The sequence below is a fragment of the Thalassospiraceae bacterium LMO-SO8 genome (assembly GCA_031655335.1).
Taxonomy (GTDB): domain Bacteria; phylum Pseudomonadota; class Alphaproteobacteria; order Rhodospirillales; family Casp-alpha2; genus UBA1479.
On record CP134226.1, the window covers coordinates 2,594,434 to 2,708,200 of the forward strand.

113 protein-coding genes and 1 tRNA gene (1 of these 114 cut by a window edge) are annotated in these 113,767 nt (G+C 64.3%); 70 read left to right on the top strand and 44 right to left on the bottom strand.

Annotated elements, in window-relative coordinates; translation table 11 throughout:
- Positions 1-272, bottom strand: the beginning of a protein-coding gene (locus tag RJ527_12385; protein WND74838.1) for a glycosyltransferase family 10. It extends 754 nt beyond the left edge of the window; 272 of the gene's 1,026 nt are visible here — the first part of the coding sequence; it begins with the start codon at positions 270-272; the stop codon falls past the left edge of the window.
- A 121-nt stretch (positions 273-393) separates the two neighbouring features.
- Here RJ527_12385 and RJ527_12390 point away from each other — a divergent pair, with 121 nt between their 5' ends.
- The 3 genes from RJ527_12390 to RJ527_12400 all read left to right on the top strand — a co-directional run bounded on the left by RJ527_12390 (position 394) and on the right by RJ527_12400 (position 3,771).
- Positions 394-1,209, top strand: a complete 816-nt coding sequence (locus RJ527_12390) for a class I SAM-dependent methyltransferase (protein ID WND74839.1) — start codon at positions 394-396, stop codon at positions 1,207-1,209.
- Between the two features lie 20 nt (positions 1,210-1,229).
- Positions 1,230-2,117, top strand: a complete 888-nt coding sequence (locus tag RJ527_12395) for an FkbM family methyltransferase (GenBank protein ID WND74840.1) — start codon at positions 1,230-1,232, stop codon at positions 2,115-2,117.
- 295 nt (positions 2,118-2,412) lie between these two features.
- Complete coding sequence (locus tag RJ527_12400) at positions 2,413-3,771, top strand: MBL fold metallo-hydrolase (protein WND74841.1); 1,359 nt, start codon at positions 2,413-2,415, stop codon at positions 3,769-3,771.
- A gap of 4 nt (positions 3,772-3,775) precedes the next feature.
- On the opposite strand, the gene RJ527_12405 is transcribed toward RJ527_12400, so the two are convergent.
- Positions 3,776-4,525 (bottom strand): DUF4197 domain-containing protein, encoded by a 750-nt coding sequence (locus RJ527_12405; GenBank protein ID WND74842.1) that lies wholly within the window; start codon positions 4,523-4,525, stop codon positions 3,776-3,778.
- 168 nt (positions 4,526-4,693) lie between these two features.
- Between RJ527_12405 and RJ527_12410 the strand changes: the two genes are divergently transcribed.
- The 5 genes from RJ527_12410 to RJ527_12430 all read left to right on the top strand — a co-directional run bounded on the left by RJ527_12410 (position 4,694) and on the right by RJ527_12430 (position 9,559).
- The gene (locus RJ527_12410; protein WND74843.1) at positions 4,694-5,464 is read left to right on the top strand and encodes an IclR family transcriptional regulator; all 771 of its coding nucleotides are present in this window, start codon (positions 4,694-4,696) and stop codon (positions 5,462-5,464) included.
- Between the two features lie 173 nt (positions 5,465-5,637).
- Positions 5,638-6,633: an aliphatic sulfonate ABC transporter substrate-binding protein gene (locus RJ527_12415; protein ID WND74844.1), complete on the top strand. Its 996-nt coding sequence runs from the start codon at positions 5,638-5,640 to the stop codon at positions 6,631-6,633.
- A gap of 89 nt (positions 6,634-6,722) precedes the next feature.
- Positions 6,723-7,487 carry an ABC transporter permease gene (locus tag RJ527_12420; GenBank protein ID WND74845.1) on the top strand — a complete coding sequence of 255 codons (765 nt, stop codon included), beginning with the start codon at positions 6,723-6,725 and terminating at the stop codon, positions 7,485-7,487.
- Between the two features lies 1 nt (position 7,488).
- Positions 7,489-8,316 carry an ABC transporter ATP-binding protein gene (locus RJ527_12425; protein WND74846.1) on the top strand — a complete coding sequence of 276 codons (828 nt, stop codon included), beginning with the start codon at positions 7,489-7,491 and terminating at the stop codon, positions 8,314-8,316.
- Positions 8,309-9,559: an amidase gene (locus tag RJ527_12430; GenBank protein WND74847.1), complete on the top strand. Its 1,251-nt coding sequence runs from the start codon at positions 8,309-8,311 to the stop codon at positions 9,557-9,559. Before RJ527_12425 ends, RJ527_12430 begins: the two co-directional genes overlap by 8 nt.
- 3 nt (positions 9,560-9,562) lie before the next feature.
- Here RJ527_12430 and RJ527_12435 read toward each other — a convergent pair whose 3' ends face one another.
- Both RJ527_12435 and RJ527_12440 read right to left on the bottom strand, forming a co-directional pair.
- Positions 9,563-10,213 (bottom strand): class I SAM-dependent methyltransferase, encoded by a 651-nt coding sequence (locus RJ527_12435; GenBank protein ID WND74848.1) that lies wholly within the window; start codon positions 10,211-10,213, stop codon positions 9,563-9,565.
- A gap of 41 nt (positions 10,214-10,254) precedes the next feature.
- The gene (locus RJ527_12440; GenBank protein ID WND74849.1) at positions 10,255-11,163 is read right to left on the bottom strand and encodes a folate-binding protein; all 909 of its coding nucleotides are present in this window, start codon (positions 11,161-11,163) and stop codon (positions 10,255-10,257) included.
- 205 nt (positions 11,164-11,368) lie between these two features.
- Between RJ527_12440 and RJ527_12445 the strand changes: the two genes are divergently transcribed.
- The 13 genes from RJ527_12445 to RJ527_12505 all read left to right on the top strand — a co-directional run bounded on the left by RJ527_12445 (position 11,369) and on the right by RJ527_12505 (position 23,404).
- Positions 11,369-12,331, top strand: coding sequence for a glycosyltransferase family 9 protein (locus RJ527_12445; protein ID WND74850.1), 963 nt, complete (start codon positions 11,369-11,371; stop codon positions 12,329-12,331).
- Positions 12,328-13,128, top strand: coding sequence for a glycosyltransferase family 2 protein (locus tag RJ527_12450; GenBank protein WND74851.1), 801 nt, complete (start codon positions 12,328-12,330; stop codon positions 13,126-13,128). Before RJ527_12445 ends, RJ527_12450 begins: the two co-directional genes overlap by 4 nt.
- Positions 13,129-14,163, top strand: a complete 1,035-nt coding sequence (locus RJ527_12455; protein WND74852.1) for a glycosyltransferase family 4 protein — start codon at positions 13,129-13,131, stop codon at positions 14,161-14,163. It begins immediately after the preceding gene.
- A gap of 5 nt (positions 14,164-14,168) precedes the next feature.
- Complete coding sequence (locus tag RJ527_12460) at positions 14,169-15,194, top strand: glycosyltransferase (protein WND78053.1); 1,026 nt, start codon at positions 14,169-14,171, stop codon at positions 15,192-15,194.
- A gap of 14 nt (positions 15,195-15,208) precedes the next feature.
- Positions 15,209-16,987 carry an asparagine synthase (glutamine-hydrolyzing) gene (gene asnB, locus RJ527_12465; GenBank protein WND74853.1) on the top strand — a complete coding sequence of 593 codons (1,779 nt, stop codon included), beginning with the start codon at positions 15,209-15,211 and terminating at the stop codon, positions 16,985-16,987.
- Positions 16,988-16,990: 3 nt separating this feature from the next.
- Entirely contained in the window at positions 16,991-18,037 is a 1,047-nt protein-coding gene (gene pyrC, locus RJ527_12470; GenBank protein ID WND74854.1) for a dihydroorotase, read from the top strand.
- A 90-nt stretch (positions 18,038-18,127) separates the two neighbouring features.
- Positions 18,128-19,123 carry an MDR family oxidoreductase gene (locus RJ527_12475; GenBank protein ID WND74855.1) on the top strand — a complete coding sequence of 332 codons (996 nt, stop codon included), beginning with the start codon at positions 18,128-18,130 and terminating at the stop codon, positions 19,121-19,123.
- A 21-nt stretch (positions 19,124-19,144) separates the two neighbouring features.
- A complete protein-coding gene (locus tag RJ527_12480) occupies positions 19,145-19,957 on the top strand; it encodes an isocitrate lyase/phosphoenolpyruvate mutase family protein (protein WND74856.1) in 813 nt (270 codons plus the stop codon).
- A 97-nt stretch (positions 19,958-20,054) separates the two neighbouring features.
- On the top strand, positions 20,055-20,552 hold the full coding sequence (locus RJ527_12485) for a hypothetical protein (protein WND74857.1): 498 nt from the start codon (positions 20,055-20,057) through the stop codon (positions 20,550-20,552).
- A gap of 215 nt (positions 20,553-20,767) precedes the next feature.
- Complete coding sequence (locus RJ527_12490) at positions 20,768-20,962, top strand: hypothetical protein (protein ID WND74858.1); 195 nt, start codon at positions 20,768-20,770, stop codon at positions 20,960-20,962.
- A 197-nt stretch (positions 20,963-21,159) separates the two neighbouring features.
- Positions 21,160-21,236: transfer RNA gene (locus tag RJ527_12495), tRNA-Met, on the top strand.
- A gap of 191 nt (positions 21,237-21,427) precedes the next feature.
- Positions 21,428-21,658 (top strand): hypothetical protein, encoded by a 231-nt coding sequence (locus tag RJ527_12500; GenBank protein ID WND74859.1) that lies wholly within the window; start codon positions 21,428-21,430, stop codon positions 21,656-21,658.
- A gap of 186 nt (positions 21,659-21,844) precedes the next feature.
- Positions 21,845-23,404, top strand: a complete 1,560-nt coding sequence (locus RJ527_12505) for a DHA2 family efflux MFS transporter permease subunit (protein ID WND74860.1) — start codon at positions 21,845-21,847, stop codon at positions 23,402-23,404.
- A 30-nt stretch (positions 23,405-23,434) separates the two neighbouring features.
- On the opposite strand, the gene amt is transcribed toward RJ527_12505, so the two are convergent.
- On the bottom strand, positions 23,435-25,495 hold the full coding sequence (amt, locus tag RJ527_12510; protein WND74861.1) for an ammonium transporter: 2,061 nt from the start codon (positions 25,493-25,495) through the stop codon (positions 23,435-23,437).
- 440 nt (positions 25,496-25,935) lie between these two features.
- Here amt and RJ527_12515 point away from each other — a divergent pair, with 440 nt between their 5' ends.
- The 7 genes from RJ527_12515 to RJ527_12545 all read left to right on the top strand — a co-directional run bounded on the left by RJ527_12515 (position 25,936) and on the right by RJ527_12545 (position 31,678).
- Complete coding sequence (locus RJ527_12515) at positions 25,936-26,781, top strand: IclR family transcriptional regulator (GenBank protein ID WND74862.1); 846 nt, start codon at positions 25,936-25,938, stop codon at positions 26,779-26,781.
- A gap of 28 nt (positions 26,782-26,809) precedes the next feature.
- Positions 26,810-28,018, top strand: coding sequence for an acyl-CoA dehydrogenase family protein (locus RJ527_12520; protein ID WND74863.1), 1,209 nt, complete (start codon positions 26,810-26,812; stop codon positions 28,016-28,018).
- A 16-nt stretch (positions 28,019-28,034) separates the two neighbouring features.
- Entirely contained in the window at positions 28,035-29,168 is a 1,134-nt protein-coding gene (locus tag RJ527_12525; protein WND74864.1) for an acyl-CoA dehydrogenase family protein, read from the top strand.
- Positions 29,165-29,779, top strand: a complete 615-nt coding sequence (locus tag RJ527_12530) for a DUF2238 domain-containing protein (GenBank protein WND74865.1) — start codon at positions 29,165-29,167, stop codon at positions 29,777-29,779. Before RJ527_12525 ends, RJ527_12530 begins: the two co-directional genes overlap by 4 nt.
- A gap of 69 nt (positions 29,780-29,848) precedes the next feature.
- Positions 29,849-30,094, top strand: a complete 246-nt coding sequence (locus RJ527_12535; GenBank protein WND74866.1) for a hypothetical protein — start codon at positions 29,849-29,851, stop codon at positions 30,092-30,094.
- 107 nt (positions 30,095-30,201) lie between these two features.
- Entirely contained in the window at positions 30,202-31,341 is a 1,140-nt protein-coding gene (locus RJ527_12540; GenBank protein WND74867.1) for a mandelate racemase/muconate lactonizing enzyme family protein, read from the top strand.
- 28 nt (positions 31,342-31,369) lie between these two features.
- Positions 31,370-31,678 carry a hypothetical protein gene (locus tag RJ527_12545; protein WND74868.1) on the top strand — a complete coding sequence of 103 codons (309 nt, stop codon included), beginning with the start codon at positions 31,370-31,372 and terminating at the stop codon, positions 31,676-31,678.
- A gap of 58 nt (positions 31,679-31,736) precedes the next feature.
- Here the strand turns inward: RJ527_12545 and RJ527_12550 are convergent, their stop codons facing one another.
- Together RJ527_12550 and RJ527_12555 are read right to left on the bottom strand one after the other, a co-directional pair.
- The gene (locus RJ527_12550; GenBank protein WND74869.1) at positions 31,737-32,438 is read right to left on the bottom strand and encodes an RraA family protein; all 702 of its coding nucleotides are present in this window, start codon (positions 32,436-32,438) and stop codon (positions 31,737-31,739) included.
- A gap of 34 nt (positions 32,439-32,472) precedes the next feature.
- Entirely contained in the window at positions 32,473-33,330 is an 858-nt protein-coding gene (locus RJ527_12555) for a DinB family protein (protein WND74870.1), read from the bottom strand.
- Between the two features lie 226 nt (positions 33,331-33,556).
- On the opposite strand from RJ527_12555, the gene RJ527_12560 reads away from it, so the two are divergent.
- Positions 33,557-34,756, top strand: a complete 1,200-nt coding sequence (locus RJ527_12560; protein ID WND74871.1) for a CaiB/BaiF CoA-transferase family protein — start codon at positions 33,557-33,559, stop codon at positions 34,754-34,756.
- Complete coding sequence (locus tag RJ527_12565; GenBank protein WND74872.1) at positions 34,753-35,808, top strand: phosphotransferase family protein; 1,056 nt, start codon at positions 34,753-34,755, stop codon at positions 35,806-35,808. Before RJ527_12560 ends, RJ527_12565 begins: the two co-directional genes overlap by 4 nt.
- Before the next feature lie 69 nt (positions 35,809-35,877).
- Here the strand turns inward: RJ527_12565 and RJ527_12570 are convergent, their stop codons facing one another.
- Positions 35,878-37,281, bottom strand: coding sequence for a HAMP domain-containing sensor histidine kinase (locus tag RJ527_12570; protein WND74873.1), 1,404 nt, complete (start codon positions 37,279-37,281; stop codon positions 35,878-35,880).
- 124 nt (positions 37,282-37,405) lie between these two features.
- On the opposite strand from RJ527_12570, the gene RJ527_12575 reads away from it, so the two are divergent.
- On the top strand, positions 37,406-37,969 hold the full coding sequence (locus RJ527_12575) for a histidine phosphatase family protein (protein ID WND74874.1): 564 nt from the start codon (positions 37,406-37,408) through the stop codon (positions 37,967-37,969).
- Positions 37,970-38,013: 44 nt separating this feature from the next.
- On the opposite strand, the gene RJ527_12580 is transcribed toward RJ527_12575, so the two are convergent.
- The 5 genes from RJ527_12580 to RJ527_12600 form a co-directional block, all read right to left on the bottom strand.
- Positions 38,014-38,226, bottom strand: coding sequence for a hypothetical protein (locus RJ527_12580; GenBank protein WND74875.1), 213 nt, complete (start codon positions 38,224-38,226; stop codon positions 38,014-38,016).
- 59 nt (positions 38,227-38,285) lie between these two features.
- Positions 38,286-38,597 (bottom strand): hypothetical protein, encoded by a 312-nt coding sequence (locus RJ527_12585; protein ID WND74876.1) that lies wholly within the window; start codon positions 38,595-38,597, stop codon positions 38,286-38,288.
- A gap of 112 nt (positions 38,598-38,709) precedes the next feature.
- Entirely contained in the window at positions 38,710-38,919 is a 210-nt protein-coding gene (locus tag RJ527_12590) for a cold-shock protein (protein ID WND74877.1), read from the bottom strand.
- Between the two features lie 395 nt (positions 38,920-39,314).
- The gene (locus RJ527_12595; protein ID WND74878.1) at positions 39,315-40,343 is read right to left on the bottom strand and encodes a DUF481 domain-containing protein; all 1,029 of its coding nucleotides are present in this window, start codon (positions 40,341-40,343) and stop codon (positions 39,315-39,317) included.
- A gap of 187 nt (positions 40,344-40,530) precedes the next feature.
- Positions 40,531-41,754, bottom strand: a complete 1,224-nt coding sequence (locus RJ527_12600) for an acyl-CoA dehydrogenase family protein (GenBank protein ID WND74879.1) — start codon at positions 41,752-41,754, stop codon at positions 40,531-40,533.
- 216 nt (positions 41,755-41,970) lie between these two features.
- On the opposite strand from RJ527_12600, the gene RJ527_12605 reads away from it, so the two are divergent.
- The 4 genes from RJ527_12605 to RJ527_12620 all read left to right on the top strand — a co-directional run bounded on the left by RJ527_12605 (position 41,971) and on the right by RJ527_12620 (position 48,694).
- Positions 41,971-43,623 carry a long-chain-fatty-acid--CoA ligase gene (locus RJ527_12605; protein ID WND74880.1) on the top strand — a complete coding sequence of 551 codons (1,653 nt, stop codon included), beginning with the start codon at positions 41,971-41,973 and terminating at the stop codon, positions 43,621-43,623.
- Between the two features lie 74 nt (positions 43,624-43,697).
- On the top strand, positions 43,698-45,362 hold the full coding sequence (locus RJ527_12610; GenBank protein ID WND74881.1) for a thiamine pyrophosphate-binding protein: 1,665 nt from the start codon (positions 43,698-43,700) through the stop codon (positions 45,360-45,362).
- A 29-nt stretch (positions 45,363-45,391) separates the two neighbouring features.
- Positions 45,392-47,491 (top strand): 3-hydroxyacyl-CoA dehydrogenase NAD-binding domain-containing protein, encoded by a 2,100-nt coding sequence (locus RJ527_12615; GenBank protein ID WND74882.1) that lies wholly within the window; start codon positions 45,392-45,394, stop codon positions 47,489-47,491.
- Between the two features lie 21 nt (positions 47,492-47,512).
- Positions 47,513-48,694 carry an acetyl-CoA C-acyltransferase gene (locus RJ527_12620; protein WND74883.1) on the top strand — a complete coding sequence of 394 codons (1,182 nt, stop codon included), beginning with the start codon at positions 47,513-47,515 and terminating at the stop codon, positions 48,692-48,694.
- A gap of 14 nt (positions 48,695-48,708) precedes the next feature.
- Here the strand turns inward: RJ527_12620 and RJ527_12625 are convergent, their stop codons facing one another.
- A complete protein-coding gene (locus RJ527_12625; GenBank protein ID WND74884.1) occupies positions 48,709-50,676 on the bottom strand; it encodes an MHYT domain-containing protein in 1,968 nt (655 codons plus the stop codon).
- A 334-nt stretch (positions 50,677-51,010) separates the two neighbouring features.
- Between RJ527_12625 and RJ527_12630 the strand changes: the two genes are divergently transcribed.
- Positions 51,011-51,655, top strand: coding sequence for an aspartate/glutamate racemase family protein (locus tag RJ527_12630; GenBank protein WND74885.1), 645 nt, complete (start codon positions 51,011-51,013; stop codon positions 51,653-51,655).
- A 36-nt stretch (positions 51,656-51,691) separates the two neighbouring features.
- Here the strand turns inward: RJ527_12630 and RJ527_12635 are convergent, their stop codons facing one another.
- Positions 51,692-51,829, bottom strand: a complete 138-nt coding sequence (locus RJ527_12635) for a hypothetical protein (GenBank protein WND74886.1) — start codon at positions 51,827-51,829, stop codon at positions 51,692-51,694.
- A gap of 179 nt (positions 51,830-52,008) precedes the next feature.
- On the opposite strand from RJ527_12635, the gene RJ527_12640 reads away from it, so the two are divergent.
- The 4 genes from RJ527_12640 to RJ527_12655 all read left to right on the top strand — a co-directional run bounded on the left by RJ527_12640 (position 52,009) and on the right by RJ527_12655 (position 55,521).
- A complete protein-coding gene (locus tag RJ527_12640) occupies positions 52,009-52,488 on the top strand; it encodes a sigma-70 family RNA polymerase sigma factor (protein WND74887.1) in 480 nt (159 codons plus the stop codon).
- Between the two features lie 181 nt (positions 52,489-52,669).
- Complete coding sequence (locus RJ527_12645; GenBank protein ID WND74888.1) at positions 52,670-53,131, top strand: hypothetical protein; 462 nt, start codon at positions 52,670-52,672, stop codon at positions 53,129-53,131.
- 108 nt (positions 53,132-53,239) lie between these two features.
- Positions 53,240-53,863 carry a superoxide dismutase gene (locus RJ527_12650; protein WND74889.1) on the top strand — a complete coding sequence of 208 codons (624 nt, stop codon included), beginning with the start codon at positions 53,240-53,242 and terminating at the stop codon, positions 53,861-53,863.
- A 311-nt stretch (positions 53,864-54,174) separates the two neighbouring features.
- Complete coding sequence (locus RJ527_12655) at positions 54,175-55,521, top strand: DEAD/DEAH box helicase (GenBank protein WND74890.1); 1,347 nt, start codon at positions 54,175-54,177, stop codon at positions 55,519-55,521.
- Positions 55,522-55,738: 217 nt separating this feature from the next.
- On the opposite strand, the gene RJ527_12660 is transcribed toward RJ527_12655, so the two are convergent.
- Genes RJ527_12660 through RJ527_12670 form a run of 3 tightly spaced genes read right to left on the bottom strand, consistent with a single transcriptional unit; the run spans position 55,739 to position 58,184 of the window.
- Positions 55,739-56,557: a zinc dependent phospholipase C family protein gene (locus RJ527_12660; GenBank protein ID WND74891.1), complete on the bottom strand. Its 819-nt coding sequence runs from the start codon at positions 56,555-56,557 to the stop codon at positions 55,739-55,741.
- 4 nt (positions 56,558-56,561) lie between these two features.
- Positions 56,562-57,371: a class II glutamine amidotransferase gene (locus tag RJ527_12665; protein ID WND74892.1), complete on the bottom strand. Its 810-nt coding sequence runs from the start codon at positions 57,369-57,371 to the stop codon at positions 56,562-56,564.
- A gap of 21 nt (positions 57,372-57,392) precedes the next feature.
- Positions 57,393-58,184 carry an SDR family oxidoreductase gene (locus RJ527_12670; protein ID WND74893.1) on the bottom strand — a complete coding sequence of 264 codons (792 nt, stop codon included), beginning with the start codon at positions 58,182-58,184 and terminating at the stop codon, positions 57,393-57,395.
- Between the two features lie 226 nt (positions 58,185-58,410).
- Between RJ527_12670 and RJ527_12675 the strand changes: the two genes are divergently transcribed.
- The 3 genes from RJ527_12675 (at position 58,411) to phnN (ending at position 60,782) form a co-directional block, all read left to right on the top strand.
- The gene (locus RJ527_12675; GenBank protein WND74894.1) at positions 58,411-59,481 is read left to right on the top strand and encodes a response regulator; all 1,071 of its coding nucleotides are present in this window, start codon (positions 58,411-58,413) and stop codon (positions 59,479-59,481) included.
- A 108-nt stretch (positions 59,482-59,589) separates the two neighbouring features.
- Positions 59,590-60,102 carry a hypothetical protein gene (locus RJ527_12680; protein WND74895.1) on the top strand — a complete coding sequence of 171 codons (513 nt, stop codon included), beginning with the start codon at positions 59,590-59,592 and terminating at the stop codon, positions 60,100-60,102.
- A gap of 83 nt (positions 60,103-60,185) precedes the next feature.
- Positions 60,186-60,782 (top strand): phosphonate metabolism protein/1,5-bisphosphokinase (PRPP-forming) PhnN, encoded by a 597-nt coding sequence (phnN, locus tag RJ527_12685; protein WND74896.1) that lies wholly within the window; start codon positions 60,186-60,188, stop codon positions 60,780-60,782.
- A gap of 13 nt (positions 60,783-60,795) precedes the next feature.
- On the opposite strand, the gene RJ527_12690 is transcribed toward phnN, so the two are convergent.
- The 5 genes from RJ527_12690 to RJ527_12710 form a co-directional block, all read right to left on the bottom strand.
- On the bottom strand, positions 60,796-61,296 hold the full coding sequence (locus RJ527_12690; GenBank protein ID WND74897.1) for an OmpA family protein: 501 nt from the start codon (positions 61,294-61,296) through the stop codon (positions 60,796-60,798).
- Positions 61,297-61,421: 125 nt separating this feature from the next.
- The gene (locus tag RJ527_12695) at positions 61,422-62,084 is read right to left on the bottom strand and encodes a class I SAM-dependent methyltransferase (protein ID WND74898.1); all 663 of its coding nucleotides are present in this window, start codon (positions 62,082-62,084) and stop codon (positions 61,422-61,424) included.
- Positions 62,085-62,169: 85 nt separating this feature from the next.
- On the bottom strand, positions 62,170-62,403 hold the full coding sequence (locus RJ527_12700; GenBank protein ID WND74899.1) for a hypothetical protein: 234 nt from the start codon (positions 62,401-62,403) through the stop codon (positions 62,170-62,172).
- A 93-nt stretch (positions 62,404-62,496) separates the two neighbouring features.
- Positions 62,497-62,871 carry a cyclophilin-like fold protein gene (locus tag RJ527_12705; GenBank protein WND74900.1) on the bottom strand — a complete coding sequence of 125 codons (375 nt, stop codon included), beginning with the start codon at positions 62,869-62,871 and terminating at the stop codon, positions 62,497-62,499.
- A gap of 86 nt (positions 62,872-62,957) precedes the next feature.
- On the bottom strand, positions 62,958-63,362 hold the full coding sequence (locus RJ527_12710; protein ID WND74901.1) for a nuclear transport factor 2 family protein: 405 nt from the start codon (positions 63,360-63,362) through the stop codon (positions 62,958-62,960).
- Between the two features lie 189 nt (positions 63,363-63,551).
- Between RJ527_12710 and RJ527_12715 the strand changes: the two genes are divergently transcribed.
- Positions 63,552-64,541: a hypothetical protein gene (locus RJ527_12715; GenBank protein ID WND74902.1), complete on the top strand. Its 990-nt coding sequence runs from the start codon at positions 63,552-63,554 to the stop codon at positions 64,539-64,541.
- A gap of 6 nt (positions 64,542-64,547) precedes the next feature.
- Here the strand turns inward: RJ527_12715 and RJ527_12720 are convergent, their stop codons facing one another.
- A complete protein-coding gene (locus RJ527_12720; protein ID WND74903.1) occupies positions 64,548-64,784 on the bottom strand; it encodes a hypothetical protein in 237 nt (78 codons plus the stop codon).
- Positions 64,785-64,997: 213 nt separating this feature from the next.
- On the opposite strand from RJ527_12720, the gene RJ527_12725 reads away from it, so the two are divergent.
- Positions 64,998-65,369, top strand: coding sequence for a DUF952 domain-containing protein (locus RJ527_12725; protein ID WND74904.1), 372 nt, complete (start codon positions 64,998-65,000; stop codon positions 65,367-65,369).
- Positions 65,370-66,431 carry a quinone-dependent dihydroorotate dehydrogenase gene (locus RJ527_12730; GenBank protein WND74905.1) on the top strand — a complete coding sequence of 354 codons (1,062 nt, stop codon included), beginning with the start codon at positions 65,370-65,372 and terminating at the stop codon, positions 66,429-66,431.
- Between the two features lie 6 nt (positions 66,432-66,437).
- On the opposite strand, the gene RJ527_12735 is transcribed toward RJ527_12730, so the two are convergent.
- Together RJ527_12735 and RJ527_12740 are read right to left on the bottom strand one after the other, a co-directional pair.
- Positions 66,438-67,595, bottom strand: coding sequence for an AbrB family transcriptional regulator (locus RJ527_12735; GenBank protein ID WND74906.1), 1,158 nt, complete (start codon positions 67,593-67,595; stop codon positions 66,438-66,440).
- The gene (locus tag RJ527_12740; protein WND74907.1) at positions 67,592-68,371 is read right to left on the bottom strand and encodes an NAD kinase; all 780 of its coding nucleotides are present in this window, start codon (positions 68,369-68,371) and stop codon (positions 67,592-67,594) included. Before RJ527_12740 ends, RJ527_12735 begins: the two co-directional genes overlap by 4 nt.
- A gap of 89 nt (positions 68,372-68,460) precedes the next feature.
- On the opposite strand from RJ527_12740, the gene RJ527_12745 reads away from it, so the two are divergent.
- Complete coding sequence (locus RJ527_12745) at positions 68,461-69,069, top strand: TetR/AcrR family transcriptional regulator (protein ID WND74908.1); 609 nt, start codon at positions 68,461-68,463, stop codon at positions 69,067-69,069.
- A gap of 25 nt (positions 69,070-69,094) precedes the next feature.
- Here the strand turns inward: RJ527_12745 and RJ527_12750 are convergent, their stop codons facing one another.
- The 3 genes from RJ527_12750 to RJ527_12760 form a co-directional block, all read right to left on the bottom strand.
- Positions 69,095-70,324: an MFS transporter gene (locus RJ527_12750; GenBank protein ID WND74909.1), complete on the bottom strand. Its 1,230-nt coding sequence runs from the start codon at positions 70,322-70,324 to the stop codon at positions 69,095-69,097.
- A gap of 96 nt (positions 70,325-70,420) precedes the next feature.
- A complete protein-coding gene (locus RJ527_12755) occupies positions 70,421-71,449 on the bottom strand; it encodes a sensor domain-containing diguanylate cyclase (protein ID WND74910.1) in 1,029 nt (342 codons plus the stop codon).
- A gap of 74 nt (positions 71,450-71,523) precedes the next feature.
- A complete protein-coding gene (locus RJ527_12760; GenBank protein WND74911.1) occupies positions 71,524-72,399 on the bottom strand; it encodes a TauD/TfdA family dioxygenase in 876 nt (291 codons plus the stop codon).
- A 180-nt stretch (positions 72,400-72,579) separates the two neighbouring features.
- Between RJ527_12760 and RJ527_12765 the strand changes: the two genes are divergently transcribed.
- A complete protein-coding gene (locus RJ527_12765) occupies positions 72,580-73,368 on the top strand; it encodes a helix-turn-helix domain-containing protein (protein WND74912.1) in 789 nt (262 codons plus the stop codon).
- 22 nt (positions 73,369-73,390) lie between these two features.
- Here the strand turns inward: RJ527_12765 and RJ527_12770 are convergent, their stop codons facing one another.
- From RJ527_12770 to RJ527_12780, 3 genes are all read right to left on the bottom strand, one after another.
- Positions 73,391-73,741, bottom strand: a complete 351-nt coding sequence (locus RJ527_12770; GenBank protein WND74913.1) for a hypothetical protein — start codon at positions 73,739-73,741, stop codon at positions 73,391-73,393.
- 60 nt (positions 73,742-73,801) lie between these two features.
- On the bottom strand, positions 73,802-74,791 hold the full coding sequence (gene moaA / locus RJ527_12775; GenBank protein ID WND78054.1) for a GTP 3',8-cyclase MoaA: 990 nt from the start codon (positions 74,789-74,791) through the stop codon (positions 73,802-73,804).
- Between the two features lie 206 nt (positions 74,792-74,997).
- Entirely contained in the window at positions 74,998-77,109 is a 2,112-nt protein-coding gene (locus RJ527_12780; protein WND74914.1) for a 4Fe-4S binding protein, read from the bottom strand.
- Between the two features lie 216 nt (positions 77,110-77,325).
- Between RJ527_12780 and RJ527_12785 the strand changes: the two genes are divergently transcribed.
- From RJ527_12785 to RJ527_12800, 4 genes are all read left to right on the top strand, one after another.
- Complete coding sequence (locus RJ527_12785) at positions 77,326-77,628, top strand: ankyrin repeat domain-containing protein (protein ID WND74915.1); 303 nt, start codon at positions 77,326-77,328, stop codon at positions 77,626-77,628.
- A 23-nt stretch (positions 77,629-77,651) separates the two neighbouring features.
- A complete protein-coding gene (locus RJ527_12790; protein WND74916.1) occupies positions 77,652-78,281 on the top strand; it encodes a helix-turn-helix domain-containing protein in 630 nt (209 codons plus the stop codon).
- A 133-nt stretch (positions 78,282-78,414) separates the two neighbouring features.
- A complete protein-coding gene (locus tag RJ527_12795; protein ID WND74917.1) occupies positions 78,415-79,068 on the top strand; it encodes a cupin domain-containing protein in 654 nt (217 codons plus the stop codon).
- Positions 79,069-79,114: 46 nt separating this feature from the next.
- The gene (locus RJ527_12800) at positions 79,115-79,405 is read left to right on the top strand and encodes a DUF1330 domain-containing protein (protein ID WND74918.1); all 291 of its coding nucleotides are present in this window, start codon (positions 79,115-79,117) and stop codon (positions 79,403-79,405) included.
- 24 nt (positions 79,406-79,429) lie between these two features.
- On the opposite strand, the gene RJ527_12805 is transcribed toward RJ527_12800, so the two are convergent.
- Positions 79,430-80,047, bottom strand: coding sequence for a histidine phosphatase family protein (locus tag RJ527_12805; GenBank protein WND74919.1), 618 nt, complete (start codon positions 80,045-80,047; stop codon positions 79,430-79,432).
- Between the two features lie 314 nt (positions 80,048-80,361).
- Between RJ527_12805 and fdhD the strand changes: the two genes are divergently transcribed.
- From fdhD to RJ527_12855, 10 genes are all read left to right on the top strand, one after another.
- Positions 80,362-81,228 (top strand): formate dehydrogenase accessory sulfurtransferase FdhD, encoded by an 867-nt coding sequence (gene fdhD / locus RJ527_12810; protein WND78055.1) that lies wholly within the window; start codon positions 80,362-80,364, stop codon positions 81,226-81,228.
- Positions 81,225-81,863: a molybdenum cofactor guanylyltransferase MobA gene (gene mobA, locus RJ527_12815; protein ID WND74920.1), complete on the top strand. Its 639-nt coding sequence runs from the start codon at positions 81,225-81,227 to the stop codon at positions 81,861-81,863. Before fdhD ends, mobA begins: the two co-directional genes overlap by 4 nt.
- Entirely contained in the window at positions 81,860-82,387 is a 528-nt protein-coding gene (locus RJ527_12820; GenBank protein ID WND74921.1) for a DUF3305 domain-containing protein, read from the top strand. Before mobA ends, RJ527_12820 begins: the two co-directional genes overlap by 4 nt.
- Positions 82,384-83,181: a DUF3306 domain-containing protein gene (locus tag RJ527_12825; protein ID WND74922.1), complete on the top strand. Its 798-nt coding sequence runs from the start codon at positions 82,384-82,386 to the stop codon at positions 83,179-83,181. Before RJ527_12820 ends, RJ527_12825 begins: the two co-directional genes overlap by 4 nt.
- Positions 83,182-83,460: 279 nt before the next feature.
- Positions 83,461-84,126, top strand: coding sequence for a molecular chaperone TorD family protein (locus tag RJ527_12830; protein ID WND74923.1), 666 nt, complete (start codon positions 83,461-83,463; stop codon positions 84,124-84,126).
- Between the two features lie 174 nt (positions 84,127-84,300).
- The gene (locus RJ527_12835; protein WND74924.1) at positions 84,301-84,498 is read left to right on the top strand and encodes a twin-arginine translocation signal domain-containing protein; all 198 of its coding nucleotides are present in this window, start codon (positions 84,301-84,303) and stop codon (positions 84,496-84,498) included.
- A gap of 38 nt (positions 84,499-84,536) precedes the next feature.
- Positions 84,537-87,407, top strand: coding sequence for a formate dehydrogenase subunit alpha (locus RJ527_12840; GenBank protein ID WND74925.1), 2,871 nt, complete (start codon positions 84,537-84,539; stop codon positions 87,405-87,407).
- 17 nt (positions 87,408-87,424) lie between these two features.
- The gene (fdh3B, locus tag RJ527_12845) at positions 87,425-88,021 is read left to right on the top strand and encodes a formate dehydrogenase FDH3 subunit beta (protein ID WND74926.1); all 597 of its coding nucleotides are present in this window, start codon (positions 87,425-87,427) and stop codon (positions 88,019-88,021) included.
- 104 nt (positions 88,022-88,125) lie between these two features.
- On the top strand, positions 88,126-88,443 hold the full coding sequence (locus RJ527_12850; GenBank protein WND74927.1) for a hypothetical protein: 318 nt from the start codon (positions 88,126-88,128) through the stop codon (positions 88,441-88,443).
- A gap of 49 nt (positions 88,444-88,492) precedes the next feature.
- Entirely contained in the window at positions 88,493-89,599 is a 1,107-nt protein-coding gene (locus tag RJ527_12855) for a formate dehydrogenase subunit gamma (protein WND74928.1), read from the top strand.
- A gap of 68 nt (positions 89,600-89,667) precedes the next feature.
- On the opposite strand, the gene RJ527_12860 is transcribed toward RJ527_12855, so the two are convergent.
- The gene (locus RJ527_12860; protein WND74929.1) at positions 89,668-90,861 is read right to left on the bottom strand and encodes a hypothetical protein; all 1,194 of its coding nucleotides are present in this window, start codon (positions 90,859-90,861) and stop codon (positions 89,668-89,670) included.
- A gap of 281 nt (positions 90,862-91,142) precedes the next feature.
- On the bottom strand, positions 91,143-91,268 hold the full coding sequence (locus RJ527_12865) for a hypothetical protein (GenBank protein WND74930.1): 126 nt from the start codon (positions 91,266-91,268) through the stop codon (positions 91,143-91,145).
- Between the two features lie 215 nt (positions 91,269-91,483).
- Here RJ527_12865 and RJ527_12870 point away from each other — a divergent pair, with 215 nt between their 5' ends.
- Positions 91,484-91,843, top strand: a complete 360-nt coding sequence (locus RJ527_12870) for a hypothetical protein (protein ID WND74931.1) — start codon at positions 91,484-91,486, stop codon at positions 91,841-91,843.
- Between the two features lie 49 nt (positions 91,844-91,892).
- Here RJ527_12870 and fdhF read toward each other — a convergent pair whose 3' ends face one another.
- Positions 91,893-94,682 (bottom strand): formate dehydrogenase subunit alpha, encoded by a 2,790-nt coding sequence (gene fdhF / locus RJ527_12875; GenBank protein ID WND74932.1) that lies wholly within the window; start codon positions 94,680-94,682, stop codon positions 91,893-91,895.
- The gene (locus tag RJ527_12880) at positions 94,679-96,346 is read right to left on the bottom strand and encodes an NAD(P)H-dependent oxidoreductase subunit E (GenBank protein WND74933.1); all 1,668 of its coding nucleotides are present in this window, start codon (positions 96,344-96,346) and stop codon (positions 94,679-94,681) included. The genes fdhF and RJ527_12880 overlap by 4 nt, the downstream gene beginning before the upstream one ends.
- Before the next feature lie 392 nt (positions 96,347-96,738).
- On the opposite strand from RJ527_12880, the gene RJ527_12885 reads away from it, so the two are divergent.
- The 5 genes from RJ527_12885 (at position 96,739) to RJ527_12905 (ending at position 103,146) form a co-directional block, all read left to right on the top strand.
- A complete protein-coding gene (locus tag RJ527_12885; GenBank protein WND74934.1) occupies positions 96,739-97,401 on the top strand; it encodes a histidine phosphotransferase family protein in 663 nt (220 codons plus the stop codon).
- 288 nt (positions 97,402-97,689) lie between these two features.
- Positions 97,690-100,623 carry a chemotaxis protein CheW gene (locus RJ527_12890; GenBank protein ID WND74935.1) on the top strand — a complete coding sequence of 978 codons (2,934 nt, stop codon included), beginning with the start codon at positions 97,690-97,692 and terminating at the stop codon, positions 100,621-100,623.
- A 176-nt stretch (positions 100,624-100,799) separates the two neighbouring features.
- A complete protein-coding gene (locus RJ527_12895) occupies positions 100,800-101,165 on the top strand; it encodes a response regulator (protein ID WND74936.1) in 366 nt (121 codons plus the stop codon).
- Positions 101,166-101,224: 59 nt separating this feature from the next.
- On the top strand, positions 101,225-102,334 hold the full coding sequence (locus tag RJ527_12900) for a chemotaxis response regulator protein-glutamate methylesterase (GenBank protein WND74937.1): 1,110 nt from the start codon (positions 101,225-101,227) through the stop codon (positions 102,332-102,334).
- On the top strand, positions 102,331-103,146 hold the full coding sequence (locus tag RJ527_12905) for a protein-glutamate O-methyltransferase (protein ID WND74938.1): 816 nt from the start codon (positions 102,331-102,333) through the stop codon (positions 103,144-103,146). The genes RJ527_12900 and RJ527_12905 overlap by 4 nt, the downstream gene beginning before the upstream one ends.
- Before the next feature lie 79 nt (positions 103,147-103,225).
- On the opposite strand, the gene RJ527_12910 is transcribed toward RJ527_12905, so the two are convergent.
- Positions 103,226-103,930: a response regulator transcription factor gene (locus RJ527_12910; protein ID WND74939.1), complete on the bottom strand. Its 705-nt coding sequence runs from the start codon at positions 103,928-103,930 to the stop codon at positions 103,226-103,228.
- 187 nt (positions 103,931-104,117) lie between these two features.
- On the opposite strand from RJ527_12910, the gene fliI reads away from it, so the two are divergent.
- Complete coding sequence (gene fliI / locus RJ527_12915; GenBank protein ID WND74940.1) at positions 104,118-105,503, top strand: flagellar protein export ATPase FliI; 1,386 nt, start codon at positions 104,118-104,120, stop codon at positions 105,501-105,503.
- Positions 105,504-105,532: 29 nt separating this feature from the next.
- Positions 105,533-105,976 (top strand): flagellar export protein FliJ, encoded by a 444-nt coding sequence (locus RJ527_12920; protein ID WND74941.1) that lies wholly within the window; start codon positions 105,533-105,535, stop codon positions 105,974-105,976.
- Positions 105,977-105,990: 14 nt separating this feature from the next.
- On the opposite strand, the gene RJ527_12925 is transcribed toward RJ527_12920, so the two are convergent.
- From RJ527_12925 to RJ527_12950, 6 genes are all read right to left on the bottom strand, one after another.
- Positions 105,991-106,377, bottom strand: a complete 387-nt coding sequence (locus tag RJ527_12925; GenBank protein WND74942.1) for a hypothetical protein — start codon at positions 106,375-106,377, stop codon at positions 105,991-105,993.
- 13 nt (positions 106,378-106,390) lie between these two features.
- A complete protein-coding gene (locus RJ527_12930; protein WND74943.1) occupies positions 106,391-108,100 on the bottom strand; it encodes a hypothetical protein in 1,710 nt (569 codons plus the stop codon).
- A gap of 46 nt (positions 108,101-108,146) precedes the next feature.
- The gene (locus RJ527_12935; protein ID WND74944.1) at positions 108,147-109,199 is read right to left on the bottom strand and encodes an AAA family ATPase; all 1,053 of its coding nucleotides are present in this window, start codon (positions 109,197-109,199) and stop codon (positions 108,147-108,149) included.
- A gap of 31 nt (positions 109,200-109,230) precedes the next feature.
- Positions 109,231-111,399, bottom strand: a complete 2,169-nt coding sequence (flhA, locus tag RJ527_12940) for a flagellar biosynthesis protein FlhA (GenBank protein WND74945.1) — start codon at positions 111,397-111,399, stop codon at positions 109,231-109,233.
- 104 nt (positions 111,400-111,503) lie between these two features.
- The gene (locus RJ527_12945; protein WND74946.1) at positions 111,504-112,850 is read right to left on the bottom strand and encodes a sigma-54 dependent transcriptional regulator; all 1,347 of its coding nucleotides are present in this window, start codon (positions 112,848-112,850) and stop codon (positions 111,504-111,506) included.
- Positions 112,851-112,940: 90 nt separating this feature from the next.
- On the bottom strand, positions 112,941-113,759 hold the full coding sequence (locus RJ527_12950; GenBank protein ID WND74947.1) for a MotA/TolQ/ExbB proton channel family protein: 819 nt from the start codon (positions 113,757-113,759) through the stop codon (positions 112,941-112,943).
- Positions 113,760-113,767: the final 8 nt, after the last annotated feature.

Genomic DNA, 113,767 nt, shown 5'->3' on the forward strand with positions numbered 1-113,767 from the left:
CCGAACTGCGCCAGGAAGGGCAGGGGGTAGTCCTTCAGTTCCGGCGGCTCGCCGACCAGCATGAAGGTGCCGTCCGGCGGGCAATTGGCCTGCACGGGCCCAGCCATGGTGTCGTAGACGAACACTCGGTCATAGTCGCCCGGCGGTCCGTTGACGATGAATTGGCAGTTGCCCCACACGCCCGTGCCATTGGGGGTCTGGCGCAGGATCCAGTCCCCCAGGAACTTGCTGTGCAACAGGACCCGCAGGGCGGGAGTGTCCTTGCCGTTCACGTCGTCGGATTCCTTCGCCTGTTCGGTTGTTTGACGTGGGACACGTATGGATCAAAACCGCCGTCTGGGCAACCTGCGGCATAGGTCGTATAAACATGCGGGCGACAAAACGAGGGGCCGAATGCCGATCATCAACAAACTCCACGAACTGTACGAAGGCCTCGGCTTTTCGGTTTCGTCCGGCCTCAGCCCGAGCCACCTGGACGGCTGTATCGAAGCGCCCTTCACATGGTTGCTGAAGGACGGGGAAAGCTTCACCAACGGGCTCGGCATTTCCATGAAGGAAATCTATTTCCTGGAATGCCTGTTCGACGGCTGGCGGCCCAAGACCGGCTTCCTGATCGGCAACTCCTTCGGCTGGAGTGCGCTTGCCGTGGGTCTGTTGAACCCGACGGCGCGGATTGTCGCCATTGACGCCGGCTTCGACGCCAATTCCCTGACCGGGCTGGAGATGACCAACACGCTCGCCCGTCAGGAAGGTCTCAACCTGACCGCCGTGCAGGCGGTCTCGCCCGAAGGCGTCGCCGGGGTGATGGCGGATCAGTTCGACGGCCCCGTCGAGTTCTGCTTCATCGACGGCCTGCACACCAACGAGCAGGTGGTGAAGGACTTCAAGGCCGTGCAGCCGTACCTGGCCAAGGATGCCCTGGTGTTGTTCCACGATGTGGTGATGTGGAACATGAACCCGGGCATGGCCGAAATCGCGCGGATCGCCGGTGCCGCGCCCGAACTGCTTTACGGCACCTGTTCCGGGATGGCGGTGCTTTACTTCGGTGACGACCCCGCCGTCCGGCGAACGCTCGCCACTTTCCACGGCAACGACCGGGCGCGCGAAATCATGCAGGCCATGCCCCATCAGCGCCGATTCCGGCATTTCTATCGTTGGAAACGCAGTTTCAACAAACGGTTCGGCCGGGACAAGGCACGGTCGGCCTGACGGCCGGGAAGGGGATTGGGGTGGCCTTCGATACGTTGCGTAAGCTGTTCAAGGAAATCGGCCGTTATCGCGTCACCCGCGACAAGTGGCGGGGCCGCCTGCGCCTGCGTCATTTGCTGAGCGATCCGCGCGACGGGTTTGCCCGGCGTCTGGCGGCGGATTGGCGGGGCGGCTATGTGCCCTACGGCGCCGACGGCCTGTGGCTGTACATCCCGGCGGACCTGGACCGGCAGGGACAGCGTCTGGTGATCGACGGCGGTGTGCCGGACCCGGTGACGGCCCTGGTGGCGCGGCCCGGCGACGTGGCGGTCGATATCGGCGGCAACCTGGGCGAATGGATGGTGCCGCTGGCGGCCGCTGTCGGCACAGAAGGCCGGGTCTACGCCTTCGAGCCGGTGCCGGTCCTTGCCGACGCCCTTGAAAAGACGGCCCGTCTTAACGGCCATGGGGAGACGGTCGAGATCGTGCGGTCCGCCGTGGCGGAGGCGACCGGCGAGGCCCCCTTCAACGTGACCATGGCGGCCGGCGGTGACGGCGCCCTGTCCGGCCTGTCGTCGGGGGGTGGCGCCACGGTGCCGACGATCACTCTGGACGACTTCGTGGCGGAACGCGGCCTGGGCCGGCTCGACCTGATCAAGATCGATGTCGAAGGGGCGGAGCGCCGCGTGCTGGAAGGGGCACGGCGCACGCTGGAAACCTGCAAACCGCGCCTTGTGTTCGAAAGCGGGCACGAAAGTGCCGGGGACCGGGCGGCGATCGCCGATCTTCTCGACGGGGCCGGATACGACCTCGTCGGCCTGCTGCTCGACGGTGTCATCGCCGACTGCGGCTGGCCGGATTTCCGCGCCGCCACGGGCGCCTTCGCCGACGGCCAGACGCGTAATCTTCTCGCTCTGCCGCGCTCCTGATTCCAAACATTAGGTTTTCCCCATGTTCCACAGGGGTGTGGATCGTATCGCCGTTGTCCGCCCCGGAGGCGGGGCGTATCCTTCACATGGGTTCAGGGACAAGGGTGGTCCGCAAGGAACATCCCCAGGCCTAGAACCCGGTCAGTTTTCCCAGGGGCCCCCTTCGGGGGGAATGAAGGATCTCTGATCAGGGACGGCCCCACCGGGCAACTGGTGGGGCCGTTCTTCGTTCGGCTTCCGTATCAGGGTGACAAGTTCTATGGTCTCCGCCAAACAGGCAGGGGAGCATCCGTCGGTGAAACTGACGTTCATGGGGGCCACGGGCACGGTGACCGGGTCGAAGTATCTGGTCGAGGCCGCCGGGGCCAAAATTCTCGTCGATTGCGGGCTGTTTCAGGGCCTCAAGGACCTGCGTCTGCGCAACTGGGCGCCGCTGCCGGTCGATCCCACGGAAATCGACGCGGTGATCCTGACCCATGCCCATCTCGATCACAGCGGCTATCTGCCGCTTCTGGTCAAGAATGGGTTCAAAGGCCCCATCTATTGTTCCGAGGCGACGGAGGACCTTTGCGCCATCCTGCTGCCGGACAGCGGCTACCTGCAGGAGGCGGATGCGGACCGCGCCAACCGGCATGCCTACACCAAACACAAACCGGCCCTGCCGCTCTATACCCAGGCCGACGCCCATCGCTCGCTCGACCAGTTCAAGGCCGTTCCCTTCGGCGCCGCGCAGACGCTTGCCGACGGCGTGACCTTCAGCCTGTCCCGTTCCGGGCATATCCTGGGCTCGGCCTTCGTGCGCATCGACGACGGCGCGACATCCTTGGTGTTCTCGGGCGACCTGGGCCGCGCCGACGACCCGGTCATGGTGCCGCCCGTGGAAATTCATGATGCCGACTATCTGGTCGTGGAATCGACCTATGGCGACCGCTTGCATCGCGACAGCGATGCCGAGGGCAAACTCGGCGCCATCATCCGCGACACGGCGGCGCGCGGCGGCACGGTCCTTATTCCCGCTTTTGCCGTGGGGCGCACGCAAAGCATCCTGTTTCACATTCACCAACTGAAGCAGAAGAAGGCCATTCCGGATATTCCGGTGTTTCTCGACAGTCCCATGGCGATCAACGCGACGCGCCTTCTCAAGCACCACCGCGCCGACCATCGCCTGTCGGGGCCGCTCTGCGCCGAGGTTTGCCACGCCGCGAAATATGTGAATACCGCCGATGAATCACGGGCCCTGGATGAAGGGATGGCCGTGCCCCAGGTCATCATCTCGGCCAGCGGCATGGCGACGGGCGGGCGCATCCTGCATCACCTGAAGCATTTTATCGGCGACGCCCGCAACACGGTCCTGTTCACCGGGTTTCAGGCGGCGGGGACGCGGGGCGCGCGGCTGGTTCATGGTGAGGACGAGATCAAGATTCACGGCCGCCTTTGGCCCGTGCGCGCCGAGGTCGACATCCTGCACAATATGTCGGCCCATGCGGACTACAGTGAAATCCTCGGATGGCTCGGCCATTTCCGAAAGCCGCCCCGGCGCACCTTCATCACCCATGGCGAGCCCGAGGCCGCATCCTCGCTACGCATGAAGATCGAGGACCACCTGCATTGGGATGTGACGGTGCCGGAATACCTCGACCAGGTGGACCTCTGAGGCCCTATTTCGCGAATACCTTTTGCAGCAGTTCGGTGGTGCGCTTCGCGGGGTTTTCGCGGATCGCCGCTTCCTCGCGCCCCAGGTACAGAAAGACGCCGTCGATGGCCTTGGTCAGGACGTGATCGGTCAGGTTCGCCTTCACGTCGGGGACGAAGGGCAGGGATTTGTACTGTCCCATCATCTTGTCATAGGCGGCGACGGCGCCGACTTCAGACAGTTGGGTATCGACGATCGGTTTCATGTCGGCCGCCAGCGGCGCCGACATCTTGGATCGGAAATACTGCGTTGCCGCATCCTTTGGGCCGTTGAGAATACCCTTGGCGTCATCGACCGTCATGGCGGAAATGGCGTCGACGAACAGGGATTTGGCCTTGGGTACGGCGGCTTCGGCCGCGCGGTTGAGCCGCAGTTCCACATCGTCGGCAAGCGATGACATGCCGATCTTGGACAGCGCCGATTGCACCTTCTGCAAGGTGTCCGGCAAGGGAATATGCACGTCGGGGGATTTGTTGAAGCCGTCGGCGGCACCCAGCGTGCCGACCACCCGTTCCGAGCCGACGCGCAGCGCCTCCTTGAGCCCGGCCGCGATGTCCGTGCCGCTTAGGGCGCCCGCCGATGTCGAGGAAGAGCCGCCGAGTCCCTTGAGCAGGTCCTTCCCCTTGTCCAGGAAGCTTTGGGCGCCGGCGGGTGGGGTGAACGCCGCGACCCCGGCAAGCAGGGTGCAAATAGCGGCAAGCTGTTTCATGGTCATCGCGGTCTCCTCGGGCGGTCTGCGGGATAGGATGGTAACGCGGATATAGGCTTGGCGGGAGGAATTCAGGCAGCGCTTGGGGACGCCGCAGGGCGCAACATTTTGCGTGACACGGTGTCACGGTTTTTGCTCATATGAATTCCCGCACCCCACGTAAAAGGACAACCCGTGGCAGACAAACCGGAAACCAATTCGGCGATCCAGAAGGCGTTGACCATCCTTGAAATGGTGACCCAGGAAATCCGTCCGCTCGGGATTGTCGACATCTCGCGCGACCTCGGCCTGCCGCGCCAGACCGTGCACCGGGTGATCCGCCAATTGGAGGACCTGAACCTTCTGCGCAAGGACCCGGGCACCGACCGCTACACCACGGGGGCGCGGCTGCGGGCCCTGGCCCTCAACACCATTTCGTCGTCCCATTCGACCCGCGCCAGCCATGCGATCCTTCAGGGCCTGGTCGACGAGGTCAAGGAGACCTGCAACGTCGGCATGCTGGACGGCCACGAAGTCATCTATATCGACCGGGTGGAATGCGACTGGCCGTTGCGCATGCTGTTGAAGGCGGGCAGCCACGTCCCCGCCCATTGCACGGCCATCGGCAAGCTTTTGTTGGCCTATCAGCCCAAGGACGCGCGTGACCGCATTCTGCGAACGGCGCCGCTGCGCAAGTTCACCAAATACACGATCACCGATCCGGACCAGTTGGAGGCCAACCTGGACCAGATCGCGGCCCAGGGGTACTCCATCAACAATCAGGAAGACGCCATCGGCTTGGTCGCCATGGCGGTGCCTGTGCGCGACCCTCAGGGCGAGGTCATCGCGGGCCTTGCCGTACATGCGCCGGAGCCCCGGTTTCCCATCGCCAAGGCCATCGAGCATATCGACAGATTTCGCGAAGCGGCCGATCGGATCGGCCAGTCCTTGTTCGAGCAAGAATAAAAAATGAGACGCTGTGTCACGTTTTTCGTTGACACTTGCGGCCCTCCCAAGGAATCCTGACGGCACTGGTCATCCAAGGACGGATGTCGAAAATCGGCCGAGCCGGCAAAAAGACATCTAAGAAAATGCACCGGCAGCGGTCGTTCACCCAACGCCTCACAGGGAGAGCGAGAATGCTGCAGAAATTCCTCAAGACCATGGCCGTCAGTGGCGGGCTATTCGCCGCCGCGGCCCTCACGGGGCCGTTCAACGGCCCCGCCAACGCCACCGACACCATCAATTTCGGGACCCAACCGGCGACCATGCCGATCTACATCGCCAAGGCGATGGGGCTGTTGGCGGAGATCGAGAAGAAACACGACGTCAAGATCGAGTTCAAGGTGTTCTCCTACGGCGCGCCGGAGAACCAGGCACTCGCCGCCGGTGAACTCCAGATCGCGTCCGCCGGCATGGGCCCGGCCATCGTCGCCTCCGCGCGCCTGCCCGCTAAGTTGCTGGCCATCTCGATTCTTGAGCAGACGGCGCTCATGGTGCCGATGGACTCCCCGATCAAATCCGTGAAGGAACTGAAGGGCAAGCGCATCGCGTTCCCGGGCAAGGGCTCGCAGCAGTATCCGCTTCTGGTCAAGGCGCTCGCCGATGCGGGCCTGAAGGTCAGCGACGTGGAACTGTTCAAGACCAAGGGGTCGGACGTGCCGACCCTGCTGGCGAACAAAAGCGTCGATGCCGGGATCACGTGGGACCCGCACGTTTCCAACGCGCTGGCGGCAGGCCATTCCAAGGTCCTGATCAAGGCCGAGAAAATTCTGCCGATCAAGGCCGGACATTACATCGGTAACGGCGTCTATGCCCGCGAGGATTTCATCGCCGCCCGGCCCGAGCTGGTCCAGGACCTGATCACGTCCATCGTTAAGGCCATCGACTTCATCCTCAAGAACGAGGACAAGGCGATCAAGATGTGGGCCGAGCAGATCAAGTTCCCGGAAAAGGTCATCGCCTTCGCCCTGAAGGAAGGCATCTCCGTCTATAACCTGGACGTGGCGCCCGAGGCCTCGACCATCGACGCCTATACCAAGTTCCTCAAGGACGCGGAAATCCTCAAGCCCGAGGACAACCCCAAGTACGATCCCAGCTTCGCCAAAAAGGCGCTGGAGATGATGAAGAAATAACGCTCCGGGCGTTCGGCGGCGGGTGCCCTCGGTGCCCGCCGCCGCCGCTGGTGCTGCGTTTTCCATCTTCGCTTTTTCAAGGAATTCCCGTGAAAACATCGGCTAAGACCGCTGCGTCCATTCTGCCCTACTTATGGGCGGCGATCTTCATCGTCTTCGTATGGCAGATGGCGGTCATCTTCACCCAGGCGCATGTCGCGCTGCTGCCGCCGCCGCTGTTGGCGGCCAAGACCTTCGCCGAACTGGTGGTCAACGGTCAGTTGTTCGTCCATGCGGGCGCCAGCCTGGGCCGCGTGGTGTCGGCCTGGCTGTTGTCGGCCGCCGTCGCCATTCCGCTCGGCCTCGCCATGGGCCGCTGGCGACGCTTTGAACACTTGGTCGACCCGGTGATCGAACTGTTCCGGCCGATCTCGCCGCTGGCCTGGATTCCGCTGGCCATCCTGTGGTTCGGCATCGGCGAGACCGGCAAGATCTTTATCATCTTCATCGCCACCTTCTTCCCCATCCTGCTGAACACCGTGTCAGGGGTGAAGGGGGTCGATCCGGTTCTGATCCGCGCCGGTCAGGTGCTCGGCTGCGATAACGACCGCGCCCTGTTCCGCAAGGTCATTCTGCCCGCCGCCATGCCGACCATCATTGTCGGCCTGCGCATTTCCTTCGGCACCGGCTGGGCCGCGATCATCGCCGCCGAACTGGTCGCCGCCCAGGTCGGGCTCGGCTATCTGATCGCCGACGGGATGGAGGTCCTGCGTTCCGACCTGGTTCTGGTCGGCATGGTCGCCATCGGCATCCTGGGGGTGCTGATCGATGCCGTGTTCCGCACCATCAACGACCGTTTCTCCTGGGGGGCATAGGATGGCCGACCACACAAGCCAGAACCGCGGCACCAAGGGAATTTCCATTTCCGAGCTGGCGGTCACCTTCCATCCGGCGACGTCCGAGCCGGTCGAGGCCCTGCGCCCGACCTCGCTCGAGTTCGAGGCGGGCGAGTTCATCGCCCTGGTCGGCCCGTCGGGTTGCGGCAAGTCGACGCTGTTGAACGTGCTGGCCGGCTTCATCACGCCGTCGGCCGGGCGCGCCTTGGTCGGCGGCGAGCCGATCACCAAGCCCGACATCGACCACGGCATGGTGTTTCAGGACTACGCCCTGTTTCCCTGGCTCAACGTCATCGACAACGTCGCCTTCGGGCTGGAACGTCAGGGCATGGGCAAGGATGAACGCCATGCCAAGGCCCGCGACTATCTGGACATGGTGGGCCTCAAGGACTTCGCGGAAAAGCGGGTGACGGAGTTGTCCGGCGGTATGAAGCAGCGCGTCGCCATCGCCCGCGTGTTCGCCACCGATCCGTCGATTATCCTGATGGACGAACCCTTCGGTGCGCTCGACGCCCTGACCCGCCGGTTTCTGCAACACCAGTTGCTGGAAATCTGGCAGCGCAACCGCAAGACCGTCGTGTTCGTCACCCATTCCGTGCAGGAAGCGGTCTATCTGGCGTCGCGGGTCATCGTCATGACGGCCCGTCCGGGGCGCGTGAAACTGGATCAGAAGATCGACCTGCCGCATCCCCGCGATTTTTCGGGCGAGGAATTCCGCCGTCTCGAAAAACTGATCTACGACCAGTTGGACGAGGAACTGGCCAAGTCCTTCAAGCTCGAAGGCGGAGGAGGGACTTTCCATGACTGAGGCACCTCCTCGCCCGGCCAACGACACGATGGGAATCGCCGCCGTCGCCGCCGAACGGTTTCTGGCCCGCGCGGCGGAAATCGAGCCGGACCTGCGCGCGTTCCGCAGCATCGACGCGGGCCAACTGCGCGCCGACGCGGCCGCCCTCGACGCCTTGCCGGAATCCCGGCGCGGGCCGCTCCACGGCATGCTGTTGGCGGTCAAGGAAGTGTTCGACGTTTGCGGTTACGTCTGCGGCTGGGGCACGCCGATTCACGACGGCCGCCGCCCGGCGGCGGATGCCCGCGCCGTGGCGTGCCTGCGCGCGGCGGGGGCGCTGGTGGCTGGTATCACCGTGTCCTCGGAATATGCCATTTCCCGGACGGGACCGACGACCAATCCGTTCGATCCGGCGCGCACGCCGGGGGCTTCGTCGCAAGGGTCCGCCGCGGCCGTCGGCGCCGGTCTGGTGCCGGCGGCGCTGGGATCGCAGACCATCGGCTCGATCATCCGCCCGGCTTCCTACTGCGGTTGCATCGGCTTCAAGCCGACCTGGGGGAGCATCGACGTCGGCGGGTCCATGCCGCTGTCCGGTGCGCTCGACCATGTCGGTTTCCTGGCTGCCGACCCGAAGGTGGCGGCGGCGCTGATGGATGTGCTGATGCCGGCGATGGCGGCCGAGCCCGTGGGCCTGCCGGCCACGGCGACCGTGCTGCGCCCCTGGTATCCCGATGGGGCCGCGCCGGCGGTTCTGGCCGCGCTTGCCGAGGCCGCCGGTCATCTGCGCGCCAAGAAAATCGCGGTCGACGACGGGGCGCTTCCCGATGGGGTCGCCGCCCAGGAAGCGGGCGTGATCGACACTCTTCTGGCCCATGACATGGCGATGCACCATGGCGGCGATTTCGACGCCCAGGGCGACAAGATGAGCGACCGGGTGCGGGATTACATCACCCGCGGGCGCGGGATGACGGCGGCGGATTACACCGCCGCCCTGGCCGGACGCGACAAGATCGCCGCGGCGCTGGATGACTGGATCGGCGACGGCGTGATCCTGATGCCGGCGACGGTCGATGTCGCCCCCTTGCTGAGCGAGGGCACCGGCCCGCGCGAACCACAGCGCCTGTGGACCCTGGGGGGGCAGCCGGCGATGACCGTGCCCGTGGCGCGGGCCAATGGGCTGCCCATCGGCGTGCAGGTGATCGCCCGGCGCGGGGCCGACCGCCGGGTGCTGGCCGTGGCCGCGCTGCTGTTCGACAACGCCTAGGCGTCAGCGCCTGACGATGAAGGTGTAATCGGGCAGGGGATCGTCGTTGGTGACGGTTGTGCGAGGCGACAATTCCGTCCGGCAAAAATTCAGGAACTCCCCACCGTCGACATAGAACAGGCCCTGATATCGTTCGACGGCATCGGCGCGCAGCAGGTTGAAGGCGAGGATTTTGTTGGTCTTGGCCCAAAGTTCGCGCAGGCTGTCCTTCACATAGTCGCCCCATTCCGCGCCGTCGGCCCCCATGTGCATGTTGTAGGTGCCGCAGGCGAAGACGTAGTCGGCGGGCTCGGTCACGGTGATCTGCTGTAGGAAGCGCGCGCGGGGATCGCGGATACGCGCACGCGCGGCCTCGACCATCTTTTTCGACATGTCATAGCCGACGTACCGCCCACCCTTGAGAGCCGGGGTGTCTTTTAGAAAATCGAACAGGGCGCCGTAACCGCAGCCGAAATCGGCGATGGAGAGCCCGCCCGCCCGCGCGTCGACGTCGTCGATGACCTGGTACAGGGTTTCGAATCGGACAAGCTGATGGTCTTCGCTTTTCCAGAACACGGCGCGGGCGTCGGGGCCCAGTTCGGCCAGCCGGCGTTCATAACTGCGCGCCACGGGTTTCAGCAGGCGCGCGGCCCGTTTGAAAAAGAACAAGGTCATGGGCCGACATTAGGCCCCGGGCCCTGGCGGAACCAGTTTCTTTACGATTCCGTCTGGAACACAACCCAATCCGGCTTGTGCGGCGTGATCTTGGCTCCCGCCGCCTCGAACGGACCACCCGTTTCCAGATGTTCCAGGCGAATCATGGCAAGTCCCCGGCCACCCGTGCCATCGGCAACGGTGGAACGAACCTCGCCCACTTCCTTGCCGTCCAGGGTTACCGGCGTGCCTGTTTCGGGCAGGGCGCCCTCGATCTCCACGGGCAGCAGGCGTTTTCGGACCAGGCCGCGATATTTGGTACGGGCCGTCAGTTCCTGGCCCATGTAACAGCCCTTTTTCCAGTCGATGCCGTTCAATTCGTCAAAGCCGCTTTCCAGAAGAATGGATTTATCGACGATCATGTCGCGGCTGCCATCGGGCACGCCCAGGCTCAGGCGGAGGATGTCGTAGGCCGCACGGTCCCCGGCACTGAGGCCGAGCCCGCTCAGCGTCGCTTCCGCGCCGTCGGCGGGGAGAATGGCCCGTGCCCCCAGGGCCGTCAGGCGCGGGTCGACGAACAGCACGCCGCCGTCCCTCACTTCAGCCGCACCGGCATCGGGGGCCAATGTTGCTGTGCCCGCGCCGCCGGGCAGGGCGGCAATGCGCCATTGGTCGCTTTGGTCCTCAATCGTGACCTTGGCGCGTAATTTGTAGAGCTTCAGGCGCTTGACCAGATCGTCCAGGCGCGCGCGCTCACCGTCCAGTAACAAGGTGCCGTCGGCGGCTTCGGTGATGAAGAAATCGTGCAGGTATTTACCCTGGGGTGTCAGCAGCGCCGCATGTATGGCATGCGTGGGGGTGACCTTGTTGATATCGTTGGAAATCAGCCCCTGAAGGAAGGTCCGCGCGTCGTCGCCGGTAAGGGCGAGCACGCCGCGGTCTTCAAGGACGACATAGGTCTGTTCAGTCATGTTCTGATCCCGAAAATGGATGGGTGCCGGTGTCCTGAATATGGGAGCGCCCAGCGGCCTAGGCAACAGGGGATGGTGGCCGTATAAGACGGGGAGCGTGTAAAATCGGTCGTAATCGGGGGGCGCCCGGAATTCGGCCCGCAACGGCAACCTGTTGGGACGGCCCAAAGAACGGTCGGCAGTACGGCTAAGAAATCGATAGGTCATGGCGAAAAGCATCCTGTTCGTGACGGCGACGCGCATCGGTGACGCGGTTCTGTCCATGGGAATTCTGGGCCGCTTGGTCCAGGACAACCCAGGCGCGCGGGTCACGGTCGCCTGCGGGCGCGCGGCGGCCCCCCTGTTCGACGCCGTGCCGGGTCTGGAGCGGGTTATCATCCTCGACAAGAAACCTTATTCCCTGCACTGGCTGGGCCTGTGGACGGAATGTGCCGGGCGCATCTGGTCGGTCCTGGTCGATCTGCGCAACACGCCCATGAGTTATCTGATTCCGGCGGTTCGGCGCTTTCGCATGGGGCGCAAGGGGGCGGGGCACCGGCTGGAACGCTATGCCCAGGTCATGGGTCTCACGGACGGCGTGCCGACGCCGAAAATCTGGATCACCGATGCCCACCGCGCGACGGCGGACCGCCTGATGCCCAAGGGTCGATCGGTGCTGGCGATCGGACCCACGGCCAACTGGCAGGGCAAGACCTGGCCCCAGGACCGCTTCACGGACCTGGTGGCGGACCTGACCGGCGACAACGGCATCCTGCCGGGCGCCGCCGTGGCCGTGTTCGGGCACGAGACGGAACGGGCATCGGTCCAGGACTTCCTGGACAGCATCCCTGCCGACCGGCGCATCGATCTGGTCGGCCGCATTTCCCTGCTCGAGGCCTATGCCTGCCTGGAACGCGCGTCGCTTTACGTCGGCAACGATTCCGGGCTGATGCACCTGGCGGCGGCGGCGGGCGTGCCGACCCTGGGGCTGTTCGGCCCGACGCAGGATCAATTGTACGGTCCCTGGGGGGCGCATTGCCGGGTCGTGCGCGGCATGGCCTTCCTGGATATCTTCCCCGAGAACTATGATTGGGAAAACTCGCCGTCGCTGATGGCCACGCTCACCGTTGACGCGGTCGCGGATGCGGCCCGCGACCTGTGGACCGAATGCAAGGAAGCGGCGTCGTGACCGGCGGTACGGGCACCGGCCCCCGGCTTTCCATCGTCGTCTGCGCCCATAACGAGGCGGCGCATCTGGCCGACTGCCTGGCGACCCTCGGCTTCGGGGACGAGTTGGTCGTGCTGGCCGACAAATGCACGGACGCGACGGCCGAGATCGCCCGCCGCTTCACCGACCGCGTGATCGAAGGCGCCTGGGACCCGGAAGGGAGCCGCCGCAACGCGGCCATCGACGCCTGCACCGGCGACTGGGTGCTGGAGGTCGATGCCGACGAACGGGTGCCGGACGCCTTGGCCCGGGAAATCCGCAAGGTCATCGCCACGACATCCCACGATTGGCACGAAATCCTGGTCGACAACTACATCGGCGGCCGCCTGGTGCGCTGGGGCTGGGGCGCCAGCTTCGGCAAGGCCGCCTATCCGGGGCTGTTCCGCAAGGGCGTCAAACGCTGGGGGCCGCAGCGCGTCCATCCCGCCCTGACCTGGACCGGCGCCAAGGGGCCCATGCTGACCAATCGTCTCGACCATTACGTCGACCGCAACGTGTCGGACATGCTGAAACGCCTCGACAGCTACACCACCGCGCGGGCGGCGGATTTGCGGGACACGGGGCAAATCGGCTCCTTCGCCAACAACCTGCGCCGCTTCTTCACCCGCTTCTTCAAATGCTACGTGCGGCGCAAGGGCTACCGCGAGGGTGGGTACGGGTTTCTAATCGCGCTCTGCGCCGGGCTCTATCCGCTGATCTCCCATCTCAAGGCGCGGCTCGAGGACGATGCCGGCAATCCCCTGGCCGGGGAGGGCTGAATGGCGCGCATCGTTCTGGCCGACGACGGCATCGAATTCGACGGCCGCACGCCCGAGGAACGCCCCCTGGGCGGGGCGGAAAGCTCCCTCGTGTTTCTGATGGAAACACTCGCGGCGCGCGGCCACGAGGTTTCGGTCCATAACAACTGTGCGGCCCCCCTGGTGCACAAGGGCGTTACCTGGGTGCCGCTGACGGCGGGCATGCCGGACAAGGCCGACCTGTTCATCGCCAACCGGGGAGACAAGGTCCTGCCGCTGATGCCGCGCGCCGGGCGCACCGTGTTCTGGACGCACAATCCGGCGACCTACATGGTCAAATGGCGCTACCTCACGAAGCTGTGGAAATACGCCGACGCCATCGTGTTCATCGGCGATTATCACGCGACGACCTATCCCCGTTGGTGCCCGGTCAAAAATCGCGTTGTCATTCCCTATGGTCTGCCCGACGATTTCTGCAATGCGCAACCGGCCTCGGCGCCGCCGGGTCCCCGCGCGGTATTTTCCTCCAACCCCCTGCGCGGGCTTGACTGGCTGCTCGACCGCTGGGCCCAGGATATCCAGCCCCGGGTGCCGGGGGCGGAATTGATCCTGTTCACCGGGGCCGCCGTTTATGGCAGCGCCGGCGCGGCCAAGGCCGACCCCATGGCGAAAGTTCTCGACAAGGCTAAATCGTTGGAAGAAAAAGGGGTCCGATTGCCGGGTCCGGTGCCCAAACAACGCCTCATCGACGAATTCCGACAGGCCAGATGCATGCTCTATCGTGGTGACATCAACGAGACCTTTTGCATGGCCGTGGGCGAGGCCCAGGCCATGGGCATGCCCGCCGTGGTGACCGACCTGGGCTCCATGTATGAGCGGGTGATCGACGGCGAAACGGGTTTCGTCGCCGGCGACGACCGGGCCTTTGCCGATGCCGCCGTGAAATTGTTGAGCGACGACACCCTGTGGTCGGCGCAACAGGCGGCGGCGCTTGAAAAACAACGGTCCTGGCGCTGGCCCGCGGCGGCCGAGGCCTGGGAAAGGTTGCTGCCGTGAAGGTCATGCAGGCCATGGCGGGGGCGGAATTCGGCGGCGCCGAGGCGTTCTTCGTGCGTCTTGTCCGCGCCCTGCACCGCGCTGGGTTGGAACAGCGCGTGCTGATCCGCGAGAACAAGGCCCGCGCGAATTCCCTGCGCGACGCCGGGATCGAGCCTTTGCAACTGCCGTTCGGCGGTATGCTCGACCGTCGCACGCCGCGCGCCTTCAAACACGAAATCAAGGAATTCCAGCCGCAGATCGTCATGACCTGGATGAACCGGGCCAGCAAGATGTGCCCCAAGGGCGATTTCGTCCAGGTCGGCCGGCTGGGCGGGTATTACGACCTGAAGTACTACCGCACCTGTGACCACCTGATCGGCAACACGGAAGACATCGTCAACCATATCGTCGGCCAGGGATGGGACAAAAACCGGGCCCATTACCTGCCGAATTTCGTGTCCGAGGAGCAGGCCGAGCCGCTCAGCCGCCGTTCCCTCTACACGCCTGAAAACGCCGTGCTGATCCTGGCCCTGGGCCGGCTGCACGAAAACAAGGGCTTCGACGTGCTGCTGCGCGCCATGGCGCGGGTGCCCAACACCTATTTGTGGCTGGCCGGCGACGGCCCCTTGCGCGAAAGCCTGGAAAAACAGGCGGAAGATCTGGGTATCAAGCCGCGTGTGCGGTTCCTGGGCTGGCGCGAGGACACGGCGGAATTGTTCGCCGCCTGCGACCTGTTCGTCTGCCCGTCGCGGCACGAGCCGCTGGGCAACGTGGTGCTGGAGGCCTGGGCCCAGGGGGTTCCCGTGATCGCTGCCGACAGCATGGGGCCGGGGACACTGATCGATCACATGGATTCCGGCATTCTGGTGCCGGTCGACGATTCAGACGCCCTGGCCCGTGCCGTGCGTGCCGTGATCGACGATTACGAACTGGCGGAACATATCGCCCGCCGCGGCCGCGAGGTCTATGAAGCAAGCTTCACCGAAGGTCAGGTCGTGCAGCGTTATCTGGACTTTTTTCAATCGATTGTTACCAATCGGGAAAACTGACGTAAGATCATCCCATGTGCGGTATCGCAGGCATCATGACACGAGACGGCTCCGCCCCGCCGGCGGGGATTCTCGACGCGTTGGCCGTTGCCCTGGCCCATCGCGGGCCTGACGGCCATGGGCGTCATGTCGACGGCGACGTCGGCCTGATTCAGACTCGCCTCGCCATCATCGATCTGGAAACGGGCGACCAGCCCATCGCCGCCAAGGGCCCCGACGGCAACGAGGCGGTCCTGGTCGCCAACGGGGAAATCTACAATTACGTCGAGGTCAAATTGGACCTGGGCCGTGTGCCGTTCAAGACGCGGTCCGACTGCGAGATTCCGCTGCAACTTTACCTGCGCGAGGAACTGGCCTTCACCGACCATCTGCGCGGCATGTACGCGATCGCCATCCATGACCGGGCCCGTGGCCGCCTGGTGCTGACCCGCGATCCGTTCGGCATCAAGCCGCTGTATTTCACCCAGTCGGGCGCGGCCTTCGCCTTCGCCTCCGAACCGCAGGCCCTGATCCGGGCCGGGCTGGCGACGGCGCGCCTCAACCCCATGGCGCGGGACGAGATGCTGCAAATGCAGTTTTCCTCGGGCCGGGAAACGCCTTTCGCCGGGATCGAGCGGGTCTTGCCGGGGGAAACCCTGATCGTCGAGAAGGGCCGGGTGATCGGGCGCAACCGCATGTCGGCCCTGCCGGATGGCCCGCCCAAGGGCCTGGGCCGGTCGGATGCCTTGATGCGGCTCGACGATTTGTTGGATGACGCGGTCGGGGTGCATCAGCGCTCGGACGTGCCTTACGGCATGTTCTTTTCCGGGGGCATCGATTCCACGGTCCTGCTGGCCATGATGTCGCGCCTGAACGAACGGCCTGTCACCGCCCTCACCGCCGGGTTTTCCGACACCCAGGTTCATGACGAGCGCGCCCTGGCCCGTGAGATCGCGGCCCATATGGGCGCCGACCACCACGAGGTCGAATTCGGCGCCGCGGATTTTTGGGACCTGTTGCCGGAGATCGCCGCCGCGGTGGATGACCCGGCGGCCGATTATGCCGTGCTGCCGAGCTATAAACTGGCCCGCACGGCGCGTGAACGGGGGATCAAGGTCATTCTGTCCGGCGAGGGCGGGGACGAGGTCTTCGCCGGCTATGGCCGCTATCGCCGGGCCATGCGCTGGCGCCTGCTGGGCGGCCGTCCCATGCGCGAGCGGGGGACCTTGGAAGGCCTGGGCGTGCTGCGCGAGGAAACCCGTGCCTGGCGGGGCGGGATCGAGATGGCCGAGGAAGAGGTCCAGGGCAAGGGTTGGACGTCCCTGCAACGGGCCCAGGCCGTGGACATGGCTGACTGGCTGCCCAACGACCTGTTGACCAAACTCGACCGTTGCCTGATGGCCCACGGGGTCGAAGGCCGGGTGCCGTTCCTGGACCCCAAGCTGGCGGCCTTCGGCTTCGGCCTGCCGGACGCGCTGAAGGTGCGGCACGGGCGGGGCAAGTGGATTTTGCGCAAATGGCTGGAAAAGGTCGTGCCCATGTCCCGGCCGTTCGCCGCCAAGCGCGGCTTCACCGTGCCCGTGGGCGAATGGATTCTGGCCGAGGGCCGGCGCCTGGGCCCCCTGGTCGCGGCCCAGCCGGGGGTCGCCGAAATCTGCCGCCCCGATGCGGTGGCCAACCTGTTCCGCAACGCCGGAAAGCGCGAGATGCAGGCCGCCTGGACGCTTCTGTTCTATGCCGTCTGGCATCGACACCACATTCTGGGCGGGGTGCCCAAGGGCGGCGTTCTCGAAGTCCTGGGGGAGGCCGTCTGACCCGTGCCCACGCCTGATATCCTGACCCTCCGCCGCCCGGACGACTGGCACGTGCATTTCCGCGACGGTGCCATGATGGCCGCCGTCGTGCCCTTCACGGCGCGCCAGATGGCCCGCGCCATCGTCATGCCCAATCTGGTGCCGCCGGTGACCACGGCGGCCCTGGCGGCGGCCTACCGCGCCCGCATCCTGGCCGTGGTTCCCAAGGGCGTCGACTTCACGCCCCTGATGACCGCCTACCTGACCGACAAGACCGACCCGGATGATCTGGCCGCCGGGTTCCGGGACGGCGTGCTGACGGCGGTGAAGTATTATCCCGCCGGGGCCACGACCAATTCGGACTCGGGCGTCACCGCCATCGACAAAGTCATGCCCGTGCTGGAACGCATGGCCGACATCGGCATGCCGCTTCTGGTCCACGGCGAGGTCACGGACGCCGACATCGACGTGTTCGACCGCGAGGCCGTGTTCATCGAACGCACCCTGGCCCCCCTGGCGGCGCGCCTGCCGGGCCTCAAGATCGTGTTCGAACACATCACCACGGCGGACGCGGCGGCCTTCGTCGAAGGGGCGGGGGGCAATGTCGGTGCCACGATCACGGCGCACCATCTGGTCATCAACCGCACGGACATCTTCCGGGGCGGCATCCGCCCGCACCTCTACTGCCTGCCCATCGCCAAGCGCGAGGTTCACCGTCAGGCGCTCGTCAAGGCCGCGACCTCGGGCAATCCGAAATTCTTCCTTGGCACCGACACGGCGCCCCACGCGGCCCATGCCAAGGAAGCGGCCTGCGGCTGCGCCGGTATCTTTTCCGCCCCGGCGGCGATCGAGGTCTATGCCGAGGTGTTCGACCGTGCGGGCGCTTTGGATAAGCTCGAAGCCTTCGCGTCGCTCAACGGCCCGGCGTTCTACGGCCTGCCCGTGAACGACGGGACGATCACCCTGGAGCGCCAGCCCTGGACCCAGCCCGAGGCCGTGGACCTGCCGGACGGCGACCGCCTGGTTTCCTTCCGCGGCGGGGAAACGCTTTCCTGGCGGCTGGCCGACTGATCGCGCTCCCCCGTTGACCCGGGGCGGGGGCTTCTCTACACCCATTAACAACCCATCCACACCGAACCACCGATCCCGGGAGGCACGCTCATGTCCACGTTCAAAGGACTTCTGCTCGAAGAAACCGACGGCAAGGTTTCGTCGTCCATTCAGGACATCGACGAGGCCCGCCTGCCCGAGGGCGACGTCACCGTCGCCGTCAAGTATTCGACCATCAACTACAAGGACGGCATGGTCATCAACGGCCTGGGCCGCCTGGTGCGGGATTACCCGCATGTGTCGGGCATCGATTTTTCCGGCGTCGTCGAGGCTTCGGACAATCCCGCCTACAAGCCCGGCGACGAAGTCATCCTGACCGGCTGGCGGGTCGGCGAGGTCCATTGGGGCGGCCATGCCCAGAAGGCGCGGGTCAAGGGCGACTGGCTGGTGCCGATGCCCAAGGGCCTGGACCTCAAGCGCGCCATGGCGGTCGGCACGGCGGGCTTCACGGCCATGCTGGCGATCATGACCCTGGAAGACCACGGCCTGACGCCGGAAAACGACGGCGAGGTTCTGGTCACCGGCGGGTCCGGCGGCGTCGGCTCCGTCGCCACGTCGATCCTGGCCAATCTGGGCTACCGGGTCGCGGCGTCGACCGGCAGCCCGGAATCCCACGCCTATCTGAAGGATCTGGGGGCGACCACCATCGTCGACCGGGCCGAACTGGAAGAAGCGCCCAAGGGGCCGCTCGCCCGCGAACGCTGGTCCGGCGCCATCGACAACGTCGGCGGGCCGACCCTGCATACGGTGCTGGCGACGCTCAAGTACTGGGGGACGTGTGCCTCGGTCGGCAACGCCGGGTCGTTCAAGCTGGAAACCACGGTGCTGCCGTTCCTTTTGCGCGGCATCAACCTGTGCGGCATCGACTCAGCGACCTGCCCCAGGGATCGGCGCATCGCCGCCTGGAACCGCATCGCCAAGGATTTGCCGCTCGACAAGCTCGACGCCCTGACGGAAACGGCGGGTCTGGGTGATCTGCCGGACCTTGCGGGCAAGATTCTCAAGGGTCAGCTGCGCGGGCGCACGGTGATCGACGTCAATTCATGATGTCAGGCGGGGAGCATGGACATGGATCAAGCGGCTAAGGTCGCGGCGTTTCAAAAACTGCACGCCGACCCGGGATGTTTCATCATCCCCAATCCCTGGGACCGGGGCTCCGCCCGCATGTTGGAAGCCATGGGTTTCAAGGCGCTGGCGACGACCAGCGCGGGGTATAACCTTTCCCGGGGTCAGGCCGACGGCGACGCGACGGTTGAGGATCACTTCGCCCATTTCCGGGATCTCTGCGCCAGCGTCGATGTGCCGATGAATGCGGACTTCGAAAATGCCTATGCCGACACCGCCGATGGCGTCGCCGAAAACATCCGGCTGGCGGCGGGCACCGGGCTCGCCGGCGGGTCGCTCGAGGATTACGACGGCACGGGCATCTATGACATGGCCGAGGCGGTCGACAGGCTGACGGCCGCCGTCGAGGCGGCGCGTTCGGTCAACCCGCCCTTCGTGCTGACCGCCCGGGCGGAAAACCTGATCCGCGGCAACCCGGATCTGGACGACACCATCAAGCGGCTCCAGGCCTATCAGGAGGCCGGCGCCGACGTTCTGTATGCGCCGGGGCTGAAGACGGCGGACGACGTGCGCGCCGTGATCTCGTCCGTCGACCGGCCGGTCAACGTCCTGGGCGGCATCGCCGGCATGACCCTGACTTATCGGGAAATGGCGGAACTGGGCGTCAAGCGCATCAGCGTCGGCGGCTCCCTGTTCCGCTCGGCCTACGGCAAAGCCATGGCGGACGCCCGGGAAATGCTCGATGCCGGAACCTTCGGCTTCGCCACCAGCGCGCCGCCGCTGTCGGCGTTCGACAAGCTTTTCCGGCAGGGGTGACGGGCTGCCTGGACGGCCGGAATTAACCAATTGCTAACCATCGGGTGCCATCCTGAAGTCGGACGAGTTTTTTGACGCAGGATGGGATAGAACGCCCATGAGAAAGATCATCGCAGCCCTTGCCTTCTCGGCCGTGCTGACCGCGTGCGGTTACGTGGACAAGTACGAGGAAGGCGTCGCCGATTACGAGCCGACCTATTGTTACGCGGCGCTCGGCGGCGGCGTGGAATGCTACCGCGAGCCCGTCGCCGGCGAGGACCGGCGGCTGGTCAACTATTACGGCAAGCATCCGTCGCGATTTGACGCCCCGGCCAAGCCGGCCCCGGCCCAGTATCAGGCGCCGCCCATGGTCAACGCCTGGGTCAAGGACCCGGAACCCGTGGTCCGCGCGATGCCCAAGGGTGACCTCTCGGATCGGCCCTGGCTGGCCTCCGATTATCAGGCGCCGGTGGCCCGCGCGGCGTCGCCGGTCGCGACCCAGGCCCTGCTGCGCCAGGCGCACGAGCACCTCAGCCGGTCGATCCAGCAGGATTCTCAGAACAAGCTGAACGGCTTGAACGGCTCGGCAGGCGAAGATGCGCCGCCCTTTCGTTAATACCAGCATCTGATCCCTGGGCTGAAAAGCCGGGGAAACCGGCCTTTTTCTGGCTGGCTGGCCGTCCCGCCCCTGGGGCGGGCATTCGATTTTTCGAATATTCCACAGCTTTTTGGACGTTTGTGATGCATATCACATGACTCTTTTGGTGGTATTTGCTACGAGTCCCTTTCCACAAACCTGACAAAAACCTGACATATTGACGGAGGGGTGCGGTGGACCAGGACAAGACGCAGAAACCGGCGATCAAGCAGACCGAGCTGCAACGTTTGCAGAACGAAATGGTCGGCGGCGCGGCAGCGGATAAGGCGAAAAAGGCCCCGTCCGCCGCGAAAGCCCGCATGATGAAGGGTGCGCGCAATGCCTGCGGCCCGCTCAACGGCCGCGACTGGCGCTGGAGCGCCAGCTAAGCCGCCAGCTAAGCCGGACAACGCCGGAGCCGGTTTCCGTTAGGCCGTTTCGTCCGGCGTATCGCCGGGCGACCTGACGTTGTTCGATACGGTGACCGCAGGGTGGACGAGGTCTTTCTTGACACCTGCGCGACAGGGCCTTAAATCCCTCCACGCCGTTCAACGGGTCTCTGACCCGCGGCCGGCCCCAACACGGGGGCGGAGTAGCTCAGCTGGTTAGAGCAGCGGAATCATAATCCGCGTGTCGGGGGTTCGAGTCCCTCCTCCGCTACCAATTCCCAAGCCCCACGACCTGAACAGGTTGCGGGGCTTTTCATTTGAATGAATTTGCATTTTCGACAAAAAAACGATATGCCCTGCGCCAAGAGCACGATGTCTCTTATTTCCGACGCTTAATTTCCGACAGATGACCCCGGGTTGGCCGAATTCGGCCCGTCCTTAAACCTGTCAAACGGAGGCCTCCACATGGCCGGTAAGAAATCCAAGGGCAAAAGCCCTCAGTTCCTGATGTTCAACGTAACCTACGGTGACGGGTCGGTGACCTCGAACCGCCGGGTGTCGATGGATCTGCTCGACCAGTCCTACGGCGATGCCCTGGAAGACCTGGTGCGCGCCGCCATCGAACAGCAGGACAACGACATCGCCGAGCGGTCGGGGCAGACCCGCGCGCCGATCAAGTCCATCGCCAAGGCGTAGGCGGCCGGACGCCCGCCGTAACGACGGCGGATCGCGACAGGAAAGGCAGGCCGTTTGGCCTGCTTTTTTTCATCCCGCGTCCCGGCAAGTTGTATACAATCCCTGACGCTGGGAGGCAGGCAGGGGCGGGCGCTTTATCCGTTCCCAGGCTTTTCCGGCACGCCCTCGTAACCGGATAACGCCAGCGTGCAGACCGACAATCCCGCCATCGCCAGACAATTCGAACGGTTCGGGCCGTCCTATCGCTGGTGGGCGACGGCCTGCGGCATGCTGGCGTCGATGACCATGGTGCTGTCGTCGACCATCGTCAACGTGTCCATCCCCTCTATCATGGGTGCGTTCGGCATCGGCCAGGATTTGGCGCAATGGGCGTCGACCGCCTTTCTCACGACCATGGTCGCGAGCCAGTTGCTCAATTCCTGGACCTCGCGCTTCATCGGGCCGCGCAACACCTGCCTGATGGCGCTCGGCGTGTTCGCGGCCGGTGCGGTGCTGGCGGCGGTCAGTCCGTCCATCGAGGTGCTGATCCTGGGCCGCATCATGCAGGGATTCAGCGCCGGCCTGGTGCAGCCCCTGGCGCTGGCCACGGCGGTCGCCGTGTTCCCGCCGGAACGCCGGGGCCTGGCCGTCGGCACGGTCGGCATGGGCATCGCGCTGGCGCCCACCTTCGGGCCCCTGGTCGGCGGCGTGACCATCGATCTGGTGACCTGGCGTCATGTCTTCATCGTGCCGCTGCCGCTGGTCGCCTTGTCGGCCATGATGGCGCTGACCTTCATGCCCGCGCGCAATCCCCTGGAAAAGAAGCCGAGCTTCGATTGGCCCGGATTCATCCTGCTGTGCGTGGCGCTGATCACCCTGATGGCGGGGATCGGCAACGGCCAGCGCTGGGGCTGGGACTCGGCCAAGTTCCTGTCGTTCATGCTGATCGGCGGTCTCTCGGCGATTTTGTTCGTGGCGACCCAGATGCGCTCCAAAAGCCCGCTGCTCGATCCCAAGCTGTTCCTCGACGCGCGCTTCGCCTCGGCCGTGGCCGTGGCCTTCGCCTTCGGGCTCGGCAATTTCGCGACCAACTATTCGATCCCGCTGTTCACCCAGACCATCCAGGGCTACACGGCGACCAAGGCCGGTCTGGTCCTGGTGCCGGCGGGGTTGTTGCTGGTCATGATGATGCAGGCCTCGGGGCGGCTTGCCGATGCGGTTCCGCCCCATTGGCCGATCATCGTCGGCTGCAGCACCTTCGCCGTGGCGGCCATGGCGCTGGCCACCATCGACGTCAACACGGGCTTCGTGACGGTGGCGCTGTTGGCCATGTGGACGCGCGGCTCCATGAGCCTGATTTCCCCCAACATGGGCAAGGCGGCGCTGTCCGCCGTGCCGGCGGACAAGATCGCGCAGGGGGCGGGAACCTTCAATTTCTTCCGCCAGATGGGCGGGGCATTCGGCGTCAACCTGACGGCCGTGACCATCGAAATGCGCACCGCCTATCACGCCGATTTCCTGACCGCGACCCAGACCAACGCCAAGGGGCCGACGGCGGAGATGCTGGACAAGGTGCGCGATCTGTTGAACGCGGGCGGTGTGCCTGCCCCCGCCGACGGCGCCATGGCATTGGATTTCCTGGGCCGCGTCCTCTATGCCCAGGCCAATACCTTCGCGTTCCACGATTCGTTCCGCCAGGTCGCCCTGATCTTCGCGCTGACCCTGATCCCGGCCATCGTTTTGGGGCGCTCGCGGTCGAAGGAATAAGGCCGCCGGCCGTCGGTCCGGTTGGGCCTGCTACTTCGCGGCCGCGGCCGTGCGGATCGGAAGAATAACGCGGACGGTGGTGCCGCGCCCGACACGGCTGTCGATCTGAAGTTCGCCGTCGTGGGCCTCGGTCAGGGCCTTGGCGATGGTCAGTCCCAGTCCTGTGCCCAATTGGGCGATATGCGGATCGGAATGCAGCTGTTGGAACGGCTCGATCACGCGTTCAAGCTTTTCGTCGGGAATGCCCTTGCCGGTGTCGGAGACCTCAAGGATGTGGTGGTCCGATTCCTCGCGGGCGTTCAGGGTCACCAGGCCGCCCGGCGGCGTGAACTTCACGGCGTTGAACAACAGATTGAGAACCACCTGCTTGATCGCGCGCTCGTCCGCGAAAAGCGGCGAGACCGCCTCCGGCACCTTGATGTCGAAATAGATCTGATTGCAGTCGATGGCCCCGGTGACCACCCGCAGGCAGTCATCGAACAGGGCGGCGATGTCGATGTGGGACCGATTGAGGGTATTGCGCCCGGCCTCGATCTTCGACAAGTCGAGGATGTCGTCGACCAGGGACAGCAGATGGCGGCTGGAGTGCATGATGTCGCCGGCATACTCATGGTATTTTTCCGAGCCCAGGGGGCCGAAATACTGCCGGTTGATCATTTCCGAAAACCCGATGATGGCATTCAGTGGTGTGCGCAGCTCGTGGCTCATGGAGGCGAGAAAGTTGGATTTCGCCTTGCTGGCCTGTTCGGCCTCCATTTTCGCCGAATACAGGTTTTCCAGCACCAGGTTGTATTGGCGCGCGATGTCGCCGATGTCGGAATTGGGCTCGACCGGAATGGGCCGGGAGAAATCCCCGGTCAGGCGCTGCATCTCCATGGAGCGCAGGATGTCGAGTTGTTCCGTCGACTGGTTATGTTCGCTGACGTTCAGGCCGATGCGTTCGGCCTCGGGCGATACGCGCAGCGGCACGATTTTGTTGATGAGCGACAGCAGGATGTAGCTGATGCCGAAGGCCCAGACGGCGGCGGTCAGCACGCCGGTGCCCTGGGCGACGAACTGTCCCCAGCGGTCGAGGCCGGTGCCGAGCGTTTCCAGGTCACCCAGGAGGGCGACCGCCATGGTGCCCCAGACACCGGCGACGCCGTGCACGGGAAAGGCATAAACCACGTCGTCGAGCCGCCATCGGTCGAGCAGCAGGGAGGTCAGCACGCAGAGCCCGCCGCCGACGGCGCCCAGGGTCACCGCGCCCGCGGTCGATACGCAATGAGCCGCCGGCGTGATCGCGACCAAACCGGCGAGCGCGCCGTTGAGCATGGTCGGCACGTCAAGCCGCTTCATGGTGATGGGGCCCAGCAGCATCGCGCCCAGGCCGCCGAAGGCACCGGCAATGACGGTATTGAGGATGATATGCGGCACCTTGTCCGTGGCCGCCAGGGTGCTGCCGCCGTTGAACCCGATCCAGCCGACCCAGATGATGAACACGCCGAGCGCCGCCAGCGGCAGCGAATGGCTGCGAAAGGGGGCGCCCGACCCGTCGAACCGCCCGGTGCGGGGACCGATGATGATCACGGCGGCCAGACTGACCCAGCCGGCCACGGAATGCACCACCGTGCCGCCGGCGAAGTCGACGAAGCCCAATTCCACCAACCATCCAGGATCGCCGCCGAAGGCACCGCCCCAGGCCCAATGGCCGAACACAGGATAGATGGGCAGGGCGACGACGAGGCTGATCAGGAGGTATCCCGTGTAGCGCGCCCTCTCGGCGATGGCGCCGGACACGATGGTCGTCGCCGTGCCGCAGAACATGAGCTGGAAAACGAAGAAAGCCGCCGATTTGGGATCGGTCAACGAGAACAGAAAATTTTCAGACCCGATCAGGCCGTTGTGACTGGCGCCGAACATCAGGCCGAAGCCGACGAACCAGAACACCCCGGCGGAGATGCAGAAGTCGGCGAAGTTCTTGGCCGCCACGTTGATCGAGTTCTTGGAGCGGACGGAACCGCTTTCCAGGCAGCAGAACCCGGCCTGCATCATGAAGACCAGTGACGACGCGGTCAAAATCCAGACGATGTCGACTTTGGTTGCGTCCATCAGGTTCTGCCTGCAGGTATCAGCCGGTTATTCATCAGGTCTGGAATGGCCTGTATTGGTCGGCTGCCTACCGAGGCACCGCATCGGCGTGTAAGCAAAAAATCCCTCCCCCACGGAGTGGTTCGTCAATGTTGCAGTGCAACATGTAAAGAATATTACGGGTCCCTTCGATTGCAGACAAGTCCCAAGACGGTCAATTGATTAGACTAAATGGCACCGTCGCCGCCCGTTACGGCAGGCTTTGCGGAACTGGCTGCCCGTATCTCCGGTCGGATCGGATGGCGGTCGGCGAAAATAGATACAAATTCCGCAGAGCAAAACTGAATTTCGAAAATTGACCAAATTATTCCGTCGTGACAAAGTGCCGCCCGCTCGGGAGAGGATTTCCCGTCCCGGGCCTGAATGAGGAGGCGGCGCGCACCGGCGCCGGACACAAGAACATGGCTGGCCGTGCCGACCGCAGCGCCCTGCCGCTGGACGATTATCCCGAAGCAACCGAAACCGAAGACCGGCAGTTCGTTACCGCCCTGGCGCGGGGGCTCAGCGTTCTGCGCGCGTTTCAGCCCGGCGACGGCGTGCTCGGCAACGGCGACATCGCCGAGCGCACGGGCCTGCCCAAGCCGACGGTGTCGCGCCTGACCCATACCCTGACGCGGCTGGGCTATCTGGTCCACGCGGAACGCTTGGGCAAATACCGGCTGGGGCCGGGGGTTCTGTCGCTGGGCTATTCGCTGCTTGCCAACATGGACATCCGCAAGATCGCGCGGCCCTACCTGCAGGAGTTCGCCAACGCCTCCGGCCTGTCGCTGGCCCTGGGCTCCCGCGACCGCCTGAACATGGTCTATCTGGAACACGCCCGCGATGCCGGTTCGGTGACGCTGCGCCTCGACATCGGCTCGCACATTCCCATCGCCACCACGGCCATGGGCCGGGCTTTTCTGGCGGCCATTCCCGAGGATGAGCGCGCCTATCTGATGACGGCCATGGCCGAACGCGCGGGGCCGGCCTGGCCGGTCATGGCGAAAGGCATCGAGCGCGCCGTCCGGCAGGTCGCGACCCAAGGGTTCTGCACATCCTTCGGGGAATGGCAGCACGACGTCAACGCGGTCGGCGTGCCGCTCCGGTCCTTGGACGGGGCCACGGTCATGGCGCTCAACTGCGGCGGCCCGGCCTTTCTGCATAAGCCGGAAAAGCTGGAGGCCGAATGGGGGCCGCGTCTGGTCAACGTGGCGCGCACCATCGAAGCGGAAATGCAGAACGGATTGGCCGCCCAGGGAACCTGGTAACGGCAGGCCGCAGCGGGAGAAACAAGCATTGGACCTGAACCTGACGCCCGAGGAATTGGCCTTTCAGAACGAAGTGCGCGGGTTCCTGCGCGCCAACATCCCGCCCGCGACCAAACGCAAGGTCGATCTCGGCCTGAAGCTGGTGAAGGACGATTACGTCGTCTGGCAGCGCATCCTGCATGAACGGGGCTGGATCGCCCCCAGCTGGCCCAAGGAATACGGCGGTCCGGGCTGGTCGCCCGTGCAGCGCTACTTGTACGAAGAAGAACTGGCGGCGGCGTCCAGCCCGCGGCTTATCACCTTCGGGCTCAAGATGCTGGGGCCGGTGCTGATCGAATTCGGCACGCCGGAGCAGAAGCAGCGTTTCCTGCCGCGCATCCTGGCCAGCGAGGACTGGTGGTGCCAGGGCTTTTCCGAACCGGGGGCGGGGTCCGATCTGGCGTCGCTGACGACCCGGGCGGTGCGGGACGGCGACCACTATATCGTCAACGGCCAGAAGACCTGGACCACCCTGGCGCAATACGCCGACTGGATCTTCTGTCTGGTGCGCACCTCGACCGAGGGCAAGAAGCAGCAGGGCATCTCGTTCCTTTTGATCGACATGAAGACCCCGGGCGTCACCGTGCGCCCGATCAAGACGTTGGACGGCGGCCAGGAAGTCAACGACGTGTTCCTGGAAAACGTTCGGGTTCCGGCGGAAAACCTGGTGGGCAAGGAAAACGACGGCTGGACCGTCGCCAAGTTCCTGCTCAGCCACGAACGGTTCGGTATTGCCGGGGTCGCGCGGTCCAAGAAACAGATGGAACGCCTGCGCGACATCGCGGCCAAGGAAATGAAGCGCGGCCGCCCGCTGATCGAGGACGCCCGGTTCCGCGAACGCATGGCCGAGGTCGAGATCGAGTTGACGGCGCTGGAGATGACCGAACTGCGCCTGCTGTCCGAGGAAGCCGCCGGGCGCAAGCCGGGCCCCGAGGCCTCGATCCTCAAACTGAAGGGCACACAGGTGCAGCAGGGCATCACCGAACTGCTGCTGGAAGCCGTCGGCAACCGCGCCCATGCCTTCGATCCGGGAATTCTGGATGACGACTGGCCGGGGCCGGGCAACGATGGCCTGCCCGTGCCGGAACACGCGGCGACGGTGGCCAGCCATTACTTCAACTGGCGCAAGGCGTCGATCTACGGCGGCAGCAACGAAATCCAGCGCGGCATCATCGCCAAGGCGATCCTCGGGCTCTGACAGGCATCTTCCGACCATGAACTTCACCTTCTCCGACGAACAAATCCTCATCCGTGACATGGCGGAACGGTTCTTCCGCGACGACTACGGGCTGGAAGCCCGGCGCAAACATCAGGCCATGCCCGGCGGGTTCTGCCGCGACACCTGGGCGCAATACGCCGATATGGGCTGGCTGGCGCTCGGCATTCCCGAGGATTTGGGCGGCATCGGCGGCGGTGCGGTCGACATGGCGATCCTGATGGAAGCCATGGGCGGCGGTCTGGCGGTCGAACCGTTCCTGGCGACCGTGGTGCTGGGCGGCACGCTGGTCCGGGACGGCGCGTCGCCGGACGTTCGGGCGGACCTGCTGCCGCAATTGGCCGCGGGGGAATTGCATCTGTCCTTCGCCTGTTCAGAGGCGCAATCGCGCTATGACCTCAATGACGTGCGGACCCGCGCCCGTGCCGACGGGGGCGGCTTCGTCCTGAATGGCGTGAAGACCATGGCGCTCCACGCCGGGACGGCGGACAAGATCGCCGTCACGGCGCGCACCGCGGGCGACGAGCGCGACGACGGCGGCGTCACGGTGTTCCTGATCGACGCCGACGCCCCCGGGGTGACGATCACGGATTACGCCACGGTCGATGGCCTGCGCGCCGGCGACGTGACGTTGGAAGGCGTGCGTGTTGGCGCCGACGCGGTGCTGGGCGACATCGACGGCGGCCTGGCGCTTGCCGAAACGGTGGTCGACCGGGCGGCGGCCCTGGTTTCGGCGGAAGCCGCCGGGCTGATGGCCGCCCTCACGCGTGATACGGTCGCCTTCCTGAAGGAGCGCAAACAGTTCGGCCGTCCCTTGGGCGATTTTCAGGCCCTACAGCACCGCGCCACGGAGATGTACATGGAAACGGAACTGACCCGCTCCCTCGCCTACATGGCCGCCGTGCGCCAGGATGGCGGCGACCGGGAGGCCGCCCGCCGCGCGGCGTCCCAGGCCAAGGCCAAGGCCGGGCAGGCGGGCCGGCTGATCGGCCAGGAAGCGGTGCAACTGCACGGCGGCATGGGGGTGACGGACGAGATGCCCGTGGGTCATTACTTCAAGCGCCTGACCCTGATCGATCACAGCTTCGGCGACCGGGCGCATCATCTGGACCGTCTGGCGGACATGTCATGATCGCCGGAAATGCGAAGGAACCCGCCGTTCTCGGCCTGCTGTGGCTGGTGGCGCTGGCGGTCTCAGCCATCGGTCCGGCGGACTACCTGACCTGGTTCATGGAAGTCCTGCCGGTGATGATCGCCCTGGTCCTGATGGTGGCGACGCAGCGCGGCTTTCCCCTGACGCCGCTGCTTTACCGCCTGGCCTTCCTGCACGGGTTGGCGTTGATCCTGGGCGGCCATTACACCTATGCCCATGTGCCCCTGGGGTTCTGGTTTCAGGATCTGTTCGACCTGGCGCGCAATCCTTATGACCGCATCGGGCATTTCTTCCAGGGTTTCGTGCCGGCGCTTCTGGCGCGGGAAGTTTTGATCCGCAAGGGCTTCCTGCCTCGGGGACGCATGCTGTTTTTCATCGTGACCTGCATTTGCCTGGCGTTCAGCGCGTTTTACGAACTGATCGAATGGTGGGCGGCGGTGCTCCTGGGGCAGGGGGCGATGGAATTCCTGGGCACCCAGGGCGACGTATGGGACAGCCAATGGGACATGTTCATGGCCTTGATCGGCGCGGTCCTGGCGCAGGTTCTGCTGGCCCGTCGCCACGATCACGAGATCGCGAACATCAGATAATGCTGATTTCGTGGACAACGCTTCCGTGACATAATCATCCTAGAATCACCAGTTTGGGAGGCTAACACCATGAAGAAGCTTATCCTTTCCGCCGTGGCCGCGATCCTGCTTGCCGCGTCACCGGCCTATGCCGGTTCATGCCCGAAAATCATGAAGCAATTTGACGCGGCGGTGTCCAAGTCAAGTGCCTCTGCCGAGGTCAAGGCGAAGGCGATGGCCCTTCGTGCCGAAGGCGAAGCCATGCACAAGGCCGGCAAGCATGCCGAGAGCGTCAAGGCACTGAACGACGCCATGAAGCTTATCGGCGGCATGTAGCACCACACAATCGTCGCATCACCGATATCGATACCGAACCGGCCCTTCGGGGCCGGTTCCATTTTCAGCCCTTCTGGTTCTCTTCCCCCACGACCAAGAGCCTTTCCATGACCATCACATCCATTGAAATCCTGCGTGTCGGCGTTCCCTTCGACACCGGCGGTCCGCGCCAGGGCATGCGTCCCGGCCTCAACACCAACCCCTGGCTGATCAACGAATCCCTGATGGTCCGCATTGAAACGGCGGACGGGCTGGAGGGCTGGGGCGAGGGCTTCGGTCATTTTTCCAACCCCGGTACGGAAGCGATGCTCAAGGACCTGATCGCGCCCTGGTTCATCGGCCGCGACACGGCGGATCTGGAAGGCCTGATGGAGGGGGCGCACAAGTCGTTCTTCGGTTTCGGCCGTCAAGGACCTTGCATGTACGCGCTGTCGGCCCTCGACACCGCGTTGTGGGATCTGCGGGCGAAGCGGGCCGGAAAACCACTGTATCAGCTTCTGGGCGGACCGGCGGGCGACGCCACGATCACCCGCTATGCCTCGCTCATGCGCTATGGCGGCGACCGGGACGCCATCGCCCGCAACACGGACCGCGCCGCCAGTCTGGGCTTTCCCATGGTCAAGCTGCACGAACGCGACATGCCCGCCTTCATGGCAGCGCGCGAGGCCGCGCCCGAGGGTGTGGCCATCACGCTGGACGTCAACTGTCCCTGGAGCGTCGAGGAAGCCTGCGGCGTCGCCCGTGAATTGAAAGACCGCGCACATGTGAAGGGCGGATTTTTGTGGCTGGAAGAGCCCGTCTGGCCGCCCGAGGATTTCGACGGCCTGGCCCGCGTGCGCGGCGAGGGAACCGGCATTTCCGGCGGCGAGAACGTCGGATCGCTGACCGAATTCGCCCATGCCATCCAGTCGGGGGCCTACGACATCATCCAGCCCTCGGTCGCCAAGATGGGCGGGGTATCGACGGTGAAGGAGGTCTTTCCCATGGGCCGGGCGGCGGGCCTGCGCGTGGTGCCGCACAGTTTTTATTGGGGCCCCGGATACGTGGCGACGGCGCATATCATCGCGGCGCAGCCACAGGCGGAATGGCTGGAAACGGCCTTCATCGAATATGAAGAGAATCCCCACGATCTGATCGACCCGTTTGATCCGGTGATGGTTTTGAAGGCGGACCGCGCGGGCCTCGGCTTCAATGCCGACGAAGACCTGTTCGATCGCCACCTGATTTCTCGCAGCGTGATTTCCTGATCTCTCCTGATCCAAAGGAACCCCGGCCATGAAAACCCGTCGCCTGCTTGCCGCCGCCCTGGTTCTAACCGCCCTGGCGGCCCCGGCCGCCCGTGCCCTCGAGGCCTATCCCAGCAATCTGACCGGCCAGTTCATGGAGTGGTGCACGGGCAAGGCGGGCAGCACGGAAACGGCCTGCACCTGCGCCCTCAAGCGCCTGGCCCAGACCGTGCCGCCGGCGGCCCTCACCAGCTTCGTCGCCGACAAGACCGGCGGCGGGTCGGGCTTTTCCATGTCGACGGCGACCGTCGCCACGGCGGCCCTGGTGACCGACGCCCTGACCGCCTGCGTCAAATAGGAAAAGGCCCGCCGGGGTACGGCGGGCCTTTCGTGCGTGACGTGACCGGGCGCGGAGATCAGTGAATCTCCTTCGCCCCCTTCATGGCGGCCTTCAGCTTTTCGATGTCGAAGTCCGGCGCCTTGGCGGCGGTCAGGATGACCGCCTCACGGCGGGAAATCCGAGCCACGGCTTCGGGGATTTTCTTCACCGCCGCATCTGGGATCATCACCGCGCCATGGTGGTCGGCGTGGATGATGTTGTTGGTGACCACGGTCATGCCGTGGATGGTCACCTGACAGTCGATGTCGACGACATGGACCCAGGCGTGGGACGGGCCGACCTCGCCGCCGATCAGGTTGAAGCCGCGCGCGCTGTCCTTGAGATCGCGAAACGATCCGTTGGTCACGCCGCCGACAGCACCCAGGCCCTTGTGCACGGTGGTCTGAACCTCGCCCCAGAAGGCGCCGTAACCGGGCCGGGGGTCGATGTCCTGGATCACCACCACGGTCGGCTTGGGACCTTGGGCGATGTACTCGTAATAGGCTTCGCGCTTGGCCGCCATTTCCGCCGGCGTCTCGTTGGGCGGTTCGGCGGCGCGGATGGTCGCGGTGCGGGCATAGCCGCAGATCGGCGGCAAGTCCGGGTCGAGCGGCACCAAGGGCTCGGTGGTATAGCCGTGGCCCCGCCGTTCCGGGACGATTTCCTCAAGCGCGTTGCAGATGGTTGGCGTGTCCCATTGGGTCAGGACCGCCAGGTCCTCCGGCGTGAAATCGGTCAATTGGATGTCCTCTCTTTTTGGTTTTCGTCGCGCCCTATTCGGCCGCGCGGGTTTCCGCCGGTCCGGCGAAGGAGGCTTCGTCGAACGACCGTTCGTTGTCCCACACGTTCTTGGGGATCGGCAAGCCCGCGAAGTCGGCATCGGTCAAAGGCCGGTCCGGCTCGATCCCCAGTTTCTCGCGCAGCATCAGGATGATCTGGCGGGTGTGCTGGCCCGTGTGCCAGCCCGTGCGCTCCAGAACCTCATGCAGCGTGACCTCGCCGTAATAGACCTTGCCCGGCTGCTTGAAGTCGGTGGTCTTGCCGTCGCGGTCCCACCAGGCGGCGAACCGCGCACGGGTATTTGCGCCGTAATCCAGCAGGTCCTGTTTGCTTTTCATGGTCCCGGGCAGAATGGATTTCAGCGCCTCGTAGGTATAGGGCGTATCATTCTCGACCCGGTTGAGGAACACGTCTGCAATGTTGAAGACGTGATAGACCAACTGCCGGTAGGAACGCGGCCGGCCCGGCAGAAGCTCGTCCAGGCGCTCTTCCGGAATTTGTGCAAGATAGCGCCCGGCGGCGTCCAGGTTCTGCAGGACCTTGTCCTTCATGTCCTCGGGACTGAGCATCTTGTGGCCGTCGTAGTCGAAGCCGGCGACCTTGGCGACGTCGCGGAACACGGCGCCGTTGGCCCATTTGTCGCCCTTGGCGACGATCGGAACCAGGCGCACGCCCAAGGCTTCCAGTTCCTTGAAGCCGTTCTCGTCCTCGATCACGTTGACGGAGACGAAAGGGATGCCGTGTTCAAGCAGAAATTCCTTGGTTTTTAGGCAGCTGGAGCAACCGGGCTGCCAGTAGACCTTGACGGGCGGGCCTTCGCCTTCGGGAAGGCTTTGCGTTGATTGGGACATGTGACGTTTCCTCTCTGTTGGACTATTGAACCCAGCCCCTTTTGTATACAAAAGGATAGGCCTCGCGCCGTGATGTAGGCAAGCCGCATTGTCCCCGGCAGGGTGGGGGATCGGAAAAAATCTACAGCGGCGCCATAGAAAAACGAAGGCTTGCCGCAGGGGCCCGGCGCGCTAATCTGGCGCGCGATCATCCATAACCAGAATAAACGACCCCAGGAGACCTTCCTTGACCCCCTTAGCCGGCATCCGCATTCTCGACCTGACCAACGTCCTGGCCGGACCCTTCTGCTGCCATCAACTGGCCCATATGGGCGCCGACGTCATCAAGGTAGAGGTCCCGGGATCGGGCGACCTCGCCCGCCAGTTGGGCGCCGATCCGGATTTGAACCGGAAGGGCATGGGAACCTCGTTCCTGGCCCAGAACACCGGCAAACGGTCCATCACGATCAACATGAAATCGGACAAGGGAAAGGAGGTGTTTCACCGCCTCGTCGCCACGTCCGATGTTCTGGTGGAGAACTTCCGGCCCGGCGTCATGGACCGCCTGGGCGTCGGTTATGAGGTGCTGAAAAAAGAACATCCCAACCTGATCTATTGCGCCATCTCGGGTTTCGGGCAGGACGGCCCCCTGAAATCCGCCCCCGCCTATGACCAGATCATTCAGGGCATGGCGGGCGTGATGTCCGTGACCGGAACGCCGGAAACCGCGCCGCTGCGCGTCGGCTATCCCATGGCGGACACCATCGGCGGCATGACGGCGGCCTTCGCCGTGGCTTCGGCCCTTGGCAACAAGGATCCGAACAACCGCGGCTGCTTCATCGATGTCGCCATGCTGGAGGCAGTCCTCTCGACCATGGGCTGGGTGGTTTCCAACTTTCTGCAACTGGGCATGGAGCAGCGGCCCATGGGCAACGACAACTTCACGGCCAGCCCGTCCGGCACCTTCCGCACCGGCGACGGGCCGATCAACATCGCCGCCAACAAGCAGGAACAGTTCGAGGCCGTCTGCGACGTGGTCGGCCGCCCGGACCTGAAGACCGATCCCCGTTTCGCCGAACGCCAGGCGCGTCTCGACAATCGGCAGGAGTTGACGGCGCTGCTGGAGGATGCCATGGCCGCGAACACCGCCAGCCATTGGCGCGCGGCCCTGAATGCCGCCGGGGTGCCGGCGGGCGAGGTCCTGACCGTCCCCCAAATTCTGGCGCATCCGCAGATCGCCGACCGCGGTCAGATCGCCACCTTCGAAAACGTGCCCGGTGTCGACCGTGACGTAAGGGTGGCGCGGGCGGGGATCAAGATCAACCACGCCCCCGTGGCCACAAAAACGCCCCCACCGTTGCTGGGCCAGGACACGGACGAGCTGCTGGGCGAACTCGGCTTTTCCGCCGACGACATCGCGGCGCTCAAGGCGGACAAGGCGGTATGACCGGGGAGCCGGCGCATCCGCTCGATCTGGGCGCCCTCGCCGACCACATGGCGGCGCACCTCGACGGGGTGACGCCACCCTTGACCGCCCGCCAGTTCGCCGGCGGCATGTCGAACCCGACGTTCGAATTGACGGACGCATCGGGACGCCGCTTTGTCCTGCGCAAGAAACCGCCGGGCGACCTTTTGCCGTCGGCCCATGCGGTGGACCGGGAATTCCGCATCATGTCGGCGCTTCGGGGCGGCGACGTACCGGTCGCCGATCCCTTGCTGCTGTGCATGGACGATACCGTGATCGGGCAGGCGTTCTATGTCATGGCTCATGTCGACGGCCGGGTGTTCCGCGAACTGGAGCTGCCGGGCATGACGGCATCGGAGCGGGCGGCGATCTATGACGCCATGAACGATACTCTGGCCAGGCTGCATTGCGTCGATTGGCGGGCGGCGGGATTGGCCGATTTCGGGCGGGAAGGGGGCTATGCGGCACGCCAGGTCAAGCGCTGGACCGGCCAGTACCAGGCCTCGGCCACGGATGATCTTGCGGCCATGAACCGGCTGATCGACTGGCTGCCGGAAAACCTGCCGGCAAATGCGGAAACGACCATCGCCCATGGCGATTTCCGACTGGAGAACATGATCTTTCATCCGACGGAGCCGCGCGTGCTGGCCGTTGTCGATTGGGAACTGTCGACCCTGGGCGACCCGCTGGCCGATCTTGCCTACAACTGTCTGCCCTGGCACATGCCCGACGCCCGGCGCGGTGACCTGCGCGCCAACGATCCGGCGCAGACCGGCATCCCGGCGGAAGCGGATTATCTTGCGGCCTATGCCCGGCGCACGGGCCGCACCGATGGTCAAAACGGGGAAGATTGGGGCGATTGGACTTTCTATCTGGTGCTGTCCCTGTTCCGCCTGGGGGCGATCGCCCAGGGGGTCTACAAACGCGGGCTCGACGGCAATGCTACCTCGTCGGCGGCGCTTCAGCGTCGTGACGTCTGCCGCAATCTGTCGCAGATCGCCTGGGCCTTGATCGAGGCGGCGGGACGGGACTAGAGCCTATTATCTTGATACGGAAGCCCGGACAATCGATCTCAGCCGTTTCCGTATCAAGATAATAGGCTTCTAGGCCGCGCCGCGCGTCGGCGGGTTGACGACGCGTGCCTTCGGCAGATGGATGCGGGCCGTCGTGCCTGTCCCGGGGGTACTGTCCAGGGACACCCGGCCGCCGTGCAGTTCGACCAGCGATTTCACCAACGTCAGGCCGAGCCCAGATCCCCGGCGGGAAGCAACGTATTCATGGGCTCTGCGCTGCGCGAAGGGCTCGAATATCCGGGCAAGGTCGGGTTCGGCGATCCCGATGCCGGTATCCGCCACGGTAATCACGCATTCCCCGGCGTCGTCGAGGGCGACGGACAGATCGATGCGACCGCCGGGACGCGTGAATTTCACGGCATTGGACAGCAAATTGAGGACCGATTGATAAATCGCCCGCCGGTCGGCGTGAACGAACAGGCCCGTTTCAAGGCCGTGGGCCTCAAGGGTCAGTGGGGTCGAGGCCTCCCATCCCTTGACGACCTGGAGCGCGCCATGGACGCATTTGCCGATGTCGAAATCGCTTTCCGTCAGCTCGTACTTGCCGAAGTCGATCTTCGACAGGTCGAGCACATCGTTGACCAGGGACAGCAGATGATCGCCGCTGTCGTAGATGTCCTGCACGTATTCCCGGTGCTTGGGGTTCTCCAGCGGACCCAGATCGCCGCGCAACAGAACCTGGGTCAGTCCCTGGATCGAATTCAAGGGCGTGCGGAACTCGTGACTCATATGGGCGAGGAACCGCCCCTTGGCCCGCTCCGCCTCGCGCGCGCGGTTGCGTTCGATGTTGAGAACGTGGTTCTGGCGGCGCAATTGCAGGGCCGTCCAGATGGCGACGCCGGCGGGAAGGCTGAGCGCCAGAATGGCCAGTCCCGCGGCGCGCCATCCGAACGTCCGGAAATCGGCACGCAGCGCCGCCGTTTCCGCGGTGCGGTCCATGTAGACCTCGGCGACCGCGACCATGCGTTCGTTGCGCCATACAGGCACATAGGTTTCTGCGTAGACGTCCGGGCGGTCGGGCTTGAGCCTGCCGTCCTCCAACTCGGAATAGGGCTCGCCCGTTTCAACCACCGAGAGCGCCTTCCAATTGTCCTCGCCCACTGTCGGATTGTTGGCGAGATCCGTGTGCAGGTCGTCGGAGATCAGCCGAATGCGGCCCTTGGTGTCGAACAGCTTGAACCGAAAGATGTCGCCGAACCCCCGCACGCCGTTGAGAAACTGCTGCTCCTCTCCGCTGAGCGGGGCACCCTTGGCGATGTCCTCGATCCGGTTCATGCGGTTGCCGATGTAGCCGGCCCAGGCGATCGAGGTGCGTTCCGCCTGCTCAATCACAATCCGCTCAAGGGTCGCGTTGAAGGTTGTGACGCCGACAAAAATCAGCACGGCGAAAACACCCAGCGCAAGCGCGACGATCGGGACGAGCCGGTGTTTCAAAAAATCATATCCGCGTAGATGGCAAGTTTCTGGAATCTAAGACATTATAACCGTTGGCGGCCTGAGCGCATATATAACCAAAGGCTGATCGGTGATGGTCTGAAAGGGGCGGGCGGGGAGAACGATGAGCGGTCGGTTTGCCTTATTGGTTTGTATTCTGGTTCTGGCCGTTCATCCGCTCGGTGCGGATCCCCGGTCTCCTCTGGCGGTGCTGTCCGGGGGCGGACACTTCGTCATGGTGCGTCACGCCCTGGCCCCGGGTGGCGGGGATCCGAAAGGGTTCACGCTGGACGACTGTTCGACACAGCGCAATCTGAACGATGTGGGACGCGCCCAGGCGCGGCGTATCGGAGAAACATTCCGCGCCGGAGGGATCGCGCAGGCGCGGGTGTTCACCAGCCAATGGTGCCGTTGCCGGGACACGGCGGCGGGCATGGCGCTTGGCCCGGTCGTGGCATTGCCGATTCTGAACTCATATCATCGGGAACCCAATCAGAAGGACAGCCGGCTCGCGGAGCTTCGTAAATGGATTGCCGAACAGCCGCTGGACCAACCGACGGTTCTGGTCACGCATTTCACGGTGATCTCGGGGCTGATAGGCATCGGCCCCCGGCCCGGTGACATCGTCATCGTGCGGCGTGACGGCGACGGCCGCTTCACGGTTGTCGCAACGGTGACGATGGACTGATCGGAAATCTGGGAGTGGCAAGGAAACCGTCCTTGCCGGCGGGGTCAGCTGGCGGTCGAACCGGATCGCTGGGGAAGGGGGGCGTCGTTGCGCCAGGCGCTCGATCCCTTGCAGCGCGGGCAGATCCGTTCTCCGGACCAAGCGCTCATGAACCGGGTCTCGCACCGAAGACAGGTCCGCGTCTTGGGCCGGTCGGAGGAAACCTGGCCGCCGTCGGCGTCCGTTTCATAATCCTTGGTGTCAATGGCGTCGGTCACGGGGCTTCTCTTCGTTCAATATCTTCGTACAAATGCCGCGTTCAACGGGCCGTGCGGCCTCAGAAGCGATGGAATTGGGGCAAGTTGCCGGCGGGCTTCTTCTTGCCTGCCTTGATGGGCTTCACGGTCGTTGCGGCCGTCGCGGCCTTGGCGGGTTTTGCCGGCTTGGCGGCGGCTTCGCGTTCGGCCTCTTCGCGCTCGACGGCTTCCTTGGCCAGACGCTGCGCCTTCAGTTTGGCCACGTGCTGGGATTTCTCGTCGCGCTCGCGCTCTTTATCCTCGAGCACTTTTTTGTTCTTTTTCTGAGTGGCGAGAAATTCGTCTTCCGCTCGTGAACGGGCGGTCGTGCGTTGGCGGGGCGATGTCGACACGGGGGCTCTCCTTTGCTGTAACGAAGGTGGAGGCAGCATGAAATGCAGACACCCCGCGGACGATTGAGCCCGCCCCCGGCCCAAAAGCAGGGGGCGGGATCTCAGACGTTAGTTAGTCGGCGATCGACAGGTTCTCAGCAGAGGACTTGCCGTTCTGCCCGGCCTGGAGGTCATAGGTGACCTTCTGGCCTTCGCGCAGGGAATGAATGCCGGCGCGTTCGACGGCGGAGATATGCACGAAGGCATCCTTCGAGCCGTCGTCGGGCTGAATGAAGCCGAAACCCTTGTTCGGGTTAAACCATTTCACGGTACCAGTAGCCATTGTCGTTTTCCTCGTTCAATGGGTGAAGCAAATGCGCCCCGCACCATGCGCGGCGCGGCGTTTTAACGTTCACATTGTCAGGGGATAACGAAGCTACCCGGCGAACCGGTATCTAAGATCGACATAACAAATGTAACACGTATGAGCCATATGGGGGTGAAAAGGCCCAAAAGTCAATGGTCTGGCTTCCCGTGTTGTCGTCGCGAAGCCGTCGATAGCCTTGAAAAAAATCAAAAATTTCCGAAAAGGACGATTTTTAACAACGGCCTACAGTCGATTTCATGAGTATTTAAGGAAGCCCGGCCGGATAAATAAAATTTTGCGATTGTTCGCATTGTTATTTTTCAATTCTGGGAAATTCACCGCGCCAAGCCAAGCATTGCGCGATTGACCGATTAGAAACCATAGACGAGCGAGGCCTTGGTCAGGGTGTCCGTGGCCTCGGTTCCCGCCGGCGCGCCCGAGTTATGCTCCAGGTGATAGGACAGGCGCCCGGACAGGCTGCCGATGATCGTCATGGTCAGGGCGGCGGTGTTTTCGGTGATCGTCCGCTCCTCCCCCCATGTTATCGACGCTTTGTTGGAGAAGGTGGCGTTATCCGACATCTGCCAGCGCAGTTCGAGCCCGCCCCGCGCGCCGGGTTCGACGAGTTGTTTTTCCGTCGCCTTCACTTCGCTGAGACGGAGGGCGGGGCCGGCGGTCACCTCAAGGTCGAGGTCGTCCGACTGGATGACCTTGTAGCCTAGCCCGCCGGCCTGGGTCAGTTCGTAGGTGAAGCCGCTGAACCGATCGTCGTCGTAATCGATCAACCCGAAAACGAAAGCGCGGTCCGTGAAGAGATATTTCGCAGTGCCGCCCAGGCGCAAATGCTGGGTGTTGATGGTGCCGGCGTCCTTGGCGAAATCGTAACTTGCCGTTGCTTCGGCTTCCCATCGTCCACGGGTGTAGCCGACCTTGGCCGCCGCGTTGACCTCTTCCGTTTCCGTGTTGCCTGTGGCGCGCCCGCCACCCAGTTCGATTTCGCCCGACCATTGGCCCGGTACGCCGCGGGGGGGTATGGGCGGGGCGGCGGCTGTGCCGCCGGTTGTCACGGAGGTGCCGTTCGCGGCGGCGCTGATGCGGTCGCTAAAGGCAGGGAAGGCGGCGGCGGCGGCGGCGACCAGGTCGTCCCGGTGCCGAGGGGCCGAGGTGACCGCATGGGTCACCAGGCTTTCCAACTGGCGGGGTTCGGACGCAATGGCGGACACCAGCGTCAGTTTCAGGCCGGCGATATCATCGCGGTGGGCGGCCTCGGCCATGCGGGAAAAGGCAGCGGTTCCTTCATTTCCCGTTGCCGCGCGAAGGGTGGACGCACCCGAAAGGAAGGTGGCGAGAATCAATAAAAACAGTCCCGCCCCGACGGGCGGGTTGGAGAACTTGGGCATGACGATCCTAATTTTCTGTGTTCAGCGCCGGCGGCGGGGCCGGCGCGTCGCCCCGCGGTTCGGCACGCGGAGGAGGAACGAAACGGTCGTTTCCGCACGGAAACGGCCGGGACGATCATGTGCGACCGTCCCACAGGGCCTAACACGGCCTCATGCCCGAATGCAAATTCGCCCGGAAAAACCCGGGTCAGCCGCGCGGCGGCCAGTTCATCTGGCGGCGCAGTTCCGTGCGCGCGATCTGGCGGCGGTGGACCTCGTCGGGGCCGTCGGCGAACTTGAGCGCCCGCATGCGCGCCCAGTAATAGGCCAAGGGCGTGTCCTGGCACATGCCGGCGCCGCCGAAGGCCTGGATCGCGCGGTCGACGACCGCCAGCGCCATGTTGGGAGCGGCGACCTTGATCATGGCGATCTCCTGGCGGGCCGCCTTGTTGCCGACCTCGTCCATCATCCAGGCGGCCTTGAGGACCAGCAGGCGGCACATTTCGATCTCGATGCGGCTCTGGGCGATGCGTTCCTGGGTTACGCCGCGGTCGGCCAGGGCCTTGCCCCAGGTTTCCCGCTCGGTCGCGCGCTTGCACATCATTTCCAGCGCCCGTTCGGCGATGCCGATGATGCGCATGCAGTGATGGATGCGCCCCGGGCCCAGGCGCCCCTGGGCGATCTCGAACCCGCGCCCTTCGCCCAGCAGCATGTTACCGGCGGGCACGCGGACGTTGTCGAACACGACCTCGCCGTGGCCGTGGGGCGCGTCGTCGAAGCCCATGACGTCCAGCATGCGCAGGACCGTCACCCCGGGCGTGTCGACCGGCACCAGGATCATCGACTGCTGGCGGTAGGTTTCGGCGTCGGGGTCGTTCTTGCCCATGACGATCATGACCTTGCAGTGGGGCGATCCGATGCCCGACGTCCACCACTTGCGCCCGTTGATGACGTAGTGGTCGCCGTCCCGGCGGATGCTGGTCTTGATGTTGGTCGCGTCCGACGACGCCACATCCGGTTCGGTCATGGCGAAGGCGGATCGGATGTCCCCGGCCAGCAGGGGTTTCAGCCATTGTTCCTTTTGATCCGCGTCGCCGTAGCGGACCAGGGTTTCCATGTTGCCCGTGTCGGGGGCGGAGCAGTTGAAGACCTCGGGCGCCCAGGGCACGCGGCCCATGATTTCGCACAGTGGCGCGTATTCCAGATTGGTCAGCCCGGCGCCCAATTCGCTTTCCGGCAGGAACAGGTTCCACAGGCCGGCGGCCTTGGCCTTGGCCTTCAGATCCTCGACGATGGGCAGAACCTTCCACCGGGTATCGCCGCCCGCAAGCTGTTCCTGATAGAGCGCCTCGTTGGGATAAACCTCGGCCTCCATGAAGGCTGCGAGCCTGTCCGCCAGTTCAACGGTGCGGGGGGAGGGGGTGAAATCCATGGCGGTGTCCTTGGGTCTTTATCGATGGTCTGGTGGAAAGCGTGAGAAGTGTTAGCGCATCGCCCGGCGAATACAAGGCCCGCCCGGCCTCCGTTTCGCACTGCGAACCGTACTTTCATGGGTGCTTGATCTTGGCCGCGGCGTGCCGCCATAGTCCGAAAAACCCGGGTGCAATGTCTGGGATAAAGGCCAATGCCGCATGAAGGAGGAACACCCTTGCAGGGATTGATAATGGACGTGCCGCTGCTGACGTCGATGATCGTCAAGCACGCGGCCGCCTGGCACGGCGATGTCGAGGTCGTGACCCACCGGGTCGAGGGCGACATGCATCGCTATACCTACGCCGACGCCTACAAGCGCATGTGCCGCCTGGCCAACGCGCTGAAGCGCCTGGGCATCCAGCAAGGGGACCGGGTCGGCACCATGGCCTGGACCACCTATCGGCATTTCGAACTGTATTTCGGCATCGGCGGGTCGGGGGCGGTGATCCACACGATCAATCCGCGCCTGTTCCCCGACCAGATCGTCTACATCATCAATCACGCCAAGGACCGGGTGATGTTCATCGACACCACCTGGGTCGAGATGATGGAAGGCTTGCAGGACCAATGCCCGACCATCGAAAAATTCATCATCCTGTGCGACAGCGGCAAGATGCCGAAGACGTCGCTTCGGAACGCCGTCTGTTACGAAGACCTTCTGGCCGCCGAGGACGAGACCTTCGACTGGCCGGCGTTCGATGAGAAAACGGCGGTGGCGCTTTGCTATACCTCGGGCACCACGGGCAATCCCAAGGGCGTGCTCTATACCCACCGGGCCATGGTGCTGCATGCGATTGCCGGAACGTCCAGCGACCATCCGCTCTGCATCGATTCCCGCACCGTCCTGTTGCCGGCGGTCAGCATGTTCCACGTGCACGGCTGGATGGTGCCCTACGCCGCCCCCATTTCCGGCACCAAACTGGTGCTGCCCGGCCCGCACATGCACGGCGATAACATCTGCCGCCTGTTGGAAGAGGAAAAGGTCACCGTCACCGCCGGGGTGCCGACGATCTGGATCGGCGTGTTGGAGCATCTGAAGAAGACCGGCGGGAAATTGACCCATCTGAAGATCTGCAACATCGGCGGCTCGGCGCCGTCGCTCGCCATGATCAAGGCGTTCGAGGAAGACTACGGCGTTCACGTCGTCCATGCCTGGGGCATGACGGAACTAAGCGCCGCCGGCACCACCGGACGTCTGCGCCAGCGCCACCAGGACCTGCCGGCGGCCGAACGCTACAAGATTCAGCAGACCCAGGGCCGGCCGCTGTTCGGGTTTGAGGTCAAGATCGTCGATCTCGACGGCACCCGGCTGCCTCATGACGGTAAGGCCGTGGGCCAGATGTTCGTGCGCGGCCCCTGGGTCGCCGCCGCCTATTTCGAGGACGATGCCGCGACCGACGCCGCGTTCGACGCCGAGGGCTGGTTCGGCACCGGCGACATGGCCTCGATCTCGCCCGACGGGTTGGTTCGCGTTTCCGACCGTTCCAAGGACCTGATCAAGTCTGGTGGTGAGTGGATCAGTTCCATCGATCTGGAGAATTATGCTCTTACCCATCCCGACGTGGTGGAGGCGGCGGCGATCGCCGTCAAACATCCGAAGTGGGAGGAGCGGCCCCTGCTGGTCATCGTCCCGCGCCAGGGAGCGGCCGTCACGGCCGACAGCATCCGCGCCGTGCTGGCTGAACACGTCGCCAAATGGTGGCTGCCCGACGACATCGTGTTCGTCGAGGAAATCCCCCATACGGCGACCGGCAAGATTTCCAAGAAGGACCTGCGTGCGCACTTCGCCGACTATCGCTGGCCCGAGGCGGCCGGCGTCGCGGAATGAAACAGCACACCATTTTCACCTGATCGCGCCATGCTAAAGTTCCGGAAAGATCCAATCCGGGAGGAGACAATAAAATGAAACGCGCCGCCGATGCCTTGGTGGATACACTGGTGCTGCACGGTGTCGACCGTGTGTTCTGCGTGCCGGGAGAAAGCTACCTTGCGGTGCTGGACGCCCTGCATGACTGCGACGACATCCAGGTCGTGTCCTGCCGCCACGAAGGCGGGGCCGGGTTCATGGCCGTCGCCGACGCCAAGTTGACGGGAGCGCCCGGCATTGCCCTGGTCAGCCGCGGGCCAGGGGCCTGCAATGCCGCCATCGCCGTGCACACGGCGGAACAGGACGCGGTGCCGCTGGTTCTGTTCATCGGTCAGGTGCCGCGCGCCGACCTGGGCCGGGGGGCTTTTCAAGAGGTTGATTACAAGATCACCTTCGGCGACATGGCCAAGCATGTGGACGAGGTCCATGACCCCAAGAACCTGGCCAAGGTCGTCGCCCAGGCGTTTCAGATCGCCCAGGAAGGCACGCCCGGCCCCGTCGTCGTGGTCCTGCCCGAGGACATGCTGACCGACCCGGCGGAAGACACGGGCGTCAGCCCCATGGCGCTGGAAAAGCCCAAGGCGACGGACGCCCAGGTCAAGGCCGTGGCGGCGGCCGTCGGCCGCGCCACGCGGCCGGTATTGATCGCGGGCGGTATGCTGCGCGCCCCTTCGGCGCGGGCGGCGCTTCTGGCCTGTTCCGAGGCCTGGTCCCTGCCGGTCGCCGCCAGTTTCAAGAACCAGGACATCTTCCCCAACGAGCACGACCATTTCGCGGCCCATCTGGGGTACGGCGTGCCGGCCTCGATCCGCGAAACCTTGCAGGACGCGGACCTGATCGTCGCCGTCGGCACGCGCCTGGGCGACGTCACGACCCAGGGCTATCTGCTGCCCGAAGCGCCCCAGCCCAAACAACCCCTGATCCATGTCTATCCTGACGGCGAACACCTGGACCATGTGTTCGAAACGGCGCAGGCGGTCTGCGCCGATGCCGAGGATTTCATCGAACGGCTGGCGGCGATCACGCCGCCGCAGGCACCTCAGGGGCGGGGCGACTGGTTAAAGCGCCTGCGCGACGCCAACCGCAAGATGGCGGAGTGGAAGCCCTGGTCGGCGCCCGACGGCGTCAACTTCGGCCATGTCATCGCGGCCTTCCGCAACCAATTGAAGGACGACGCGGTCATCACCATGGACGCAGGCAACTTCAATTCCTGGGTCCATCGCTATTTCCCGTTCAAGCCGACGCAGGTTTTGCTGGGGGCGGTGTCCGGGGCCATGGGCCTGGGCGTGCCGTCGGCGGTGGCGGCGGCGCTGCGCCATCCGGACCGCCAGGTCGTTACCGTGTGCGGCGACGGCGGCACGCTGATGACCGGCAACGAGCTGGCGACCGCCGTGCAGTACGGAGCCCGGGTACGCATCTTCGTGTCCAACAACAAAAGCTACGGCACCATCCGCCTGCATCAGGAAAAATCCTTTCCCGGCCGCATCGAGGGGACCGATCTGGTCAACCCCGACTTCGCGAAATGGGCGGAAAGCTTCGGCGCCAAGGGCCTGCGCATCGACCGGGCCGAGGACGCGGATGACGTGCTCAAACAGGCCCTGGCCCATGACGGCCCCGTGGTCATCGATGTTTCGGCATCGCTTGAACACATCAGCGCCTATACCAACCTGAACAGCCTGAAACCGGGCAAGGCCCAATAGGTCTGCCGGTAAAACCAAAGGAAACCATCATGCCTGCATCCGATCCCGCAACGCCGGTCACCCTGGACATCAAGGGCCGTATCGCCGTCGTCACCATCGACAGCCCGCCGGTCAACGCCCTGGGCCATGCGGTGCGTAGCGGCATCATGGCGGCCCTGGACCGGGCCGAGGCCGATGCCGGCATCGACGCCGTGGTGATCCGGGGCGGCGGGCGGTGCTTTTCCGGCGGCGCCGACATCCGTGAATTCGGCACGCCCCCGGCGGAGCCGACCCTGCGACAAGTCTGTGCCCGGGTCGAGGAATTCCCCAAGATCGTGGTCGCGGCGTTACATTCCACAGCCTTCGGCGGCGGGTTGGAACTGCCGCTTTCCTGTCATTACCGGGTCGCCGACGCCTCGGCCCAGGTCGCCCTGCCCGAGGTCAAGCTGGGCATCGTTCCCGGCTCCGGCGGCACGCAGCGTCTGCCGCGCATTATCGGCGCCAAACGGGCGTTGACGGTCATTCTGTCCGGCGATCCGTTTTCCGCCGCCGAGGCGCGCGACCTGGGCGTGCTGGATGCCGTCGTCGAGGGCGACCTGACTGATGCCGCCGTGGCCTACGCGGCCAAGCTGGTGGCCGAGGGCGCCGCCCTGCGCAAGGTGCGCGACCTCGCCGTCGCCGATGCGGATACCGAGATCTTCGCCGAGGCGCGCAAGACCTGGGAGAAACGCTCGCGCGGGCTTCTCGCCCCGCTCGCCTGCATCGACTGCGTCGAGATCGCGGCGACCAAGCCCTTCGACGAAGGCATGAACGCGGAGCGCGAGATTTTCGTGAAGTGCCGGGATTCCGAACAGTCCAAGGCGCAGCGCCATCTGTTCTTCGCCGAACGCGAGGCCGCCAGGGTCAAGGACGTGCCGCGCGACACGCAGAAGCGGCCCGTCAACACCGCCGCCGTCGTCGGCTGCGGCACCATGGGCGGCGGCATCGCCATGTGCCTGGCCAATGTCGGCATTCCGGTGACTGTTCTGGAAACCTCCGAGGACGCCCTCAAGGCGGGGCTCGCCAAAATCGCAAAGAACTACGCCGCGACCGTGTCCAAGGGCCGCCTGTCCCAGGACGCCATGAACACCCGCATGGGCCTGATCAGCGGCACCACGGCGTATGCCGATCTGGGCGCCGCCGACATCGTCATCGAGGCCGTGTTCGAGGACATGGACCTGAAGAAGACGATCTTCGGCGAGCTTGATAAGGTGATGAAGCCGGGGGCGGTGCTGGCGACCAATACCTCGACCCTGGACATCGATGAGATCGCCGCCGCCACCAAGCGGCCCCAAGACGTCATCGGCACTCATTTCTTCAGCCCGGCCAACGTCATGAAGCTGATGGAGAACGTGCGCGGCAAGGAAACGGCCAAGGACGTGATCGCCACGGTCATGGCGCTGGGCAAGAGGATCGAGAAAATCCCCGTGCTGGTCGGCAATTGCGACGGCTTCGTCGGCAACCGCATGTACCACCGCTACACCCGCCAGGCCTATTTCCTGATCGAGGAAGGGGCCCTGCCGCAGCAGATCGACAAGGTGTTCCTAGATTTCGGGTTCGCCATGGGGCCCCTGGCCGTGGGCGACCTGGCGGGGCTTGATGTGTCCTATCTGGTGCGTAAGCGCCAGAAGCAGTTCATCAAGCCGGGCGAACGTTGGCCCGTGGCCGCCGACCGGGTGGTCGAGGCCGGGCGCAAGGGGCAGAAGACCAATGCCGGCTGGTACCGCTACGAGGAAGGCTCGCGCAAGCCGCTGCCGGACCCCGAGGTGCAGAAGATCATCGAGGCGACCTCGGCGGAGTTGGGGATCGAGCGCCGCGCGATCACGGATGTGGAAATCCACGAGCGCTGCTTCTATGCCCTGATCAACGAGGGCGCCAAGATTCTCGACGAAGGCATGGCTCAGCGGGCGTCGGACATCGACATCATCTGGACCAACGGCTACGGCTTCCCCATCGCCAAGGGCGGGCCCATGTTCCACGCGGATCAGGTCGGGGCCAAGCATGTGTACGAGCGCCTCGCCCATTGGGCCAAGGCCGCCTCCCCGGCATTGGAGCCCGCGCCGCTTCTGGAAAAGCTCGCCCGCACGGGCGGCAAGTTCGCCGACCTTTAAAGACCAAGAAGGAACAAGAATATGCAACGCGCCGTCATCGTTTCCACCGCCCGCACCCCCATTGGGAAAGCATCACGGGGGGCCTTCAACAACACCCATGGCGCGACCCTGGGCGGGCACGTCATTAAGCACGCGGTCCAGCGCGCCGGGATCGACCCGGCCGAGGTCGAGGACGTCGTGCTTGGCTGCGGCATGCCCGAAGGGGCGACCGGCAAGAACATCGCCCGCATGTCGGTGATCCGCGCCGGCCTGCCGGTCACGACCGGCGGCACGACCATCAACCGGCTGTGCGCGTCCGGCCTTCAGGCCATCGCCGTGGCCGCCAACCGGGTCGTCATGGACGGCCTGCCGGTGGCGGTCGCCGGCGGCCTGGAAAGCATCAGCCTGGTCCGCGACAACGCCATGAAGAACGAGGTCAAGGAAGACTGGCTGTTGGAGCACAAGCCGGAAATGTGGATTCCCATGATCGACACGGCCGACCTGGTGGCGGAACGCTATGGCGTCACCCGCGCGGCCCAAGACGAATATTCCCTGCAAAGCCAGATGCGCACGGCGGCGGCGCAGCAGGCGGGCAAGTTCGATGACGAAATCGTGCCGCTGACGTCCAAGATGCTGGTCAAGAACCGGGAAACGGGCGAGGTCACGGAACAGGAAGTGACCTTGGACAAGGACGAAGGCAACCGCCCGACCACGACGCTCGAGGCCCTGACAAAGCTCGACCCCGTGATGGGCCCGGGCAAGTTCGTCACGGCGGGCAATGCCTCGCAACTGTCCGACGGGGCATCGGCCTGCGTCATCATGACGGAGAAAGAGGCCGAACGCCGGGGCTTGCAGCCGCTTGGCATCTTCAAGGGCTTGGCGACGGCGGGCTGCGAGCCCGATGAAATGGGCATCGGCCCGGTGTTCGCCATTCCGCGCCTTTTGGAGCGCCAGGGCCTGAAGATGGACGACATCGATCTGTGGGAACTGAACGAAGCCTTCGCCTCGCAGGTGCTGTATTGCCGCGACAAGTTGGGCATTCCGCAGGAAATCCTGAACGTCAACGGCGGCGGCATTTCCGTGGGCCATCCCTTCGGCATGACGGGTGCCCGCCTGACCGGCCATGTCCTGATCGAAGGCAAGCGCCGGGGGGCGAAGAACGTGATCGTCACCATGTGCATTGGCGGCGGCATGGGCGCGGCCGGCCTGTTCGAGGTCTGCTGACAGGTTTCCGGGGGTTAGGCGGCGGCGGTTTTCTGCCACAAGGTGGTGACGACGGTGCCTTTGCCCGGCTGGCTTTCCAGTGAGAATTTCCCGCCGTTGAGGGCGATCAGGCGGTTGACGATATACAGACCCAGCCCGGCGCCTTTGGTGCCGTTGCTGCCCGCAGTGGCCTGATAGGGCGTCAGTGCCTGGGGGAACGGCTGACCGATGGCGCCAAGCAGGTCGGCGGGAATGCCGGGGCCGTCGTCGGCCACCAGGATGCGGACATACTCGCCGGACACGTCCGGGTCGACCCGGATTTCCACCTTCACGTCCTCACCGCCATGAATGATGGAATTGTTCGCCAGGTTGAGAACGATCTGGCGGAAGGATTGCCGGTCCGCGGCGACCAAGGTGGGTTTTCCCTGGGCGGTGACGGACAGGCGTGACTTGCCGGAAAGCAGGGTCGCGCGCAGCGGGCGCAGGGCATTTTCGACTTCTTCCACGGCGTCGAAGGTTTCCATGTGCATGGCGCGGTTGCCCGATTCGACCATCGACACATCAAGGATTTCGTTGACCAGGGACAGCAGGTGGGCGCCACTGGTGCGGATGTCGTTCAGGTACTCGGTCAGGCGTTCCGGATCGTCGCGCATGTCTTTGAGTTGGAGCAGCATGTCGGCCATGCCGATGACGGCGTTGAGCGGCGTCCGCAGTTCGTGGCTCATGTGGGAAATGAATTCGGATTTCGCCTGGTTGGCGTTTTCGGCGTCTTCCTTCGCCTGCGCCAGGGCCAGGGCGGCGACCATGCGTTCGGTGATGTCGCGGAGTGCCGCGACGATGACCGTGCGGCCGTTTTCCGTCACTTCCGACAAGGCGGCCTCAAGAAACACGACGGAGCCGTCACCCCGCCGGCCCATGACTTCGAAGCCGTCACCGCCCTCGGCGCGGGCGGCGGGGTCGAGAAGATAACGCATCAGTTTGCGTTTACGCGGCCGGTCATCCGCCTCGGAAATCAGGGACGTCAGGGCCAGGCCGATAATGGCGTCGGTGGGCAGGCCGAAAATGCGCTCCGCCGCCCGGTTGGATGTCTCGATTATTCCACGGTCGTTCAAGGTGATCACCGCGTCGGTCACGTTGTCCATGATCAGTTGCAGGCGCTGACCGGTCTGGTGGGCGCGTTGGGTCGCCTCATTACGGTGGAGGATTTCCGATGCCAGCCGGCGATCGAACACGACGGCGGCAATCCCGGTGATCAGGATCAGTGAGGCCACGATGGCCGTGGCCCCGGCCAGGACATCGGCCCCGAGAGGCTGGATCGGGTTCGATCCGTCCGTACGCGCGAAACAGATGGTCGAACTCATGGCCGTATAGTGCATGCCAGCGACGGCCATTCCGATAAACAGCGCCGACAGGCTTTCGCCCGCGAGGGTGCGGACGGTATCGCGGCGGGACATCCGGAAGGCGACCCAAAGGGCGCATATCGCCAGCGCCACGGCGACGAGCAGGGACAAGGCGAACAACAGGGGATCGTAGCGGATGAAGGCGTCGAAGTTGACGGCGGCCATCCCGGTGTAGTGCATAAGCCCGATGCCGCCGCCCAGGACGATGCCGCCGAGAAACAGGCGGAATCTGGTGACCCGGGCATGAGCGACGATCTGTAGGTTCCACGCACTCGCAAGCACGGCCGGCACGGCCGACCCCAGGGTGACAAGCGGATCGTAGGTCATCCGGATCGGCAATTGATAGGCAAGCATGCCGACGAAATGCATGGCCCAGATACCCAGGCCCATGATCAACGCCCCGCCGGCCATCCACAGGTGGCGTTGGGCGGAATGCTCGTGTTCGGCGATGCGGTGGAGCAGATGAATGAAGGCGAACCCAGCTAACGTCGCGATGAAGAACGACAACGTGACCAGCACGGGGTCATATGACGCCGGCAGGGCCACCGCCGGATCGACGTGAAGCGCAAAGAAGCCTGCCAAGTTTTGGAGAGAAAACTGCATTCCCGATTGTCCGGTAAGCGTTTTTTATTGAGCGTCTATCGATCGTCGGTTCATGGCGCCGGTTCGTTCCGGTGGGCGTCGAGGATATCGCAAGATCGCCGCCCCTAAGTGTGACGATGACCACGGCATCGCGAATTTCGCAGGCAGAAACAACCCAGGCTGAAAATGACATAAATGCGACCAATCACATATATGTCTTCCGGCTAGCGGGCCGACCCAAAAGTATGGGAATACAGTGGCATATCACCGGGCAAGGTTTGCGTCCGGCGGGCGGAAACGGTTGCCAGAACCGGCGATTTTCCGCTTTATACGGTTCATGACGACGCAAATCGCAATGATCCATGCCACCCGCGAGGCGATCGCGCCGGTCGAGACCGCGTTCAAGGACCTGTGGCCGGACGCCGAGTATTGGACCCTGCTGGACGAAAGCCTGACCATGGATCTGGCGGCGGCGGGCGGCAGGCTGACCCCGGGGTTGACTGAACGGTTTCTGAACCTGGCGGCTTATGCCAAGGCCCGGGGGCCCGACGGCATTCTGTTCACCTGTTCCGCATTCGGCGCGATCATCGACCGGATCGCGGCGCAATACGATGTGCCGGTGATGAAACCGAACGAGGCGATTCTCGATGCCGCCCTGGCCCAGGGGGGGCGCGTCGGGCTGTTGGCGACCCATCCCCAGACCTTGCCTGACATGACGGCGGACATGGAGAACTTGGCGGTGGCCCGAAACGTCGCCCTGACCGTGACGCCGCTGCTGGTCGAAGGTGCTTGGGCCGACCTGGGCGCAGGGCGGCGGGACGCCCACGACCGCGCCGTGGTCGCGGCCGCACCACGGCTGAGGGATTGCGGTTGCATCGTGCTGGCGCAGTTTTCCATGGCGCCCTTGGCGGCTGAAATCGCCGCCGATACGGGTCTGCCCGTGCTGACCAGCCCCCATGCCGCCGTGACCGAGATGAAACGCCGCGTGCTCGGCACCTGACCCCGTTGGTGCCTGACGGGGCCGTTTCCGCAGGCTTTATGATTTCGTGATCAGCGCCGCGACAACGCCGATACCGATCACGATCATCACCCCGAAAATGACAAAATCCCGCATTGGCTTGGGCTTTGGCCGGCTTTCGGTATCGGTTTGTCGGCCTGTGGGGGTCGTGTCCATGACATGCTCCTTCCGTCTGTTCACACGTCCAGTCCATGAATGAACGGTCGCGGGACGCGAAAGTTCCCCCATGGCGGCGATTTTTCATCCGCTCGGGCCGAGGCATACAATTTCGCAGTATCAAACGGTTATCGATTTCCCGTCGGCGCACATCAGGGAAACATGTTATGATCCCCGTCATGACCGAGAGGCGGATCATGCAGGCGATCGAGGATCAAATTCCCGACCTGTATCGGTATGCACGGTTCCTCGAAGCCACTCCCGACCGCGCCGACGACCTGTTGCAGGACTGCCTGGAACGGGGTGTGTCGCGCCTTGACAGATTTCAGGCCGGTACGGACTTGCGGGCCTGGTTGTTTGCCATCATGCATAACTTGTTCATCGACCGCGCGCGTCGGCGGCAGCGGCGGGGGCCCCATGTCCCGGTCGAGGATTGGCTTGCGGAAACCCACCAGCCGCCCGATCAGATCGACCGTTTGCGTCTCAAGGACCTGGACCGCGCCCTGGCGGCCCTGAAGCCCCGGGACCGATGGATTCTTCATCTCGTGGTGATCGAGGGAAAACGTTACCGCGACGTCGCCCGCGAACTGAACATCGCCGTCGGCACGGTGAAAAGCGGCCTGTCCAGGGCCCGTCGCGTGTTGGCCCGCGCGGCCTGAAACCGCCCGATTTCGACCGGAAAATCGCCATATTCGTTTCGCCAAATGGAAAAACATTCCGTCTTCCGGAATGCATCCTTGCGGTTTGCCGGCAGCCTTCAGACGTCAATGGCGCGTACAGCCGGCAATGCGGTTTGCGCGGTTTGTCCCATGCATTGCATCGAAAGAGGAAGAAGATCACATGACCTATCGCACTCATATTCGAAAACCCAACACCCGCATTCCCATCGCCATTCTGGCCGCGGCGGCGGTCGCCGCCGGTCTGTCCGCCGCGCCGGGCGCCGCCCAGGCCGCCGGCGACAAGGGCGATTCCCAGGAAGCCACGGCAGGGGAAGCCATTGATGACTTCGTCGGCTGGGCGCAAAAGCAAGCCATGGCCCTGGACGCCAAGCTTGATGAAGCGGCATCCAACGCCAAGGAGGCCGGCGCGAACGCCGCCGACGAGGTCAAGGAAGAATGGCGCGAAGCCCGCGCGGCCATCGACCGTCAGCGCGATGCGCTCAATCAGCAGATCGCCGAACTGAAAAAGTCGGCCAAGGGCGAATGGGCGGATGCCAAGGAGGCCACCAAGGAAGGGTTGGAGGACCTCGGCGACAAGATCGAGGAATTCCGCGCCATGGTGACCGATAAGCAGAAATCCTGACGCAAGGCCCGCCGACGGACGTCAACGGCGTCCGTCGGCCGACCTCTCCCCGCCGACCGGCGTGCTTTTATCCCCCCACGAACACGCATGACCACGAAGGAACCGATCATGACTTTCAAACTCCCCGACCTTCCCTATGCCAAGGACGCCTTGACCCCGCATATGTCGGAACAGACCCTCAACTTTCACCACGGCAAACACCACAAGGGATACGTCGACAAGCTGAACGACGCCGTCAAGAACACGGACTATGACGGCATGACGCTGCTCGACGTCGCCCGCCGTGCCCACGAAAAGGGCGACACGGGCGTGTTCAACAACGCGGCGCAGGCCTGGAACCACGGGTTCTTCTGGCGCTGCATGTCGCCGGACCGCGCCGCGGAGCCGACGGGGCCCCTTGCAACCAAGATCAAGGACACCTTCGGATCCTTGCCGCAACTGCGCACCCGGTTTATCGCCGACGGCATGGCCCGGTTCGGGTCCGGCTGGGTGTGGCTGGTCGAAGGAACGGACGGTGTGCTCGACGTGGTCAGCACGGCCAATGCCGATCTGCCGCAGACCGCGGGCCTGAAGCCGTTGTTGACCTGCGATCTGTGGGAACATGCCTATTACCTGGATTATCAGAATGCCCGGCAGGTGTTCCTGGAAACCTTCTTCGACCATCTCGCCGATTGGAATTTCGCCGCGAGATGCCTGGAAACCCAGGGCGATCCGGAAATTCTCGCCGCCTGATAACGCGCCGCCGGCCGCCGGGATCAAGGGAGCGCGTCACGCGAATTCCCTTGACTTCCCGGAGGCACCGGCGCCATGTAGCGCCAGCGACACTCCCATTCAGGTCGAATTTCGATCGCTTGCCGGACCCGACCACGTCGATCCGGTCTTCTTTGATACCGACATCTAAGGGCGTTTCGTGAGGCGGATATCCGTGTGAATGCGGTTCCGGCCGAGAAAGCTTGCATGATGCCGGCGAACCTGCCGCCCCCGACACGATCGCTTGGGGCGCGCGGGCGAAGACCAATTGATCGAGAGAGTATACATATCACATGACCGATTTTGCGGGCCTTAATCTGGCCCAACCCATCCTTCGTGCGCTGAGCGACGAAGGCTACACCACCCCCACCCCCATTCAGGAAAAATCCATCCCGCCGCTGCTTGAGGGCCGCGATCTTCTGGGCGTGGCGCAGACGGGCACCGGCAAGACCGCGTCCTTCGCGCTGCCGATCCTGCAGTCCTTTGCGGAAAATTCGCGCAAGGCCGTGCCGAACCGCCCGTTCGTGCTGATCCTGGCGCCGACCCGCGAACTGGTGACCCAGATTGCCGACAGCCTGCGGACCTACGGCCGTCAGATGCCCCTGCGGATTCAGACCGTGTTCGGCGGCACCTCCATGCGCAACCAGATCGTCGCCATGCAGCGCGGCGTTCATATTCTGGTCGCCACGCCGGGCCGCCTGATGGACCTGATGAAGCAGCGCCAAGTGATTCTGGACAGCGTCGACGTTTTCGTCCTCGACGAAGCCGACCGCATGCTCGACATGGGCTTCATCGGCGACGTCAAGCGGATCGCCAAGGTGCTGCCCCGCGAGCGTCAGACCGTGCTGTTTTCGGCGACCATGCCGAAGACCGTCGAAGGCCTGGCGAACGAGCTTTTGAACGATCCCGTGAAGGTCGAAGTGACGCCCGCCGCGACGACGGTGGAAAAGATCGAACAGCGCCTGCTGTTCGTCGCCAAGGACGACAAGCGGGCCTTGCTGGGCGAGCTGATGAACGATCCGCGCATCGAACGCGTCCTCATCTTCACGCGCACCAAGCACGGCGCGGACCGGGTCGCCCGGCATCTGCACGACAACGGTGTGAAGTCCGACGCGATCCACGGCAACAAGGCCCAGAACGCCCGCCAGCGGGCCCTCAAGGGCTTCCGCGACGGCGACATCCGCGCCCTGGTGGCGACGGACATCGCCGCCCGCGGCATCGATGTCGACGGCGTGACCCACGTCATCAACTTCGACCTGCCGAACGATGCGGAAAGCTATGTTCACCGCATCGGCCGCACGGCGCGGGCGGGAGCTTCGGGCATCGCCATTTCCTTCTGCGCCCATGACGAGCGCGGTTGTCTGCGCGATATCGAGAAGTGCATCCGCCAGCCCGTGCCGGTGTTCGACGGCCATCCCTACCATGCCGCCGATATCGCCAATTCGGCCGCCAATGACAGTGGTCCCGATGTGCGCAAGAACAACGGCGGCGGTGGCGGACGCAATGGCCAGAACCGTGGTGGCGGCGGTCAGAACCGGGGCGGCCCGAGCCGTGGCGGTCCGAGCGGCGGCGGCGCCAAGCGCGGCGGCGGTCGCAGTCGTCGTGGCTCCCACGGCGGCAACCGCGGTATGGCGGCCTAACACGATCAAGGGTTAGACCGGCCGCTGTCCTGCGGTTTAAGACCAAGGGAACAGCGCCAAGACGATGGCACCGCCCACCTTTCCGAGCCACGGGATTCATACGATCACCGTGAACCTGGAATTGGCGGGGCGTGCCGTCGTCCTATGTCTTCAACGTGCTGTTTTCGACCTTGGATGCGGTGGCTGAAGTCTGGCCCCGCATCGCTCCGTTCGACAGCTAACGTCCGGCGGGCCGGGCGGCCTCTTCGTAAAACCCGAACAGCATGTCGGCGGCTTCGTTGACGGCCTTGTTCAGGCAATGGCCGATGCCGGCGACAAAGGCCGCATCCGCCGCGGCGTCGGGCGAAAACCGGGCGTCCATGTCCTGCGGAGGCAGAACGGGGGGTTCCCCCTTCCAGGTAAAGCGTCCCGCGCGTATCACTGCGTCGTAGGCGCGGCGCGGTTCCAGCCCGTCCGGCGCGATGAATTTTTCGAACGTTCCGCCTTGAGGGACGGAGGTCAGCGTGGCCACCCATTCCTCGAAATCGGCGTGATGGCTCTCGCCCTTGATCGTATGGCCGTATTGGGACAGATCGCCGATGTAATGCATGGCGGCGCCCAGGTAATAAGCGGCATGGCCGGGGTTTCCCGCGCGGTAGGCGTCGATGGCTTTGTCGTATTCCTGTTGTGCGCGCGCCGCCGGCGTGTCGTAGGTCACGTTGCCGAAATCGTCGAACCGCAGGTCGTGGCGGCCTTTTCCCGTGTCGTTGTAACCCCGGTTGGGCAGGCCGCATTGCGCGCGGATATCGGCGTAGTCCGGTGCCTCTGTGCCGATCAGCATGAGGATACGATGCGGGTCGAGCCAGGCGCGGGCGTCCGCCGGCAGCAGCATCCGCGCGTGGTCGGCGATCCAGTCATGGGTGGCATAGGGCGGTGCCAGGCAGTCGGCCGCGCTGTTGGTGACCTTGTTGTCCGGCGGGCCGTTCTTCCATGCCTGTGCGGGCGTTGCCGTCAGGGCGGCCAGAATCAGAACCGCCACGGCGCCGCGCGGTACCATTACCTCACAGAGCGAACGGCGAGACGACAAGGCCGCCGTCCCCGGCGATCACCAGATGGTCCGGTTCGATCGCCGTCCATTGCTTGAGGTCGTCATCCAACGGTTCGGACAAAATGATGATCGCCGTGCCCGTGGCCACGGTCACTTCGTCCGCCGTGTCATGGGGCTTGGCGCCCATGCCGACATACAGTGTCGGCACCCGGCCCGACGACGCATGGCGCAGGGCCCAGATGGTCTGCCCGTCCGTCAGCGCGATGGTCATGTTGAAGGGCTCGGTGACGCCGGCGTCCTTCTGGGCCTTTTCGATGGTCTGGACCGCCTGACGGATGGCCGCTTCCGGGTCTTCGTCCAGACCGAAGGTCAGCAGTAGATGGAAGAAGATTTCGCTGTCCGTGGTGCCCTGAATGTTGGGAAACAGTTCCGGTGACACGGCGAAGGCCAGGGCGCGCCGCACCCTGGACCAACCGCCGATTTCACCGTTGTGCATGAACAGCCATTTGCCGTGACGGAAGGGATGGCAGTTGGTGCGGTTGACGGAGGTGCCTGTGGTCGCCCGCACATGGCCGAAGAACAGGTGCGATTTGACCTGCTCGGAAATGTTCAACAGGTTGATGTCGTTCCACGCCGGCAGGATATCCTTGTACAGGCCGGGGCGGTCCCGTTCGCCGTACCAGCCGATTCCGAAGCCGTCCGCATTGACCACATGCGCGCTTTCGCTGGCCGACAGGCTTTGCCGGGTCAGCGAGTTTTCCGGGCGCAGCAAAAGGGTATCCAGGTAGATGGGCGGTCCCGCGTAGGCGAGCCAGCGGCACATGTCGGTGGTCCTTTCCCGATATCAGCTGTAACGGTTGCCGGCGGCGACCCCGCCGCCATCGACGACGAGGGTCTGTCCGGTGATGAAGCTGCCGGCGTCGGACGCCAGCAGGATCGCCATGCCGGCGATGTCCTCGGGTTCGCCCAGGCGGCCGAGCGGATAGGCTGCCTCGGCCCGCGCGCGGGCTTCCGGGTCTTCCCACAGGGCGCGCGCGAAATCGGTCTTGATCAGGCCGGGTGCGATGGCGTTGGCGCGGATGTTGTGGGGGCCCCATTCGATCGCCAGATTGCGCGCCAACTGCATATCGGCGGCCTTGGACACCGCATAGGCGCCCAGGTTCAAGGAGCCCTTGAGCCCGCCCACGGACGAGATCAGGATCACCGCGCCGTCGCGCCGGGCCGCCATGTCCGGCAGCACCATGTTGCACAGCTTCAGCACGTTGGTGACGTTGACCTGTAGAATCTTTTCCCAGGCGCCGTCGTCGATGCCGGACATCGGCCCGTGATAGGGGTTCACGGCGGCGTTGCAGACCAGAACGTCGATCCGCCCCCATTCCGCCTTGACCCGCTCGACCAAGGATTTGAGCTGATCCGCGTCCGACACGTTGCAGGCGGCGGCCATGGCCTCGCCGGGATCGTCGTAATTTTCCTGGTTGATCGCGTCGGCGACGGCCTCGCAGGCGTCCAGCTTGCGCGAGGTGATGACCACCTTGGCGCCCTGGCGGGCGTAGGCTTCGGCGATGGCCTTGCCGATTCCCCGGCTTGAACCCGTGATCAAGGCGACCTTGCCTGTCAGGTCGAACATGGTGGTCATGGCGCTTCCTCCGTCTGGCCGGGTATTTCCCCTTGTCCGGCGACACTTTTTCACGGTTTTCGGGGTTTGGGAACGGGCCAGCGTGCGAATTTCCATGGCTAACTTTAGGCAGGGTTGACCCGGGCCGGCGCATGCACTTCACTTTGTGCAAACAGAGGGTGGGATTCCCGCCACAAATAACGTTTCCGTGTCGAACACGGAACGCAGACCGCTCGTGAGGCCCGACTTGGCCAACATCAATTTGCGTTCTTTCACCGTCCTGATCGTCGATCAGGACGACGCTCATCGTTGGATGATGCACAACCTTCTGCAAGCCTTGGGCGTCGGCGAGATTCTGACCGCCAACAGCAACGACGAAGCGCTCAGCCTTCTGAAACGGCTGTCGAAAAAAAGCATCACCGAACGGGTCGATACCGTCGACTTCATGATCTGTGACATGTTCGAGGAACTGTTGAACGGCATCGACATGGTGCGGTGGATCCGCATGAATCGGGATTCGCCGAACCGCTTTTTGCCGGTCATCCTGATCGCCAAGGCGTTCGATCCGAAGACCGTCTCCGCGGCCCGCGGCTTCGGGGCGACCCAGTTCCTGCTCAAGCCGGTGACGGTGGACGCCCTGGTCGACCGCATTCTGACCGTCATCAACCGGCCCCGGCCGTTCGTCTATAACACCGCCTATTTCGGCCCCGACCGGCGGGGCAACCTTAAGCCGGTGCCCAAAGAACGCCGCGACCTGGACCGTTCCGACGTCCGTGTCGACCGCTCGCCGTTGGCGACCGCGCTGGAACGCTTTCCCAACGACAGCGTGATTCGCATCTTCCGGCCGCCGAACCATCTGAAGCGCAAGGCCGGCGGCGGCGACGATAGCGATGCCCTGTTCACCCAGGGGGCCGTGTTCAAGGCGCAGAAGGAATTGGATCGGTCGAAGGAAGAATACGTGGGATCGGCCCTGGATTACGTGATCAGCCTACAGCGGATCATGGTCGAGGCGGGGGCGGCGGCGGACAAATCGGAACACTTCCAGCGTATTCACGGGCTCGCCAAGCAGTTGGGTTTGCAGGGTGAAACCTTCGGCTACCCCCTGGTCTCCATGGTCGGAAATTCGCTGATGCGGTTTACGGGCGGCGGCCTGCCCAACAGCGCTTCCAGCATCGAACTGGTCAAGGTGCATATCGATTCCCTGACCGTCATCCTACGCAACAATATCGCGGGCGACGGCGGTGATACGGGGCGCGAACTGGTGTCCCAGCTTCAGGCGGCGATCAGGAAAATCACCCGGTCCGCCGCCGCGGGATGACAAAGGCCTGAATGGGGGTAATTTATATGTTGTTTTATATGTAATTTTATATTTAAATAAATCGGTAGCAGACGCCGGACGCTTCCGGTTGCCCGAACGGGAAGGCAAATGATGCAGATACCGAAACCGATATTCAGCCCCCGTCACGGTTACGTATGGCTGCCTGCCGCCTTGGCGTTGGCCCTCGGGCTGATGCCCCTGTCGGCGGCGGCGGAGACGACAGCCATGACCGGCGAGGGGGTTTCGGAATTTATTCTGCCGCCCCCTGTCGATCAGGATGGTCCCGCAGTGACCGCCCAGCCTGTTGCCGAGGTCGAGGAACAAGAGTTGATGACGCCGGCACCCCCCGCCGGCCCGAAGGTGCCGGTCGTCATCGCCGTGATCGATGAGGACACGGCGTTCTGGCGGCAAGCCGATGCATCCAACGATCCGGAAAAAGTGAAGGTTTATCTGCTGACCTATCCCCGGGGGCATCACGTGGCGGCGGCCAAGGTTCGGTTCCGTGAACTATTGGGCGCCTTGTCGGCGCGGCCTGCGCCATTGCCGCAGCGGCGCCCGGCCCGGCCCGCGCGCCTTTTCGACGGCCCGCCGCCGGTCCCGCGCCGGCATCATGCTCTTTAGCCCAGGTCTCCGGACATGGACTTAACCGAACCGTCACCCGGCGTTCACACCCGGGTCATTCGGGCCCTGTATCTACCGGGGCCATGTTCGCAGCCCCTCGCATCCCCGTCCGCGCCGTGACACAGGACGTTTTACCCGGCACCATGGTTCTGGTCGTCGGCCCGTCCGGGGCGGGCAAGGACAGCCTGATCGACGGCGCCCGGCAGGCCTTTGCCGACGATGCCGGTGTTGTTTTCCCCCGCCGCGACATCACCCGCCCGGCCGATGCCGGATCCGAGGACCATGCGGCGGTCACGGAAAGCCAGTTCCATGCGCGCCGTGAGTTGGGCGGCTATCTTCTGTCCTGGGGGGCCCATGGTCTGTGGTACGGCATCCCGACGGAAACCGTGGATGACCTTGTGGGCGGGCGCACGGTGGTGGTCAATGCGTCCCGTTCCGTGATCGAAGAGGCGCGGGGCCGGTTTCGGCACCTGCGTGTCATCTCGGTGACGGCTGATGAGGTGACGCTGCGCACGCGCCTGGGCGCCCGCGCGCGGGAAACCGACGAGCAGATCGCCCGTCGGCTGGAACGCGCCCGGGCCTTCCGCGTGGAAGGCCCGGACGTCATCGATTTTCCCAATGACGGGCCGCTCGAGGCGGCGGTCGGCCGGTTTACCCGTATTCTGCGGGACTTGGCCTGAAGCACATCCCCTGTCAGTACAGGGCGACGACCTCGACCCGTCGGCTGCCGTTGAACCAGAACCAGTTGGGTGCCGTGTCGCCGAAGGCTTCCGCCCGTGACGAAACGCTGAGGTCCTGCGGCGCCACGCCGGCGCCGATCAGGCGGGCGGCGACGGCGCGGGCCCGGTTCATGGCAAGTTGGTCGTTCAGGTCCACGGGACCGCGTTTGTCCGCCTGACCGACGACGCAGATGGTCGTGCCGGACGGAAGGGTGTTTGCAAAGGCGCGGATATCGCCTTCCTGGTTGGCGGGGACGGCGGCGCTGCCGGTTTCGAACCCGGTGACGATCAAGGGAACGGATTGGCCGTGTTCGGTCGCCGCGTCGCAGGCCGCGTCATAAGGTTCCGCCGCGCGGGCGACACCCGCGGCAAGCAGGGCGGTTGCGAACAGCCCTGCCGCGGTCAGGCCGGCGGCGACCAGGCCGGTGGCGATCAGGCCCGCGGCGGGCCGGGGATGGTAGACATGGCTGGGCATGGTCTGTCTCCTTTACCGGGTTGATCCGATGACAGGAGGTATCGCCCGAAATCAGGGCCATTGTTGGCGGTAAATGGGACCATTTCGTGCCGCCGTGCCTTATTTCGGGGGACGCGGCCGGGGGCTCAGCGTTTGCGGGCGAGGGTCAGGCCGTCGGCCACGGACAGCAGCGAGATCGTGACCCGGCCGTCGTCCTTCAGGCCCGCGTTGAAGGCGCGGATCGCCTTCGTATCGACGCTGTCGTCCGTGGGGTCGATGACCCGCCCGTTCCACAACACGTTGTCGACGGCGATCAGGCCGCCCGGTCGGATCAGGGTCAGGCAGCGTTCGAAATAATTCTGGTAGTTTTCCTTGTCGGCGTCGATGAACGCCAGGTCGAAGGCGCCGGCCCGGCCCTCGGATATCAGGGCGTCCAGGGTCTCGACCGCGGGAGCCAGGCGCAGGGTGATGCGTGCTTCCACGCCGGCTTCCGCCCAATAGCGGCGGGCGACGGATGTATATTCCTCGGACACGTCGCAGCATACCATTTCGCCGTCGTCAGGGAGGGCCATCGCCATGGCGAGCGAACTATAGCCGGTGAAAGTCCCGACCTCGACGATCCTCCGGGCGCCCAGAAGCTCGACGAGCAGGGCCAACAGCTGGCCCTGGTCTGGGGAAATCTGCATGCCTGCGCGGGGGTGGCCGTCCGTTTCCTTGCGAAGCCGGGCAAGGATGTCCGGTTCGCGCAAGGTCGTCTCAAGGATGTAGTCGTAGAGGGCCCCGTCCAGCCCGGTCGTCGCTTTGCTCACGGCCCATGCTCCTTATCGGCGAAGGCGTCCAGTAGCCTTTTCGCCATCATCGATACCGCTCGTCGGGCATGGGATGCAACCCGTGTCAGATGTGTTCGACGTTCACATCATGGCAACGGCGTCCGTAATGGCGGGCAAGCTGCGCACCTTCGTCCGCGCAGGGTTGTTGCGCATGCTTGTCTTCGCCGCGCCGGTGAGGAGACGGATGGTAAATTTTCCAGAACCCTTCCATGCCTTTGCGCCACAGGTCGAAATAGGTCCTCCAGGCATCGAAGTACAAAGCTTGGAAATCCCCGACAGTGGTGGCGTGTTTTTTCATGACACCCTCCTGAAACTTAAGAAAGTCATGATATTCTATTGCTGGGTGATCCGAATTGCTCCAGATCAACTCCGCCGATGCCGGCGAAGCCCCCTATTCTCCGCGGGAAACGGTGACGGCCGCGCCTGCCGGAACGGCGGCTAGGGTCTTCACATCCTCGACGGCATCCGCCCAGATGTTGCAGGGCGAGGCCAGACGGCATTCGTCGCCCTGGGAGATGGGTGTGGGGCCGAACCCGATGGCGATGCTGTCGCCGTCGGGCCAGAACGCGATCTCGCCCGGCTGAACCACGGCGCGGGCATCGGCCTCGCGGCTTAGGGACACGGGCGTCGCAAAATAAACTTCCTCGCCCCAGGTGCTGGCCTGGGACGTAAAGGGTGCGGCTTCCCACATCGCGGCGGCGGTCGGTGTGTTGCGCAGGTTGACGTTCAGGGTCACGCTTCCGATGGTCATCTTGATCGTCTTCATGGTCAAACGAGGCCTCCTCCTCCTCAGATATCCAATGTCTACTCCCCACAGACTTTTTAACGCATTCGTTGAATGTTCCGAACCCCCTATTGCAGGGTTGGATCGATCTCTTCCCGGTCAGCGGCGCCGCGGTCCTGGCAGGGGCCGGCCTGATGGTGAACCATGCGCCACAGGGGGCCCACCCGCACGAAGACATTGGTCGCGGTCAGCAGCGTTCCGGGCATGCGTTCGAACCCGGTGACATAGGCCGTGTCCCCCAGGGAATATGCCCGCGCGCCGACGCAGCGGATGTCCGCCGTCTCGCCCGAGGATAAAATCGTCTTCCAGCTGTCCATCACCGCCTGTCGGCCGGCCAGAGGCCGCCATCCCGGGTGGATGCAGGTGATGTCCCGGTCATCGGCCCAGGCGGTCCGCATCCGTTCGATGCTGCCGTCGGCGAAGGCGGCGTAAAAGGTGTCGTTGGCGAACAGGATCGCTTCCCGGTCTGACATGCGTGGATTTCTCCCGTTTTTGCTTTCGCCGCCCTTGGGACCTGCCGCCCGGCGGGAAGACAGGGACAACGAATTGATCCTAATCGCGCCCGGGCAGTCAAAGTTCTGGCGGTCTCCCCGATCATTCCTGAAAATGGCGGCAATCGCCCGCCGCATCAACGGCGAAGCTGTTCATGTAAGGATTGGAACATGGCCGACGACCCTGATTCGAACGACGACCGCAAGGCCCAGGTCGAAGACGCCAAGACGGGTCTGCCCCTCGACCTCATGACGGCGGTGCCGGGATTGAACCCGCGCGACATGTCGGTGCTGATCGTCGGCGGCCTGGGCAAGGGGGTGACCCTGAACGCGGGCGTGGACAACGGTGACGGCACGGCGACCCTGCTGGAACACGACCTGACGGTTCCTGGCGGCCTGCGCATGCGGTTTCCTCCGGGGGCCAGCGGCCCGCACACCTTCCCCGTTACGGTGATCTCCAGCGACGGGCATGTACGCACGGGCAGCCTGACGGTGGAACCGGGCCTGGCGGCCCTGGAATCGGGGCTGCGCTTTTCAATCGAGGCGCCGGTGGTTCTGGACGGCAGCGGGCGGGTCGGCTTTCCCGTCGCGATTTCCTTCGCCCGTGGGATGGGCAAAATGGTCGGCGATGTGGCGTTCATATTGGACGGGGTGCCGGCGGGGGTGCATCTGACCGGCGGCGTTCGGGACGGCGAGGCCGACGGTGACGGTCCTTGGCGTTTGACGATGGGCGATCTCCGGGACCTTAGTCTGATCGTGCCGGAGGGGCAGGGGGCGTTCGATGTGGACCTGACCGTCGATGCCCGTGGGCAATCGGGCGGCCGTCTGAAATTGACGCGTCAGGCCCGGGCGGTGCCACCCGGCGCGCGCGGGCAAGAATCACGGCGATCCGCCGCCGCCCCGCCGGCCGGGCCGAAATCAGCCGTCGCGGACAAGCCCGTGCCGGCGGCCCCGCCGGTGACGGACTGGCTGACGGGTAACGGCGTGTTCACCTTTGCCTCGGGCCATGGCGGCGATCTGTTCGAAGGCGGTTATGGGTGGAGCGACCCCGTGGAATCCGCGGAGTCGCCACGCCCCCGCCGGTCCGACGGCGGCACCGGGGATGTGCGCCTGCTGGCGGGCGGGCCGGTCATCGACGGGCCGGACCCGATTGTTTGGTAAGGGGGGTCAGTTGGCCCGCAGGCCGGTAGGGGCGTCGGGATCGTCGAGGGCATCCGCTTCCAACATCGCACGGTAGATTTTGGCGACCAGGGCTTCGTCAACGCCGCTTGCACGGGCACCGGCTTGAATCATGGCGAGCGACGGCTGCACGGGTACGAACTTGATGCCGAGATCGACCAAGTCTTCCAGTTCGGTCAGCGCCAGTTCCAGATTCAGCGAGGGGCGGTTTGCCTTTGAGCCCATTTTTTTGTTCCCGTGTTTCGGTAAGGTGATTTGTTTCTGAATTCCGCATGAATTCGTGTCGAAATACGCAATTGCCATGCCAGATCAATACCCCCTGGCCGTTGGTCATAGGATGCGGAAGGCCGAGATGGCCGGTTCCCACGGGCGGCGATGTGATCTAATCTCCCGGCCGAACCGCCGGAACAATTATCCAGAATCACAGCCATAACCGCCATGAACCCCAAAGATTCCGCCATTTATCACATGTGCCGCCAGGAAGAATGGGCCGCTGCCGAGCGGGCGGGGGCGTATGCCGGGTCGTCCCAGGACGTTGCCGACGGTTTCATCCATTTCTCGGATGCCGGTCAGGTCGTGCAAAGTGCGGCCAAGCACCGCGCCGGTCAGTCCGGGATTGTCCTTTTGCGTGTCGATCCGCGAAAATTGGGCGACGCCCTTAAATGGGAAGAATCGCGGGGTGGCCAGTTGTTTCCGCATCTTTACGGACCGTTGCCCATATCGGCGGTGATGGCGGTTTATGATCTGCCGCTCGATGCGTCCGGCCGCCACCAATTCCCGCCCGAACTGAACCTGCAGGAAGCTCTTTAGATGACTCTTGCCGACCGGCTGATGCCGGCCCTTCGCTGCCTCGATCCGGAACTCGCGCATTCTCTGGCCCTCATGGCGCTGTCTTTGGGGCTGGCGCCGCCGGTGACGGCGGTTCCACGGCCGATCCTGAAAACCCGCGTCTGGGGCCTGGACTTCGATAACCCCGTGGGCCTGGCCGCCGGGTTCGACAAGGATGCCCGGGTGCCCGGGGCGGTGCTCGGCCTGGGGTTCGGCTTTACCGAAGTCGGCAGCGTCACGCCCCGCCCGCAGCCGGGCAACGCCAAGCCGCGCCTGTTCCGCCTGACCGACGACCGCGCGGTGATCAACCGCATGGGTTTCAACAACGGCGGCCATGACGCCATGGCCGCGCGCCTGGCCAAGTTCCGCGCCGGGCCGATGGGGCGGGGCATTGCCGGCGTTAACCTGGGCCGCAACAAGGACTCGGCCGACGAAGTGCGGGATTATGTCCTGGGCGTCGAACGCCTGGGCGCCATGGCGAGCTATCTGGTCGTCAACGTGTCGTCCCCCAACACGCCGGGGCTGCGCACCTTGCAGGACCGAGGGCCGCTGACGGCGCTGCTGACGGCGGTGAAGGCGGCGCGCGACGGGCTGGCCAACCGTCCTCCGCTGCTGGTCAAGATCGCGCCGGACCTGGCCAGCGCGGATCTGGAAGACATTGCCGCCGTCGTCGCCGATGTGGGCATCGACGGTATCATCGCGACCAACACGACCATCAGCCGCCCGGCCGGCCTCCGCGATCAGCAGAAGGGGCAGATCGGCGGTCTGTCCGGGGCCCCGCTGAAGGCCATGGCCAAGGGCGTGATTTCCGATCTGTATCAGCTTGTCGGCCGGGATATCCCCCTGATCGGGGTGGGTGGCATCGCCACCGGGGCGGACGCCTATGCCCGCATCCGCGCGGGGGCGTCGCTGGTCCAGATCTATTCGGCGCTGGTCTTCGATGGACCCTATCTGGCGGCGCGCATTGCCGCCGAATTGGCGGACCTTCTGGAACGCGACGGCTTCAAGTCCGTCGCCGCCGCCGTCGGCGCCGACCACCGCTGAACCGGATCAGGACTTGTTGGCCGCCTCGGCGCGTTCCAGCACGCCCTTCAACAGTTTGAAGGCGATGGGCGCCATGGCCACCAGGAAGATCACCCGCACCATGTGATGGACGGACACGAAGGCCACGTCGATGCCGAGCGACAGGCTGATCAGGGTCATTTCCGCAAGGCCGCCGGGCGCGAAGGCAAGCCACAGCGTGTTCACCGGCAGGCCCGTGAAGGAACTGACGACCCAGGCCCCGGCGAAGGCGGCGCCGAGCATGAAGACGGTGATGCCCGCCGCCTGGACCATGGTGCCGAACATGTCGCGCAGGGAAATGCCGAGGAAACGGCAGCCGATCGAGGCGCCGATCACGACCTGGGCGAGGGCGACGATTTCCTGGGGTGGGCGGGCCTCGGTCAGGCCCGACATGTGAACGATGGCCGACACCAGGGTCGGGCCCAGAAGCTGCGCCGCCGGAAACCGCAGCCGCCGCGCCACGTAATACCCGACCACGGCGCAGGCGATGAGGATCGCCGCGTCCTTGAGGCGGATATCGGCCATGTTGCCGAGGGCCCCCATGTTGCCCGGCTGGTAGCCCTCGAAAAACTTGAACCAGAAGGGGATGATCAGCACCGTCAGCATGATGCGGACGGAATGGTTGAGGGAAATCTTGCGGTCGTCGGCGCCCATGGCCTCGCCCAGCAGCGCCATTTCCCCGAACCCGCCCGGCGAGGCGGAGAAATAGGACGTCGCCGCATCCCATTTCGCGACCTTGACCAGGTAATAGGACACCATGGCGGTGATTCCGACCGCGTAGACCAGCAGCATGGACAGCGAGGCGATCCATTCGGAGGCGTGGCGGATCGCTTCCGGCGTGAACCCGGCCCCCAGCATCACGCCGAGCACCGGCACCATGTAAAGGCGCAGGCGCTTCGGGCGGACCAGGGGAGCGCCCGACAGGGACGCGACCACCGTGAACACCAGCGCCCCGATCATCCAGGGCAGGGGCATGTGCAATTCGTGGAACAGGATGCCGCCGGCACCGCCCAGGGCCAGGGTCAGGATCATGCGCAGCGGGCGGGTCTTTGGGTTGCCTTCCGTTTCCGGGCCGGGGCCGGTGCTTTCCGGGTCGTTCTCTGTGTCGTCTGGTGCGGGCGCGGGGGTTTTGTCGTCAGCGGTCACGGTTCGAACTGCTCCTTGAGGATGCGTTCTTCCAGGTTATGTTCGGGATCGAACAGCAGCTCAAGGCGGTGGCTGTGGTCCTGATGGATTTCCACCCGTTTGACGTCGCGCACCTCGGTGTAATCGGCGGTGGCGCTGACGGGTCTTAATTCGGGCTGGAGAATTTCGAACGCGATCTCGGCCTTGCGGGGCAGCAGCGCGCCGCGCCAGCGCCGGGGGCGGAACACGGAAATCGGCGTCAGCGCCAACAGGTCCGCCCCCATGGGGATGATCGGCCCATGGGCCGACAGGTTGTAGGCGGTGGAACCGGCCGGCGTGGCGACCAGCACGCCGTCGCAGATCATTTCGTCCAGGCGCGCGACGCCGTCGATGAAGATGCGGATTTTCGCCGCCATGCGCGATTCCCGCAGCAGCGACACCTCGTTGATGGCCAGCGCCGTGGTGGTATTGCCGTTGACGTCCGTCGCCGTCATTTTCAGGGGCCGCAGGCTCACCGCTTGGGCGCGGGCGATGCGCTCGGGCAGGCCCTCGGCCAGATATTCGTTCATCAGGAATCCGACCGTGCCCCGGTTCATGCCGTAGATGGGCGTGCCGCTGCCGATGGCCCCGTGCAGACTTTCCAGCATGAAGCCGTCGCCGCCCAGCGCCACGATCACCTCGGCGTCCTCGGTCGGCATGTTGCCGTAGCGGTGCGCCAGGTGCTTGAGGGCTTCCTGGGCCTCCGGCTGCTTCGCGGCGACGAAGGCGATTTTCGAGACGGGGGGCGCGTCGGTCATGGCGGTCTTTGAAAAATCAGGGAACTTTCCGCAACTTAGCTGCTTAAGTGTGGTTGCGGAAGCCTTGCGGTAAATTCATACTCCCTGGTATGTCCCGCGCCTACAAACCCGACGAGACCCGGCGGCAGATTCTTGAAGCCGCCTACGGAGTCATTCACCGCCACGGCTTCCAGGCCGCGGGGCTGAACGACATCCTGGCCATGACCGGCGTCACCAAGGGGGCGATGTACCACCATTTCCCCAACAAGATGGCGCTCGGCTATGCCGTCGTGGACGAGAAGGTGAAGGCCTATCTGGAGGACTGGTGGCTGGCGCCGCTGGACGCCGAGGGCGAAGACGATCCCTTGGCCGCCATCGCCCGCACGATCCAGGACAACATGACGGGCCGCGTCCCGGCCATTCACCTGCTGGGCTGTCCCTTGAACAACCTGGCGCAGGAAATGTCGCCGATCGACGGCGGATTTCGGCAACGGGTGGAGGAGCTTTACCGCGCCTGGCGCCGGCGACTGTCCCGTGCCCTCACCCGCGGCCAGCATTCGGGCAAGGTCAACGCGGCGGCCGACACGGACGAGGCCGCGACCCTGATCGTCGCCGCCATCCAGGGCGCGTTCAGCCAGACCAAGTCGGCGCAATCCATGGCGCCGTTCCACGACTGCATGGCCGGGCTGAACCGTTATTTGATGGGGCTGCGGCCTTAGGCGATGGGGGCACGCGCTTTGGAGGCTACTCCGCCGCCGCCTTGGCCAGGGCCTGTTCCCGGCGGCGGACGCTGCGCAACCACAGCGCCGACAGCAAAATCACCAGGATCACCGGCAGCATGGCGTAGTTGACCCAGGCCCAGCCGAAGTAGTGGTAGACGCTGCCGGCCATCAGCGAGGAGACGGCGAGGCCCGTGAACAGCAGGAAATCGTTCGTGCCCTGGACCTTGGCGCGCTCGGCCGGGCTGTGGACTTCGGTGATCAGGATCGTGCCGCCGGTGAACGTGAAGTTCCATCCGATACCGAGCAGGATCAGCGCCGTGAGGAAATGGGCGAAGGACACCCCGTTCAGGGCGACGAGGACGGAAGAGAGAAGAATCGCCGCCCCCGTGGCGATGATGCGGACGACGCCGAACCGCTTGATCAGGTGACCAGTCAAAAACCCCGGCAGGAACATCCCGACCACATGCCACTGGATCACCAGTTTGATGTTCTCGTGGGTGAAGATGACGGTCTTCAGCGTGCCCATGGTGACCGGCGTGACGACCATCAGAAAGTTCATCACGACATAGCCGAACAGGGCCGCGATCAGGGCGACGATGAAGGTCGGCGACTTCATGATGGTCCACAGCGGGCGGCCCGTATCCGCGTATTCCTGCTTCGTCAGCCGGGGAATTTGCGCGAACAGGATGACGACGCCGGACAGCGCCGTGAACGCCGCCATCATGAAGAACGCCCCCTGGAACGGCACGTCGGTGATCCAATGCTTGGCGTACAGCGCCGTTTCCGGGCCGAGGAAGGCGCCGATGACGCTCATCGCGATGACGATGGAGACGTTGCGTTCCTTCAGATGGTCCGGCGAGACCTCGGCCGCGGCAAAACGGTATTGCTGCGCGAAGCCGGTGTAGATACCCGCGATCAGCAACCCGATGTTGAACAGAAGGAAACTGTCCAGGGCGATCGCCTGGGCGGCGATCAGGGCGCCGATACTGCCGACCGCCGAGCCGAAGGCGAACCCCCATCGCCGTCCCCAGGTCCGCATCAGGAACGCGGCGGGCAGGGTGCCCGCCGATGTGCCGATCAGCAGCATGGTGATCGGTGCCGTGGCCAGGGCGAGGTCCTCGCCCAGCATCGAAATCGCGACCAGGGTCGCGGCGAAGAACGTGAGTGTGCGGCCGCAGAAAAACAGCGCCTGACAGATCGCGAGGATGACGAGGTTTTTCGTGCTGTGGAGGGCGGGGGCCGGCGTGGTCATGACAAACCTATACGGAATGCGTCCCCGCCGCACAAGCCGTTGCCTGATCGCCTGGAGCGCAGCCGTGACACCTGCCGCCTTGGACCGGCGATGGACTCAAGGGCCCGGGGCCGCGGCCTCGATGCGGTTGCGCCCAGCCTGCTTGGCACGATAGAGCGCCGTGTCGGCCGCCTTCACAAGGTCTTCGGCCGATTGGCCGGGCCCCAGGACAGCGACGCCGATGCTGACGGTGATCGAAATCCGCGTGCCATCGCCCATGTCGAATTCAGCTTCTTCGATCTGTCGACGCAGGCGTTCGGCCACGTCGGCGGCCGTGCCCAGGTCGGTGTCCGGCAGGACGACGCAGAACTCTTCGCCGCCGTAGCGCGCGGCAATGTCGTATCGCCGCTTGGCCTGGTTCAGGTGCTGACCCACCGCACGCAGCACCTGGTCGCCCGACGGGTGTCCGTAGGTATCGTTGACCTTCTTGAAGAAATCCAGGTCCAGCATGAAGCAGGACAGGGGGGCGCCGCTGCGCCGGGCGAATTCGTGCTGTTCCGCGAGCCGTTCATCGAAGGAACGGCGGTTGTAGAGCTTCGTCAGCGGGTCGAAGTAGGCCTGCCTCTCCAATTCCAAGACCGTTTTCTCCAGCTTCTCCTCCAACGTCTTCTGGCGAACGACGAGGGCCAGGATGTCAGCGATCGCATGGACGAAGGCAGCTTCGCTGTCGTCCGCCGCGTGGCCATGCGGCAGGTAGAGGACCACCACGCCCAGAACCTTGCCGTCGTCGACGAGCGGGACGCTGTAGTGGCCGTGCGCTGCCATGCCGTCAAAACGAATCTCGTGGCGGTGGTCGACGCAGTTCGTGTACAGCAGTTTTCCGGTGGCCGCCGCCCGGCCGCATAGGCACCGTCCGAACGGCACCCGGGCGCAGAGGGCCTGAAGTTCAGGGTTCAGGTTGATATGGCTGACCAGCTCCAGCACCTGGTCTTCGTCACGGACAAGGAAGACGCCGCCCTTGCGCTGAATGGCCAGCCAGCTGACGGACAGGATAATATCGAGGCAGGCGTGCAGGACCTCGTCCAGCGGCTGACGGTTGACGACCGTCCGCAGCAGCGCGTTCAGTGTGCGCTCATTCTCGATCACGCGCGTCAACGGGTCCGGTGACATACGGTAGTGTGGCCCATTCGCAGGCCATCTGAAAATCGAAAATGTCGGCCCTAGACCGGACGTTCGCCGATCACCGTCGTGCGTTCCATGTAGCGGTCGGCGGCGTAATCCGACACGGCGTAGTGCATGAGCGTGCGGTTGTCCCAGACCAGCAGGTCATGGGGCCGCCAGGCATGGCGGTAGAGGAATTCGGGCTGGGTCGCGTGTTTGTACAGATGATCCAGGATCGGGCGGCTTTCCTCCATCGTGAAGCCCTCGATATGCGAGGTGAAGCCCGGGTTCACGTAAAGCGACTTGCGCCCCGTGTCCGCATGGGTGCGCACGATAGGATGGACGCATTGGTTGGCGCCGTCGAAGTCCTTGTCGATGACGACGGGCTTGGCGTACTGCGTTGCCGCCGCGACGGCGAAATCGTGCACGGCGTTAAGGCGCCCCAGCATCGCCTTCATGCCGTCCGACAGGGCATCGTAGGCCGCCGCCATGTCGGCGAAGATGGTGTCGCCGCCGTAGGGCGGGATTTCGATGGCGTAGAGGACCGAAGCCTGGGCCGGCCGGTCGCGGAACGACACGTCGGAATGCCAGTAGGTGCCCGCACCTTTGCGGCCCTGGGCCTCGCCCTTTGCGTCGACCTTGTTGGACACGCGGTAAAGCTGTGGGTGATCGGGATGCAGATAGCGCGACACCGTGTCCTGCAAGGGCGGCTGGCCTTCATCATGAAACAGGGGACCGAAGCGGCGGGAAAAATCAATGTGCTGCTGCTGATCGATGGTCTGGTCGCGGATCACCATGAGGCCGCCCGCTTCCTGCCAGGCCTGGCGGATGTCGCCGAACAGGTTGTCGCCGTTGCCGCCGGACAAATCCCGGCCCACGTCGATGCCGGTGATCTCGACACCCAGGGTGCCGAGGGGTTTCTTCTGGATGGTCATGGTCTTTGGTTTCCTTGGATGAGGCCCCGCCCTTTGGGTGGTGTTTTCCGTTGCTTGAAAAATGATCCAGGCCCGGTTATTTGTAAATGAAATCACATTTCATCTGATGAAACATTCGCAAATCACGGTATTCGGACGGCGGCCCGCCCGGGTCCGGTCCGGGCCGAAAGGAAACCGCTCATGGGGTCGTACAAGCCGGTGAATGCCGCCCTTCGGGGGCTCGACGTGCTGGCGGCCGTCAACAAGCTGAAGGGCCGTGCGACCATCGGCGAACTGCACCGGGAAACGGGTCTCGACAAGGCGACCATCGTGCGCATGCTGGAAACCCTCATGCATGCGGGCTTCGTCGTGCGGGACGAACACCACACGGCCTATGAAGTGACCGGCAAGACCCTGCTGCTGTGTTCGGGATACGACCGCCACCGCGCCGTCGGGCGCATCGTCGGCCCCATCATCGCGGCGTTCCGCAACCGCTTCGGCTGGCCGTCGGACGTCGCGATCTTCGACCATGACGCCATGGTGTTGATCGAATCCTCGCGCGACGCGGGCTCGATCCTGGTCAACCGGCTGCCGGGCTATCGCGCGCCCATGCTGGGGACCAGCCTGGGCCTGGCCTACCTCGCCTTCGCCAGCACCGAGGAGCGCGAAGAAGTGCTCGACCGTGTCACGGCGATGCCCGCCGTATGGAACGAGATCGCCCGCGACCGGGCCAAGGCGGAAGCCTACCTCGCGGGCATCCGCGATCAGGGCTACGCCACCATGCACGACGAATACTCACGCACGGAATACGGCCGGCGCATTTCCACCATCGGCGTGCCGATCCTGGTGGGCGGCCGTTCCGTGGCGGCCATGAACGTGCTCTACCTGAAAAGCGCCCTGCCCATGGCCGAAGCGGTCACCACCATGGTTGCCCCCCTGAAGGCCTGCGCCGACGAGATCGCCGGCGCCCTGACGACCGGCCCCGGCTGACCGGGGATATCGGCAAGCAGGTTCAGCCGGGCCGCTTGGCGGCGCTTATGCAGTCATAGAAAATGTGTTGCGCGTTGCCGCGCTGGGCTTCTTCCTCGTCCCAGGCCCGCTCGCGCATGGCCAGCAGCGCTTCGATGCGTTGGTAGTCGCCGGTATCGGCAAGCTGGAGGTTGATCTGGTCGATGGTCTGCTGGCGGGCGGCCTCGATGGAGGCCAGCAACTCTGCGTGGTCGGCCTTGCATTTGACGGCGGTGATGGAGCCGCTTTCCGCCGTCGCCAGCCACAACGACAGCAGCAGCGCCACTGCGATCAGGGGGGCGGGGGCGCGGCGCCGGACCATCAGGTCCCAATCGTATTTCTGCCATCTGGACATGACGGAAACTCTATTCTTTGCAGGGAAGGGCGGTCAATCCATCCGAAACCGCTGCGGGCATCAGCCGCCGGTGACGCTCATGTGGCGGCTCACGGCCGGGCCGTCGCCGCGCCGTTCGATGACGAAATCGTGGCCCTTGGGTTTGCGGCCGATGGCTTCGTCGATGGCGGTTTCCAGCAGATCGTCACCCTCGGAGGCGCGCAAGGGTGCCCGCAGATCCGCCGCGTCGTCCTGGCCCAGACACATGTAGAGGGTGCCCGTGCAGGTCAGGCGCACGCGGTTGCAGCCTTCGCAGAAGTTATGGGTCAGCGGCGTGATGAAGCCGAGCTTCTGTCCCGTTTCCGCCACTTCCGTGTAGCGCGCCGGACCGCCGGTCTTGAACGGGATATCGGTCAGGGTCCAGGTTTTCTCCAGGCGCTCGCGCACCTTGGACAGGGGCAGGTACTGGTCCGTGCGGTCCTGGTCGATCTCGCCGAGCGGCATGGTCTCGATCAGGGTCATGTCGAAAGCGTTCTCGCCGCAGTATTCGATCATGCGGTCCAGTTCGTCCTCGTTGAAATTCTTCAGGGCCACCGTGTTGATCTTCACGTGCAGGCCGGCCTTGCGGGCGGCGTCGATGCCGTCCAGAACCTTGTCCAGCTTGCCCCAACGGGTGATCGCCTCGAACCGATCGGGATCGAGGGTGTCGAGGGAAACATTGATGCGCCGGACCCCGGCATCGACCAGTTCATCCGCGAACCGCGCAAGCTGGGAGCCGTTGGAGGTCAGGGTCAGTTCCTCCAGGTCGCCGGTCTTCAAATGGCGGCCGAGGGAGCGGATCAGCGACATGATGTTGCGCCGGACCAGCGGTTCGCCCCCGGTCAGGCGCAGCTTCTTCACGCCCTTGCGCACGAAGGCGGAACACAGGCGGTCGAGTTCCTCCAGCGACAGGATTTCCGCCTTGGGCAGAAACGTCATGTCTTCCGCCATGCAATAGACACAGCGGAAATCGCAGCGGTCTGTGACGGAAACGCGGAGGTAGCTTACCGCCCGTCCGAAGGGGTCAATCATGCTGGTCATGGAGTCAGCCCAGTTGCATCCTCAAGGTCGTATCATGGCCCGGTTTTGGGCCGCCGCCGGGGCCGTTCGCCACCCGGCAGCCGTTATTCCATTCAGTCATATCGTAACAAAGATAGTAATGCGGAACGCCCTTGTCGCCCCTCTTTTTTAGAAGAAATTCCATAGGGCGGAAATGGCCGTACCCATTGAAACCCCGTTCAGCCGTCGTTATCCGCGCCCGGCTTCAGCCCTTTTTCCCGCATGTCGGCCTCCGCCGCCGCACGCATTTCGTCGCGTTCGCGCAGGTAGTCCTGGGTCGTGCGGGTCATCGGCTTGGGCGCGCCGGCCAGCGGGTTGGCGACCTCGAACTGCACCATGACGCGACAGTCGTCGCACATCTTGATGCGGTCGAGGGCCGCGCCCGGGAACATGGAATGGCCCTTCAGCTTGTTGGTCAGCTGGTTGATTGTCGCGCGGGTGCCGTAGGGTTTGCCGCAGCGGATGCAGTGGAAGGGGTCTTCCTCCTTCTGCACGCGGGGGCTCTTGGCTTCGTCCTTGAACGACAGGCGGGGGGTCAGGGTGATGACCTTTTCCGGGCAGGTCTTGGCGCAGAGCCCGCATTGCACGCAGGCATCCTCGACGAACGACAATTGCGGTTTGTCCGGATTGTCGCGCAGCGCGCGGGCCGGGCAGGCACCGACGCAGCTGAGGCAGAGTGTGCAGCCGGCGGCATCCACGGTCACCGTGCCGAAGGGGGCGCCCGCGGGCATGGCGATCTCGTCGACCTTGTTGGGCGCACCGGCATGCAACGTGTCGAGGGCCAGGCGCATGATCGTCCGCTTGCGGCCCAGCGGCAGGAAATCGCCCTGCGGCATGGGGCTGAGTTTCTCCAGGGACCACAGCGCGTCCTCGACCGCCGAGGGATCGTCCAGATGCAGATGGCGGATGCGGCCCGTGCCGTAGCCGAGACCGTCCAGCACCGTTTCGGCGATGGCGATCTCGCCTTCCTGGGCTTGGGCCTCCGCGCGCTTCTTGGGCGGCAGCAGGATCAGACAGTGTGCGGCGCCGTAGGCGGCGGCCGACAGGAACAGGTCGAGGCCGACCTGCGTCACCTCGTTGACGGCAAAGGGAATACAGTTCGCGGGCAGGCCGCGCCCCATCCGCGAAATCAGGCCGATGGCTTCCTCGCCCTGGTCCGCGTCGTGGACCAACAGCACCGGGTCCGTGCCGCCGGCCTTGGCGTAGGTGCGCAGCACCGTGCGCGCCCGCTTGAACAACTCGTCGCCGAGCGGCAGGGCATAGGTCGCCGCCCCCGTCGGGCAGACCGAGGCGCAGACGCCGCAGCCGCCGCACAGATAGGGGTCGATCTTGACCCGTTCGTTGTCGGGCGTGATGGCGCCGGCCGGGCAGGTGTCGATGCAGCGCGAACAGCCGGTGATGCGGCTTCGGGAATGGGCGCAGATCTTGTCGTCGTAGTCGACATAGCGGGGTTTTTCGAACTCGCCGACCATCTCCGTCATCTCGAAGATGGTTTCGGCGACCAGGGCCGGGTTGCCGCGGTCGGGGTTGTAATAGCCGTCGCGCTTGTCCGCATGAGGGAACAGGGCCGAGCCGCCGCGCAGGTCCAGGATCAGGTCGCATTCGGAGGTTCCGGCCTGCGGTTCGCCCTCCCATTCCAGGACGCCGCGCGAGGACGCCTTGGCCGGGATGAAACCGGCGATGGCGACCTTGAAGGCGCCCAGATGCCCGCCGGCGCCCGTGACCTTGCCCGCGAACACGGGAAATTCCATGACCGCCGGCGGCGGCACGTCCTTGGCCCCTTCCAGGACCAGGGTGACGTTCAGGCGCCCGGAGAGCTTGCGCGCGGCGTTGATGGCGTCCTCGCCCTTCCCCAGCACCAGCGTCACGCCGTCGGACTTCATGGAGACGGAGCGCGCGCCAGCCAGGTCCATGGCGGCTTCGTTCAGAAGCGCCGCCATCTTGGCCGTCAGGTTGGTCTGCGCCTTCTTGTCCTTGGCGGCATCGGACCAGCCGGCCTTTTCGCGGATGTTGGTGAAGGCAATCGCCGGGGCGGCGTCCATTTCGTCCAGGGTTTCCAGGAACAGGGGTGCTTCCTGAGTGCAGGCGACCAAAAGGGTCTCCCCGGCCTGGCCGGCGGTTCCCGCGACGCGCTGGAATTCCTCGACCTGGCGGCGGCACAGGTGGGTCGCCACCTTCAGGTCTCCGTCGGCTGTCCCCCCCTGGGCGCAGGCCTTGGCCAGGGCCTTGCCGTCGATCGACATGGTGCCCTCGCAGTCGCAGACGAGGAGATGCTTCTCATTGAGCTTCATAAGACCGATGCTTCCCTATCCGGCGCCCTTCTGGTGACGCTCGTGCGTTCGAACATGTATTTTGTTTAGGCTATTTTACAGAGAATAAAAACGGTGTGCGAGTAGGGGTATTCGCCCCTTCTGTTTGGGCCGTTTACATTCCAAATCCCAGACCCTAACTATGTGGGGACCGCCGGGCGCAATAAAAAGCCCCGGAAAGGGAGGAAAAGGCACGCAATGGCAAACCCTATCGCATCCGGCAAGAATGGACTTTCCGTCGAGGACTTCATGCTGGCCGCCCAACGCGGCGACCGCGACAGCCTGCAACAGGCGTTGGACGCGGGCATGAAGATCGACACCACCGACACCCACGGCAATTCGGCGCTGATGTATGCGGCGGCGGCCGGGCAGACCAAGACCTGTCAATGGCTGATCGATCAGGGCATCGACAAGGGCACCGTCAACAACTGGGGCATGGGCGTGCGCGACTGGTCCAAGTGGTCGTCCAACGCCGACGACATCCGCAAGCTCGTCTACTGATCCAACGTCGACGGGAGGCGCCCATGGGGGCACCCCGACGGAAACACGGCACCGCCAAGACCGCCCAGGCATCCCCGTCGGCGGACATGATCCTTGACCGCGCGCTGGCCCTGGCTGGGGATGCCGGATGGGACACGTTCAGCCTGAGCGCCCTGGCCGCCGATCTGGGCCTGTCCCCGGCGGACCTCGCCGATCATTTCCCTGACAAGGACGCCCTCGCCAACGCCTGGTTCACCCGGGCGCGGGCGGCCATGCTGGCGGCCCCGCCCCGGGGGTTCGCGCGGCAGCCGGTGAGGGATCGGCTGAACATTCTGTTGTTGCGCTGGTTCGACGCGCTGAGCCCTCATCACCGGGTGACGGCGCAGATGCTGAGGGGTAAGCTCTGGCCGTTCCATCCGCATCATTACGTGCCCATGGTGTTCGACCTGTCGCGCCTGATCCAATGGCTGCGCGACGCGGCGGGAATGACGGCCGGCGGCCGCCAGCGCCAGATGGAGGAGATCGGCCTGACCCTGCTGTTTCTCGCCGTGCTGCGCCGGTGGTGCCGCGACGGCAGCCCGGGCCAGGCGGAGACCCGGGCGTACCTCGCCCGGCGGCTGAACCGGGCGGATGCCTTGGCGGGACGGTGGTTCGGGAACACGCGCGGCGCCTGAGCCGAACACGCAATCGTGACAAGTTCCCGCGCGGAAAAGGTGATTGTCCTGCGGTCCGGCTTGCCCGGACCGCGGGGCGGGGGCATGTTCGCCGACAACCGATACCTTCATGCCCGTAGCGGAGGCGCCACCGATGAAACTTCACGCCGATCTGGCCCGGCCGGCCATCGTCGATTCAACCGCGCTTGCCTGGGTCCCGTCGCCGTCGCCCGGGGTCGAACGCCGCCTGCTGGAGCGGGACGGCGACGAGGTCGCCCGCGCGACCTCGATCGTCCGCTATGCCCCCGGGTCTGAATTTCCCACCCACCGCCACGGCGGCGGCGAGGAATTCATGGTTCTGGAGGGCGTGTTTTCCGACGAACACGGCGACTTTCCTGCCGGCACCTACGTGCGCAACCCGGTCGGCAGCAGCCATGCACCCAAAACCGTCTCCGGCTGCACCATCTTCGTCAAACTGCGCCAGATGGATCCCGACGACCAGGAACAGGTGACCATCGACACCAAGGCAGGGGACTGGGTCGCCGGTGACGTGCCGGGCCTGTTCCGCATGCCGTTGTACGAATACGGGGCGGAGCGCGTGTGGCTGACCAAGATGGGGGCGGGCTGCGTCGCGGCCCCCCACAGCCATCCCGGCGGCGAGGAGGTCCTGGTTCTCGAGGGCAGCGTCGAGGACGAAAACGGCATCCACGACAAGGGCACCTGGTTCCGCCTGCCGCCCGGCAGCTTCCATTCGCCCCGCACGGATAACGGCTGTTTGCTCTGGGTCAAGCAGGGGCATCTGGGATAGCCTTCCCGGTCACACCGATTGACGACGGAAAGGGAGGACGCCGCCGATGGCCGCCTACGTGATTGCCCAGATCGACATCACCGACCCGGAAACCTTCAAGGAATATCAGGCCCTGGTGCCGGCGACGATCGCCGCTTACGGCGGCGAATACATCGTGCGTGGCGGCGAACAGGTCGCGCTGGAGGGCTCGGAACCTTCTTCGCGCACGGTCGTCCTGCGCTTTCCCGACATGGCGGCGGCCAAGGCCTGGCACGCCTCGCCGGAATACGAAAAGCCGCTGGCGATCCGCATGGCCTCGGCCACGGGCACGTTGCTGCTGGTCGACGGGATGGATTGATTTTTCGAATTAGCTGAAATTCAGTTAACTCATGTCGGCGCCGGTTTCCAGCACGTCGAGACCGCGCGCCGTCAGGTGAAACACCACGTCCTGGCGCATGGGGATGGCCAGGGTCGCGTCCCCGTCCAGGCCCAGATAGCTGCGGATCAGGGTGCGCCCCGTGCCGCCGTGGCAGACCACGATCGCGGGCTGTTCCGGGGCAAGGTCCAAAAGCCAGCTCCGCGCCCGGTCCATGACTTCGGCCAGCGTCTCGCCGCCGCCGGGCGGGCGGTGGCCCCAGGCGTCGGCGTCCATGGCGCCGAGATCCGCCTTGTCGCCGGCCTGGGCGATTTCGGGCCGGGTCATGCCTTCCCATCGGCCGTAGCCTTTTTCCTTCAGCCGATCGTCGATGGCGAAGGCGGCCGGGTCGAGGCCCGCGGCGGCGCAGGCCAGCGCCGTGGTCTCGGCGCAGCGCCCGGCCGGGCTGCGATAGAGGGCGAAGGGGGCGAGGGGGTGGAAACGGTCGGCGAGCAGCCGCCCGTAAGCCGCCGCCTGGGCCCGGCCCAATTCGGTGAGGACCGAATTACCATGGCCCTGGATGCGGCCCTCGCGGTTCCATTCGGTCTGGCCGTGGCGAATCAGAATGATGTCGGGGAAAGGCATGGGCGGGCTCGTCGGCTGGCGGATGGTCGCTGGGATGATCCGTCTTAGCAGGAAACATCGGCATTGCCGAGCCACCCGGCCCCTTGATTTCTTGACCCTTGCCGCCGACACTCGCGGTCCCCATGTCTTGGGCCCGTGTTTGGGGAACCCGCGACCCCGGCGATAAAGACCGGCGGCGCGGCCAAGGCCCGCGAGGAATGACCGCCGCGTTGTGTTAGGCGCGCGCCGGTTAGGGAGAACAGGGCGTGAGCCAGAGCGACACCGATTCCGCCAGGGCGGGTGCGAATCCGCTGGGCGAGACCTATGCGGACGGCGTGGGCGAACTTGTCGTCAAGCCAAACCCGGACGATCCGCGCCTGACGGAAAGGGTGCCCGGTATCGACCAGGACGGATCGCCGGTGATCGCCTCGGTCACCGTGGAACGCCCCCTGACCCTGTTTCTCAACGGCCGCGAGATCGTCACCATGATGACGATCTGCGACTATCCGGAATATCTCGCCGTCGGCTATCTGGTGAACCAGAACATGCTGCGTCCCGACGACGTGGTCACGGCGGTGGAATTCGACGAGGACCTGGAGGTCGTCGTCGTGCGCACGGAGCGCGAGACGAATTTCGAGGAAAAGCTGAAGAAGAAGACCCTGACGTCCGGCTGCGCCCAGGGCACCGTGTTCGGCGACGTCATGGAGAAGTTCGAGAAGGTCAAGCTGGCCGAGGGCGCGGTCATCAAGACGTCCTGGCTGTTCGCGCTGATGAAGAAGATCAATACGGCGCCGTCCCTGTACCTGGAGGCCGGGGCCATCCACGGCTGCGTGCTGTGCAAGGACGATCGCCCGCTGCTGTACATGGAGGATGTCGGCCGCCACAACGCCGTCGACAAGATCGCGGGCTTCATGTTTCTGCACGGCTGGTCGGGGCGCGACAAGATCTTCTACACCACCGGGCGGCTGACCTCGGAAATGGTCATCAAGACCGTGCAGATGGAAATTCCCATCCTGGTATCGCGCTCGGGCTTCACGGCCTGGGGCGTCGATCTGGCCAACCAGGTCGGCCTGACCCTGATCGGCCGGGCCAAGGGGCGGCGCTTCATCGCCCTGGCCGGCCAGGACCGCATCGAGTTCGATGCCGAACACGGCGAGGCGGCGGACGAGCCCCTGGAACTGCGCCGCAAGGGCAGCCGATGAGCGCCGCCTCCGATACCGTTACCGACGTTGTCGGTGTGCTGCTGGCCGGCGGCCTGGCGCGGCGCATGGGCGGCGGCGACAAGCCGTTGCGCACGCTCGGCGGCAAGCCGATCCTGGATCACGTGGTGGCGCGCGCGCGGCCGCAGGTCGCGGACCTGTTGCTCAACGTCAACGGCGATCCGGCGCGCTTCGCGGCTTATGGCCTGCCGACGGCGACGGATGTGATCGACGGCCATGCCGGGCCGCTGGCGGGTGTCCTGACGGGCATGGAATGGGCACGAAAGGCTCATCCCGGGGCCAAATGGCTGGCGTCCTTCGCCACCGACGCGCCGTTCTTTCCCGCAACCCTGGTCCAGGACCTGCACCGGGCGGTCGAGACGCAGGGGGCGGAAATCGCCTGCGCCCAATCGGCTGACCGTACCCATCCCGTGTTTGCCCTGTGGCCCGTGGCGCTGGCCGATGATCTGCGTGCCGCGATGACGCAAGAAGACATGCGCAAGATCGACGCCTGGACCGCGCGGTACCCCATCGTCCATGTCGACTTTCCGACGGACCCGTTTGATCCTTTCTTCAACATCAACAAGCCGGAGAATCTGGCCGAGGCCGAGACCCTGTTCGCGGAGGCCGTACAATGAGCCGCCGCCAAACGGTCATGCTCGGCGTCATCATCGAACGCCGGAAGATCGACAACCCCTGGCAGGATTATTCCTATCATCCGGTCGCTGTGGTTCCCGGCATGCCGGCCTTGGATGCGGGCGAAGGCTGGCGCCTGATCCGCGAGGGCGAGGGCTGGACCCACTTCCATGCCGCGACCCTGGAATTGGAACTGTTTGCTGGTGAAACAGGAGGATACAAGGCCAATCTCAGCAACTTTCAACCTCACGTCTACGTCGTGCTGACCCCAGGCGAAGAGGCCGAGGACGAAGAGGTCGTGCCGAAACTGGTCACCGCCTGTCCCTACGAAGCGGAAAGCTATACGGAAGATTCGGAAATGATCGTCGAAGGCGTGCCCATGCCCGAGGAACTGGCGGCCTGGATCGGCACCTTCGTCGACACCTTTCATGTCGAAGAACAATTCGTCAAACGCAAACGCAACAAGGCCTATGATCCACGCAAGGGCGATATGCGCCCGCGGCCTCTAGTGGAGACGGATGAATGAGTGCGGATGACGAAAACCCCCTGAGCCGCTGGTCCCGCCTGAAGCGCACGCGTGCCAAGGGCGAGTCCGTTGATGAGCCTCCTATAGAGGTCGCCCGCCGTGGTGCCGCCGGGCCGGTCGCGGGAACGCCGCAGGCCGCGGTTGCGGAATCTCCGTTGGCGACGGCGGACGAGGGTGCTGCTGCCGATGAAGATGTCCGCGAGTTGACCGCCGAGGAAGCGGCCTATGTGGAGACTCTGCCGCCGCTTGATGAATTGACCCCGGACAGCGATTTCACCGGTTTCATGGATAAACGGGTGCCTGATTTCCTGCGCCGCCAAGCCCTGCGCAAGTTGTGGCTCAGCGATCCCGCCTTCAGTCTGATCGACGGCATGCATGAATACGGGGAAGACTATTCCATGATGGCGCAATTGGCCGCCGGGGCTTCTGCCTATCGCCCGAACGAAGGCGGCTACGCCTGGCGTGACACGCCGAAGGAAGAAGAGATTCCGGAAGAAACAGCCGCACCCGAAGATGCCCCGGCAGACAGCAGTGCCGACGCGGCGGAAGCGGCGGAAAATGAGGGTTTTCAGGCTGACGAAGCGGATGAATCCGTCTCTGACAAGGCCCGCCGCGTGCAGGACCGGGGCGGATCGAGCGTCCGCCTGCCGACCTATACACCGAATCCCTATTATCAGTCCCCCGGACAGCGCAACCCTGCGCCCGAAATCCTGCCAGAGCCGGGCAAGCGGCTGGAGGCGGCCGTTGAAGGCTACGACGACGATCTGGGTGAGGCCGAGGACGATCTCGGCTGACCCATCCCATGCGGTCCCGACAGCCTTGGGGTTCCATCGGTCAAGACGGGGTAAGTCCATGAAAAAATTGGGGGTTTAGGCCTGTTTTTCCGCATGGCGGAATAGGCGGTCCGTTGACTTGAGGGGCGAAAAGGCGTTCACTTGATATATTAGCGGGAAGAAGTATCCGCGGTTGGCCGGTTTGGGGGCTGCCGCGTAAAAACAAGCCCGCTTTTTAAGGCATCGGAATTCGTCGACTTAACAGGCGAAGCCGACGGAAGGAGAGTAAGGATTATCCAAGTGGAGGCCAACGCCACCATGGGAAGCGATGCCAAGGGAGAACGGCCGCTTTCCGACACCGAAACAAAGACCGGTCAGACCGCCGTGCCCGAAGAGGACATGCAGCGGGCCGGTGTTTATGCGCTGTTGTCGCGGCTGCTCGCCAAGCCGATGGATGACGACACCATTGCCTTTGTCCGCGAGCTGAGCGGCGACGAAAGCCCCCTTGGCCAAGCGATCAATTCCCTGTCTGCCCTGGCCAAGCGCACGACCCAGGTGGTCGCCGAGGAAGAGTTTACGGTGTTGTTTTATGGATTTGGCGCCGGCGGTGAGCTAGCGCCCTACGGGTCGCAATACCTGACAGGATTTATCTACGAGAAGCCGCTGGCCGACCTGCGCCGCGATCTTGGAGAGCTGGGTATCGCACGCGCCGACGGCGTCAGCGACCCGGAAGATCACATCGCCTTCGTCTGCGAGGTCATGCACGGCCTGATCACCGGGGCTTTCGGGCAGCCGGCGAGCCTGGAGCGTCAGCGCACATTTTTTGAAAAGCATCTGGCGCCTTGGGCCGGCCATTTCTTCGCCGATATGGAAAAGGCCAAGTCGGCGGCGGTGTACATGCCGTTGGGGACCATCGGCAAGTTGTTCATGGAGATCGAACGCGACGCCTTCGGCTTCGGCCAGTAGGCGGCGCGGCTCGGTCGCCCCAAAACGGGTGGGCGGCTGAATGGGAAGACAGAGTTGTTGGAATTGCGGGCGGCGGCTCATGCCGCTTTCCACCGTCAATAGCAAGACCCGAAACGGGCGTTTGGTACCAAGCAAGTGGAAGTAACTGTGATCACAATCTTTGAGGAGACTGCGATGAGCGAACAAAAGCAAAAGCTCGGCCGCCGTGAATTCCTGAAGAAAGCAGCCGTCACCGGCGGCGCCGCGGGTGTTGCCGCGGTTGCGCTTTCCCAGGGGTCTGCGGAAGCAGCCGTGGTTTCCGATGGCCCGAAGTCGTCGGGGTATCGTGAAACCGAACACGTCAAAACGTACTACGACCTCGCGAGGTTCTAGTCGGGTTCTAACCCATCAACATTGGGAGATAACTTAAAATGCTCACCAAAAAGAGCGACGGGGTGGCGATAGGCCCCCGTTTGAAGCAGGCACTGGCCGGCGTGGTCGGCGGGTCCATGGACCGCCGTACGTTCCTGAAGCGTTCAGGGATCACCGCCGGGGGCGCCGCGCTTCTTTCCGCTGCACCGCTGGGCTTGGCCAAACCGGCCAAGGCGGCGACCGCGGCGGCGAAAGGCATGCAGCAAATCAAATCCGTTTGTACGCACTGTTCCGTCGGCTGCACCGTCATTGCGGAAGTCGACAACGGCGTGTGGGTCGGCCAGGAACCGGGATTCGACAGCCCGCTGAACCTGGGCTCGCATTGCGCCAAGGGTGCGTCGGTCCGTGAACACGCCCACGGTGACCGCCGGTTGAAGTATCCGATGAAGCTCGAAGGCGGCAAGTGGAAGCGGCTTTCCTGGGACGCGGCGATCAACGAAATCGGCGACAAGATGCTCGACATCCGCAAGTCGTCGGGCCCTGATTCCGTGTACTGGCTCGGTTCCGCCAAATTCAACAACGAACAGTCCTACCTGTTCCGGAAGTTCTACGCTTTCTGGGGTTCCAACAACGGCGACCATCAGGCGCGCATCTGTCACTCGACCACGGTCGCGGGCGTTGCCAACACCTGGGGCTACGGCGCCATGACGAACTCCTACAACGATATGCACAACTCGAAGGCCATGTTCTTCATCGGCTCCAACGCCGCCGAAGCGCACCCGGTCGCGATGCAGCATATCCTGAAGGCGAAAGAGCAGAACAACGCCGAACTCATCGTCTGCGACCCGCGCTTCTCGCGCACGGCAGCACACGCCGATGAATACGTGCGGTTCCGCCCGGGCACGGACGTCGCCCTGATCTGGGGCATTCTGTACCACGTCTTCGAAAACAACTGGGAAGACAAGACGTTCATCAAGCAGCGCGTCTACGGCATGGACGAAATCCGCGCCGAAGTGAAGAAATGGGATCCGGCCGAGACCGAACGGGTCACGGGCGTTCCCGGCGCGCAGTTGAAGCGCGTTGCCCGCACGCTGGCTAACAACCGTCCCGGCACCATCGTGTGGTGCATGGGGTCGACTCAGCACACCAACGGCAACAGCAATACGCGCGCCTACTGCGTGTTGCAGCTGGCCCTTGGCAACATGGGTCGTGCCGGTGGTGGCGCCAACATCTTCCGCGGTCACGACAACGTTCAGGGGGCGACCGACTTCTGCATCCTGTCGCACTCGCTGCCCGGCTATTACGGTCTGGCGACGGGGTCGTGGAAGCATTGGGCCCGTGTCTGGAAGGTCGATTACGACTATCTCCTCGGCCGCTTCGCCTCGAAGAAGCTGATGGAATCCAAGGGCATTCCGGTGTCGCGCTGGATCGACGGCGTTCTCGAAGACAAGAAGAACATGGATCAGCCGGACAACCTCCGGGCCATGGTTCTCTGGGGTCACGCCGTGAACTCCCAGACGCGTCTTCCGGAAATGAAGAAGGCGATGGAAAAGCTGGATCTGATGGTCGTTATCGATCCGGTCCCGACCTTCGCGTCCGTCATCCCGGACCGCAAGGACGGCGTTTATGTCCTGCCGGCGTCGACGCAGTTCGAAACCTATGGTTCCGTGACCGCGTCCAACCGGTCCCTGCAGTGGCGTGAAAAGGTGGTCGATCCGGTTTTCGAATCGCTGCCCGACCACGTCATCATGTACAAGTTCGCCAAGAAGCTCGGCTTCGAGAAGGAGATGTTCAAGAACATCAAGGTCACGAATGACGAGCCCTCGATCGAGGACACCACCCGCGAATACAACACGGGGATGTGGACCATCGGCTACACCGGCCAGTCGCCGGAGCGCCTGCGGGCCCACATGCAGAACCAGGCGACCTTCGACAAGACCTCGCTGAAGGCCGTTGGCGGCGCTGTCGCCGGCGACTATTACGGTCTGCCGTGGCCCTGCTGGGGCACGCCGGAGCTGAAGCATCCGGGCACGCCGATCTTGTACGACACCTCCAAGCCGGTCGCCGAAGGCGGCCTGAACTTCCGCGCTCGTTTCGGTGTGGAACGCAACGGTGTCAGCCTCCTTGCCGAAGGCTCCTACTCCGTCGGTTCGGAAATCAAGGACGGTTATCCCGAGTTCTCGATGGCGGTTCTCAAGAAGCTGGGTTGGGACAAGGACCTGACCGAAGCGGAACTGAAGGTCATCGAAGGGGTTGCCGGCGACAAGACCAACTGGAAGACCGACCTTTCGGGCGGTATCCAGCGCGTCGCCATCAAGCACGGTTGTGCGCCCTTCGGGAACGCCAAGGCCCGTGCGATCGTCTGGACCTTCCCGGATCCGGTGCCGTTGCACCGCGAACCGCTCTATACGCCCCGGCGGGATCTTCTGCCCAAGTACGAAACGTACAAGGATACGAAGAACTACCGTCTGCCGACGGCGTACGAGTCCATCCAGAAGCAGGACTTCTCCAAGAAGTTCCCGACCATCCTTACCTCCGGCCGCCTTGTTGAATACGAAGGCGGTGGTGAAGAAAGCCGCGCGAACAAGTGGCTTGCGGAACTGCAGCAGGACATGTTCTGCGAGGTCAATCCGGTCGATGCCAACAATGCCGGCATCAAGGACGGTCAGCAGATGTGGGTGTACTCGCCGGAAGGCGGCAAGGTGAAGGTCAAGGCCCTGGTCACGGAACGCGTGGCACCGGGTGTGGCCTTCATGCCGTTCCACTTCGGTGGTCACTGGCAGGGCGAAAGCCTTCGCCACAAGTATCCGGAAGGGGCCGATCCTTATGTGTTGGGCGAAGCGTCCAACATGTGCGGTACCTACGGTTACGACATCGTGACCCACATGCAAGAGACCAAGGTCACCTTGTGCCGCATCGAAACGGCCTAGGTTAGGGAGACGCAACAATGGCAAGAATGAAGTTCCTTTGTGATGCCGAGCGCTGCATTGAATGCAACGCGTGCGTTACCGCGTGTAAGAACGAGCACGAGGTACCGTGGGGCATCAACCGCCGCCGCGTCGTCACTATCCGTGACGGCCAGCCCGGCGAACGGTCCATTTCGGTGGCCTGCATGCACTGCTCCGACGCGCCGTGCATCGCGGTCTGCCCCGTGGACTGCATCTACCAGACGGAAGAAGGCGTGGTCCTGCACTCCAAGGACCTCTGCATCGGTTGCGGTTACTGCTTCTTCGCGTGCCCCTTCGGGGCGCCGCAGTACCCGCAGGCGGGCAACTTCGGAAGCCGCGGCAAGATGGACAAGTGCACCTTCTGCAACGGTGGCCCGGAAGAAGACAACTCCGCCGCCGAATTCCAGAAGTACGGCCGTAACCGCCTTGCGGAAGGCAAGTTGCCGCTGTGCGCCGAAATGTGCTCGACCAAGGCTCTCTTGGGCGGCGACGGCGACATGGTGTCCAACATCTACCGCGAGCGTGTCGTGGCCCGTGGCTTCGGGTCCGGCGCCTGGGGCTGGGGCACCGCCTATCAGTTGAAGGCGGGCTCGTAGGTCCATCCGGTAGCGTAATCTGGGAGGGGTGCCTCGCTGCAACAAGCAGAGGGGCACCCCTTTCCGGCTACTGGAACCAAACGGGGTGTGACAAGGAAATAAATATGACCGGAAAGCGCAATACGACCGCCCGCATGGTCAGGACATTGGGAGGGATCGCGATCGCCGCGATCGCGCTCACGGCCTGCCGCGCGGAGGAACAGGGCCGAATGATCCGATACGAGCCGGGTGTCTACAAGGGCAAGCCTGATGCCCAGTTGAGCGAATCTCGGCTTGAGGAACTACGCAACCGCACCCGCAGCCAAGGCGGCGCATCCGGCACCGGGTTCGCCGGGGGTGCGAAGGTTCAGGATTCAGGCGCCGACGTCAGGGTGCCCGGCGAATTGAACGAGCGCGCCCAAAATCAGGGCGGCGCGAAATAGACCCGCGCGTCCGCGCGGGTTCGCAAAAGATATGACGGGGAAACGTAATATGACCTGGTCGAACATTCGTAAATTTGCGGGAGCCCTGGCTCTCGCCTTGATGGTGGCCTATGGCGGTGCGGCGGTCCTGACCGGCTCGCCGGCACTCGACATGGCCCAGGCACAGGCGCAGACCGGCGGGCAAGTTCCCGGTGGCGCAAGCGGCGCCCTGTCCCAATCGGAAATGTGGCGCGCCGTGCGCGGGGGGATCACCGGCACGGTGTCCATTCCCGATAAGCAGGCGGGGCAACTGGTGCAGTCGGACGGCGACGTCTGGCGCGCCGCCAAGAACGGCCCGCTCAGCCAGTTCGGCGGCATTTTCCTGCTGGTGTCCGTCATCGCCATCGCCGCCTTCTTCCTGATCCGCGGCAAAATTCGGATCGACCATGGCCGCGACCCGCAGGGTCGGACCATCGAGCGCTTCAACGCGCTGGAGCGCGCGACGCACTGGTTGACGGCGTCCAGCTTCATCGTACTGGGCCTGACGGGCCTGAACGTGTCCTACGGCCGGTACGTGCTGAAACCCATTCTGGGGGCGGATGCCTTCGGGGCGCTGACCTATTACGGCAAACTGGCGCACAACTACATCGCCTTCGCCTTCATTCTGGGGATCGTGATGATGTTCTTCCTGTGGGTTCGGCATAACATTCCGACGCTGCGCGACCTGAAATGGCTGGCCATCGGCGGCGGCCTGTTTTCCAAGGGCGTGCACCCGGAAGCGCCGCGCTTCAACGCCGGTCAGAAGATCGTGTTCTGGCTGGTCATTCTGGGTGGCGCGTCGCTGACCTTGTCGGGTCTGGCGTTGATGTTCCCGGGCGATGTCCAGCCCTGGGCCGGCACGTTCGCCATCTTGAACAAGCTGGGCGCCAGTCTGCCGACGACCCTGTCGGTTCTCCAGGAAACGCAGCTTTCCGTGTTGTGGCATTCCCTGGTGGGATTGGTCATGATCGGTGCCATCATCGGCCATATCTACATCGGCTCGCTGGGCATGGAAGGCGCCATCGACGCCGTCGCCTCCGGTCAGGTCGACCTCAACTGGGCCAAGGAGCACCATTCGCTCTGGGTCGAAGAGGAAATGACCAAGGGCAACGTGGGCAACACGCAGCCGGCGGAGTGATCTCGGCACAACGAACGACGAAGGGCGGTCCCCGCAAGGACCGCCCTTTTTCATGCTCAGATGGATTGTTAGGCGATGTCGTCGGCCGCCCTGTCGTTGGCGACATAGGCGTCCGGATCACCGCCGGCATAGGCGATGGTCGAGGACGCATCTAGCATCCTGCCGTCGTTGAACTCGATCAACGGAAGACCCTTGGTCTGATAGTCCTTGAAGGTGACGGAGCCGCCGGCCTCGCCAAAGGAAACCGTCAGGTCGTCGCCGTTCACGGCGAACGAGGTGTCTTCGAAGGTCAGGCCCTTGCCCAGTTTCAGGATGCTGCGTTCGTCGGCTCCTTCGACCGTATCGTGTCCGTCCCCGGCGTAATATTCGATGTCGCCGTAGGAATCATTGAAGGTCATCTCGTCGTCGCCCAGGCCGCCGTTGGCGATCACGCGGTTTTCGACCGACGGGACAAGGCCATCCTCGGTCCATTGGTAACCGACAAGCGATTGCGCATTGTCGAAGGTCATCTTGTCGTTCCCGGTGCCGCCGTAGGCCTTTACCGCGCGGCCGGAGATGCTGACGATGTCGTCGCCGGCGCCGCCGAATGCGGTGCCGTACAGCAGATTGCCGTGCGATACGATGGTGTCGTTGCCGGCGCCGCCGAATATCTTGTGCGCGCCGCGTTCGGCGACGATGGTGTCGTCGCCGCTGCCGCCGAAGACTTCCATCATGCCGTCCTTGCCGGTGATGACGTCGTCGCCTTCGCCGCCGTTGACCAGGCCGGCCAGGCCCCGGGTGGTGATCTCGTCATTGCCGTCGTCACCGGAAATCAGGCTGGTGAAGATGGGGCCCTGTCCCGACCACGCCGAGGACGCGGAAATAACGTCGTCACCGCTGCCGCCGTTCACGGCTACTCTATGGCCCCGGGCGTCGATCGTGTCGTTCCCGGCGCCGCCTTGGACGGATACGTTGATGCCGTGGGCTTCGATTTCGTCGTCGCCGTCGCCGCCATCGATCTCTTGTTTGTATTCCGCCGATCCGTTGTCAGCCTCTGCCAGCAGTTCCGGCAACACGGCCCATTTCCGGAATGCCTGGACGAAATCGATGAACTGGCCCGTCGTGGTGTCGTCCGTCTGGCTTTCCGCTGCTGAATCCGATGGCGCCGTGCCGCCGTCAGCGGCCGCCTGCGGCTCACCTTCCATGGCTTGCCGGGTCAGGGTCTCGCGGTAATAGGAAAAATAATTGAACTGGCTGTACGAATTGTAGATGGGCGTGGTCATGGGTCCCCCTCTTGCCTCTCTGTATCCCCAAGCGAGTGGTCGCAGGGGAAAACGCAGGCAAGAAACGTGCCTTTGGGGGGTGTTTTTAAATGGTTGATAAAACGTTAATTTTTAGGGGCCGCGGGCGCACGGCCACCGCGCGGCGCGGCAATTTTTGCCGGGTTGCGTTAACCTTTTCCTAGGGGAGGGGCCTCGCGGCGGCGCGCGGCGGGCGAATTCAGCGTTAAGGAAATGCCGCGTCCGGTCGAGGTGCGGGATGAGCCAGGCTCGGCGTCAGGGGCCTAGTTCAGACGCACGTTGCTCGTCGAATACTTCTCGCCCGCGGTCATGTTCGTGGCGTTCAAGGCGAAGCCCGCGACGACGGCGATGATGACGGCGGCAATGGTCCCGGTCCAGAATGATTGCATGTTTCCACCCCTTCTTATCAAACCGCTGGCGGTTGTTCGCCCGGCGGCTGTAGGTATGGGTATTTTAGTGGATTGCCGCGCCGATTCAACTCACGCTTCCATGCTGTGGAAATGGGGCGTCCGGCGGCGCGGTGGAAGGGGTGCTCGCGCATGACAGGCGTGCGCCCAGGGGTTATGCTGGTCCGGTCAAATGAAAAGCCGTTAAAGGGGGTATCATGTCCGACAACAGCGGCGAAGACGCGCAGGAAGCTTCGCGGATCTTCGTAAAGCATCTTGAGGATTCCGGGTTCTTCAATCAAATCAAAGAGTTGGAGGGGAACCTCACGAAGATTGCCGAAGAGCTGCAAAGCTTCGGGAAGGCTGCCCAGGCACGCATGGAGGAATCCGAGAATTTGGCGGCTCATATCCTGGCCATCGAATCGATTCTCGCCGTTATGATCAAGTCGTCCGGCGTGACGCTGGAAGAGGTGAAGGCCGAGGTCAAGGACCGCACGGCGGCGATCTCCGGCGTCGAGGACGGCAGCCCGTCCGTCCACGCCATCGCCGAGGACATCGTCAAGCGCGGGCAGGCATGAAAACGGGGGCTTGAGCCCCCGTTTCCCAACGCAATTATTTTTCCTGGTCTTATTCCGCCGCCACCTGGGCGTCCGGCACCTTTTCCACGCGCGCCGCGCAGAATTTGAACTCGGGGATCTTGCCCACCGGGTCGAGCTGCGGGTTGGTCAGGATATTGGCCGCCGCCTCGTGGAAGCAGAACGGGATGAAGATCATGCCGTCGGCCACGTCGCGGTCGGCGCGGACCTTCAGCTCGATTTCGCCGCGGCGGGTCGCCACCTTCACCATGTCGCCGGGCGCCAGGCCCTTTTCGCCCATGGTGTAGGGGTTCATGCTGACCACGGGTTCCGGCTCCAGCAGGTTGAGGACCGTGGCCCGGCGGGTCATCGCCCCCGTGTGCCAATGCTCCAGCATGCGGCCCGTGGTCAGGACCAGCGGAAACTCGTCGTCGGGCAGTTCATCCGGCGGCACCAGTTGTGCGGGCACCAGTTTTGCGCGGCCCGACGCCGTCGGGAAACCGTCGCCGAAGATGATGTTCTCGCCGTGGCTGTCTTCGGACTTGCACGGATAGATGATGCTGTCCTCGTTCTCCAGGCGCTCCCAGGTGATGTTGTCGAGGGACCGCATGGTCTTTTTCATTTCATTGAACACGTCCATGGGCCCGGAATAATTCCAGTTCAGGCCCAGGCGGTTGGCGATCTCCTGGATGATCCACCAGTCCTGGCGCACCTCGCCGGGCATGTCGACCACGGGCCGCGCCATCTGGACTTGGCGGTTGGTGTTGGAGAACGTGCCCGCCTTTTCCGGGAAGGCCGAGGCCGGCAAGACGACATCGGCGTGGAAGCAGGTCTCGGTGAAGAAGATATCCTGCACCACCAGATGCTCAAGCTTGGCCAGCGCTTCGCGGGCGTGGCGGGCGTCCGGGTCGGACATGGCCGGATTTTCGCCCATGATGTACATGGCCTTGATCTCGTCGGCCAGGATCGCGTGGATGATCTCGACCACCGTCAGGCCGCGTTCCCGGGGCAGGTCGACGCCCCACAGGTCTTCGTAGGTGGCGCGGATGTCGGCGGCCTCGACCGATTTGTAATCGGGATAGACCATGGGGATCAGGCCCGCGTCGGATGCCCCCTGGACGTTGTTCTGGCCGCGCAGCGGATGCAGGCCCGTGCCGGGGCGGCCGATTTGGCCGGTGATCATGCTGAGCGCGATCAGGCAGCGCGCGTTGTCGGTGCCGTGGACGTGCTGGCTGATGCCCATGCCCCAGAAGATCAGCGAGCGGTCGGCGGTCGCGTAATCGCGGGCGACCTCGCGGATGACCTTGGCCTCGATGCCGCACACGGCCTCCATGGCTTCGGGCGAGAACTGCTTCGAGTTCTCCTTCAGTGCCTCGAAGCCCTCCGTGTTGGCCTGGACGTACTGAACGTCGGTCAGGCCCTCGTCGATGATCGTATGGATCATGGCGTTGAGAAGGGCCACGTCCTGGCCCGCCTTGAACTGCAGGTGGCGGGTCGCGTGACGCGACAGGTCCTGGCGGCGCGGGTCCATGACGTAGAGCCGCTTCCCCTGCTTGGCGGCGTTCTTCAGGAACGTCGCGGCGACGGGATGGTTTTGGGTCGGGCGCGCGCCGATCACGATGATGACGTCGGAATCCTTGGCGTCGTTGAACGATGCCGTGACGGCGCCGGAATTCATGCCTTCCATCAACGCCGCCACCGACGACGCATGACACAGCCGCGTGCAGTGATCGACGTTGTTGGTGCGGAAGCCCTGGCGGACCAGTTTCTGGACCATGTAGGCTTCTTCGTTCGAGCCCTTGGCGGACCCGAACCCGGCCATGGCCGAAGGGCCGTCGCGGTCGAGCACCTTCTTCAGTCCGGCGGCGGCGAGGTCGAGGGCTTCGTCCCAGCTCGCTTCCCGGAAATGGGTCAGCGGATTGCTCGGATCGAGCTCCATTTCCCCATTTTTTTCAATGCCTTCCTTGCGGATCAGCGGTTTGGTCAGGCGGTGCGGGTGATCGACGTAGTCGAACCCGAAGCGGCCCTTCACGCACAGACGGTTTTCGTTGGCATAGCCGTCCTTGCCTTCGACATAGACGATCTTGTTGTCCTTGACGTGGAACGTGGCCTGGCAACCGACGCCGCAATAGGGGCACAGGCTGTCGACCTTGCGGTCCGGCTTGCCGACATGGACCTGCTTCTCGTCGACCATGGTCGACGGCATCAGGGCGCCGGTCGGGCAGGCCTGCACGCATTCGCCGCAGGCGACGCAGGTGCTGTCGCCCATGGGATCGTCCATGTCGAACACGATCTTGGATTTGTGGCCGCGGCCCGCCATGCCGATGACGTCGTTGACCTGGACCTCGCGGCAGGCGCGGACGCACAGGTTGCACTGAATGCAGGCGTCCAGGTTGACGGCCATGGCGGTGTGCGAGCGGTCGGGCGCCGGGCAGGCGGCGCGGGCCTCGAAACGGCTGTCGGCGATACCGGCCTTGTCGGCCCAGTACCAGAACAGGGAGTCCGGGTCATGGGCCTCGCGGCGTTCCGGCTGGTCGGACAGCAGCAGTTCCAGCACCATGCGCCGCGCCTTGGTCGCGCGCTCGTTGTCGGTTGTGACCTCCATGCCTTCCGTCGGCTGGCGCCGACAGCTGGGGGCCAGCACGCGCTCGCCCTTGATCTCGACCATGCAGGCGCGGCAGTTGGCGTCGGGCCGGTACCCCTTTTTCGGGCGGTGGCACAGGTGGGGGATGGTGTTGCCGTTCCGTTTGGCGACGTCCCAGATGGTCTCGCCGGCCCTGGCTTCGGCCGGCTGGCCGTCCAGGGTGAACTTGATCGTTTCGCTCATGTCCTTGGCGCTCATTGCACGTCCTCCCGGAAGAAGCGCAGCGCCGCCTGCACCGGATTGGGCGCTGCCTGACCCAGGCCGCAGATCGATGCATCGCGCATGGCCTGGCTCAGCTCATCAATCAGATCGGCATCCCATTTGGGCTTGTCGATCAATTTCAGCATTTTTTCGCAGCCGACACGGCAGGGCGTGCACTGGCCGCAGCTTTCGTCCTCGAAGAACCGGATCAGGTTCTTGCAGATTTCCTTGACGTCGTCCTGTTCGGAGAAGATCACGACCGCGGACGAGCCGATGAAGCAGCCGTGCTTGTCCAGGGTGCCGAAGTCCAGCGGTTCGTCCGCCAGGCTTTCCGGCAGGATGCCGCCGGACGCACCGCCCGGCAGGTAGGACTTGAAGGTATGGCCGTCGGCCATGCCGCCGCAATAATCCTCGACCAGCTGGCGCGCCGTGGTGCCAGCGGGGGCCAGTTTGACCCCCGGCTCCTTGACCCGGCCCGAGACCGAGAAGAAGTGGGGCCGGCCCTGGTCCTGATACCACTGAGGCCCGTGCTCGATGATCTTAGGCAGCCAGTAGACCGTTTCCACGTTGTTGATCAGCGTGGGGCGGCCCCACAGGCCCGCCTGGGCCGGGAACGGCGGGCGGTTGCGCGGCAGGCCGCGCTTGCCCTCGATGCTTTCCAGCATGCCGGATTCCTCGCCGCAGATGTAGGCCCCGGCGCCGCGCCGCACGTGCAACTCGATGTCGCCGTTCAGGCCCGCGTCCTCGACCTTCTTGATTTCGGTCAGCAGAACCTCGCGGCAGGCGGGATATTCGTCGCGCAGGTAGATATAGACGGCTGCCGCTTCGACCGACCAGGCGGCGATCAGGGCGCCCTCGATGACCCGGTGGGGGTCGGTCTCGAAACAGTGGCGGTCCTTGAAGGTGCCGGGCTCGCCCTCGTCGGCGTTGATGGCGACCAGGCGCGGCTTCGGCGCGTTCTTCATGAAGCCCCATTTGGTGGCCGTCGGAAAGCCCGCGCCGCCCAGTCCGCGCAGGCCGGATTCTTTAATGACGCCAATAGCTTCGTCACGATCGCGCGCGCCCTTGAGGCAATCGCTCAGGACTTTGTAGCCGCCTTCGGCAAGATAGGCGGCCAAGTCCTTATAGGCGGGCAGGTCCATGGTGACCTGACCGGCCTCGACGGCGGCCTTCACGCTGTCGGCGTCGGCGTGGAAGATCTGGCGTTGCTTGACCACGGCGACCGGCGCCTTATCGCAGGCACCGACGCAGGGGGCGTGGATGACGCGCACGTCCGGCCCCAGGATGGATTTCAACTGCGCCGTCAGGGCGCCCGAGCCCTTCATCTCGCAGGTGATCGAATCACAGACCCGCACGGTCAGGGCCGGCGGGGCGTCCTCGCCTTGCTTCACCACGTCGAAGTGATGGTAGAAGGTCGCGACTTCGTAGACTTCCGTCTGGGCCAGCCGCAGTTCAGTGGCCAGCGCCGCCATATGGGCGTCGGACAGGTGGCCGAAGGCGTCCTGGATCAGGTGCAGGTATTCGATCAGGTATTCGCGGCGCCGCGGCTGATCGCCCAGAAGACGTTGCACATCGGCGATGGCCTGATCGGTGACCTGGCGGCCCTTTCCGAAGGCGGCGCGCTCGCGGCGGCGTCCTTTCTGGGCGGTAGCGGTGGACATGCGGGCTTCCTCCTTGGTCTTATGCGGGTCCGGTTGATGCGGGCCTCGTTTACTGTCGCGCCGGACGTTTCGCCGACGGCGGTGAATTATGTCGCGAAACGGCGCGGGCCATTACCGAATTCTCTGGAAATTTGAGCAATAACCCCGGTTTCCGTGTTGGCATTTGGTATACCACAGGCTTTCTATAACATGATCGGGACGCTTCGGGAAGCGGTGAAAAGGCGCTTTTCGCATCCTTGAGGTGCTGGGATGCCGGTTCCGGGATGACGCTCCCCACCCGTGGCCGGGTGGCCGGGCTTGGGCCTTGTGCCCCGGGGGCGGGTCGGCAATAGTCGGTCTTGGCACCGCCTTGCGGAGGGCTGAACGGACGACGACCGAGGACATTCAGGGACATGACCGCAGACATTCACCTTGCCCAGTTGCTGTGCTCGCGCCTGTGCCATGATCTGGTCGGACCGGCGGGTGCCGTCAACGCGGGTCTGGAGTTGGCTGAAGACGGTGATTTGGACGGCGATGCCCTGGATCTGGTGACCTCGAGCGCCGCCGAGGTCACGCGCCGCTTGGCATTCTTCCGCATCGCCTTCGGCGCGGCCGGCGGCAAGGCCTCCGCCGTCGGCACGCTGAGCCTCAACGAGGCCCGGGAACTGGCGGGCGAAATGCTGGCGGGCGGCAAGGCCGAACTGGGATGGCCGGAAAGCAGTCATGCTCCCGATAGTCTGCCCGCGGGCGTCGGCAAGGTGCTGCTTCTTATGATCTTGCTGGCGTCCGAATGCCTGCCCCGGGGGGGCGCGGTCACGGTTCACACGGCGGCTCTGCCTGAAGGCGCTGGCCTTGCCGTAAGCGCCCAGGGCGCCGGGGCGGTGCTCAAGCCCGATTTGATGGCGGCCCTTGACCCGGACGCGGACGAAGACGTGGTGAATGCGCGCACCGTGCATGCCCATTTTGCCCAAGTGCTGGCGCGCGCCGAAGGCGGGCGTATCGAGACCTCCGATGAAGGCGACGGCGAAATCCGCTTCATGGCGCTGTTTCCGCAGGATAGGGGCGGGCGGGAATAGGGGCGGGCGGTGACCGCAACCGCCCCCGATGTCGCGGCTAGGCCATCAGTCATAGTGGAATCCGGGTGAATTCATTTGCCGCCCTGTGGTGGTTTTGCTTTAATTTCCCGAGCCTTAGAAATTTTCATACCGGGAGGCGGCGCGGACGGTCGGAATCACGGCGGAATTCGCGTGTTCTCCCGATGCGGGACTAACGTAGACGGCGTGCAATAGGCCGAAACGCCTTTGTTGCACACCAATTTATGCGGAAACTTATGTTCGGGGCCGCCGGCTCCCAGGAGCGCACAGATGGACGACCTTCTCACTGAATTCCTTACCGAGACCTCGGAAAACCTTGCCGTGCTCGATGTCGAACTGGTCAAGTTCGAACAAGAACCGGACAATAAGGCAATTCTCGGGAACATTTTCCGTCTGGTCCATACCATCAAGGGGACCTGCGGGTTCCTGGGGCTGCCGCGTTTGGAATCGGTGGCCCATGCCGGTGAGAACGTGCTCGGCAAGTTCCGCGACGGCGAGTTGGAAGTCACGCCCGAGGCGGTGACGCTCATTCTCAAATGCCTGGACTGCGTCCGCGACCTGCTGGGCAAGCTCGAAGAAACGGGGTCAGAGCCTGAAGGCGACGACCAGGAACTGATCGATGATCTGAACGCCTATGCGGAAGGTGGCGGCGCCAAGGCGGCGCCGGCGGCCCCCGCTGCTGCAGCCTCCGCGGGCGGCGCCGCCGCGGTCAATGAATTCGGTGCCCCGGTGGCGGCCGAACTGCTGGCCGAGGTCGAAGCCGCGACGGCCCAGGGGGTGAAGGCCGCATCCCAGGAGCAGCTTGAGGCTGAACTGGCCGCCGAGCGCGCCGCCGAGGCCGCCAAGGCCGCCACGCCGGCGACCAATGAACATGGCGCCCCCGTGGCCCAGGAACTTTTGGACGAGGTCGAGGCCGCCCAGGTGGCCGGCGCCCGCGCCGCGACGGAAGCGGAACTGCGCGCCGAGATGGAGCGGGAGCGCGAAGCCGAAAAGGCGTCCAAGGCCGGCGTGCCGGCCCCCGCCCCGTCCAAGGATGCGGAAAAGAAGGACACGGGCAAGTCCGGGGGCGGTGTCGCCGCATCGTCGATCCGCGTCAACGTTGACGTTCTGGAAGACCTCATGACTCTGGTCTCCGAACTGGTGCTGACCCGCAACCAGCTGCTGCAGATGGTGCGCGGCCTGGACGACAGCGAATTCACGGTGCCGTTGCAGCGCCTGTCGCATATCACCACGGATTTGCAGGAAGGCGTCATGAAGACGCGGATGCAGCCGATCGGCAATGCCTGGGCCAAGCTGCCGCGTATCGTGCGTGACCTGGCCGTTGAATCGGGCAAGAAGATCGAGCTGGTCATGCTCGGCGCGGAAACCGAATTGGACCGCCAGGTTCTGGAGCTGATCAAGGATCCGCTGACTCATATGGTCCGCAACTCGGCCGACCACGGGCTTGAAGACATCGAGGGCCGCCAGGCCGCCGGCAAGTCCGATACCGGGACCATCACCTTGAACGCCTACCACGAAGGCGGCCACATCATCATCGAGATCGCCGACGACGGACGCGGCCTGAACATCGACCGCATCAAGCAGAAGGCGCTGGAAAACGGCCTGACGACCGAAGCCGACCTGGGGCAGATGACCGATCAGCAGATCGGCATGTTCATCTTCAAGGCCGGGTTTTCGACGGCGGAAAAGATCACCAACGTGTCGGGCCGCGGCGTCGGCATGGACGTGGTGCGCACCAACATCGAGAAAATCGGCGGCACCGTCGAATTGAAGACGACGCCGGGCAAGGGCTCGACCTTCACCATCAAGATTCCGCTGACCCTGGCCATCGTTTCGGCCCTGATCGTCGAGTGCTGCGGCGAACGCTTTGCGGTGCCGCAGATCAGCGTTCTGGAACTGGTCCGCGCCTCCGCGCAGTCGGAAAACGCCATCGAGATGATCAACGAATCAGCCGTGCTGCGCCTGCGTGACCGGCTGTTGCCGCTGATTTCGCTGCGCGAGTTGCTGCGCCTTCAGGACCCGCCCGAGGCCGACAAGAGCGACGGCGGCGGCAAGGACGGGGACGCGGCGCCCAAAACCACCGACGCTCTGGTGGCGGAAGCGATCGCCGACGACGAGGAAGTGTTCATCGTCGTCACTCAGGTCGGCTCCAACACCTTCGGCATCATCGTCGACCGGGTGTTCGATACCGAGGAAATCGTGGTCAAGCCGGTGGCGCCGATCCTGCGCGACATCACCTTCTATTCCGGCAACACGATCCTCGGCGACGGCAGCGTGATCATGATCCTGGATCCCAACGGCATCGCCGAGGCCGCCGGGGAAATGGATACCGAGCACCGTTCGGAAGCCGATATCCAGGCCGTGTCGACGGACGAGGAAACGACGTCTCTGCTGGTGTTCCGTGCCGGCGGACCGGAACTCAAGGCCGTGCCGTTGGCCCTGGTTGCGCGACTCGAAGAGATCGACATGTCCGAGACCGAAACCTCGCACGGTCAGGTCATGGTGCAGTACCGCGAACAGTTGATGCCGCTGGTCCCGTTCGCCGCTACCCATCAGTTCAAGGAAACGGGCCGCCAGCCGATCCTGGTGTTCACCGACCGCGAACGCTCCATGGGGCTGGTCGTGGACGAGATCGTCGATATCGTCGACGACCGCCTGAAGATCGAACTGACCACGGATATCCCGGGCCTGATCGGCAGTGCCGTCATTGCCGGCAAGGCGACGGACGTGATCGACGCGGGCTACTTCCTGACTCAGGCGTTCTCCGACTGGTTCGGCTCCGCGGATACCGCGGAAATCGAAAGTGCTTCGGGGAGGCGCCGTCGCGCGCTTCTGATCGACGACAGCCCGTTTTTCCGCAACCTCCTGGCGCCGCTGCTGTCGGTCGCGGGGTGGCAGGTCACGGCGCTGCAAAGCGCCCAGGAAGCGCTGACCATGCGCGACAAGGGTGCGGCCTTTGACGTCATCATTTCCGACATCGAAATGCCGGGGATGAACGGTTTCGAGTTCGCGAGCGAAGTTCGCCGCGGCGGGGCGTGGGAAAAAGTGCCCATGGTGGCGCTGTCGGCCCGTGCCACGAGCGCCGATTTCGAACGTGGACGTGACGCGGGTTTCAATGATTACGTGGCAAAATTCGACCGTGAGGCCCTGGTTTCCAGCTTGGCGCAGACTGTCGCAGGGGCGGCGTCCGGCCGCGCGGGCTAGGGTTTTGGCCGTTCGTTCGAAACGCATGGCGTAAGGATCGTTATTGCGATATCAGCATAAGTCCTGTTATCCAGGTTGGTGCAGTCGGCATCTGGGAGTGCAGGGAAACTTACGGATGGCAGCCGAGGTAACGGTAATCCGTATGCAACCGAAGACGAACTGACGCGGGTGGGCTAATGAAATCTTGTCTGATCGTTGACGACTCGAAAGTAATCCGGATGGTCGCGCGGAAGATCCTCGAAGAACTCAGCTTCGAGACGATTGAGGCGGCTGATGGCCAGGAAGCCCTGGATGCGTGCAAGCAAAAGCTGCCCGACGCCGTGTTGCTGGATTGGAACATGCCGGTGATGAGTGGCATCGAGTTTTTGCGGGAATTGCGCGCGCTGCCGGGTGGTGGTGGCCCGATTGTCGTGTTCTGCACCACTGAAAACGACATCCAGCATATCCAGGAAGCGATCGAAGCTGGTGCGAATGAGTACATCATGAAGCCATTCGACAGCGAGATTATCCAAGCGAAGTTCTCGCAGGTCGGCCTTCTTTAACTGTCTGCCGACCGACGGGCGGCGGATGTGGTTTATCGCGACGCGATAAGGGGTTACGGATGACGAGTGACGAAGTCCGCGTCATGTTGGTCGATGATTCCGCCGTGATCCGCGGCCTGATCGCGCGCATGATCGAGGGCGAGCCGGGCTTGCGTGTCGCTGCGTCGGTCGGCAACGGCCAGATGGCCGTGGACCGCCTGAAAGCGAACCCCGTCGACGTCATCATCCTGGACATCGAAATGCCGGTGATGGACGGCCTGACGGCGATTCCGAAGCTTTTGGAGATCAAACCCGACGTCAAGATCATCATGGCGTCGACCTTGACGGAAAAGAACGCCGACATCAGCCTGCGCGCCCTTCAGGCCGGCGCGACGGATTATGTCCCGAAGCCGACGGCGACGCGTGAGATTTCCGGCGGCGAAACGTTCAAGCACGAGCTTTTGGAAAAGATCCGCCAACTCGGCCTGATCAGCCGGCGTCCGCCGTCGACGCCGGGCGCCGCGTCGGCCGTTCCGGTGCCCAAGGAACGGGTCGCCAAGCCGCTTTACGAAAAACCTGTGCAGTTGCGGACGGACGGCGGGACGATCCGCCCGCGCATTTTGGCGGTCGGCAGCTCGACCGGCGGACCGCAGGCCCTGTTCCAGCTTTTCAAGGACATTCGGCCCGATATCAACATCCCGGTGGTGGTGACCCAGCACATGCCGGCGACCTTTACCACCATTCTGGCGGAGCATATCGCCAAGGCCAGCGGCTGGCCCTGCGCCGAGGCCACCGACGGCATGTCCCTGCAGCCGGGCCATATCTACGTGGCGCCGGGCAATTTTCATATGACGGTTGAAAAATCCGGGACGGGCATGGTGATCCGCACCAACCAAGACCCGCCCGAGAATTTCTGCCGGCCTTCCGTGGATCCCATGCTGCGGTCGCTCGCGGCCGAATTCGGCGGCGCGGTTCTGACGGTCATTTTGACCGGGATGGGGCATGACGGCCGCGATGGCGCCAAGGTCCTGGTCGAAGCGGGTGGCACGGTTATTGCGCAAGACGAGGCCTCTAGTGTTGTTTGGGGAATGCCGGGCGCGGTTGCCACGGCCGGTTTGTGTAATGCGGTTCTGCCGCTTAAGGATTTGGGCCCGCATGTCATGAGTAAGTTGCGCACGAGGGCCGCATGAAGCCGGATGATTTCCAGTTCATGTCGACGATGCTGAAGCAGCGTTCGGGCTTGGTCCTGAACGAGGATAAGGCTTATCTGCTGGAAAGCCGCCTGATGCCCGTGGCCCGTGCCCACAACATCAAGGGCGTCGAGGAACTGATCGCGGAAATCCGCAAGTCGAACAACGAGGCGATAATCGTCGAGGTCACGGAAGCGATGACCACGAACGAATCGTTTTTCTTCCGCGATATCAAGCCCTTCGACCTGTTCCGCGAGCACGTTCTGCCGCATATGCTGGAAAAGTGCGCCGCCAAGAAATCCCTGCGCATCTGGTGCGCCGCCGCGTCGAACGGGCAGGAGCCTTATTCGTTGGCCATGCTTCTCAAGGAAGCAGGGGGCCAACTCGCCGGTTGGCGGATCGAGATCATCGGCACAGACATTTCCCGCCAGGTTCTGAAGAAGGCGGAAAACGGGCTCTATTCCCAGTTCGAGGTGCAGCGCGGCCTGCCCATCACCATGCTGGTCAAGTATTTCGACAAGGTGGATGATCAATGGCAGTTGAAGCCCGAAATCCGCGCCATGGTTCAGTACAAGTACTATAACCTTCTTGAAAACCTGGCGCCTTTGGGCAAGTTCGACGTGGTGTTCTGCCGCAACGTGCTGATCTATTTCGATCAGCCGACCAAGACCAAGGTGTTGGCCGGCGTGGCGGATCTGATGCCCGATTACGGAATGCTGTTCCTGGGTGGGGCCGAAACGGTTCTCGGCGTGTCGGACAAGTTCGCCCCGGTGGCGGGCCAACGCGGCGTCTACGCCCTGACCGGAAAATAGGCCCCGGGCCTAATCCCTTAAACAAAAAGAGGCGGGAATGCCCCGCCTCTTGTTCATGGACTTGGCTGCGCGGCCGGCGTCAGCCGTTGGCCGCGGCCTTCTGCGCCGGTTCCGGATCACGCAGCACATAGCCGCGCCCCCAGACCGTTTCGATGTAGTTCTCCCCGCCGGTCGCCGTCGACAGCTTCTTGCGTAGCTTGCAGATGAACACGTCGATGATCTTCAATTCCGGCTCGTCCATGCCGTTATAAAGATGGTTGAGGAACATCTCCTTGGTCAGGGTCGTGCCCTTGCGCAGGCTGAGCAGTTCGAGAATGCCGTATTCCTTGCCGGTCAGATGGATCGGCTGGCTGTCGACCTCGACCGTTCGGGTGTCCAGATTGACCATCAGCCGGCCGGTCTGAATGACCGACTGGGCATGGCCCTGCGAGCGCCGAACGATGGCCTGAATACGGGCCATCAGCTCTTCCTTGATGAAGGGCTTGGTCAGGTAATCGTCGGCGCCGTGGCCGAGCCCCTTGACCTTGCTTTCCGACTCGCCCAGCCCAGACAGGATCAGCACCGGGGTATTGACCCGGGAATCGCGCAACCGGCGCAGGACTTCGAACCCGTCCATGTCCGGCAGCATGATGTCGAGCACGATGATATCGTAGTCGTAGAGCTTTCCGATCTCCAACCCGTCCTCGCCCAGGTCGGTCGTATCGACGACCATGTTGGCCGATTCAAGCATCATCTTGACGCTTTTCTGGGTCGAGGGATCGTCTTCGACGAGCAGCACACGCATGAACGGCCTCCTTAATCGGACGCATTAACCTTTGTTAACCATAACCTCCGCAGCGAATCGGCGCAAGTTGAGGTCCTGTCCCCAGGAATATTTCGTTATTAAGCAGAGGCTTAACACTCCATCAACCGTTGTCCGTGATAGTATGGTCAGGCAATAAAAACGGTATTCGGATTCGCGGTCAAAGCGCTTGTACACGTTCGTCAATGACATTCTGAATGAAGTCGACCGGCACACCGGGCAGATTTACTTTGGCCGGGTCGCCAACATCGTCGGCCTGCTGGTCGAGGTCGAGGGCCTTCAGGGGGCGGTCTCGGTTTCCGATCATTGCGATATCACGACCAAGAACGGCAGCAAGATTCCCTGCGAGGTCGTCGGGTTTCGCGACGGCAAGGCGCTGGTCATGCCGTTTGGCGCCGTCGACGGCATCGGCATGGGTTGCAAGGTTGAGGTCGGCGCGTCGGAGCCGGTCATCTATCCGGTCGAGGCCTGGTTGGGCCGTGTCATCGATGCCTTCGGCCGACCCATCGACGGCAAGGGGCCGCTGCCCACGGGGGCGACCCCCTATCCGATCCATACGGTGCCGCCGCCCGCGCACGAGCGGTCGCGGATCGGTGGCAAGGTCGATCTCGGCGTGCGCGCCATGAACACCTTCCTGACCTGCTGCCGGGGCCAGCGGCTCGGCATCTTCGCCGGCTCGGGGGTCGGCAAATCGACGCTGCTGTCCATGATGGCGCGCAACACGGACGCCGAGGTCAGCGTGATCGGCCTGGTCGGTGAACGCGGCCGAGAAGCCCGCGAATTCATCGAGGATCATCTGGGCGAAGAAGGCCTGAAACGCTCCGTGGTCGTCGTGGCGACCTCGGACGAACCACCTTTGGTGCGCCGGCAGGCGGCCTTCATGACCATGGCGGTGGCGGAATTCTTCCGTGACCGGGGCGCCAACGTGCTGTGCCTGATGGACAGCGTCACCCGCGTCGCCATGGCGCAACGCGAAATCAGCCTGGCGGTGGGCGAACCGCCGGCCTCCAAGGGCTATACACCTTCGGTTTTCGCGCTGTTGCCGCGGCTACTGGAACGTGCCGGTCCCGGCCGTCAGGGGCAGGGCGACGTGACCGGGCTGTTCACGGTGCTGGTCGAGGGCGACGATCACAACGAGCCCGTGGCCGACGCCGTGCGCGGCATCCTGGACGGTCACGTCGTGCTTGACCGCGCCATCGCCGAACGGGGCCGCTATCCCGCCATCAATATCCTGCGCAGCGTGTCCCGAACCATGCCGGCCTGCAACACGCCGGAACAGAATGCTCTGGTCGTCCGCGCGCGGCAGCTGTTGTCCGTTTACGAAGACATGGCGGAATTGATCCGTCTCGGCGCCTATCGCCGCGGCTCGGACCCCAAGGTCGATGAGGCAATCAAGTATTATGACGCCATCGAAGCGTTCCTGGGTCAGGAAATCGGTGATGTCACGGACCTCGACAACTGCTACCGCCTGCTGGCGGAAACCCTTGAGATGCCTGCACCCGAGCCGCAACACGCGGCTACGGCGCCCGCCGATGGCACGGCCCCGGCGGCGTGACGCGGGCCTGACGGAGACATAGAGACCCCATGGCCGCCGGTCTGAAGAACCTGATCCGCCTGCATGAATGGACCGTCGATGAACGGCGGCGCGAGCTTGGCCAGCATATCCGCAGGCTGAATGAACTGGATCAGCAGGTCCGCGATCTGGAGGCCGAATTGAAACGGGAACAGGCTCTTGCCGGGTCCAGTGAAATGGGCATCACCTTCGGTGCCTACTATAACCTGTTCCGTTACCGACGCGCCCTTCTCGATCAGAAGATCCGTGCCAAGGAGAAGGAGATTCTGGAGGCCCGCGACATCCTCAGCCGCGCCTTCATGGAATTGAAGAAATATCAGGTCGCCGACGAAATCCGTAAGCGCGAGGCGGCATTGGAAGAAGCGCGCCGGGAGCAGGGCGAATTGGACGAGCTCGGCCTACAGCTTTATCGCCGCCAGTCGGCGCGCCGCAAGGCGGCCCGTACGGCGGGGTGAACGCCGGCGTTCGATCAGATCGAATGCAGATGTGCCAGAAGGGCCGCGTTGTTCCATTGCGGCTGGCGGTCCTCGACCAGAATTTTATGTTCCGACACATCATCCGCGGCACCTCGGCGGGTGACGACCTGGACCCAGCGCGGCACCAGTTCGTTGCTGACATCCTGTAGGATCGTCGTCGCCAGATTTTCATGGGACGGCCAATCGCCGCCTTCCAGCGCCCGCAGGTAGGCGGCGAAGGCGGCGGGCGAGACGGTCAGCGCGTCGGGCACGTAGCGCAGCGCGACATCGATTGATCCGCCCAGGGCGGACAGCCGGCCGCTCAGGCTCGACACGAAATCGATGTTTCGGTCCGGATTGGGGGTCGGGGCGAGGACGGCCCGCCGCTGCCACAGGTCCATGTTTGCGTTCTCCCTAGACGACCAGTCCGACGCCGCCCTTGGCCGGAGCCGGAGGGTCGACGGCGATGAAGTTTGCGGGCTGGGCTTGGAACCCGACGCCGCCCCGGAACCCGGTGATGTCACCCGACATTTCGTAAAGATGACGGATGTCGTTGCGCATGTCCGGCGGCAAATGCGCGTCCGACCGCACCACCATGTCCATCCGCCGGTGCGCGGTATCGACCAGGCCGTCCAATTGAATGTGTCCCAGCTTCGACAAGGTGACATCGACCACGAAGCGGGTGCCGGGGCCGTGCTCCGCGTCGTCTTCGTCTTCGCTTTGAGGACGGGTGAACAGGCGAATCTGTTCCAACTGTCCGCCGTTCAGGAACGGGATCATGAAGATGCGCCAGTCGCCTGCGGACGGCTCGTCCGCCAGGCGCGACAACTGTCCCATATCCTCGTGCATGCGGCCCAGCAATCCCGGGTTGACCCGCTGCAAGACCCGCACGGTATTGTCGCCCAGCCAGGCGCGGACATCGCCGCCCCGCACGGCCGACAGAAAAAACAGGATGTTCGCCGTCATGTTGCCGTCCGGGCGCGGCAGGACCGCATGCAGCAAGTGCTGTGCGGTGTTGGGCGCCGCCTGGGCCAGGGTTTCGACCACTTCGCGCATGGCGGGCCACTGATGGTCGAGGAACAGGGCCTGACGAAAGGCTAGTTTCGCATTGTCGAGAAGCGGCTCCGGCTGGGCCGGGGGCAGCGGCGCGCTGGTCACGGTCAGCACCACGCGGGCCCCCTCGGGCGGCGGGTTCGCGCCGGCAAGGGCGATCGGGCCCAGCGGCGTTTCGACAATGGGCTGGCCGCCGGCCTGGGTGCCGCTGACAATCCCGGTCAGTGTCTGTCCCAAAGCCGCAAGCGGCGGTGTCGGCCCCTGGGTCTGAGTCAGGGCTGCCGAGCCGCCCGGCGGGGCCGGTTGCAGGGCCGTGATCTGGACCGTGAACTGGGTTCCGGCCGGCAGGGTCTGGGATGGGGCGGCCTGCGGGGAGCCTGCCGAAGACGGCCCGGTGCCGGCCTGGCTTGGGCCGGGGACGCCGGCCGTCAGGGGCGTGGGGACAGAACCGGGCAGTGATCCGCCGGGGCCGGACGGTTGACCGAAGGGGGATGGAGTCCCTGTTCCCGCCGTGCCGGGAACAGCCGCCCCACCTTGGCCCGAGAGCGCGCCGGGCGCCGGGGCCGCGGGAAGAAGGGTCGGCAGCATCGGCGCCGGAATGCCCGGCGCCGGGCGCAGCAGGGTCGCGGTCAGGCTGTTGCCTTCGGCGAAGGGCGGCAGGTTGAGCGTCGCCGTCCCGGCCGTGGCCTGGGCGCCTGCCTGTAGGGACTGCGCCGCGGCGCGGAGGGCCGCGGCCGGGCTCTGGCCATTGATCGCGGTGATGATGAATTGAAGCTGTGGGCCGCGCCCGTTCAATTGCAGGGTCAGCTTGTCGCCGGGGTTCAAGTTTAATAGGGCCTGCAACTGCAATTGCAATTTACCGACCACGCCTTCGAGGGTCGCGAGCCCTTGCGGCGTCACGTTGGCGATTTGCAGGTCGAAGCGCGCCCCCAGGGCGGCGTCGAGAACCGCCTGCGGCACGGGCACCTGGGCCTGGGCGGGGGGCAGGGTGATGGCGGTCGGCGGCGGCGGCGGGGCCGTGACCGTCGGCGTCACCGATGGGGGCGGCGGCGGTGCGGAAATTTCCGACATTGATGCGACCCCCAAATTGCGCTGCGGCCGCCCGCGCCCGAAGGGCTCAGCCCTCGGCCGGAAGGGCGACGTTGATCATCCGTTCGTGGTCGTCGATCAGGTCTTCCAGATCCACGTCTTCGTCTTCGAGGTCGCGCAAGGGAAGATCCGCGTTCAGGCTGAGAACCTCGCCGTACAACAGGTCCGCCAGATCAGGGGCGCCCGTCGGGAAGAAACCGTCGATGGGATCGGCCGACCCGGTGGTTCCGGCCAGGGCCAGTCCCGCGCTTTCCATGGCGGCCAGGATCGCGCCCATGCGCCCGGTGGCGTCCGTGCGGGTGACCAGCATGCGTTTGATGCCAAGCGCGCTGAACGCCATGGCCACATCTGCGGCTTCCAGCGCGTCCATGCCCGCGTTCAAAACCAACACCGGCTCGGCGGGGGCGGCGTTGACGAAATCGAACAGGTTGTCCATTTCCGTATGGGATCGGTGGTTGACCCCCGGCGAATCGATCAGCACCACGGTGCGCTTGGGAATGCGGGCCATGAACTGGGCCAGTTCCTCGGCGGTTTCGGTGATGAAGACTTCCTGGCCCATGACCTTGGCGAAGGCGGTCAGCTGTTCGACCGCGCCGGCGCGTTTCAGGTCGGTGGTCAGAAGCTGCACGGAGCGCCGCGCCATCAGCGCCCGCGCGGCCAGTTTCACCAGGGCCAGCGTCTTGCCGGCGCCCGGCGGGCCGACCAGGATCAAGCGTTGGTTGTCGGCGGTCACGTCGATGGGCACGAAGTTGAAATCGAGGGCGAGGGTGCCGGTCAGGGCCGCGATCGGCGTGCGCGGTTCCATGTCGGCGGCGGCCTGGGACAGACGGTCGGCCAGGTTCATCGGCACGCCGTGCAGCAGCAGGGTTTCCAGCACCTGGTCGAAGCGCTGTTCCGGCGCCATGGCGACATGACCCAGGCGCGGATCGCTGGCGTCCTGTTGGCGGGCAGCGACGATCCGCGCCTCGCCGCTGATCGGGTTGGTCTGGGTCGATACGATGGTTGCCTCGTCACCCAGTTCGCGCCGCACGAGGGTCATCGCCTGCCGCAGGTTCGCCGCCTTGAATGTGAGAAGCCGCATGATCGTTTCTCCTGTAGCTTTCTGCCGTACGTTACACCTGCCCCACGGTCTTGATCTTGGCCTTGGGGTGGATTTCGTTCTGGGACATCACGACGGTCATCGGCCGGAAACGCTCGACGATGGAACGCACGTAGGGCCGGATGGCCGGGCTGGTCAGCAGGACGGGGCTTTCGCCCATCATGGCCTGCCGTTCGAAATTGGTGCGCAGCGCGCCGATGAATTCCTGAAGCTTCGAGGGCGCCATGGAAAGCTGCTTGTCATCTTCCGGGCCGACGATCGATTCAGCGAAGGCCTGCTCCCACGGCGGCGACAGGGTGACCAGCGGAATGAAACCCTGGTCGTTCACGTTGGCATCGGAAATCTGCCGCGCCAGACGGGCCCGCACATGTTCGGTGATCATCATCACGTTGCGGGTTCCGGCGCAGGCCTCGGCGACGCCTTCCAGGATGGTCGGAAGGTCGCGGATCGAGACCCGTTCCGCCAGCAGGTTTTGCAGCGTCCGTTGCAGGCCGCCCAGGGAGATCGTGCCGGGGACGATGGAATCGACAAGTTTCTGCTGTTCCTTGTCCAACTCGTCCAAAAGCTTCTGCGTCTCCGCATAGCTCAGCAGGTCGTCCATGTTGTCCTTGATGATCTCGGTCAGATGGGTGGTCACCACCGTTGCCGGATCGACCACCGTATACCCGCGGAACAGGGCCTCTTCGCGGTTGGCGTCCTCGATCCACATGGCCGGCAGGCCGAAGGTCGGCTCCATGGTCTTTTCCCCGGCCAGGGTGATTTCCTCGCCGCGCGGATCCATGACCAACAGCATGCTGGGCCGAAGATCGCCGCGCCCGGTCTCGATTTCCTTGACCCGGATGACGTAGGTATTGGCGGGAAGCTGCATGTTGTCCTGGATGCGCACGGACGGCATGACGAAGCCCATTTCCGATGCCAGCTGGCGGCGCAGGGCCTTGATCTGGTCGGTCAGGCGCTGGCCGTTCTCGGGCGGCGAATTGATCAGCGACAGCAGGCCGTAGCCGAGTTCCAGACGCAGGTAATCGATGCGCAGCGCCGTCGCGATGGGTTCTTCCGCGGCCTTGCTCGGCTCCGGCGTGGAATCCTCAAGCGCCTGAATCGCTTCCTCGGCCTTGCGTTTGTCGCGGGCCGTCACGATGAAGCCCATGGCCCCCGTGGCGAAGGCCAGCAGAAGGAAGGGGAAGGCCGGAATGCCGGGCATGGCCGCCAGGCCGACCAGCAGGAAGCTCGACATGCCGAGGGTTTTCGGCTGGCCGCCGAGCTGGCGGAACAGGGTTGCTTCGGTCGGGCCGGTGATGCCGGCCTTGGTCACCATCATACCGGCGGCAGTGGAGACGATCAGCGCCGGGATCTGACTGACCAGGCCGTCGCCGACGGTCAGGCGCGTGTACATGTCGGCGGCCTGGGCGAACGACAGATCGTTCTGCGCGACCCCGATCACCATGCCGCCCAACACGTTGATCAAGGTGATCAGAAGACCGGCGATGGCGTCGCCGCGCACGAACTTTGACGCACCGTCCATGGCGCCGAAGAACGTGCTTTCGTTCTCCAGTTCCTTGCGCCGGGAACGCGCGTCGTCTTCGTCGATCAGGCCCGAGGACAGGTCCGCGTCGATCGCCATCTGTTTGCCGGGCATGGCGTCCAAGGTGAAGCGCGCCGCCACTTCGGCGATACGGCCCGAACCCTTGGTGATGACGATGAAGTTGACGAGCACCAGGATCGCGAAAACGATGATCCCGATGACGAAGTTGTCCTGCATGACGAAGCCGCCGAAGGCCTCAATGACCTGACCGGCGGCATCCGTTCCCGTGTGCCCTTCGGCCAAAATCAGGCGCGTCGAGGCCAGGTTCAGCGCCAAGCGGATCATGGTCGCCAGCAGCAGGACCGTGGGGAACGAGTTGAAGTCGAGCGGCTTTTCGATGAACAGCGCCGTCATCAGGATCAGCACCGAGAAGGTGATGGAAAAGGCCAGGCTCATGTCCAGGAGCCAGGTCGGCATGGGCAGGATCAGCACCACCAGGATGCCGATGACGCCGAGCGCGAAGATCAGGTCGCCGCGCTTGAGAAGGTCGATCACGCCCTGGAACGGGTTGCCGCCTTCTTCCTCGGGCCCCGACTGCGGAGCGCCGCGCGGCGTGGCCGTGCGGGCGGCCGCGGTGGCGCTTTGCGTCGCCTCAGCCATTACCGTTCCCCGCCGTCATATCGTTTGTTCCCGTTGTCGTTCGTTTCGGCATTTTCTTGTCGTCGTTCATCGGATGCCTTGGTCGGTCTGTTTCGCGTCCCGGGTCAGGGGGCCGGCGCCGCGCCAGCTTCGCCCGGTTGCGGCACGGAAAATCCTTCCTGGCTGTACTGGCGCAGCTTGTTGCGCAGCGTGCGGATGGAAATGCCCAAGATGTTGGCCGCATGCGTGCGGTTGCCCAGGCAGTGATGCAGGGTGTCGATGATCAGGTCGCGTTCCACGTCCGCGACGGTGCGCCCGACCAGGGCCGCGGTTTCCATGTCCGCGTCGGAGAGACCGGCGGACGGCGCCCCCTGGGTGCCCGACACCATGATGGTCTCTGGCCCGATTTCCGATCCGGTCGCCAGAATCACGGCACGGTGGATGGCGTTTTCCAGCTCGCGCACGTTGCCGGGCCAGCTGTGGGCCTTAAGCCGGCTCATGGCGCCTTCGGAAATCGGCCGCTCGTCGATGTGGTTGGCTTCCGAATACTTTTTTACGAAATGACGGGCCAAGAGGGGGATGTCCTGTTCCCGCCGAGCAAGCGACGGCATCACCAGGTTGACCACGTTGAGGCGGAAGTACAGATCTTCGCGAAAGGTGCCCTTGGCGACTTCGTCCTGCAGGTTGCGGTTGGACGTGGCGATGATGCGCACATCGACCTTCACCGGCTTGGCGCCGCCGACCCGGTCGATTTCGCGTTCCTGCAAGGCGCGCAGCAGCTTGGCCTGAAGGCGGGGGTCCATTTCCGAGACTTCGTCGAGCAACAGGGTGCCGCCGTCCGCTTCCTCGAACTTGCCTACGCGGCGCGACACGGCGCCGGTGAAGGCACCTTTTTCGTGCCCGAACAGTTCCGACTCCAGAAGGTTTTCCGGGATCGCCGCGCAATTGACGGCGACGAAGGCCTTGTCCTTGCGGCGGCTTTTGGCGTGCAGATGGCGGGCCATCATCTCCTTGCCGGTGCCGGATGCGCCGGTAATCAGGACGCTGGCTTCCGACGGGGCGATCTGGTCGGCCATCTTGATGACGTCGGCCATGCCCGGGTCGTTGTAGACGATGGTGCTGGGTTCGACCGACACGGCATGCAGGACGGCGGCGATCAGTTCCGCATCCGGCGGCAGGGGGATGTATTCCTTGGCCCCGGCCTTGATCGCACGGACGGCGGCCTGGCTGTCGTTGCCGACGCCGCAGGCGATGACGGGAAGGGCGATACGCTCGCTTTCCAGCGAGGAGACCAGGCGCGCGATGTCGGCGTGCACGTCGATCATGATCAGGTCAGCGCCCTGTCCCGCGCGCAACTGCTCAAGGGCCCGATCGACCGTTTCGGCCTGCTGGACCTTGGCGCCCTTCTGCATCGCGATCTGGCTTGCGGCGCCGATTTGACCGCCGAGCGTGCCGATAATCAATAACCTCATGACCGTTCTGTCCCTACTTTGATCCGCATGTCATTCATGTCGTGTCGTTCATTCGTCTTGTGGCATTCGTCTTGTGGGGCCGTCTTTGGCCTAGTCGAAATAGGAGACCCGCTTTTCCGGCGGCAGGATGCTGTTCAGCAGCATTTCCAGGCGCCGGGGATTCTCCTGGCGGCCGATTGAACCGGTGGACAGGACATAGACCTGGTTCACCATGGCTTCGTCGGCGGAATTCCGTTCCAGTTTGTTGGCCATCGGCGTGAACACCATGTTGGCCAGCACCGCGCCGTAAAAAGTCGTCAACAGGGCCACCGCCATGCTTGGGCCGATGGTGCCTGGGTCCGATAGGTTGCCCAGCATCTGGACCAGGCCGATCAGGGTGCCGATCAGGCCCATGGCCGGCGCCAGTTCGGCCATGCGGCGCAGCACGTTGATGCTTTTCTGATGGCGCTGGAACATGGCCTGCATGTCGCGGCGCAGGATGGCCTCGACCTCTTCGCCGGGGGTGCCGTCGACCACCATGCCGATGCCCTTGTGCAGAACCGGTTCCGCCTGAATGGCGCCCATCACGTTCTGCAGCGCCAGGACACCCTGCTTGCGCGCCAATTCGGCCAGTTGCAGGGTCTGGAACGCGGCGCGCGTCGGGTTGCGGTTGACCTGGATGAAGATTTTGAGCGCGACCCGAGCGGTGCGGACCATTTCATTCAGCGAAAAGCTTGCGGTGGTGATGGCGAAGGTGCCGCCGATGACGATCAGGATCGACGGAATGTTGATGAAGGATCCCGGCGATCCGCCCAGCACGATCGCCGCGGCAAGCAGCCCGAAACCCACGGCAAGGCCGAGCACCGTGGCGATGTCCACGGTGGTCCTGTTGCGCAGCGGGCCGCCGGCGTTGGGTGTTGCTTCCGCCATCTTCGGTC

Excerpts from the sequence above, each read along its gene's own strand:
- RJ527_12635 (WND74886.1), bottom strand. The coding sequence starts at position 51,829 with ATGGACACGACCCCCACAGGCCGACAAACCGATACCGAAAGCCGGCCA.
- RJ527_12920 (WND74941.1), top strand. The coding sequence starts at position 105,533 with ATGGCCGCCGGTCTGAAGAACCTGATCCGCCTGCATGAATGGACCGTC.
- fdh3B (WND74926.1), top strand. The coding sequence starts at position 87,425 with ATGGCAAGAATGAAGTTCCTTTGTGATGCCGAGCGCTGCATTGAATGC.
- RJ527_12865 (WND74930.1), bottom strand. The coding sequence starts at position 91,268 with ATGCAATCATTCTGGACCGGGACCATTGCCGCCGTCATCATCGCCGTC.
- RJ527_12615 (WND74882.1), top strand. The coding sequence starts at position 45,392 with ATGCCTGCATCCGATCCCGCAACGCCGGTCACCCTGGACATCAAGGGC.
- RJ527_12825 (WND74922.1), top strand. The coding sequence starts at position 82,384 with ATGAGTGCGGATGACGAAAACCCCCTGAGCCGCTGGTCCCGCCTGAAG.
- RJ527_12565 (WND74872.1), top strand. The coding sequence starts at position 34,753 with ATGACCGGGGAGCCGGCGCATCCGCTCGATCTGGGCGCCCTCGCCGAC.
- RJ527_12475 (WND74855.1), top strand. The coding sequence starts at position 18,128 with ATGTCCACGTTCAAAGGACTTCTGCTCGAAGAAACCGACGGCAAGGTT.
- RJ527_12910 (WND74939.1), bottom strand. The coding sequence starts at position 103,930 with ATGCGTGTGCTGCTCGTCGAAGACGATCCCTCGACCCAGAAAAGCGTC.
- RJ527_12525 (WND74864.1), top strand. The coding sequence starts at position 28,035 with ATGAACTTCACCTTCTCCGACGAACAAATCCTCATCCGTGACATGGCG.
- RJ527_12595 (WND74878.1), bottom strand. The coding sequence starts at position 40,343 with ATGCCCAAGTTCTCCAACCCGCCCGTCGGGGCGGGACTGTTTTTATTG.
- RJ527_12415 (WND74844.1), top strand. The coding sequence starts at position 5,638 with ATGCTGCAGAAATTCCTCAAGACCATGGCCGTCAGTGGCGGGCTATTC.
- flhA (WND74945.1), bottom strand. The coding sequence starts at position 111,399 with ATGGCTGAGGCGACGCAAAGCGCCACCGCGGCCGCCCGCACGGCCACG.
- RJ527_12610 (WND74881.1), top strand. The coding sequence starts at position 43,698 with ATGAAACGCGCCGCCGATGCCTTGGTGGATACACTGGTGCTGCACGGT.
- RJ527_12700 (WND74899.1), bottom strand. The coding sequence starts at position 62,403 with ATGAAAAAACACGCCACCACTGTCGGGGATTTCCAAGCTTTGTACTTC.
- RJ527_12630 (WND74885.1), top strand. The coding sequence starts at position 51,011 with ATGATCCATGCCACCCGCGAGGCGATCGCGCCGGTCGAGACCGCGTTC.
- RJ527_12890 (WND74935.1), top strand. The coding sequence starts at position 97,690 with ATGGACGACCTTCTCACTGAATTCCTTACCGAGACCTCGGAAAACCTT.
- RJ527_12575 (WND74874.1), top strand. The coding sequence starts at position 37,406 with ATGAGCGGTCGGTTTGCCTTATTGGTTTGTATTCTGGTTCTGGCCGTT.
- RJ527_12790 (WND74916.1), top strand. The coding sequence starts at position 77,652 with ATGGGGGCACCCCGACGGAAACACGGCACCGCCAAGACCGCCCAGGCA.
- RJ527_12840 (WND74925.1), top strand. The coding sequence starts at position 84,537 with ATGCTCACCAAAAAGAGCGACGGGGTGGCGATAGGCCCCCGTTTGAAG.
- RJ527_12800 (WND74918.1), top strand. The coding sequence starts at position 79,115 with ATGGCCGCCTACGTGATTGCCCAGATCGACATCACCGACCCGGAAACC.
- RJ527_12390 (WND74839.1), top strand. The coding sequence starts at position 394 with ATGCCGATCATCAACAAACTCCACGAACTGTACGAAGGCCTCGGCTTT.
- RJ527_12665 (WND74892.1), bottom strand. The coding sequence starts at position 57,371 with ATGTGCCGCTGGCTCGCCTACGCGGGACCGCCCATCTACCTGGATACC.
- RJ527_12540 (WND74867.1), top strand. The coding sequence starts at position 30,202 with ATGACCATCACATCCATTGAAATCCTGCGTGTCGGCGTTCCCTTCGAC.
- asnB (WND74853.1), top strand. The coding sequence starts at position 15,209 with ATGTGCGGTATCGCAGGCATCATGACACGAGACGGCTCCGCCCCGCCG.
- RJ527_12895 (WND74936.1), top strand. The coding sequence starts at position 100,800 with ATGAAATCTTGTCTGATCGTTGACGACTCGAAAGTAATCCGGATGGTC.
- RJ527_12455 (WND74852.1), top strand. The coding sequence starts at position 13,129 with ATGGCGCGCATCGTTCTGGCCGACGACGGCATCGAATTCGACGGCCGC.
- RJ527_12835 (WND74924.1), top strand. The coding sequence starts at position 84,301 with ATGAGCGAACAAAAGCAAAAGCTCGGCCGCCGTGAATTCCTGAAGAAA.
- RJ527_12885 (WND74934.1), top strand. The coding sequence starts at position 96,739 with ATGACCGCAGACATTCACCTTGCCCAGTTGCTGTGCTCGCGCCTGTGC.
- RJ527_12670 (WND74893.1), bottom strand. The coding sequence starts at position 58,184 with ATGACCACCATGTTCGACCTGACAGGCAAGGTCGCCTTGATCACGGGT.
- RJ527_12730 (WND74905.1), top strand. The coding sequence starts at position 65,370 with ATGACTCTTGCCGACCGGCTGATGCCGGCCCTTCGCTGCCTCGATCCG.
- RJ527_12440 (WND74849.1), bottom strand. The coding sequence starts at position 11,163 with ATGACTGAACAGACCTATGTCGTCCTTGAAGACCGCGGCGTGCTCGCC.
- RJ527_12655 (WND74890.1), top strand. The coding sequence starts at position 54,175 with ATGACCGATTTTGCGGGCCTTAATCTGGCCCAACCCATCCTTCGTGCG.
- RJ527_12640 (WND74887.1), top strand. The coding sequence starts at position 52,009 with ATGACCGAGAGGCGGATCATGCAGGCGATCGAGGATCAAATTCCCGAC.
- RJ527_12485 (WND74857.1), top strand. The coding sequence starts at position 20,055 with ATGAGAAAGATCATCGCAGCCCTTGCCTTCTCGGCCGTGCTGACCGCG.
- RJ527_12905 (WND74938.1), top strand. The coding sequence starts at position 102,331 with ATGAAGCCGGATGATTTCCAGTTCATGTCGACGATGCTGAAGCAGCGT.
- RJ527_12680 (WND74895.1), top strand. The coding sequence starts at position 59,590 with ATGATGCAGATACCGAAACCGATATTCAGCCCCCGTCACGGTTACGTA.
- RJ527_12740 (WND74907.1), bottom strand. The coding sequence starts at position 68,371 with ATGACCGACGCGCCCCCCGTCTCGAAAATCGCCTTCGTCGCCGCGAAG.
- RJ527_12710 (WND74901.1), bottom strand. The coding sequence starts at position 63,362 with ATGTCAGACCGGGAAGCGATCCTGTTCGCCAACGACACCTTTTACGCC.
- RJ527_12900 (WND74937.1), top strand. The coding sequence starts at position 101,225 with ATGACGAGTGACGAAGTCCGCGTCATGTTGGTCGATGATTCCGCCGTG.
- RJ527_12860 (WND74929.1), bottom strand. The coding sequence starts at position 90,861 with ATGACCACGCCCATCTACAATTCGTACAGCCAGTTCAATTATTTTTCC.
- RJ527_12590 (WND74877.1), bottom strand. The coding sequence starts at position 38,919 with ATGGCTACTGGTACCGTGAAATGGTTTAACCCGAACAAGGGTTTCGGC.
- RJ527_12480 (WND74856.1), top strand. The coding sequence starts at position 19,145 with ATGGATCAAGCGGCTAAGGTCGCGGCGTTTCAAAAACTGCACGCCGAC.
- RJ527_12795 (WND74917.1), top strand. The coding sequence starts at position 78,415 with ATGAAACTTCACGCCGATCTGGCCCGGCCGGCCATCGTCGATTCAACC.
- RJ527_12770 (WND74913.1), bottom strand. The coding sequence starts at position 73,741 with ATGTCCAGATGGCAGAAATACGATTGGGACCTGATGGTCCGGCGCCGC.
- RJ527_12460 (WND78053.1), top strand. The coding sequence starts at position 14,169 with ATGCAGGCCATGGCGGGGGCGGAATTCGGCGGCGCCGAGGCGTTCTTC.
- fdhF (WND74932.1), bottom strand. The coding sequence starts at position 94,682 with ATGAGCGCCAAGGACATGAGCGAAACGATCAAGTTCACCCTGGACGGC.
- RJ527_12445 (WND74850.1), top strand. The coding sequence starts at position 11,369 with ATGGCGAAAAGCATCCTGTTCGTGACGGCGACGCGCATCGGTGACGCG.
- RJ527_12855 (WND74928.1), top strand. The coding sequence starts at position 88,493 with ATGACCTGGTCGAACATTCGTAAATTTGCGGGAGCCCTGGCTCTCGCC.
- RJ527_12600 (WND74879.1), bottom strand. The coding sequence starts at position 41,754 with ATGGATTTCACCCCCTCCCCCCGCACCGTTGAACTGGCGGACAGGCTC.
- RJ527_12785 (WND74915.1), top strand. The coding sequence starts at position 77,326 with ATGGCAAACCCTATCGCATCCGGCAAGAATGGACTTTCCGTCGAGGAC.
- RJ527_12530 (WND74865.1), top strand. The coding sequence starts at position 29,165 with ATGATCGCCGGAAATGCGAAGGAACCCGCCGTTCTCGGCCTGCTGTGG.
- RJ527_12945 (WND74946.1), bottom strand. The coding sequence starts at position 112,850 with ATGAGGTTATTGATTATCGGCACGCTCGGCGGTCAAATCGGCGCCGCA.
- RJ527_12820 (WND74921.1), top strand. The coding sequence starts at position 81,860 with ATGAGCCGCCGCCAAACGGTCATGCTCGGCGTCATCATCGAACGCCGG.
- RJ527_12625 (WND74884.1), bottom strand. The coding sequence starts at position 50,676 with ATGCAGTTTTCTCTCCAAAACTTGGCAGGCTTCTTTGCGCTTCACGTC.
- RJ527_12690 (WND74897.1), bottom strand. The coding sequence starts at position 61,296 with ATGCCCAGCCATGTCTACCATCCCCGGCCCGCCGCGGGCCTGATCGCC.
- RJ527_12435 (WND74848.1), bottom strand. The coding sequence starts at position 10,213 with ATGACCTTGTTCTTTTTCAAACGGGCCGCGCGCCTGCTGAAACCCGTG.
- RJ527_12515 (WND74862.1), top strand. The coding sequence starts at position 25,936 with ATGGCTGGCCGTGCCGACCGCAGCGCCCTGCCGCTGGACGATTATCCC.
- moaA (WND78054.1), bottom strand. The coding sequence starts at position 74,791 with ATGATTGACCCCTTCGGACGGGCGGTAAGCTACCTCCGCGTTTCCGTC.
- RJ527_12500 (WND74859.1), top strand. The coding sequence starts at position 21,428 with ATGGCCGGTAAGAAATCCAAGGGCAAAAGCCCTCAGTTCCTGATGTTC.
- RJ527_12545 (WND74868.1), top strand. The coding sequence starts at position 31,370 with ATGAAAACCCGTCGCCTGCTTGCCGCCGCCCTGGTTCTAACCGCCCTG.
- RJ527_12645 (WND74888.1), top strand. The coding sequence starts at position 52,670 with ATGACCTATCGCACTCATATTCGAAAACCCAACACCCGCATTCCCATC.
- RJ527_12870 (WND74931.1), top strand. The coding sequence starts at position 91,484 with ATGTCCGACAACAGCGGCGAAGACGCGCAGGAAGCTTCGCGGATCTTC.
- mobA (WND74920.1), top strand. The coding sequence starts at position 81,225 with ATGAGCGCCGCCTCCGATACCGTTACCGACGTTGTCGGTGTGCTGCTG.
- RJ527_12930 (WND74943.1), bottom strand. The coding sequence starts at position 108,100 with ATGTCGGAAATTTCCGCACCGCCGCCGCCCCCATCGGTGACGCCGACG.
- RJ527_12555 (WND74870.1), bottom strand. The coding sequence starts at position 33,330 with ATGTCCCAATCAACGCAAAGCCTTCCCGAAGGCGAAGGCCCGCCCGTC.
- RJ527_12720 (WND74903.1), bottom strand. The coding sequence starts at position 64,784 with ATGGGCTCAAAGGCAAACCGCCCCTCGCTGAATCTGGAACTGGCGCTG.
- RJ527_12850 (WND74927.1), top strand. The coding sequence starts at position 88,126 with ATGACCGGAAAGCGCAATACGACCGCCCGCATGGTCAGGACATTGGGA.
- RJ527_12430 (WND74847.1), top strand. The coding sequence starts at position 8,309 with ATGACTGAGGCACCTCCTCGCCCGGCCAACGACACGATGGGAATCGCC.
- RJ527_12805 (WND74919.1), bottom strand. The coding sequence starts at position 80,047 with ATGCCTTTCCCCGACATCATTCTGATTCGCCACGGCCAGACCGAATGG.
- RJ527_12425 (WND74846.1), top strand. The coding sequence starts at position 7,489 with ATGGCCGACCACACAAGCCAGAACCGCGGCACCAAGGGAATTTCCATT.
- RJ527_12745 (WND74908.1), top strand. The coding sequence starts at position 68,461 with ATGTCCCGCGCCTACAAACCCGACGAGACCCGGCGGCAGATTCTTGAA.
- RJ527_12660 (WND74891.1), bottom strand. The coding sequence starts at position 56,557 with ATGGTACCGCGCGGCGCCGTGGCGGTTCTGATTCTGGCCGCCCTGACG.
- RJ527_12620 (WND74883.1), top strand. The coding sequence starts at position 47,513 with ATGCAACGCGCCGTCATCGTTTCCACCGCCCGCACCCCCATTGGGAAA.
- RJ527_12760 (WND74911.1), bottom strand. The coding sequence starts at position 72,399 with ATGACCATCCAGAAGAAACCCCTCGGCACCCTGGGTGTCGAGATCACC.
- RJ527_12535 (WND74866.1), top strand. The coding sequence starts at position 29,849 with ATGAAGAAGCTTATCCTTTCCGCCGTGGCCGCGATCCTGCTTGCCGCG.
- RJ527_12780 (WND74914.1), bottom strand. The coding sequence starts at position 77,109 with ATGAAGCTCAATGAGAAGCATCTCCTCGTCTGCGACTGCGAGGGCACC.
- RJ527_12405 (WND74842.1), bottom strand. The coding sequence starts at position 4,525 with ATGACCATGAAACAGCTTGCCGCTATTTGCACCCTGCTTGCCGGGGTC.
- RJ527_12650 (WND74889.1), top strand. The coding sequence starts at position 53,240 with ATGACTTTCAAACTCCCCGACCTTCCCTATGCCAAGGACGCCTTGACC.
- RJ527_12925 (WND74942.1), bottom strand. The coding sequence starts at position 106,377 with ATGGACCTGTGGCAGCGGCGGGCCGTCCTCGCCCCGACCCCCAATCCG.
- RJ527_12705 (WND74900.1), bottom strand. The coding sequence starts at position 62,871 with ATGAAGACGATCAAGATGACCATCGGAAGCGTGACCCTGAACGTCAAC.
- amt (WND74861.1), bottom strand. The coding sequence starts at position 25,495 with ATGGACGCAACCAAAGTCGACATCGTCTGGATTTTGACCGCGTCGTCA.
- RJ527_12880 (WND74933.1), bottom strand. The coding sequence starts at position 96,346 with ATGTCCACCGCTACCGCCCAGAAAGGACGCCGCCGCGAGCGCGCCGCC.
- RJ527_12950 (WND74947.1), bottom strand. The coding sequence starts at position 113,759 with ATGGCGGAAGCAACACCCAACGCCGGCGGCCCGCTGCGCAACAGGACC.
- RJ527_12765 (WND74912.1), top strand. The coding sequence starts at position 72,580 with ATGGGGTCGTACAAGCCGGTGAATGCCGCCCTTCGGGGGCTCGACGTG.
- phnN (WND74896.1), top strand. The coding sequence starts at position 60,186 with ATGTTCGCAGCCCCTCGCATCCCCGTCCGCGCCGTGACACAGGACGTT.
- RJ527_12715 (WND74902.1), top strand. The coding sequence starts at position 63,552 with ATGGCCGACGACCCTGATTCGAACGACGACCGCAAGGCCCAGGTCGAA.
- RJ527_12935 (WND74944.1), bottom strand. The coding sequence starts at position 109,199 with ATGCGGCTTCTCACATTCAAGGCGGCGAACCTGCGGCAGGCGATGACC.
- RJ527_12750 (WND74909.1), bottom strand. The coding sequence starts at position 70,324 with ATGACCACGCCGGCCCCCGCCCTCCACAGCACGAAAAACCTCGTCATC.
- RJ527_12725 (WND74904.1), top strand. The coding sequence starts at position 64,998 with ATGAACCCCAAAGATTCCGCCATTTATCACATGTGCCGCCAGGAAGAA.